The organism is Streptomyces sp. NPDC004788 (assembly GCF_053601115.1).
Map to the genome: position 1 here is coordinate 1 of NZ_JBSGBF010000009.1, position 113,117 is coordinate 113,117.

Genomic DNA, 113,117 nt, shown 5'->3' on the forward strand with positions numbered 1-113,117 from the left:
CCCCGCCGCGGCGGGGGCCTCAGCCCTGTCCGTACGGGCTACGGGCGGGCCTCGCCGAAGTCGCCGGCCGCGCTGCCCTCTCCGACCTCCCCGGCGATCGGCTCCGTCACCGTCGCCGTCCTCCGCGTCAGCGAGGACATCACCAGCGTCACGGCCGCGCCGAGGACCGCCCAGGCCGACAGGACCAGCATCGAGGCGGTCATGTCGTTGCCCTTGAAGTACGCGATCGAGCGGGCCGACCAGGTGCCGGCGCCCGGTGGCAGGCCCGGGCCGATCGTCTTCCAGAACGGCGGCAGCATCGGCAGCGGGAAGGCGCCGCCCGCGCTGGGGTTGCCCGCGACCACGATGAGCAGGATCGCGAGGCCGATGCCGACGATCCCGAAGACCGACTGCAGGGCGAGGGTGGCCGCGCCGACCGCGAAGACCACGAGCGTGCCGAGCCCCCACAGGGCGGCGACGCTGCCCGGCAGGGCGCCGAGGATCGGGCCGACGATGATCGCGCCGCCGAGGCCGCCGAGCACCGAGTAGAGCGCGAGCACCCCGAGCCGGATGATCGCCCGGTGCAGGTTGGCGGGCCGGGAGCCGGCGCTGATCGCCAGGATCGCGGCACAGATGTAGCCGCCGACGCACCAGCCGACGACCAGGTAGAAGGCGGAGAGCCCGTCGAAGTCCTGCGGCGAGGCCGGGGCCACGTCGACGGTCCGGACGGTGCGCCGGTTGGCCGCCTCCAGCCGGGTGAACATCTTCTCCAGCGTGGACGAGAGCACGGTGCCGCCGCCGGAGGCGACGAGCAGGGTGTCGGTGCGGCCCGCCGGGTCGACGATCAGGGCTCCGTCGATGTCCCGGTTCATGACCTGGTCCCGCGCCGCGTCGGCGCTCGCGACCGGGCGCGGGTCGAGCGGATCGCCGGGCAGCTTGCTCAGATCGCCCATCAGGGCGGTGGCCACCTGAGGGGGAGCGACCACGCCGAAGGGCACGTCCGTGGGCTTCGGATTGTGCAGGGCCCCGACGTACGAGGTGATGAACAGGAGCTGGAGGGCGAAGACGCCGACGACCAGCAGGGCTGCTCGGGGAGTGACGGCGCTCTTCAGTTCGTCGACGAGGCTCATGCCCCTCAGGCTCGGGGGAGGCCGGGGCCGGCGCAGGCGGGCGGGGGCCGTACGGATGACGTCACACGATTATCGTACGGACGTTCGAAAATGAGCTACGCTGGGTGTGAGGGGGTGGGAACGTACGTACGAATTCGAGCGGACGCGGGAGGTGCGCATGCCGGGGTTCACGCATCTGCACACCGCGTCGGGCTTCTCCGTCCGCTACGGCGCCTCCCATCCGGCCCGCCTCGCCGCCCGCGCCGCCGAGCGCGGCATGGACGCCCTCGCCCTGACCGACCGCGACACCCTCGCGGGCGCGGTCCGCTTCGCCAAGGCGTGCGAGAAGGAAGGGGGCCGTCCGCTCTTCGGGGTGGACCTCGGGTACGAGCCGTTCCCGGCCGCCGGCGCGCCCGGCCCCGACGGCCCGGGCTCCGCCCGGCGCGTCCCCGTCCCCGTGCGCGGCGGCGCCTTCGTCGACGAGTCCGCGCCCCGCGCCGTCTTCCTCGCCCGCTCCCGTACCGGCTGGGCCGAGCTCTGCGCGCTCGTCACCGCCGCCCACGCGCACGCGGGGGAGGGGCGGCCCGTGCTGCCCCGGTCCGCGAACCGCGGCGACGAGCTCTTCGTCCTGCTCGGGCCCGGGTCCGACATCGGGCGCGCCCTCGCCGCCGGCCGCCCCGACCGGGCCGCGCGGCTGCTCGCGCCCTGGCGGGAGCGGTACGGGGACGCGCTGTGCCTGGAGGTCGTGGACCACGGGCGGCCCGGCACCGGGGCCGGTTCGCTGCGGCTCGCCGCCCGCACCCTCGGCTTCGCCGCCGAGCAGGGCGTGCGGCCCGTGCTCGGCAACGAGGTCCGGTACGCCGATCCCGGCCAGGGACCCGTCGCCGACGTCCTCGACGCCGCCCGCCGGCTCGTCCCCGTCGACCCGCGCGGCGGACTCGACAGCGGGGAGGCGTGGCTCAAGGGCGCCGACGAGATGCTGGCCGTCGCCGAGCGGGTCGTGGCGGCCGCGGGCTTCCGGCGGGAGGCCGCGTACCGCCTCCTGGAGCGGACCGCGGAGGTCGCCGCGGCCTGTGTGGTCGACCCCGAGGACGACCTCGGCATGGGCTCCGCGCACTTCCCGGAGCCGTACCTGGTCGGCGCCGCCCACCGCACCGCCCAGCGCGTGCTCGCCTCCCGGGCCGCCGCCGGCATGCTCCTCAAGGGGTACGACCGCCGCCCCGACCGGCGCGTCTACTGGGACCGGATGCACCACGAGCTCGACATCATCGCCCACCACGGCTTCGCCAGCTACTTCCTGACGGTCGCCCAAGTGGTCGACGACGTACGGGACATGGGAATCCGGGTGGCCGCCCGCGGCTCCGGTGCCGGCTCCCTCGTCAACCACCTCCTCGGCATCGCCCACGCCGACCCCGTCGAGCACGGCCTGCTGATGGAACGCTTCCTGTCCAAGCGCCGCACCGAACTGCCCGACATCGACATCGACGTCGAGTCCGCCCGCCGCCTGGAGGTCTACCGCGCGATCCTCGACCGCTTCGGCACCGAACGGGTCGCCACCGTCGCCATGCCCGAGACCTACCGGGTCCGCCATGCCGTACGGGACGTGGGCGCCGCCCTGTCCATGGACCCGGCCCGGATCGACCGGATCGCCAAGGCGTTCCCGCACATCCGCGCCCGGGACGCCCGCGCCGCCCTCGACGAACTGCCCGAACTGCGCGAGCTCAAGGCCGAACTGGCGGGCGACACCCGCTTCTGGGAGCTGGTCGAGGCCCTCGACGCGCTGCCCCGCGGCACCGCCATGCACCCCTGCGGCGTGCTCCTCTCGGACGCCTCGCTGCTCACCCGTACCCCCGTCGTGCCCACCAGCGGCGAGGGGCTGCCCATGTCGCAGTTCGACAAGGAGGACGTGGAGGACCTCGGCCTGCTCAAGCTCGACGTCCTCGGGGTGCGGATGCAGTCCGCGATGGCGCACGCCGTCGCCGAGGTCGAGCGCGCCACCGGCACCCGGCCGGACGTCGACGCCGTCCCGCCCGGCGACCCCGACACGTACGCGCTCATCCGCTCCACCGAGACCCTCGGCTGCTTCCAGATCGAGTCGCCCGGCCAGCGCGACCTGGTGGGCCGGCTCCAGCCCGAGACCTTCCACGACCTCGTCGTCGACATCTCCCTCTTCCGGCCCGGCCCGGTCGCCGCCGACATGGTCCGCCCGTTCATCGCCGCCCGGCACGGCCGCGCGCCGGTCCGCTACCCGCACCCCGACCTGGCGGACGCCCTGAAGGAGACCTACGGCGTCGTCGTCTTCCACGAGCAGATCATCGAGATCGTCAGCGTCATGACCGGCTGCGGCCGCGACGAGGCCGACCAGGTGCGCCGCGGGCTCTCCCACCCCGAGGCGCAGGGCCGGATCAAGGCGTGGTTCGCGCAACGGGCCGCGGCGCGCGGCTACGACGCCGAGACCGCCGCCCGTACCTGGGAGATCGTCGAGGCGTTCGGCTCGTACGGCTTCTGCAAGGCGCACGCGGTGGCCTTCGCCGTGCCGACCTACCAGTCGGCCTGGCTCAAGGCGCACCACCCGGCCGCCTTCTACGCCGGGCTGCTCACCCACGACCCCGGCATGTACCCGAAGCGGCTGCTGCTCGCGGACGCCCGGCGGCGCGGGGTGCCCGTGCTGCCGCTCGACGTGAACCGGTCGGCGGTCGCCCACCGTATCGAACTGGTGTCCGATGGCGGCTCGGAGACCTGGGGCCTCCGGCTCGGTCTCGCCGACGTCCACGGCATCAGCGAGGCCGAGAGCGCCCGGATCGAGGCCGGACAGCCCTACGCCTCCCTGCTCGACTTCTGGGAGCGGGCCCGCCCGCGCAAACCCGTCGCCGAACGCCTCGCCCAGGTCGGCGCGCTCGACGCCTTCGGCGCCAACCGCCGCGACCTGCTCCTGCACCTGACCGAACTCCACCGCGTCCAGCGCGGCGCCGCCTCCTACGGCGGCCAGCTCCCGCTCGCCCAGGGCCGCAGGACCGCCCCCGTCGGCCTGCCCGACCTCGACGAGACCGAACGGCTCAGCGCCGAACTCGGCATCCTCGGCATGGACGCCTCCCGCCACCTCATGGGCGACCACCGGGCCTTCCTGCGCGAACTCGGCGTCGTCTCCGCCGAGCGGCTGCGCTCCGCCCGGCACGGCCAGACCGTCCTGGTCGCCGGCGCCAAGGCGGCCACCCAGACCCCGCCCATCCGCTCCGGCAAGCGGGTCATCTTCACCACCCTCGACGACGGCACCGGCCTCGTCGACCTCGCCTTCTTCGACGACTCCCACGAGCGCTGCGCCCACACCGTCTTCCACTCCTGGCTGCTGCTCGTCCGGGGCGTGGTGCAGCGGCGCGGCCCGCGCAGCCTCAGCGTGGTCGGCTCCGCCGCCTGGAACCTCGCCGAGCTGGCCGAACTGCGGGAGAGCGGCGGTCTGGCGGCGGTCGCGGAACGGCTCTCCGAAGAGCCCGTGCCGGACACCTCGCCGGACACCCCTGCCGGGGACGGTGACGGCGGGCGCCGGATCACGATGCCCACCGGCTACGTGATGAACCCCTGGGCCGACCTCCAGCCGGCCGGGGAGGGCGCCGCGACACCGGCGCGGAAGCTCTGGCACAGCAGTCCGGGGAGCGCGGGATGATCCTCTGCGTACGGTTCCGGCTCGAACCCGTGGGAGAGGTGCTGCTCCCGCGACTGCTCGACCTGCTCGGCGAGTTCACCCCGGTCGTCGAGGCCGCCCCGCCCGCCGAGGCGCTCGCCGACGTGCGCGGCGCGCTGCGCTACTTCGGCTGGAGCCCGGCCGAACTCGGCTCGGTGATCCGGGTCAGGGCGCTCGCCCTGTACGGCGTCGACTGCGTCATCGGCGCCGGGCCCAACCCGATGCTGGCCCGGATGGCCGCCCGCGAGGCCCGCCCCGGCACCACCCTGGTCGTCGACGACCCGGCGGACTTCCTGCGGGACCGGCCGGTCGTCGCGCTCGACGGCGTCGGCCGCGCCACCGCCCGCACCCTCTGCGGCTACGGCCTCGACTCCGTCGGCCGGGTCGCGGACGCGCCGCTCGCCGTGCTGCAGCGCCTTGTCGGCGCCAAGGCCGGCCGCGAGCTCTGGGAACGGGCCCGCGGCATCGACCGCACCCAGGTCGTCCCCGGCGAGGTCTCCCGCTCCCTGGCCGCCGAACGCTCCTTCCCGTACGACGAGTTGTCCACCGTCGCCCACCGCAGGGCGCTGCTCTCGCTCACCGCCGAACTGGGTGCCCGGATGCGGACCGAACACCAGGTGTGCCGCTCCCTCACGGTGACCGTCCGCTACGCGGACCGCACCACCTCCAGCCGCACCCGCGCCCTGCGCGAACCGACCGCCCACTCCCGCGAACTCACCGCCCTCGCCTACGCGATCCACGACTCCTTCGGTCTCCAGCGCGCCCGCGTCCGCGGCCTCGCCCTGCGCGCCGAGGGGCTCACCGCCGCCGAACACGCCGCCCACCAGCTGACCTTCGACCCGGTCGACGACAAGGCCCGCCGCCTTGAGGCGGTCGCGGACCGGGCCAGGGCGCGGTTCGGCCCGAAGGCGGTGCTGCCGGGCTCGCTGGCGGCGTGACACCGTACGCGACGGACACGACGACACGGCGACTTTTTACCGACGCGTAACTTCCCAGTCGACGCTACCCGTACGTAACTTGGCTGAAGCGCATCCCCACTTGTGGTCCGGACCGCAGGGCGTAGCACCCCCTCATTCCCTTGAGCCGCAAGGAGATCGCCCGATGCTGCCCTGGAAGCACATCGTCAGAGCGCTGTCCGTGCTCGCGCTGACCGCCGCCGCCACCCTCGCCCCCACCGCCGCCGCCCAGGCCGACACCGCCCCCAGCCGCGGCTGGAACGACTTCTCCTGCAAGCCGTCCGCCGCCCACCCCCGCCCGGTCGTGCTCGTCCACGGCACCCTGGGCAACTCGATCGACAACTGGCTGGGCCTCGCGCCCTACCTCGTCGAGCGCGGCTACTGCGTCTTCTCCCTCGACTACGGCCAGCTGCCGAACGTGCCGTTCTTCCACGGGCTCGGCCCGATCGACAAGTCCGCCGAACAGCTCTCCGCGTACGTCGACCAGGTCCTCGCCGCCACCGGCGCCCCCGAGGCCGACCTCGTCGGCCACTCGCAGGGCGGCATGATGCCCCGCTACTACCTGAAGTTCCTCGGCGGAGCGGCGAAGGTCAACGCGCTCGTCGGCATCGCGCCCGACAACCACGGCACCACGCTCAGCGGCCTGACCAAGCTGCTTCCGTACTTCCCCGGCGCCGAGGACCTGCTCACCTCCGCCACCCCCGGGCTCACCGACCAGATGGCCGGCTCCCCGTTCATGACCAAGCTCAACGAGGGCGGCGACACCGTGCCCGGCGTGCGGTACACGGTGATCGCCACGAAGTACGACGAGGTCGTCACGCCCTACCAGTCGGGCTGGCTGACCGGTCCGAACGTCACCAACGTGCTGCTCCAGGACCGGTGCGCGCTCGACCTGTCCGAGCACGTGGCGATCGGCACGGTGGACCGGATCGTCTTCCACGAGGTCGACAACGCCCTCGACCCGGCCCACGCGACGGCGACCACCTGCGCGTCGGTCTTCGAGTGACGCCGACTAACCCTGGCGGCGGCGCGCCGTGAGGAAGAGCACGGCCGCGCCGACCGCGAGGACGGCGGCGCCGCCCACCGCCAGATACGGCGCGGCGGCGTCGCCCCCGGTCTCGGCCAGCTCCTCGCCGGAGCCGTCGGGAGCCGGTGCGGGCGCGGGCAGCGCGGAAGCGCTGCTCGGAGCGGCGGGCGCTTGCGTGCCCGTGCCCGTGTGCGTGCCCGTGTCTGTGCCCGTGGGCGAGTGCGAGTGCGAGGGCGCGTTCGTAGGGGCGCTCGGCGCCGGGACCGAGCCGCTGTCCTGGCCGAACACCACGTCCGAGCAGGTGTAGAACGCCTCCGGGGAGTCCGACCGCTGCCAGATCGAGTAGATCAGGTGCCGCCCCGACTTCTTCGGCACCGTCCCCGTGAACACGTAGTCGCCGTTCTCCATCCGCGGATCGGTCACCGTCGCGAACGGCTCCGCCTCCAGATCCGACCACCTCAGCGGCTTCGACGGGTCGTACCCGTCCTTCGTCACGTACAGCTCGAACGACCCCTTGTGCGGCGCCGTCCCCTTGTACCGGAACGTGTGCGCCCCGGAAGCCAGCCGCGTCGCCGGCCAGTCCGCCCGCGCCAGGTCGAGGCCGCGGTACTTGTCGTTCCCGGCGCTGCACAGCTTCCCGTCCGGGATCAGCTCCCGGTGCCGCCCGGCCGCGTTCGCGATGTTCACCCCGTTCCAGTCGTACAGCGCCTGCGTTCCGCCCGCACTCACCGCCGCCCTGCACGCCGCCGACTTCGGACTCTCCGGCCCCTCCGCGTAACAGGCCGCGACCCGGCTCACCGGATCGGTCATCGAACCGTGCGCGAACGCCGGCGCGGCGGCGAGCCCGGCCAGCGTCAGGGCGGTGGTGAGGACGGCGGCGGTACGGCGTGGGGGCATGGGAGGACAACTCCTTCACGAGAGCGGGGTCGCCGAGGAAACTAGCCCTCGCCATACGTCGATTCGGCCCTCGAAGCCCCCAACCGTCGATCCTTAGGGTCGCGTTAAGGAGCCGCTAAGCGACACCACAGACTCGGCCCGTCGTACCGTGTCGACATGACGAACGCCCTGCCCCGCCCCGCCGTCGCCGCCGACGTGTCCGCCGTGAAAGCCGTCGTCGACGCTGCCTTCCACCACTACATCGAGCGGATCGGCCTCGTGCCGGCCCCCATGGAGGAGGACCACGCGGCAAACGTGGCGGCCGGGCGGATCTTCGTCGTGGGCGAGCCGGTGGTCGGTCTGGTCTTCGTGGTGCCCAAGCCCGGCCATCTGTACCTCGACACCATCGCCGTCCACCCCGACGCCCAGGGCACCGGGCTCGGCCGGATCCTGATGGACTGGGTCGAGCAGCGGGCGCGGGAGCTCGGCCTGGCGGAGGTGCGGTTGTTCACCAACGCGATGATGTGGGAGAACCAGAAGCTGTACGAGCGGTACGGCTATGAGGTCACCGAGCGCCGCCAGGACGGCCCGTACGACCGTATTCATTACCGTAAAGTGCTCAACTCGCCGTCGATGGGGTGAGTTTCGGACATCGGCTGGCCTGATCCGGTATCCCTTGCGGGCGCGAATCCCGCGCACTCCCCGCGCGATCCGCGCCCACCCGAAGGGAACCCGTCCAGTCATGCGTGTACGTCTCGCCGTCACCGCCGCAGCCGCCGGCGCCCTGCTCGCCCTCACCGCCACGACCGCCCACGCCGGGCCCGCCGACGGCCTCGCCGTCGACCCGCAGGGGACGATCGCGGCGGACGGCACGGTCACCCTCTCCGGCTCGTACCGGTGCGATGACGACGGCGCGGGCCCCGTCTTCGTCGCCTCCACGCTCGTCCAGGGCGACCGCTCCACCGGCATCGGCGGCACCCAGGCCGTCTGCGACGGCCAGGTGCACACCTGGACCAACAGCGCCGTGGTGAAGGAGCCCGGCTACCTCCCGGGCGAGGCGCGCGTCGAGGCCAGCCTGATGCAGCTGGACCCGACCGGCCCGCTCGGACTGCCGATGCCGGACTTCCGCGCCCAGCAGAGCCAGGACGTGGTGCTGGAGTCCTAGCCCAGCAGGGTCACGAGTCCGTCCCGGCCCAGGGCCGCCAGCTCGTCGAGGGCGCGTACGGCGTGGCCGGCCGACTCCGGGTCGGAGGCGGCCAGGCCGCTCGCCGCGAACTCGTCCTCGTCGAGCCGCAGCACCTCGCTGCCGTCCGCCGACACCCACAGGTCCAGGTCCAGGTCCTCGACGACCACCTCGGAGCCGTCGGCGGCCACGGCGGCGGGCCGGGTCACGTCGCAGTACCAGCCCTTGAGCGTGCCGTCGCCGGAGCGGACCTCCTTGACCGCGTACCACCGGTCGCGCCAGTAGTGCTCGGTGAAGACGTCGCCCGGCTCGAAGCGCACGAAGCCGAAGTCCCGTACCCCGTCGGCCGCCCAGGGCGCGCGGACGGTCAGCCGGGCGCCGTCGTCGGCGAGCAGCTCGGCCGGGTAGCGGATCTTCGTACGGCCCGCCTTGACGAGCCTGATGGTCATGGACGGCTCAGCCGAGTTCGCGGACATGCCGCACCTCTCTCGCGCAGATCTCGTAGCCGAACCACCGGTTGACGGCCAGCATCGGGTCGTTCCCGGTGTCGTTGCCGGTGAACGCCTCCGTGCAGCCGGCCGCCCGGGCCCGGTGCAGCGAATCGTTCTTCACCAGCTTGGCGAGCCCCCGGCCCCGGAAACCGGGCGCGGTGCCCGTCATGCCGGAGCCATAGCGGCCGAGGCCGTCCGTGCGGGCCGCGGTGAAGGCGACCGGCCGCCCGTCCACCACCGCGACCGTCGACAGCTCGCGGTCGAGCATCGGGTGCTCCCAGGTGGTGGCCAGCCAGTGCTCGTAGTCGCCGAGTTCGGTCGCCACGTCGCCCGGCTCGTCGGCCGTGGTGAGCGCGTCGAGCTCGAACAGCGGGCGCGGGTCGGCGGCGAAGTCGGCGGCCGTGCGCAGCTCGACGCCGGCCGGGGCCTCCTGGCGCGGCGGCAGCTCGGCCGTGGCCAGGTCGAGCCGCAGGAAGTAGGCTGAGCGGCTACCGGTGTAGCCGCGCCGCTCGGCGAAGGCGCGGTTCGCGGGCTCGTCGAGGACCCAGCTGTAGAGCGTGGTCGCCCCGGCCTCGGCCAGGTGCTCCTCGGCGGCGCGCAGCAGCAGCGTTCCGGCGCCCCGGCCGGTGTGGTCCGGGTGGACGAAGACGTTGACGGAGCCGACGCCCGGCTCGGGCGACTCGTGGGCGAGCGACACCTCGGCGGTGCCGACGATCTCCCCGCCGATCTCGGCGACCAGCGGTCGGCCGTGCGCGTCGGGGTGGGCGTGCGCCCAGTCATGGGCCGTCTGGCGGCCGGTGGCGAGCATGTAGGGGAGAGCGGCGCGTCGAACCCGGGCGTAGCCGTCGGCGTCCTCGGCGACCCCGGTCCGTACATCGCGGACGATCACAGTCATGGTGCCGCACGCTAAGGGGCGGTCGGGGCCGGGCGCCTCCCATTTTCCCGCGGGACGGGTGCAGAATCGGAGGGTGCCGCTTCGAATCAGCGTGGACAACCGTTCCACCACCGCTCCGTACGAACAACTGCGCGCCCAGATCTCGGACCGCGCCCGCTCAGGGGAGCTGCCCGTCGGCTTCAAGCTCCCGACGGTGCGGGGCCTCGCGGAGGACCTGGGGCTCGCTGCGAACACGGTCGCCAAGGCGTACAAGGCGCTTGAGGCCGACGGCGTGATCGAGACCCGCGGCCGCAACGGCACCTTCGTCGCCGCCGCCTCCGACGCGGCCTCCCGCCTCGCCGCGACCGCCGCCGCGGGCTATGCGACGGAGGCCCACCGGCTCGGCCTGAGCAGGGAGGAGGCCGAGTCGGCGGTCCGGGACGCGCTGCGGGCGCTGTACGAGGCCTGACGCCTGACGCCCCCGGCCGCCGGGGGCGTTACAGGTACAGCCCGGGGCGCGGCGCACGCTGGTCGGGCAGCTCCGCCGCCGGCGTCCCGCGCCGCAGCGCGAACAGCTCCGCCAGCGTCGCCCCGTCCCGCCCCACGCCCTCCTCGCGGCCGAGCCACGCCACCGCCTCCGGGCGGCTGAGCGGGCCCACCTCGACGCGGGCCAGGCAGCGGCCGGGGCGCACCACGGCCGGGTGGAGGCGCTCCAGGTCCTCGTTGGTGGTGACGGCGACGAGGACGTTGCGGCCCTGGCCGAGCAGACCGTCCGTCAGATTGAGCAGCCGGGACAGGGCCTGGCCGGCCGAGTGCTTGGCTTCGCCCCGGATCAGCTCGTCGCAGTCCTCCAGGAGGAGCAGCCGCCAACGGCCCTTCTCCGTGCCCTCGTCCTCGCCGATCGCGATGTCCATGAGATAGCCGACGTCGCCGAAGAGGCGCTCGGGGTCGAGGACGCAGTCGACCTGGCACCAGTCGCGCCAGGAGCGGGCGAGCGTGCGCAGGGCGGAGGTCTTGCCGGTGCCGGGCGGGCCGTGCAGGAGCAGCAGCCGGCCGGTGATGTCCTCCGGGGTGACGGCCATCAGCCGGTCCATCGCCTGCGCCACCGGTGCCGTGTAGTTGGGCCGGATCTCTTCCCAGGCGCCGGCGCCGATCCGGCGGGTGGTGCGGTGCGGGCCGCGCCGGGGCGACACGTACCAGAAGCCCATGGTCACGTTGTCCGGCTGGGGTTCCGGCTCGTCGCGGGCGCCGTCGACGGCCTCCTTGAGGACGCGTTCGGCGAGCTCGGGGTCGGTCGCGGTGACGGTGACGTCGGCGCCCCGGTTCCAGCGGGAGACGAGCACGGTCCATCCCTCGCCCTCGGCGAGCAGGGCGCTGCGGTCGTCCTCCCGCACCGCCCGCAACACCCTGGCGCCCGCGGGCAGCAGGGTCGCGTCCGGCTTCACCCGGTCCAGGGAGGTGCTGTGCGCGTGCGGCTGCTCGCCGGTGGCGAAGCGGCCGAGGAAGAGGGCGTCGACGGCGTCGGAGAGCGAGTCGTCGCCGCTGAGCCGGAGCCGGACGGGGAGGGCGCCTTCGGGCGGAGTGGCCATGGCGCCATGATCCGCCTTGGAAGCCGTTCGCGCACCGGGATTTGATCCCCGTTCAGGATCGGCCCAACTGGCTTGTTCTCGCCGGTTTCAGAACGACTGGCGATGTCTGGCCAATCGAGTTTTGACATGGACACTTCCGGCGCGCCGGATCCGCTGCTACCAACTGGTAACGCAGAGATCCTGCTACAGGGAGGTTCCATGAAACTGTCCCGCTTTACGGCCTTTTCGTCCTCGCTCCTCCTCGGCACCGTCCTCGCCCTCACCGGGGCCGGGGCCGCCCAGGCCGCCTCCTCCGCCGCCCTCGACTACGTGGCACTCGGCGACTCGTACTCCTCCGGCGTCGGAGCCGGCAGCTACGACAGCGCGAGCGGCGACTGCAAGCGCTCGACCAAGGCGTACCCGGTTCTCTGGAAGAACGCCAACGCGCCCTCCTCGTTCGCCTTCACCGCCTGCTCGGGCGCCAAGACCGGTGACGTCACGGCCAATCAGCTCGGTCCGCTCTCCACCGCCACCGACCTGGTCTCGATCACCATCGGCGGCAACGACGCCGGCTTCTCGGACGTCATGACGACCTGTGTGCTCCAGTCCGAGGCGACCTGTATCAACCGCATCAATCAGGCCAAGGCGTACGTCGACAGCACGCTCCCCGGCAAGCTCGACTCGGTCTACTCGGCGATCCGCTCCAAGGCCCCCAACGCCCACGTCGTCGTCCTCGGCTACCCGCGCTTCTACCAGCTCAACGGCACCTGCGTCGCAGGTCTGAGCGAGACCGAGCGCGCCGCCATCAACGACGCCTCCGACTACCTCAACGCGGCCACCGCCAAGCGCGCCGCCAACTTCGGCTACACCTTCGCCAGCGCGGTCCCCGCCTTCACCGGCCACGAGATCTGCTCCAGCTCGTCGTGGCTGCACAGCGTCAACTGGCTCAACATCGGCGAGTCGTACCACCCGACCGCCACCGGACAGGCCAGCGGTTACCTGCCCACCTTCAGCGGGGCTGCGTAACGGCGGCCGGGGCGCCACCGGCCGGGGACGCGGTCCCGGGCGCCCCGGAAGTCCCCGCGGCCGTCCCCGTCGTCGGCGGTGTCGTCGGCGGCGGGGACGACGGCGTGACCGTGCCGCTCTCGCTCGCGCAGGCCAGCGAGAACACCACCCAGTCCGACTGCCGCGCCACCGGCTCCCGCACCTCCACCCGGATCCGGTCGTGCACCGTCGCCCCCGGCCCGTACGCCGACTGCTCGCGCGTCACCTGCTGCTCGGTGTCACCGCCCGCCGGGAACTCCAGCGTCCGCCAGACCGTGTCCTGCGCCTGCCCGCTCTCCGTCGTCCAGCGGTACGAGACCGTCGCAGGCGTCCGGTCCACCGTGAACGTCGCCGTGAACTCCGGCCCCGTGCCCTCCGGAGGCGGACAGCTCCCGACGTACGTGTCGCGCACCGCCCGGACCGACACGAGCGCGTTCACCGGGGGAGTCGTCGTCGCGCTCGGCGAGGCGCTCGTGCTCGCCGTGGTCGGCGCGGGCGTCGTCGGCGCGGTCGTGGGCGCGCTCGTCGTCACCGGCGGCACCGGCGGCGTCTCGTCCTTCCCGGTGTCGCGCAGCACCGCGTAGGTCAGCCCACCCGCCACGAGCAGCAGCGCCACGACGGCGGCGACCCACGCCGCCCGGTGGCGGCGCTCCGGCTCCGGTCCGGGCAGCGGCGCCGTCGTACCCACCGGCGTCGGCCCACCCGTACCGCCGCCGCCCGCGCCCTCCCCGGCGAAGGCCGGATACGGCACCGGTGGCGGCGTCGGCAGCACCCGCGTCGCCTCCGTACGGGGCGTGCCGCCGGCCGCGACCAGCCGCAGCTGCTCCTCGGCCGCCTCCGCCGGGAGCCGTTGCTCCGGGTCCTTGCGCAACAGCCCCTCGATGACCGGCGCAAGCGGCCCCGCGTGCACGGGCGGGGCCGGCTCCTCGTCCACCACCATCCGCAGGGTGTCGAGCGCGGTCTCGCGGCGGAACGGCGACACGCCCTCCACGGCGGTGTAGAGGAGCACGCCGAGCGACCACAGATCGGCCGCGGGCCCCGGCGTGCGCCCCAGGGCGCGCTCCGGCGCGAGGTACTCGGGCGAGCCGATCAGCTCGCCGGTCATGGTGAGCGGCGAGGTGCCCGCCACGGCCGCGATGCCGAAGTCGGTGAGCACCACCCGGCCGTCGTTGGCCAGCAGCACGTTGGCCGGTTTGACGTCCCGGTGCAGCACCCCGGCCGCGTGCGCGGCGCGCAGCGCGGCGAGCACCCCGACGCCCACCTGCGCGGCCCGAGCGGGCGGCAGCGGGCCCTCGGCCTCCAGGGTCTCGGCCAGGGTGAGCCCGCGGACCAGCTCCATCACGATCCAGGGGCGGTCGTCGTCGATCGCCACGTCGTAGACGGTGACGACATTGCGGTCGGTGATCCGGGCGGCGGACCGGGCCTCGCGCTCCAGGCGCGCGTACAGTCGCTCGCGGTCCTCGGTGGGCAGGCCGGCCGGGGCACGGACCTCCTTGACCGCCACCTCCCGCCCCAGGACCTCGTCACGGGCGCGCCAGACGGTGCCCATGCCGCCTTCGCCGAGCACGTCGAGCAGCCGGTAACGACCCGCGATGAGCGTCATCACTCCACGGTAGCCGAGGCCCGCCGGTTTTGGTGGCGGAGATCACACCCGGCCGGGTGCGCGCAGGTGGGGGAGGTGCGTGCAGGATGGTTCGTGACGGTTCGACAGGTGTGCGATCCCTGTCCAACTCTCCCTGGAACCACATGGATTCGGACAGTGATCGTCAACCCCCTTCACTGGACGGTGAATCCTGCGGCCGGAATACACGGGTGTCGTAGTGGAGCGATAGGGTTAACCTGCCCGGGCCGGGTGCCCTTGTTTGGGTGGGGAGTGACATGGAACAGATAGCAATGCGCAGCAGGCCGCGTGTGCCTGCCATCACCTGCGGGAGCAGCGCGACGAGTTCGCGCCTCGACCGCCATCTCGCGGTGCTCGGCGGCCCCGCCATACCGCAGCGCGAGGCGGCCGAGGCGACGCTGCTGATGCGGGAGCTGACGTCGCGTCCGCGCGAGGTGTCGGTGCACGGTCACCGCAGCCGCAGCGCACGGGTCTCGCTCTTCGCGCCGCTGCGCCGACTGCGTCGCTCGCTCTTCGGCAGCCACGGCTGACGGGCCGTCCGGGCCGGGCACCGGCGCACCCCCGACGCGCACCGCTCCCGCCCACACCCGCTCGGCCCGCGGCCCGCTCCTGACCACACGCCGGACGTGTCCCCGCCCGTCCGGCGCTTCTTCCTGTCGGTTTCCCGGCCCGTGGTCCGTTTTCGGCCACGGCCTCAGGTGCGGGCGTAGCGCCTGACCGCCGCCGGCGCGCAGAGCGCGATCAGGGCGAGCGACCACAGCAGTGCCCCGGCCACCGGATGCGCCACCGGCCAGGCCGCGTCCGCCGGCACCTCCGCGTTCCCGAACAGCTCCCGTACGGCCGTCGTCACCGCCGAGATCGGGTTCCACTCCGCGACGGTGCGCAGCCAGGCCGGCATTCCGCCGGTCGGGATGTACGCGTTGGAGATCAGCGGCAGCATGAAGACGGCGCTGCCCAGCTGGCTCGCCGCCTCCTCGCTGCGCGAGGCGAGCCCGAGCAGGATCCCCACCCACGTCATCGCGCAGCGGAAGAGCAGCAGCAGCCCGAAGGCGCCGAGCGCCTGCGGGGCCGTGCCCTCGATCCGCCAGCCCATCGCGAGCCCGACCAGGACCAGCGGCACCATCCCGACCGCGCTGGTGACCAGGTCGGCGAGCGACTGCCCGAGCGGCACCGCGGCCCGGCTCACCGGCATCGCGCGCAGCCGGTCCGTCACGCCCCGGTGGGTGTCCTGGGCGGCCTGGAACATGCCGGTCATCATGCCGTTCGCGGCCGTCGCCACCAGCATTCCCGGCACCAGGTAGGCCCGGTAGTCGGCGCCCGGCATGGCGAGCGCCGAGCCGAAGACGTAACCGAAGAAGAGCAGGAAGACGATCGGCATCGTCTGCGTCATGAGCGGCAGCGCCGGGGCGTGCCGGATCCGCTGGAGGTGCCGGCCGAGGATCGCGGTGCCGTCGTGGACGAGGGCGCTCATGCGGCGACCTCCTTCTGCTCTTCGTGGGCGGAGGCGCGGCCGGTGAGGCGCAGGAACACCTCGTCGAGCGTGGGCGGCCGCAGCGAGGCGTCGATCAGGTGCACGCCGGCCGCGTCGGCCTCGCGCACGATCCGCGGCAGGGTGAGCGTGCTGTCGGTGGTGACCGCGCCGACCGTGCGGGCCTCGGCGTCGAGGGCCGGGGCGGAGCCGGTGAGCCGGTCGAGCACCGCGGCCGCGGCCTCCAGCTGGGCCGGGTCGGCGACGACGACCTCGGCGTAGTGGCCGATCAGCGCCTTGAGTTCGGCCGGGGTGCCCCGGTGCGCGGCCCGGCCCTCGTCGATCACGACGATGTCGTCGGCGAGCCGGTCGGCCTCCTCCAGGTACTGCGTGGTGAGCAGCACGGTCGTGCCCTGGCCCGCCAACCCCCGTACGGCGTCCCAGATCTCGTTCCGGCTGCGCGGGTCGAGACCGGTGGTGGGCTCGTCGAGGAAGAGCACCCGCGGCCGGACGATCAGGCTCGCGGCCAGGTCGAGCCGGCGGCGCATGCCGCCCGAGTAGGTGCGGGCCGGACGGTTCGCGGCCTCGGTGAGCCCGAAGCGTTCGAGCAACTCGTCGGCGCGCGAGCGCGGGGCGCGCAGGAGCCGGGCGAAGAGCCGCAGGTTCTCGGCGCCGGTCAGGTCGCCGTCGACGGAGGCGTACTGCCCGGTGACCGCGATCCGCTCGCGCACACCGGCCGGGTCGCGCACCACGTCGCACCCCGCCACCCGGGCGCTCCCGGAGTCGGGCGACACGAGCGTGGTGAGCACCCGCACGGCGGTGGTCTTGCCCGCCCCGTTGGGTCCGAGCACACCGCAGACCGTGCCCTCGGGCACGGCGAGGTCGAGCCCGCGCAGGGCGTGGACGTCCCCGTACCGCTTCCGCAGACCCTCACTAAGTACAGCGTACGTAGTAGTCATGGCGTGACCATAGCGCACTACGTACGGTGTACGTAACCAGTGCCGTCATTACGATGGGCGCCGAAGGGGCGACAGAGGTGATGAGCGATGGCGGGCCGAGCGGCCGAACCCGAAGTGATCTGGGCGCGGCCCGAGCGCACCGGCCGCGGACCGAAACCGGCCTACAGCCGGGCCGACATCGTGGCCGCGGCCGTCCGCATCGCCGACGCCGAGGGCATCGACGCCGTCTCCATGCGCCGCATCGCCGCCGACCTCGGCTGCGGCACCATGTCGCTCTACAACTACGTGCCGCGCAAGGAGGACCTGTACGAGCTGATGGTCGACGCGGTCAGCGGCGAGTACGAGCTCGGCGAGCCCAGCGGCGACTGGCGCGCCGACATGACCGGACTCGCCCGGCAGACCCGCGCGATCATGTACCGGCACCCCTGGCTCACCCGGGTCATGACCACCGCCTACGGCTTCAGCCCGAACGCCCTGCGCTATCTGGAGTGGTGCCTGAGCTGCCTGGTGCCGCTCGACGTGGCGCCCGGCCTGAAGATGCAGCTCATCGCCCTCGTCAACGGCACCGTCATGGCCACCGTCCGCAACGAGCAGGCCATCGCGGAGCGCGCCCGCGGACTGCCCTGGAGCGAGGAGGAGGAGCAGGCGGTGCGCGGCGCGTACCTCATGCAGCAGGTGATGACCGGCGCCTACCCGCACCTCGCCGGCCTGCTCGCCGCGTCCCCCGGCTCCATCGACGCCGACGAGATCTTCGAGCAGACCATCGCCCGGCTCCTCGACTCCTTCGAGCCGCGCGACTAGCGGACCACGGTGCTCAGAGCAGCATGAACTGCCCCTCCGGGCCCTCCTCCTGATGGTCGAGGACGGACGCGGGCCGACGGGCCCCGTCCGGTACGGGCAGCACCCCGGCCGCCCGCAGCGCGCCCCGGCCCACCCCGTCCGCCGCCGCCTGCGCCGTGAGCGCCGCGCGCTCCGGCTCGCGCTCCGCGAGCAGGGCGAGCACCGTGATGAGTTCGAGCAGCTCCGAGGTCCACTCCTGCGGCCAGGCCGCCGGCCCGATCGCCTCCAGGCTGCCCGGCTCGGCGGGCGCGGTCCGGTGCGCGAACCACTGCTCGACCATCCGCACCCCGCCGACCTCGAACTCCCACGCCCCGGCCGGCACCGGCGAGATCCGCCCCTCGGCCGACCCGTCGCCGATGACCAGCACCTCCTCCGCCGGGTCGTACGCGAGCGTCGTCGGCCGGGCCGGGACCGCCGCCCGTACGTACGGCCGGCGCCCGCCCGGCAGCCGTGGCCTGTCCCCGCCACGGGCCCCGCGCAACTGCACGTCGACGAGCGAGCGGCCGAGCGCCACGCCCGCCGCCCACACCTCCGGGTCCGCCGGCAACGGCACCCGGCACCCGCCGGGGGACGCGACGCCCGCCGCGACCGCCCAGGCCGCGAGCTCCGCGGCGACGACCCCGTGCCCGTACCGCTCGCCGAGCAGCGGCAGCAGGCCGGGCGCCACATTCGGCTCCAGGCCGCCGGGCCGGCGGAACAGCGGGCGGATCCGGCCGGGGCGGCCCGCGGGGGAGCGGCCGTCGGGCAGCGCGGCCGTCACCAGGAGCGCGGGACCCGCCGCGCCGGGCACGTACCCCTGCTCCACGGCGAAGAGCTGGTGCGCGTCGGCGACCCGCCACAGCTCGGGCCGCGCGGCGTCGATCAGGCGGTGGTCGGGCAGCAGCCACTGCTCGTCGAACGGCCCGTGCGCGAGGCGTACGGGCTCCGGGCAGGGGCCGGGCTCCCGGGCGAGCCGTGCCGTGCCGGTCCGCTGCCCGGGCAGCGCGGCCACCGAACTCGCCGGGGTGCGCGCCCGGCTGGGCCGGAACAGCGCCTCCCGCTCCGCGCCCCGCGCCGCGGCGAGACGGTCCCAGCGGGCCCGCAGGGTACGCGGATCCGGGGCGACGATCCAGGTGCGGCCGAGCCGCAGCGGGGCCACGGACCACGGCATGAGGTCGTCGAGCAGGGGCGCGTCGGTCAGCGGCTGGTCCTCCGTCACGCCCCGCATGCTAACGACGCCCCTCGGTGGGCCTCCACCCCGTCTTCGACCCCCAGCGCGCTCCGGCCCTCACTGCGCTTCGACCGTCACCGTGAACGAGAAGCGGTCGCCGCGGTAGCGGATCCGGGCCACGTCGACGACCCGGCCCTCGTCGTCGTAGGTCACGCCCGTGTAGTGCAGGATCGGCGAGAGCAGCGGGACCTGGAGCAGCTGGGCGGTCTCGGGGTCGGCGAGCCGGGCCTCGACGGTGTCGGTGATCCGGCTGATCTTCACCCCGACGGCGTCGCGGAGCACCTTCGTCATCGGCCAGCGCTCCAGATCGGCCGGATCGATGCCGGCGGCGATCTCCGGGAGCACCGCGTTCTCCGCCCAGTTGGTGGGCTCGCCGCTCTCGCCGTCGGCGCGCAGCCGCCGGAACACGGCGACCTCGCCGGACTGCGGGAAGTACTCGGCGAGCTCGCCGGGCACCGGCTCGGTGCCGTGGCCGAGGACCGTGGTCCGCTCGCCGGACTGCTGGGCCACGATCGCGTCGATCGAACCGAGCAGCCGGCGCGGGGTGGAGCGCCGGGCGCCCGGTTCGATGAAGGTGCCGCGCCGCCGGTGCCTGCTGATCAGGCCCTCCTCCTCCAGCTCCTTGAGGGCCTGGCGCATGGTCAGCACACTCACGCCGTAGTGCGCGGCGAGCTGCTCCTCGGTGGGCAGCCGCAGCGAGGCGTCGGGGGTGCGGCCCAGTATGGAGGCGCGCAGCGACTGCGAGACCTGGTACCAGAGCGGCAGCTTCCGGTTCAGGACCAGCGAGTCGGGGGCGAAGGCGGTCACGGCTCTCTCCGTACTCCGTACGACGACGTCGGTGTCCGGACCTTACGGCCGGAAGTGGCGCTCCAGACCCTGCCACACGTCGTCGTAGCCCTGCTGCAGGTGGTCGGCCCCGGCCGCCTGGGCGGTGGCGGTGACCGGCCAGCGGGTCTCGAACATGAAGGCAAGACCGTCGTCGATCTTCTGCGGCTTCAGCTCGGCGGCGCTCGCCCTGTCGAAGGTCTCCCGGTCCGGGCCGTGCGCCGACATCATGTTGTGCAGCGAGCCGCCGCCCGGCACGAAGCCCTCCGCCTTGGCGTCGTAGGCGCCCTCGATCAGGCCCATGTACTCGCTCATCACGTTGCGGTGGAAGTACGGCGGCCGGAAGGTGTCCTCGCCGACCAGCCAGCGCGGGGCGAAGACGACGAAGTCGACGCCCGCGAGGCCGGGCGTGTCGGACGGCGACGTCAGCACCGTGAAGATCGACGGGTCCGGGTGGTCGTAGGAGATCGTCCCGATGACGTTGAACCGGTGCAGGTCGTAGACGTACGGGGTGTGGTTGCCGTGCCAGGCGACGACGTCCAGCGGCGAGTGGCCGTAGGTCGCGGACCAGAGGTTGCCGCAGTACTTGTTGACCACCTCCACCGGGCCCTCGACGTCCTCGTACGCGGCGACCGGGGCCCGGAAGTCACGGGCATTGGCCAGACCGTTGGCCCCGATCGGGCCGAGGTCGGGGAGCTGGAACGGGGCGCCGTAGTTCTCGCAGACGTAGCCGCGGGCGGTGGCGTCGAGGAGCTCGACGCGGAAGCGGACCCCGCGCGGGACCAGCGCGACCTCGCCGGGCCGGACCGCGAGCAGGCCCAGCTCGGTGCGGAGCAGCAGCCCGCCGCGCTCGGGGACGATCAGCAGCTCGCCGTCGGCGTCGCTGAAGACCCGCTCCATCGGCGCGTTCGCGTGGTAGAGGTGCACGGCCATGCCGGCGCGCTGGGCCGCGTCGCCGTTGCCGCCGAGCGTCCACAGGCCCGCCAGCCAGTCCGTACCGGCGGCCGGCTCCGGCAGCGGGTTCCAGCGCAGCCGGTTCGGGTCCGGCACGGTCTCGGTGAAGGGCGCGCTGCGCACGGCGCCGTTGTCGATCCGGACGAACGGCGGATGGGCGGCCGAGGGACGGATCCGGTACAGCCACGAGCGCCGGTTGTGCGCCCGGGGCTCGGTGAAGGCACTGCCGCTCAGCTGCTCCGCGTAGAGACCGAGCGGCGCCCGCTGCGGCGAGTTGCGCCCGTCGGGGAGTGCGCCCGGGACGGCCTCGGTGCTGTGTTCGTTGCCGAATCCCGTGCTGTAGGTCAGTGCGTCGGCCGTCTTGGTGGCCTGTTCCGCGTTCAGCGCGTGCATCGTGTGCTCCTGTCCTGACGCTCACAACAATCCTATGCATGACCGTAGGATTCCGCTCCCGCTCACGTCAACGGTGCCCGGGGGCCCAGTGGCCTCCGGTCCGCGCCCGGGCGGTGCCCCGCGCCCGGCCGAGCAGCGTCCGCGACCGGCCGTCGCCCGCCCCGGCCTTCACCGGCATGATGTCCCCGTGCCCCGAACCGACCCGTCCTCCGTGCCCGGGCCCGCCCTGCGGCGCGCCCCCGTGCAGCAGCGCAGCGCAGCGCGGCTCGCCCGGATCCTCGACGCCTGCGCCGAACTCCTCGACGAGACCGGTTACGAGCAGCTCAGCACCCGGGCCGTCGCCGCCCGCGCGGGCGTGCCCATCGGTTCCGTCTACCGCTTCTTCGGCAACAAGCGGGCCATGACCGCCGCCCTCGCCCACCGCAACCTCGACAGCTATGCCGCCCGCATCAGCGCCGGCCTCGCCGCGCTGCCGGCCGTCGACGCGCTGAGCGCCATCGACACCGTCCTCGACGCGTACCTGGAGATGAAGCGGACCGTGCCGGGCTTCGGCCTCGTCGACTTCGGCCCGCCCGGCCCCGACGAGGCCGGCGAGGAGCACCCCAACCACCTCGTCGCCGACCGCATCTGCGCCCTGCTCGCCCCGCCCCTCGGCCGCCCGGCCGACGCGACGATGCGCCGCAAGATCCTCGTCGGCGTCGAGGCCACCGACGCGCTGCTGCAACGCGCGTTCCTCGTCGACCCCGCCGGCGACCCGGACCTCGTCGCGGAGACGCGCGAACTCCTGCACGCCTATCTGGCGCCCGCCCTGCGCTGAGCCCTGTTCCACCTCCCTACCGGTCGGTATGCTCGCGCTCGTCCGCGCGCCGCCGCCCCCAGGGAGACCGCCATGTCCACCGCCCTGCGCATCTGCCCCCTGTGCGAAGCGACCTGCGGGCTGACCCTCACCCTCGACGGCGACCGGGTCACGGCCGCCCGCGGCGACCGCGACGACGTCTTCAGCCGGGGCTTCGTCTGCCCCAAGGGCGCCGCCTTCCCCGAGATCGACGCCGACCCCGACCGGCTCACCCGCCCCCTGATCAGGGACGAGGGCGCGTTCCGCGAGGCGACCTGGGACGAGGCCTTCGACCTGATCGCCGCCCGCATCCGCCCGCTGATCGAGGAGCACGGCCCGAACGCCGTCGGCCTCGTCCTGGGCAACCCCAACGTCCACACCGTCGCCGGCGCCCTCTACCCGCCGCTCCTCATCGGCGCCCTGCGCACCCGCAACCTCTTCACCGCCTCCACGCTCGACCAGATGCCCAAGCACGTCTCCAGCGGACTGCTCTTCGGCGACGCCTTCGCCATCCCGGTGCCCGACCTCGACCACACCGACCACCTGCTGATACTCGGCGCCAACCCGCTGGACTCCAACGGCAGCCTGTGCACCGCCCCCGACTTCCCCGGCCGCCTCAAGGCCCTGCGCCGCCGCGGCGGCACCCTCACGGTCGTCGACCCGCGCCGTACCCGCACCGCGCGCCTCGCCGACCGCCACCTCGCCCTGCGCCCCGGCACCGACGCCCTCTTCCTCGCCGCGCTCGTCCACACCCTCTTCGCCGAGGACCTGGTGCGCCTCGGCGCCCTCGCCGACCACGTGCAGGGCGTGGAGGAAGTACGGGACGCGGTACGGGACTTCAGCCCCGAGGCCGTCTCCGACGCCTGTGACCTGGCCGCGGACACCATCCGCACCACCGCCCGCGAACTCGCCGCCGCGCCGACCGCCGCCGTCTACGGCCGGATGGGCTCCTCCACCGTCGCGTACGGCACCCTCGGCAACTGGCTCGTCGACGTCCTCAACGTCCTCACCGGCAACCTCGACCGCCCCGGCGGCGCCCTCTTCCCGCTCTCCGCCACCGCCCCCGCGCCCCGCCCCGCCGGCCCCGGCAAGGGCTTCGCGCTCGGCCGCTGGACCAGCCGCGTCTCCGGCCACCCCGAGGCCAAGGGCGAACTCCCGCTCGCCGCCCTCGCCGAGGAGATCGACACCCCCGAGCGGACCCCGGGCGAAGGGCGCGTCCGCGCGCTGATCACCGTCGCCGCCAACCCCGTCCTGTCCGCCCCCGACGGGCGGCGCCTCGACGCGGCGCTCGACTCCCTCGACTTCATGGTCGCCGTCGACCCGTACCTCAACGAGACCACCCGCCACGCCGACGTCGTCCTGCCCCCGCCGCCGCCCTCGCAGAGCGCGCACTTCGACTTCGCCTTCAACCAGTTCGCCGTCCGCAACCAGGTCCGCTACACCCCCGCGGCCGTCCCGCTCGCCGAGGGCCGCATGGACGAGTGCGAGATCCACGCGCGGCTGATCCTCGCCGTCTCCGGGAGCCACGGCGCCCCGCCCTCCGCCGTCGACGACCTCGCCATCGACACCACCCTCGCCAAGGCCGTCGCCCAGGAGCACTCGCCGGTGTACGGGGAGGACCCGAAGGCCGTCGCCGCGCGCCTCACCGGCGCCACCGGACCCGAGCGGCGCCTCGACCTGATGCTGCGCCTCGGCCCGTACGCCCGCTCCCACGGCCTCGGCCTCGACGCCCTGCGCGCGGCCCCGCACGGCATCGACCTCGGTCCGCTCCAGCCGCGGCTGCCCGGGCCGCTCAAGACCCGCAGCGGCCGTGTCGAGCTGCTGCCCGCGCCGATCGCCGCCGACCTGCCCCGGCTGCGCGCCGCCCTGCGCGAGGTCCCCGAGGCCGGCACCCTCCGGCTCGTCGGACGCCGCCATCTGCGTTCGAACAACAGCTGGCTGCACAACATCCCCGCCCTCACCGGCGGCTCCAACCGCTGCACCCTCCAGGTCCACCCCGAGGACGCCGGCCGCCTCGGGCTCACGGCCGGCGCGCCCGCCCGGATCAAGGGCGAGGGCGGCGAACTGACCGCCGAGGTCGAGATCACCGACGCCGTACGGCCGGGTGTGGTGAGCCTCCCGCACGGCTGGGGCCACGACCGCCCCGGCACCCGGACGGCGGTCGCCGCCGCCCGCCCGGGCGTCAACGTGAACCAGCTCCTCGACGGCTCCCGGCTCGATCCCCTGTCCGGCACCGCCGTGCTCAACGGCTTCCCCGTCTCCGTGTCGCCTGCGCTGTGACACCGCTGTGACCTGGGGTTTTGCTCGTATTGCTCACGCGTCAACGTCTTGTTAACGCCTTTACGCGGCACCTACCGTCATGCGCACCGCCGCTCTGGCGGCAGTTCAAGGGTGAACGTGACGTGAGGTGTCCTCCATGCTGACCATCCTCGGCTTCGCCATGATCGCGACCTTCCTGGTCCTGATCATGACGAAGAAGATGTCGCCGATCGCGGCGCTCGTGCTCATACCCGCGCTCTTCTGCGTCGCCGTCGGACAAGGGGCCCAGCTGGGCGACTACGTCATCGAGGGTGTCGGGAAGCTGGCGCCGACGGCCGCGATGCTGATGTTCGCGATCGTCTACTTCGGCGTCATGATCGACGTCGGCCTCTTCGATCCGATCGTCCGAGGCATCCTGCGCTTCTGCAAGGCCGACCCGATGCGGGTCGTGGTCGGTACGGCGGTGCTCGCCGCGATCGTCTCGCTCGACGGCGACGGCTCCACGACCTTCATGATCACTGTCTCGGCGATGTACCCGCTCTACAAGCGGCTGGGCATGAGCCTCGTCGTCATGACGGGTGTCGCCGCCACCGCCAACGGCGTCATGAACACGCTGCCCTGGGGCGGCCCGACCGCCCGCGCGGCCACCGCGCTCAAGCTGGACGCCGCCGACATCTTCGTCCCGATGATCCCGGCGCTCGGCGTCGGCCTGGTCTTCGTCTTCGTCCTCGCCTACGTCCTCGGCCGCCGCGAGCGCAAGCGCATCGGCTACCTGAGCCTCGACGCGGTGCTGACGCCGCGGACCGAGCCGGTCCTGGTCGGCGCGGGCGGCGGCAAGGACGGGGCCAAGGGCGGAGTCAAGGGCGGTGCCAAGAGCAGGGTCACCGCGGGTGGGGCGGGCTCTGGCGCGGGCCTGTCCGACGACGCCGGGACGCAGGGTGCTCTTGAGGCTCAGGATGTTCAGGGCGCGCACGGTGCTGATGGTGCTCAGGGTGAGGACGGCTTCCAGGGGCTCGACCCGAAGCGCGAGACGCTGCGGCCCAGGCTGTACTGGTTCAACGCCGGTCTCACCGCCGTACTGCTCACCGCGATGATCATGGAGTGGCTGCCCATCCCGGTGCTGTTCCTGCTCGGCGCCGCGCTCGCTCTGACGGTCAACTTCCCGAAGATGGCCGCGCAGAAGGCCCGGCTCGCGGCCCACGCCGACAACGTCCTCAACGTCGCCGGCATGGTCTTCGCCGCCGCCGTCTTCACCGGTGTGCTCACCGGCACCGGCATGGTCAAGCACATGGCCGACTGGCTCGTCGGCGCCATCCCGGACGGCATGGGCCCGCACATGGCCCTGGTCACCGGCCTCCTCAGCCTCCCGCTGACCTACTTCATGTCCAACGACGGCTTCTACTTCGGCGTCCTGCCGGTGCTCGCCGAGGCCGGCGCGGCCCACGGCGTGTCTCCGCTGGAGATCGCCCGCGCCTCCCTCGTCGGCCAGGCGCTGCACATGTCGAGCCCGCTGGTCCCGGCGGTGTACGTGCTCGTCGGCATGGCGAAGGTGGAGTTCGGCGACCACACCCGCTTCACGGTGAAGTGGGCGGCGCTGACCTCGCTGGTGGTGCTCGTCGCGGGCATCCTCTTCGGGATCATCTAGTCGCTGGTTCGTTCGGGTGGAAGTCGGAGGGTGGCACGGCCGTGTGCCACCCTCCGTAGTCATGTGTGACCAATAGTCAGATTATCGGCCCGCTTGTCCGAGATCTGTACGACTGGAGGAACTCCCGCATGACCGTCAAGGCTCTCCGCCCCCTGATCGCCACCACGGCGACCGCGCTCACCATCGGCTCCCTCGCCCTGGCGGGCGCTCCCGCCGCGTTCGCCGCCCCGATCCCGGGCGACAACGGCGACGTCAAGATCCACAACGTGGGCACGCCCGTCGACGACGAGAGGAACGAGCCCAAGGTCTGCCGGTTCTACCTCGACGCCTTCAACTTCGACGTCCTCCAGGAGGTCGACTGGACGATCGTCCCGCAGCCGCCCAAGGCCGGCTCGCCCAACCTCAGCGGCCACATCACCCTCAACAGCGGCAAGGGTCACACCGGTGAGCTCGCCCTCCCCAACGGCATGTACAAGCTCACCTGGACCTTCGAGGGCGAACACGGCTCCGGCAAGCACAAGGTCTTCAAGGTCGACTGCCCGCCCGGCGGCGGTCCCGGCGGCGGCACCGGTGGTCACGGCCACCACAAGCCGCCGCACGGACCGGTCGGCGCGGGCGGAGGCGGCGCGGCGGACATCACCGCCCCCGCGGACGACAGCGCCGCCTTCGGCGTCGGATCGGCCATCGCCGCGGCTCTCGCGGGCACCGCGGGCCTGATCCTCATCCGCCGCTCGCGCCGCCGCACCGATGGCGCCGCGTAGGTCCGTTCCCCCGCGCGGGACGGCCACCGCCGGCCGGGCCCCGGCCGGCGCACGCCGCCCCCGCCCGCGCGGCCGCACCACCCGCCGGCAGCGACGGCTCGTCCGGCTCGCCCGTACCGTCGTTGTGACCATGTCCCTGGTCACCGCCGGTGTCTGGTGGGCCCAGGACGACGGGTCACCGCCCGGCCCCGCGCTCGCCGCGGGGCCGGGCGTGCACGGCGCGGCGGCTCCGGTCCACCGGACCCCGCCCCGCCCGGCGCCTCGCCCGGTGTCGCGCCCCAGGCCCGAGCCGCAGCCGCCGCCCGCGCCGCTGGGCCGCTCCCGGCCCACCACCCTCGCCGTGCCCGCGATCACCATCGAGGCCCCCGTCGTCGGCCTCGGCGTCGATACCGCCGGCCGTCTCGGCACCCCGCCCGTGGACAACCCCCGGGTCGTCGGCTGGTACGCGAACGGCGTCACCCCCGGCGAACGCGGCACCGCCGTCGTCGTCGGCCACCGCGACACCCGCACCGGCCCGGCGATCTTCCTCAACCTCAACTCGCTCAACCCCGGCAACACCGTCCGCGTCGCCCGCGCCGACGGCCGCGTCGCCGTCTTCACGGTCGACCGCGTCCGTACGTACGCGAAGTCGTCCTTCCCCGACGCCGAGGTCTACGGCCCCACCACCCGCCCCGAACTCCGCCTCCTCACCTGCGGCGGCACCTTCAGCCGAAAGGACGGCTACGAGGCGAACATCGTGGTGTTCGCGCATCTGACCGGCGTGGACCGGAAGATCTGACGGGGAGGGGGGAGGAGGGGGGAGAGGTACGGGACGGTGCGGTCGGCCCGCCGGACCCGGGGCCGACCGCTACGGCCGGGCAAGGCGCCTCGGCGCGGCCGGCGAGGAAACACAGCACCCCGTGCGCGAGATGGTGCGCGCACGCCACCGCGGCGGGCGGGTCGGCGCCCGGCGGGGCCGCGTCGAGGAGCCGGAAACCCTCGTCCGTACCGCGCGTCTTCGGCATCGGCTCGGCGGACGCGCCGCCGCGAGCACCCGGCCCTCGGCGCCCACGGCCATGCCGCCCGGCCGTCCGCCTCGCTGCGCCGCTCCAACTCCGCGAGCACCTCGTCCAGCAGCCGCGCCGCCTCCTCGAAGCGGCCCATCCGGCGCAGCGCCGCGCTGCGGTCGATCCGGGCGCGGGCGGACTCGGCGCCCAGGGCGTCGAGCCAGCCGGTGCGTTCGGCGTGAGTAGCGGTCGGCGGTGGCGTCGGCGTAGAGGTCGGCGGCCCGTTCGGCGGCCTGCTTCGGCGAGCGCCGCGTCACGGGGTTCATCCCGTCCTTGAGGGTCCGGGCCGGTTCGAGGGCGAACAGCCGGTTGCCGAGGGGCAGTTCCCGCACCCGTTCGGGTACGGCGACGGGTACGGCCCGCGGTACGGCCCGGGCTCCGGCTCGGCCCGCGGTACGGCTCCCGGCTCCGGCTCGGTCAGCGGTACGGGTCCGGCGCGCCGTTCGCGAGGGCCGCGGTACGGGTCCGGCGCGCCGTCCGCGAGGGCCGCGCCGTTACCGGGGAACTACCGGCTCCGGCACGCCGGGCAAGGCGGAATCCGCCAGTTCGCGTCCGGCACGGCTGTCCGGCCGGGCCGTGGACAGGGCGCGCGGGCGGGGGTGAGGATCGGACTACCAGGGAGAGCAGGCAGGGGGACCTGGCGCCGAAAAACTAACAGCGCTAGTTTGGATGGCCGGTGTCAGCGGCAACGACCTGGCCGGCGCCGGCAGCACACCCCCGACACCAGAGGAGACACCGCTGATGAAGGCCCACGACGGCATGTACATCGGTGGCGCGTGGCGGCCCGCCGCCTCCGCCGAGACGATCGCCGTGATCGATCCCGCCACCGAAGAGGTCGTCGCCCACGTCCCGGCCGGCAACGCCGAGGACGTGGACGCCGCCGTGCGCGCCGCCCGGGCCGCGCTGCCCGGCTGGGCCGCGACGGCGCCCGCCGAGCGGGCCGCCCGCCTCGCCGCGCTGCGGGACGCGCTCGCCGCCCGCGCCGAGGAGATCGCCGCCACCGTCACCACCGAGCTCGGCGCGCCCCCGCAGCTCGCCGCCGCCGTGCACGCCGGGCTGCCGATCGCCGTCGCCGGTTCGTACGCCGAGCTCGCCGCGAGCCACCCCTTCGAGGAGAAGGTCGGCAACTCGACCGTCTACTCCGAGCCGGTCGGCGTGGTCGCCGCGATCACGCCCTGGAACTACCCGCTGCACCAGATCGTCGCCAAGGCCGCCCCGGCGCTCGCCGCCGGCTGCACCATCGTGCTCAAGCCCGCCGAGGACACCCCGCTGACCGCCCAGCTGTTCGCCGAGGCGGTGCACGAGGCCGGCCTCCCGGCCGGCGTCTTCAACCTGGTCACCGGCCTCGGCACGGTCGCGGGGCAGGCGCTCGCCGAGCACCCGGACGTGGACCTCGTCTCCTTCACCGGCTCCACGGCCGTCGGCAGGAAGATCGGCGCCCTCGCGGGCGGCGCGGTCAAGCGGGTCGCCCTGGAACTCGGCGGCAAGTCCGCCAACGTCATCCTGCCCAGCGCCGACCTCGGCAAGGCCGTCGCCGTCGGCGTCGCCAACGTCATGTCCAACTCGGGCCAGACCTGCAGCGCCTGGACCCGGATGCTGGTCCACACCGACCAGTACGAGGAAGCCGTCGCGCTCGCCGCGGCCGCCGTCGCCAAGTACGTGCCGGGCGAGCGCGTCGGTCCGCTCGTGAACGCCAGGCAGCGCGACCGGGTCCGCGGCTACATCGAGCAGGGCCTCGCCGAGGGCGCGCGGCTGGTCGCCGGCGGCCCCGAGGCCCCGCGCGAGACCGGCTACTACGTGGCCCCGACCGTCTTCGCCGACGTCACGCCCGGGATGACGATCGCCCAGGAGGAGATCTTCGGCCCGGTCGTCTCGATCATCCGGTACGAGGACGAGGCGGACGCCCTGGCCATCGCCAACGGCACCGTGTACGGGCTGGCCGGCGCCGTCTGGGGCGAGGAGGCGGAGGCCGTCGCCTTCGCCCGCCGCATGGAGACCGGCCAGGTCGACATCAACGGCGGCCGGTTCAACCCGCTGGCCCCGTTCGGCGGCTGGAAGCAGTCCGGCGTCGGCCGCGAGCTCGGCGCGCACGGTCTGGCCGAGTACCTCCAGACCAAGTCCCTGCAGTTCTGAGCGTCGTACCGTCCCGGCCGCACCCACCCGAAGGAGCCCCACGCGTGATCCGCGCCGCCGTCCTGCCCGCCGTCGGCTCTCCGCTGGAGATCACCGGCATCGCACTGCCCGAGCCCGGCCCCGGCCAGGTCCGGGTGCGCCTCGCCGCCGCCGGGGTCTGCCACTCCGACCTCTCGCTGTCCAACGGCACCATGCGGGTGCCGGTCCCCGCCGTCCTCGGCCACGAGGGCGCGGGCACGGTCGTCTCCGTCGGCGAGGGCGTCACGCACGTCGCCCCCGGCGACGGCGTCGTCCTCAACTGGGCGCCGTCCTGCGGCGCCTGCCACGCCTGCTCGCTCGGCGAGGTGTGGCTGTGCGCCAACGCCCTCACCGGCTCCGCGAACGTCCACGCCCGCACCGAGGACGGCACCGAGCTCCACCCGGGGCTCAACGTCGCCGCCTTCGCCGAGGAGACCGTGGTCGCCGCGAACTGCGTGCTGCCCGTGCCCGACGGAGTGCCGCTCACCGAGGCCGCGCTGCTCGGCTGCGCCGTGCTCACCGGCTGGGGCGCCGTCCACCACTCCGCCCGGGTCCGCGCGGGCGAGACCGTCGCCGTGTTCGGGGTCGGCGGTGTCGGCCTGGCGACCCTTCAGGCCGCCCGGATCGCCGGGGCGTCGACCATCGTCGCCGTCGACGTGTCGCCCGGGAAGGAGGCGCTGGCCCGGGCCGCCGGCGCCACCGAGTACGTCGTCGCCTCCGACACCACCGCCAAGGAGATCCGGAAGCTGACCGGCGGTCACGGCGTCGACGTGGCCGTCGAGTGCGTCGGCCGCGCCGCCACCATCCGTACCGCCTGGGACGCCACCCGGCGCGGCGGCCGCACCACGGTCGTCGGCATCGGCGGCAAGGACCAGCAGGTCACCTTCCACGCCCTGGAGATCTTCCACTGGGGCCGCACCCTGTCCGGCTGCGTCTACGGCAACTCCAACCCGGCCGAGGACCTGCCCGTGCTCGCCGAGCACATCCGCGCGGGCCGCCTCGACCTCGGCGCCATGGTCACCGAACGCATCACCCTGGACGGCATCCCGGGCGCCTTCGAGAACATGCTGGCGGGCAAGGGCGGCCGCGCGCTGGTCGTCTTCTAGCCCTGCTGCCGGCTCTGTACGGTCACTGCCGAGGGCACCACGGGGGCCTTCGGCCGGGACCGCGACACCGCCACGCCCGCCAGGCACAGCGCGCCGCCGCCCAGCGTGAGCAGCCCCGGCAGCTCGCCGAGGAACAGCCAGGCCATCAGCACCACCAGGGCCGGCACGGCGTACGTCGTCGCGCCCATCCGCCCGGCGGTCGTCCGGGCCAGGGCGTAGGCCCAGGTGGTGAAGGCGAGCGCGGTCGGGAAGACGCCGAGGTAGACCATGTTCAGGGTCGCCGACAGCGGGGCCCGGCCCACCTCCTCGACGAGCCGCCCGGCGAACGGCAGACAGGCCACCGCGCCGACCAGGCACCCGAAGGTCGTCACCTGCAGCGCGCTGCCGTGCGCGAGCGCCGGCTTCTGTGCGACGACCCCGCCCGCGTACGCGATCGCGGCGAGCAGACAGAGGACCACGCCGAGCACCGAGGCGTGCCCCTCGCCGGACATCGACAGTCCGACCGCGACGGCGCCCGCGAACGAGACCGCCATCCCCGCGAGCAGCCGGGGCGGCAGGGCCTCGCCCAGCACCTTCGCGCCGAGCAGCGCGATCAGGATGGGGCCGATGTTGACGACCATCGCGGCAGTTCCGGCGTCGACCTCCTGCTCACCCCAGTTCAGCACCACCATGTAGGCGCCGAACCAGAGCAGTCCGGACAGCGCGATCCCGCGCCAGGCGGCGCGCGGCGGCAGTCCCTCCCGCCGTATGACGAGGACGAGCCCGAGCACGAGCGCACCGGCGAGCAGCCGGCCGAGGGCGAGGGCGCCGGGGGAGTAGGCGGCGCCGGCACTGCGGATGGCGACGAAGGCGGAGGCCCACAGGACGACGGTGACACCGGCGGCGGCGAGCGCGAGACGGGAGGATCGGTTCGGCATGGGACGACCGTAGGGCGCGGACCGTTCGGCGAGCACCGCAATATCGCGCGGGGCGAGGCCCGGCTGTGTGCGGCTCGGCGCACCCCGGCCGGGATGCGGCTCGGCGCGGCACTGTGGCGCGGGCGTGGCCCGGGCTGTGTGCGGCTCGGGGCGGCACGCCGCCGGGGCGGTGCCCGGCCCTGGGCGGCTCGCCGCAGCACTGCCGCGCGGGCGTGGCCCGGGCTGTGGGCGGCTCAGCGCAGCGCCGCCGGCGCGATGCCGAGCGCCGCCTCCAGCGCCCGCTCCCCGGCCGCGGTCACCTTCACCGCCCGCTCGGACCCGATCCGTACGCACCAGCCGGCGTCCATCGCGTGCCGGCACAGCGCCGCGCCCGCCAGGCCCGCCAGGTGTGGCCTGCGCTCGGTCCAGTCCAGGCAGCCGCGCGCGACCGGCCGCCGGCTCCTGCCGCCGGCGGCGCCGGTGACGAGGGGGATGCCCAGGTCGGCGAACCAGGCCAGGCCGCCGTCGGTGAGCGCGAACCCGGTGTCCTGGCGGAGCAGTCCGCGCTCGGTCATGGCCTCGGTGATGGCGATGCCGAGCCGTCCGGCGAGATGGTCGTAGCAGGTCCGCCCGCGCGCCATCGCCTGCCCGGCGCTCGCCGCCCGCAGGTTCCGCGGCGGCTCGGGCACGGCCGGCTCGGAGCGGGCGGCCAGGTCCTCGACGAGGTGCGCGATGCCGGGGTCGGCGAGGCGTACGTACCGGTGCCGGCCCTGCCGTTCCTCCGCGAGGACCCCGCCCGCCACCAGCTTGCCCAGGTGCTCGCTGGCGGTCGACGCGGCCACTCCCGCCTGCCGCGCCAGCTCCCCGGCCGTCCAGGCCCGGCCGTCGAGCAGGGCGAGCAGGAAGCCGGCGCGGGTCTCGTCGGCGAAGAGGGCGGCGAGGGCGGCGAGGTCTTTGGGTGCCATGGCCTCAGGATGCCGCAGTCACTTTTCGGCGGCCGCCGAAGTGTCGGTCGAGGCGGCGGCCGTGGCCTGGGTGCGCTGCCAGTTCCAGTCCCGCAGCCGGGACCAGCGGTGGTCGTGCTCCGTCTCGGGCGTGCAGTCCCCGATCCGCTCGTACGCGTCGGCGGTGCGCGGGTCATCGCGCCGCAGCAGGCCGTAGGCGGCGGCGATTCGTACGAGTTGCATCTCCTCGCCGGTCAGCGCCGCGAGCGCGTCGGCGACCTCCGGCGCCCGGTCGTCGGAGTCCGCCAGACCCACAGCCGCTCCCCAGCGCACCTCCGCGTCGGGATCGCGGGCCAGGGCGAGCAGCGCCGCCCGGCCGGCGGCGGAACCGTCGTGCGCCCGGCCGAGGACGCCGCACGCGCCACGGCGCACTTCCGCGTCCTCGTCCCGTGCCAGGACGAGGAGCGCGGCCCGGCCGGCCGGTTCCAACGGACCCGCCTCCAGGCAGTCCGGCACGGCCGCGCGGACCGCCGGGTGCGGGTGGTCCGCGTACCGCTGCCCGGTCGCCGGGATGTCCGGGTGCTCGTGCTCGCCCGCCCACGCGCGCAGGACGTCCGCGAGGACCTGCCCGTCCGTCTCCTCCGTCGCCCAGGCCGCGAAGAGGGCGTTCGTCTCCTTGTCGTACGCGTGCATGCCACTGCCCCGGAGCAGCATCGTGCAGCGCAGGACGTCCGCGGCGAACCGCCGGTGCGCGGGGTCCGGGTGGTTCCGCAGGGCGGCCACCGCGGACCAGGTCTCCCTGCTGCGCCGCTGCGCGCCGAGCACGAACACGGCGCTCCACCAGTCCACGTGCTCGGGATCCGCGGGCGCCGCGCCCCGGGCCGCCAGCTCCGCCACCGGTGTCAGGATCCGCAGCGCCCATTCCAGATCGGTCAGGATCGCCCCGTGGCCGTCCCGTACCGTGCGCCCGTCCAGGGTGAGTTCGTTCACGTACCCCGACTCGCCGTCCGGCACCGGGGTCCGCTCCCCGGCCGCCGGCCGGCATCGCTCGTACCAGCTCCGCGCCGTGGCCAGCGCCCGGTCCGCGGCGGGCCCGCGCAGCCGCAGGCCCGGGTCGCGGCCCCTGACCGCCGAGAAGACCGCGTACGAGCCGCCCTCGATCGCCCTCAGCAGCGGCGTCGTGCCGTCCGGCAGCACCCGGTCCTGGTCGGCGCCCGCATCGACCAGCGCTTCGGCGACCGGCGCGTCGTACGTCTCGACCGCCAGGCACAGCACCGGCAGCCCGTCCTCGGCCAGCGCGTTCGGATCGGCGCCGTCTTCGAGCAGCCTCCCCACCCCGTCCGCGTCCCCCGCCCGTACCGCCGCTACGAGCTCCGCCCCGAGCTCGGCTGCGTGTCCGGCCCCCGGCTCCGCTACGAGCTCCGCCCCGAGCTCGGCTCCGTGTCCGGCCCCGAGCTCCGCTCCGAGCCCTGTCGTGTCCCCCACTCGTCCCGCACCCCCGTGTCGTACTGCGTCTGCAAGCCGTCGAGCAGTGCCCGCAGCCCCGTCGTGAACGCCCCCTCGTCGACCTTCTCGCGCCGTTCCGCGAGCAGGTGGGCCTGGCCCAGGTGAGGGTAGTCCGCCGGGTCGTACGCGGTCTCGTCGTCGACGAATCCGCGGGCGAAGGAGCCGAGCGCGGAGCCGGTGACGAAGTAGCGCATGAGCGCGCCGATGTACGTGGCCTGGGCCGGCGGCCAGCCCGCGCGGACCATCGCGCCGAAGACGGCGTCGGCGACCTTCAGACCGGCCGGACGGCGCCCGGGACCCTGGGCGAGCAGCGGGACGAGGTGCGGGTGGTCGGCGAGCGCGGCGCGGTAGGAGACCGCCCAGTCGCGCAGGGCCGTGCGCCAGTCCCGCGGGTCCTCCGGCGCGAACATCGACAGGTCGACCTTGGCGCTCACCGCGTCCGCGACGGCGTCCAGGATCTCGTCCTTGGTGCGGAAGTGGTTGTAGAGCGAGGGCCCGCTGACCCCAAGCTCGGCCGCGAGGCGCCGGGTGGAGAGGGCGGCGAGCCCCTCGGCGTCCACGAGCGCGCCGGCCGTGTCGACGATCAGGTCACGGCTGAGGAGGGGCTTGCGCGGTCGGGCCATGGCGCACATAGTAGGCGTGACCCATAAAACTAGCAGTGGTAATTAACTGGCGGACGGGCAGGCGGAGGACGGCGCGATGAATCTGGAGCTCAGTGCGGAGCAGGAGGCGGTCCGGAGGCTCGCCGAGGACTTCGTCGCCCGCGAGATCACCCCGCACGTCGTCGAGTGGGACCGCGCCGAGAACGTCGACCGGTCCCTCGTGAAGAAGCTCGGCGCCGTCGGCTTCCTCGGTCTCACCGTTCCGGAGGAGTACGGCGGCTCGGGCGGCGACCACCTCTCGTACTGCCTCGTCACCGAGGAACTCGGCCGTGGCGACTCCTCGGTCCGCGGCATCGTCTCCGTCTCCCTCGGCCTGGTCACCAAGACCATCGCCGCCTGGGGCAGCGAGGAGCAGAAGCGGGAGTGGCTGCCCCGGCTCACCGCCGGCGACGCCCTCGGCTGCTTCGGCCTCACCGAGCCGGGCACCGGCTCCGACGCCGGAAACCTCACCACCCGGGCGGTCCACGACCCGGCCACCGGCACGTACGTCGTCAACGGCGGCAAGATGTTCATCACCAACGGCACCTGGGCCGACGTGGTGCTGCTCTTCGCCCGCACCAACGACACCCCCGGCCACAAGGGCGTCTCCGCCTTCCTCGTGCCCACCGACACCCCGGGCCTCACCCGTCGCACCATCCACGGCAAGCTCGGCCTGCGCGGCCAGGCCACCGCCGAACTGGTCCTCCAGGACGTCCGCGTCCCCGAGAGCGCCATGCTCGGCCCCGAGGGCAAGGGCTTCGCCGTCGCCATGTCCGCGCTCGCCAAGGGCCGCATGTCGGTCGCCGCCGGCTGCGTCGGCATCGCCCAGGCGGCCCTCGACGCGGCGGTGCGGTACGCCGGGGAGCGCGAGCAGTTCGGCAAGCCCATCGCCTCGTACCAGCTGGTCCAGGAGCTGATCAGCGACATCGCGGTCGACGTGGACGCGGCCCGGCTGCTCACCTGGCGGGTCGCCGATCTGGTCGACCGCGGCGAGGAGTTCGCCACGGCCGCGTCGAAGGCGAAGCTGTACGCCTCCGAGGCCGCCGTCCGCGCCGCCAACAACGCCCTCCAGGTCTTCGGCGGCTACGGCTACATCGACGAGTACCCGGTCGGCAAGCTGCTGCGGGACGCCCGCGTGATGACCCTCTACGAGGGCACCAGCCAGATCCAGAAGCTCATCATCGGGCGGGCGCTGACGGGTGTGTCGGCGTTCTGAGTAGCCGGCGGTACGCGGCTGAGTATCCGGGCGGATGTGGCCCCGGCCACATCCGCCCGATGCTGTCCGTCATGAGCGAATATCCGGTCAAGCCGCAGATGAAGCAGCAGAACACCGCCGCCTACTACATGCAGGCCGTCATCTCCTTCGGGCTCGCCCTGCTGGCCGTGACCGTGGGGATCTACAAGCTGGAGGCCAGCGCCTGGGTCCGCGCCTTCCTCGCCGTCGCGGTGCTCTACCTCACCACGTCCGCGTTCACGCTCTCCAAGGTCGTCCGCGATCGCCAGGAGCAGCTCTGAGCCGCCGAACCCTAAGCGCTTGCTCACCCTCGTTGTATGGTGTTCGTCCTTGGACAGCCCGAGAAGGAGTGTGCGATGAGCGCGGCGGAGGAGACGCCCGGCGGCGAGCCGGACATGCCCTGGGGCGAGGTCACGCCCGAGGCCGCCCGGCGCCTGCTGGTCGCGGCCGTCGAGGCGTTCGCCGAGCGCGGCTACCACGCCACCACGACCCGCGACATCGCGGGCCGGGCCGGGATGAGCCCGGCCGCGCTCTACATCCACTACAAGACCAAGGAAGAGCTGCTCCACCGGATCAGCCGGATCGGCCACGACAAGGCCCTGGAGATCCTGCGGGACGCCGCCGACGCCCCGGGCACCGCCGCCGAGCGGCTCGCCGACGCCGTACGGTCCTTCGTCCGCTGGCACGCCGAGCGGCACACCACCGCCCGGGTCGTGCAGTACGAGCTCGACGCCCTCGGCCCCGAGCACCGCGCCGAGATCGTGGCGCTGCGCCGCGAGTCGGACGCCACCGTGCGGCGGATCATCGACGAGGGCGTGGCGGGCGGGGAGTTCGACGTCCCGGACGTGGCCGGCACCACCGTCGCCGTGCTCTCGCTCTGCATCGACGTCTCGCGCTGGTTCAACACCCAGGGCCGGCGCACCGCCGACGAGGTCGGCGCGCTCTACGCCGACCTCGTGCTGCGGATGGTGGGCGTTCAGAAGTAGTAGCGGGAGACCGACTCCGCGACGCACACCGGCTTGTCGCCGCCCTCGCGCTCCACGGTCACCGTCGCCGTCACCTGCACCCCGCCGCCGGCCTCCGTCACCTCGGTGAGCACGGCGGTGGCGCGCAGCCGCGAGCCGACCGGCACCGGGGCGGGGAAACGGACCTTGTTGGTGCCGTAGTTGAGACCCATCTTCATGCCCTCGACGCGCATGATCTGCGGCACCAGGGTGGGCAGGAGCGACAGGGTCAGATAGCCGTGGGCGATGGTCTTCCCGAACGGGCCGTTCGCGGCGCGCTCCGGGTCGACGTGGATCCACTGGTGGTCGCCGGTGGCGTCGGCGAACTGGTCGATCCGCTTCTGCTCGATCTCCAGCCAGTCGCTGTGGCCCAGTTGCTCGCCGACCCCGGCGCGCAGTTCCTCGGCGGAGGTGAAGATCCTCGGCTCGGCCATGTTCCGCTCCCTCTCACGATGTCTCTAAGCGACTGCTTAGCATGTTGTGGGTGCGGGTGCGCTCCTGTCAACGGACAGGACGCCCCGTAGGCTCGGACGAGTGCACCGGATACCCGAGAAGATCCACGAGCTGAGCGTCGGCCAGCTGTCCGCGCGCAGCGGAGCCGCCGTCTCGGCACTGCACTTCTACGAGGCCAAGGGGCTGATCAGCAGCCGCCGCACCAGCGGCAACCAGCGCCGCTACAGCCGCGACACGCTCCGCCGGGTCGCCTTCGTCCGCGCCGCCCAGCGCGTCGGCATCCCGCTCGCCACCGTCCGCGAGGCACTCGCCCGACTGCCCGAGGAACGCACCCCGACCCGCGAGGACTGGGCGCGGCTCTCCGAGGCGTGGCGGGCCGAACTGGACGAGCGGATCAGACAGCTCGGCCGGCTGCGCGACCACCTGACCGACTGCATCGGCTGCGGCTGCCTCTCCCTGGAGAACTGCGTGCTCTCCAACCCCGACGACGTGTTCGGCAAACGGATGAAGGGCTCCAGGCTGCTGCCCGAACGGAACGAGACGTAGGGAGCGGGGGCCCGCCACCCCCGTGGGCGGGCCCCCGCTCGGTCCGTGCGGCCGGTCGGCCGGCGTCACTCGTACTCGGTGCCGCCCTTACGGGTCAGATACGCCGGGCTGACCGCCTTCGCGATCGCCCGCCCGCCGACGACCGGGCTGTACCGCTCGGTCACCGGACGGATCACGACCCCCTCGCGCAGATGCAGCTCACGCCCGGAGACCGTCTCCCGGCCGCTCGCCAGCGCCAGGACGGTGTCCAGGTCGTACGGGCCGGTGTACAGACGCGGTACGAGTGGCAGTTCGCCCGGCTCCAGGACCCCGGCCGGGTCCAGCCAGCGCACCTGCCCGTCGATCTCGGCGGCCACGTCGAAGACCGCGTACCCGACCTGGCCCTCCGCCCGGGCGTTCGCCCCGTACGGCAGGTCCTGCACCCCGTCCCCGTACACCTCGCCGAAGAGGCCGACGCGCGTCGCGCCGAGCCGCTCGGCGAGCCGGGCGGCGACGGCGGGCAGACGGTGGTCGCGGACGGCACGCCAGTACAGGTTGCGCGGATCCTCCGTGAGGGCCAGGCCCTTGGCGCCGAAGCCCTTCGACGAGACGACCGTCCGCCGCTCGCCGGCGAGGTACGTCACGAGGCAGGCCGTGCCGTGCAGCTTCTCGGTCAGGACGACCGGCTCGCCGGGCGCGAAGACGTCCGGGAAACGGTGCAGGTTCTCGATCTCCACCCACGGCAGCAGGTCGGGCGCCGCCGCCACGTCCCCGCTCATCGTCGGCGGGACCGGCGGCGCCCACTTGCCGATGCCGAGCAGCTCCGCGAAGTCCGTCCCGTCCTGCGCCGCCTGCTTCAGGTCCACTCCGTCGAGCGCCCGCGGCCGGCACACGAGTCCCTGCGACAACTCCCCGCGCAGCCGCACCGCCTTGACCCGGTCGCCCGTCTTCCCGGCCAGCCGCCCGGTCAGCCCCAGCTCGTCGACGAGCGCGGCGGGCAGCACCGCCTGCTCCGGGATGTAGATCGCCACGTCACCGGTGCGGTACCGGCCCTTCGCGACGACCGCCCGGTAGAGGCCGACCTGCGCCAGTTCGAGCGCGTCGGCGTTGGGGTGGTCGTGGACGGTCAGGGTCTCGGCGGTGACGCGCAGCGTCGACATCTTCAGCGCTCCGGATGCTCGGTGGGTTTCGGTGAGGTGGTCATCGCCGCCCACTCTGCCGGGCGTACCCGCCGCCCCGCGAACGGATTTCCCGGCCGCCGCCCTCGGCGCGTCCTCCCCGAACCCCGGCCCGCCGCCCCCGTTGAGACGGGCCGTCGGCGTCACGCCACCGAAGCGAGCCTCGGCGCTCCCTCACCCCGCGTCCGGGCCAGCGCCCGGGGCGTCAGCACCGCCCGCGGTATCAGCACCCCGCACTCCGCGCACACCGGCCCGAACCACGGCTCGTCCCGCAGCTCGGACCGCCACTCGATCCGCTGCCCCGCACACACCGGACAGCCCTCGCCCGGCCCCCGCTTCAGCGCGGCCACCAGGCGCCCCACAACCTCCGGCAGCGGCGCCGACGGATGGTGCCGCGGATCGTCGCACCGGGCCACCCCGTTGCCACCCCAGATCCGCCGGTGCCACTCGTCAAGGGCACCCGGCCTGCGCAGCCCCCCGTGTTTCTCCCGCCGGCGCCGCTCCGCGAACTCCCGCTCGTACGCGAGCCACACCGCCCGCGCCTGCTCCAGCTCCTCCAGCGCGGCCACCAGCCGCCCCGGATCCACCTCCCGGTCCTCCGGCCCGAACCCGTGCCGCCGGCACAGGTGGTCCCAGGTCGCCCGATGACCGTAGGGCGCGAACCGCTCCAGGCACTTGCGCAGCGAATAGCGTCTGAGCGCCGTGTCGCTGCCTGGATCGCGCACCTGTCTCGCGAGACTCCGGAACCCGGCCATCGGACGCCACCTCCGTCGCTTGTCCTTCGGCGATATGAGATGGACGAACGAGCCGCGCTTCGTGTTCCATCGAAACGCACCCGGCGTGCGTCCGGCCGCATCGCCGCAGGTGGGCGCGGCGGGCGCGGACGGGCGCGAGAGGCGCGGACGGGCGCGAGGGGCGCGGACCGCCGGGGCCGCGCGCCCTCCCTCAGCCGAAGCGGCCCGCCCGCGCCACCACGGCCGCCAACTGCTCGTGACAGATGTCGCTGTGCTCCGACACCACCTCCGCCGCGTCCACGCTCACACAGCCCGAGCCGGGCAGTCCGTCGCGCAGGGCCGAGGCGAGGGTGCGGACGGAGCTGCCAGGGACGGCCTGGATGCCGTCGAATCCGACGGCCTGCCAGCGCGGGTCGTCCTCGCCGAGGAGCGACGCGTCGTCGCGGGAGACGCGGGAAGCGAGCGGGTAGAAGACGCGCAGGGCGGTGTCGTGGCGGGAGTGGCAGGCGACGACGGGGCCGTCGACGCGGGACTGGGCGCCCGGCAGGGACCCGGGACGGTCGGGGGAGTGCGGAAGACGGGCGGCGAAGGCGTAGTGCGAGAAGGCGCCCTGGAGGAGTGTCACCGACTTCACGGTCCGGGTGCCGGCGGGGAGGGCGGGCAGCGCGTGGGCGACGAGCCGGGCGCCGAAGCTGTGGCCGACCAGATGGACCCGCAACGCCGGGGCCAGGTGTCCGAGTTCGCCGAGCAGGGGGCCGAGGCCGCGCTCGCCGACGACGCCCGCGCGGTGCTTCATCGTGAAGTACGTGGCCTGCCGCAGCGCCTCCTTCGCGCCCCTCCACAGCCGCTTCAGCGGATCGCCGCCGAACAGCGGCTCCGCGCCGGCCGCGCCGGCCGCCTCGTCGAGGGCGTCCGCGAACATCCCGTACACCCGCCGTGGGTCCGAGGCCAGGAACCCCGGCATCTCGGCCGCGCCCGCTTCCCCGGCCACCCCCGCCAACTCCCGCAGCAGCTCCGCGAACTCGTCGAACGCCGCCTCGTCAGCCGGTTCGCTCTCCGCGAGCACCGCGAGCCGGGCCACCACCGGCGCCCGCTCCGGGACCGCCGCGGCCAGCGCCGGATAGTCGGGGACCGGCTCGTCGCTGAACATCATCGACGGCCACATCAGCCCCGCGTACCCGAGCCGCGCCGCCGGCCCCGCCACCCGCGGGAACGGCGCGAAGAAGCGGTCGAAGAGCCCGGTCGCGACGGACGGTGAGCTGTTCCAGCCGTGCGTGAAGACCACCAGGTCCGTGCACCCCTGCCGGGCGAGCGCCGCGAGCGCGGCCGCCTGGCCCGCCGGGCCGTCGCCGTCCTTGTCGAAGACGATCTCGCGGTACGGCTCGACACTCGTCACCGTCATGGCCCGTCCCTCCGCCTGCGCCGGGAGATGCGGGTGGATTCTTCCCGCGCGGAGGGACGGGCAGTCGTCGCCCCGCGGCCTCAGTGCCGCAGGTGCGCCGGTGATATCTCCGGGAAGTGCACGATCGCGTCGAACGTCGTGCCGAGCCGCACGTCCGCCACCTCGCCCGGCCAGGGGTACGTCGTGCCTATCGCCCGCGTCGGCCGCGCCACGTCCAGCCACTTACGCGCCGCCGGTACGGCCGTGCGCAGGTCGAGCAGGAACGGCCGGTCCGCGACCCGGTCCAGGACGTGGGCGTTGCTGTCCGGGCCGAGCGGTCCGACGGTGAAGACCCGCACCGGCTCCCCGGCCTCCCGCGAGTCGTGCGCGTTGAACGAGCCGCGGCCGAAGGAGGCGCCGATCGTCACGTACTCCTTGCCGAGCGCGTCGCGCAGGAAGGCGCCCTGGGTGCGCGGGTACTGCTCCGGTTCGGTCGTCTCGTATCCGACGTGCCCGTTGTGCGCGGACAGCACCATCCGGTCGCCGGTCTGCCGCTGCCACCACACGGTGTTCTCGGCCATGATCCGGTCGCGGTAGAGCATCGCCCCGGCCAGGCCCTGCCGGGTGCCGATGTCGTACGCGTACTCGGTGCCGACCTGGGCGACGGCCCGGGCGTCCTGCACCGCCCAGGCGTACGCCTCGCGCGCCTCGCGGTCCTGGCCGGCCGGCTTCTGCCGTTCGAGCAGGGCCAGGGCCTCGTTGACCTCGGCCGCCCGCGCCCTGCGCTCGGCGAGCGGCCTGCTCAGGTGCTCGCTGATCCAGGCGCCGACGTCGTCACCGCTCGGCCGCGAGGACGCGTACAGCTGCCGGAAGCGGGGCAGCAGCTCGGGGCGGGTACGGCCGACGTAGTCGGTGACCCGGTCGAAGAGGTTCGGGCCCGCGTAGCCGAGGTCGTTGCCCATGAAGCGGACCGGGTGACCGGGGTGGCGCAGGTTGTGCTGCCGCATCCAGGTGAACAGGTCCAGGTACTCGTCGGTGTTCCAGAAGGCGTACGACTCCTGGAACTCGTCCCGCATGATCTTGCGTATGTCGCCCTTGCCGTCGCGCACGTAGGCGTCGACGAGCAGGCCCGTGCTCCAGGGCGCCTCCAGGGCGAAGGTGGTGAACCCGCGCTTCTCCACCAGCTCCTCGAAGATGCGGTGCTTGGCGCGGAAGAACTCGCCGGAGCTGTGCGTGGCCTCGCCGACGCCGACCACCTTCGCCGAGCCGACGATCCGCTCCAGGGTGCGGAGGTCGGTCAGCGGGCGGGCGGTCGCGGCGAGGTCCCGGGCCGGGTCGGGGGCCGGGGCGGAGCCGTCGCCGGGCGCGGGCGTACGGGCCGCGGCGGTGGCCGGGGCCAGCAGGCCCACGCACAGCGCGGCCAGGAGCGCCGCCACGGGGCGGCGACGACGACGTAAGCGGATGTCCATGCCCCCAGCCTCGCCCCGCCGGCCGGGCCGGACCATCGGGGATCCACCCGAGATCACCCGGGGGTTGTCCCCCCTGCGCCCCTAGGGAAGACCCCGGCGACCGGCGGAGACTAGTGGTACAGCAGGTACTCCTTCCGCACCGCCCGGAACGCCGCCAGGTCCGCCTCCCATGCCCCCACGACCTCGTCCACGCCCGCTCCCGCGTCGATCATCGTGCGCACCCGCGCCGACCCCGTCAGCTTGTCGATCCAGTTGTCCGGCCGCCACGCGAAGCCGCTCCACGCCCGCCGCGCGGTGACGAGCAACGCGATGCCCGTCCGCACCGGGTCGAAGACCTCGCGGTCGTGCACCATCAGCTGCACCCCGCCCACCGTCTTCCCCTGGAACTTCGAGAAGGTCGGCGCGAAGTACGCCTCGCGCAGCCGCACCCCGGGCAGGGCGAGCGCGTTCGCCGCCTCCGCCCAGCGGCCGTCGATCCCCTCCGCGCCGAGCAGTTCGAACGGGCGGGTGGTGCCGCGCCCCTCGGAGAGGTTGGTGCCCTCGAAGAGACAGGTGCCCGAGTAGACGAGCGCGGTGTCGGGCGTCGGCATGTTGGGGCTCGGCGGCACCCACGGCAGCCCGGTCGCGTCGAAGAAGTCGGCGCGCCGCCAGCCGGTCACCGCCACCGTCTCCAGCTCCACCGGCTGCGCGAGGAACTCCCCGTTGAAGAGCCGGGCCAGCTCCGCGACGGTCATCCCGTGCGCCTGCGCGATCGGCTCGCGGCCCACGAAGGTCGCGTACGCCCGGTCGAGCACCGGCCCGAGCGCGGCCCGCCCGGTCACCGGGTTCGGCCGGTCGAGGACCACGAAGCGCTTCCCGGCGAGCGCGGCCGCGGCCATGCAGTCGTACAGGGTCCAGATGTACGTGTAGAAGCGGGCGCCCACGTCCTGGATGTCGAAGACGACCGTGTCGACGCCGGAGGCGGTGAAGACGTCCGCGAGCGGCTGACCGCTCTTCAGATACGTGTCGTAGACGGGCAGTCCGGTCGCCGGGTCGTCGTAGCGCCCCTCCGAGCCGCCCGCCTGCGCGGTGCCCCGGAAGCCGTGCTCGGGGCCGAAGACGGCGACCAGGTCCACCCGCTCGTCGGCGTGCATCACGTCCACGAGGTGCCGGGCCTCGGGCGTGATGCCGGTCGGGTTGGTGACGACGCCGACGCGTTCGCCGGCGAGCACCGCGTATCCGTCGGCGGCGAGGCGGTCGAAACCGGTACGGACCCGGCGGCCGCGGTCGCCGTCGTACGCCCGCCCCGGCGGCGCGTCGGCGACCGCGGGAGCGGCCGAAGCGGCCACCAGCGCGCCGCTCGCGGCCAGCAGCCCGCGTCTGGACAGGCCGGGCAGGTTCGACACACTCACGAGGAGACCTCCTTGATCGCCTTCCCTGGCATGCCCACGCACGCTAGCGCCGACGCGGGCCGCGCGGAACGAGGCGTACCGGCCGACGTCTTCCCCGCTTCCATACCGACCGGTTAGTCTGCCCGGACTCGGATCGTCGCCGAGAGAGCCAACGGAGAGTGGGTCCCATGAGTACGGTGCAGGGCGCGGGAGTCGTCGTCACGGGCGCGGGAGGCGGCATCGGCGCCGCCCTGGCCCGCCGCTTCGCGGCCGAGGGCGCCCGGGTCGTCGTCAACGACCTCGACCCCGGCCGCACCAAGGCCGTCGCCGAGGAGATCGGCGCCGTCGCCGTCCCCGGCGACGCCTCCGCCGTCGTCGACGAGGCCCGGGAGGCGCTCGGCGGCAGCGTGGACGTCTGGTGCGCCAACGCCGGACTCGCCTCGCCCGGCGACGCCTTCGCCGACGAGGCGGTGTGGGCCGCCGCCTGGGACGTCAACGTCATGGCCCACGTCCGGGCGGCCCGGGCGCTGCTGCCCGACTGGCTGGAGCGCGGCAGCGGCCGCTTCGTCTCCACCGTCTCGGCCGCCGGACTGCTCACCATGGTGGGCGCGGCCCCGTACAGCGTCTCCAAGCACGGCGCGTACGCCTTCGCCGAGTGGCTCGCGCTCACCTACCGCCACCGCGGCCTCAAGGTCCACGCCATCTGCCCGCAGGGCGTCCGCACGGACATGCTCACGGCCGCCGGATCGGCCGGCGAACTCGTCCTCGCGCCCACCGCCATCGAGCCCGAGGACGTCGCCGACGCCCTCTTCGACGCCATGGCGGCCGACCGCTTCCTGGTCCTGCCGCACCCCGAGGTCGCCGGCTACTACCGGGCCCGGGCCACCGACCCCGAGCGGTGGCTCGGCAACATGAACCACATCCAGCAGAAGTGGGAAGAAGGGACGCGCGCATGACCCGAGAGGGATCCGTCGGTACGGAGGACGGCACGGGGAGCGGCACGGACGTCACGGGTTCGATCTACGCGGCCCAGCCGTGGCTCGGGCGGCTCACCGCCGCCCAGCGGGCGCCCATCGACCCGCCGCCGACCGTCCTGCACGCCTTCCGGGCCGCCGCCGCCCGCACCCCCGACCACCCGGCGCTCGCCTACTTCGACGCCCGGATCTCCTACCGCGAGGCCGACGCCCTGTCCGACTCGGTCGCCGGACACCTCGCCGCCCGCGGCGTCGAGCGCGGCGACCGGGTCGCGGTCATGCTGCAGAACAGCCCGCACTTCGTGCTCGCCCTGCTCGGCGCCTGGAAGGCGGGCGCGATCGTCGTCCCGCTCAACCCCATGTACAAGTCGGCCGAGGTCGGCCACGCGCTGCGCGACTCCGGCGCCCGGGCCGTCATCTGCTCCGACCGCGCCTGGGCCGGGCACGTCCGCGCCGCCGCCACCGAGGCCGGCGTCCCGGTCGCGCTCACCGCCGACGAACGCGGGCTCCAGACCCGCGACGACCCGCGCGTCCTCGGCTTCGAGCCCGTCGCGACCGACGTCGACGACCTCCTCGCCGTCGCCCGCGCCGGACACCCGGCCCCCGCCGGCCGCGAGCCCGCCACCGACGACATCGCGCTGATCAGCTACACCTCCGGCACCAGCGGCACCCCGAAGGGCGCCCTCAACCTGCACCGCGGCATCGTCCACAACGCCGAACGCCAGCGCACCGGCCACCCCGTGCCGCCCGGCGCCGGTTACTTCGTCCTCGCCCCGCTCTTCCACATCACCGGACTCGTCTGCGAACTGGGCGCCTGCTTCGCCAACGGCGGCACCCTCGTCCTCGCCTACCGCTTCGAGCCCGGAGTCGTCCTCGACGCCTTCCTGGAGCACCGGCCCGCCTACACCGTCGGCCCCTCCACCGCCTACATGGCGCTCGCGGCCCAGCCCGCCGCCACGCCCGACCACTTCGCCTCCTTCCTGGTGATGTCGTCCGGCGGCGCGCCCGTGCCGCCCGCGCTCGTCGAGAGGTTCCGCGCCGGCTTCGGCCCGTACCTGCGCAACGGCTACGGCCTCACCGAGTGCACCGCGCCCTGCGCCTCCGTACCGCCCGAGCACGAGGCACCCGTCGACCCGGTCTCCGGCACCCTCTCCGTCGGCGTGCCGGGGCCCGACACCGTCGTCCGGATCCTCGACGAAACCGGCGCCGAGGCCCCGTTCGGCACGCACGGCGAGATCGCCGTCCGCGGGCCGCAGGTCGTCCCCGGCTACTGGGGGCTGCCCGAGGCCACGGCCGCGGCCTTCCCCGACGGCGAGCTGCGCACCGGCGACATCGGCTTCATGGACGAGGACGGCTGGCTGTACGTCGTCGACCGCAAGAAGGACATGATCAACGCGTCCGGCTTCAAGGTCTGGCCGCGCGAGGTCGAGGACGTCCTCTACACCCATCCCGCCGTCCGCGAGGCCGCCGTCGTCGGCGTCCCCGACGCCTACCGCGGCGAGACCGTCCGGGCCTACGTGAGCCTGCGTCCGGGCGCCGAGGCGGACCCCGCCGAGCTGTCCGCTTACTGCGAGCGGCGGCTCGCCGCGTACAAGTACCCGCGCGAGGTCGAGATCCTGCCGGAGCTCCCGAAGACGACAAGTGGGAAGATCCTCAGGCGGGAACTGCGTTCCCGGGAATGACCGAAAAGCATCACCGGCACGAAGGAAAGGCGGAACGGCATGGCCAGGACGACGGACGGGAGCGCGCTGCCCGTCCCCCAGAGGCTCCTTGCCGCCGCCACCCGGCTCTTCGCCGAGCGGGGCTACGACCGGACCTCCGTGCAGGAGATCGTGGAGGCGGCGGGCGTCACCAAGGGCGCCCTCTACCACTACTTCGGCTCCAAGGAGGACCTGCTCCAGGAGGTCTACGCGCGCGTGCTGCGGCTCCAGCAGGAGCGGCTCGACGCCTTCGCGCAGGCCGACGCGCCGGTCGAGGAGCGGCTGCGGGACGCGGCCGCCGACGTGGTCGTCACCACCATCGAGAACCTCGACGACGCGTCGATCTTCTTCCGCTCCATGCACCACCTCAGCCCGGAGAAGAACAAGCAGGTACGGGCCGAGCGGCGGCGCTACCACGAGCGCTTCCGCGCGCTGATCGAGGAGGGGCAGCGGGCCGGCGTCTTCTCCGACGCCACCCCCGCCGACCTGGTGGTCGACTACCACTTCGGCTCGGTCCACCACCTGTCCACCTGGTACCGCCCCGGGGGCCCGCTCACCCCGCAGCAGGTCGCCGACCACCTGGCCGACCTGCTGCTGCGCGCCCTGCGGCCGTAGCGCCCGCACTCCCGGGGGAGGGGGCTCGCCCGTACGGGGGAGGCGGACGGGACCGTGGGGGGACGCCCGGGCCGGGGCGTGGCGGCGAGGATCGGCGTGTCGATCAGCCCCCGCCCCGAACGGAGCTCCGCCGTGTCCAAGAACCTCCTGCGCGCCGCCGCCGTCCTCGCCCTCGTCGCCGCGGTCGCGACCCCCGCCGCCGCGGCCCCCGCGCCGGAGCCGGCCCCCGCGGTCGTGACGGCGCCCGCGGTCGTGACGGCGCCCGCCACCGACTCCTGACGCCGTGCATGGCCCCGGCAGCGGACATGCCGGTCACCGAGGGCGGCTACACCCTCGGCGACCGGCACGCGTGACCCCGTACGGGGTGCCTAGGGGTACTTCTTCAGCTCAGGTACTTCTTCAGCTCGCGGCGGGCCAGCGAGCGCTGGTGCACCTCGTCCGGCCCGTCCGCGAGCCGCAGCGTCCGTGCCGCCGCCCACAGTTCGGCGAGCGGCGTGTCCTGCGAGACGCCGCCGGCGCCGTGCAGCTGCACCGCCCGGTCGATGATGTCGACGACCGCGCGCGGGGTGGCGATCTTGATGGCCTGGATCTCGGTGTGGGCGCCCCGGTTGCCGACCGTGTCCATCAGCCAGGCCGTCTTCAGGACGAGCAGCCGCAGCTGCTCGATCGTCACCCGGGCGTCCGCGATCCAGTTCTGCACGACGCCCTGCTGGGCGAGCGCCTTGCCGAAGGCGGTACGGGACACCGCGCGCCGGCACATCAGCTCCACGGCCCGCTCGGCCATGCCGATCAGGCGCATGCAGTGGTGGATGCGGCCGGGACCGAGGCGGGCCTGGGCGATGGTGAAGCCGCCGCCCTCCTCGCCGATCAGGTTGGCCGCCGGGACCCGGACGTTGTCGAAGAGCACCTCGGCGTGGCCGCCGTGGTAGTGGTCCTCGTAGCCGTACACCTTCATCGCGCGCCGCACCTCGACGCCCGGGGTGTCGCGCGGGACCAGGATCATCGACTGCTGGCGGCGCGGGTCGGCACCGTCCGGGTCGGTCTTGCCCATGACGACGAAGATCCGGCAGTCGGGGTGCAGGGCCCCGGAGATGTACCACTTGCGCCCGTCGACGACGTACTCGTCGCCGTCCCGCCGGATCCGGGTCTCGATGTTCGTCGCGTCGGACGAGGCCACCTCGGGCTCGGTCATCGCGAACGCGGACCGGATCTCGCCGGCGAGCAGCGGCTCCAGCCACTGCTTCTTCTGCGCCTCGTCGGCGAACTGGGCGAGCAGTTCCATGTTCCCGGTGTCCGGGGCGGAGCAGTTGAGCGCGGTGGGGGCGAGCTGCGGGCTGCGGCCGGTGATCTCGGCGAGCGGCGCGTACTGGAGGTTGGTCAGCCCCGCCCCGTACTCCTCGTCCGGCAGGAAGAGGTTCCACAGGCCCTGGCGGCGCGCCTCGGCCTTCAGCTCCTCGACCACCGGCGGCACGTCCCACGGCGAGGCGAGCGAGGCGCGCTGCTCCTCGGCGACGGCCTCGGCGGGGTAGACGTGCTCGTCCATGAAGGCGAGGAGTTTCGCCCGCAGCTCCTCGGTGCGGGTGTCGAACGCGAAGTCCATGACGGATTCAGCCCTTCTGCAGCGTGGTCAGGCCGTGCTCGATGAAGACGGGGACGAGCTCGCCGATGCGGTCGAAGCCGGCGCCGACGGTCTGGCCGAGGGTGTAGCGGTAGTGGATGCCCTCCAGGATCACGGCGAGCTTGAACCAGGCGAAGGCCGTGTACCAGGAGAGGGCGCCCGTGTCGCGGCCGGAGCGGGCGGCGTAGCGCTCGACCAGCTCGGCGACGGTCGGGTGGCCGGCCGCGCTCGCCGTCGTGGAGATCGGGGAGTCGGGCAGGTCGAGCGGCGTGCTGTACATGACGAGCAGGCCGAGGTCGGTGAGCGGGTCGCCGAGCGTCGACATCTCCCAGTCGAGCACCGCCCTGATCCGGTCGTCGGCGCCGATGAGGACGTTGTCGAGCCGGTAGTCGCCGTGGACGACGGTGGGCGCGGGGGACGCGGGCAGGCCGCGGCCGAGGGCGGCGTGCAGCTCGTCGATGCCGGTCAGTTCGCGGCCCCGGGAGGCGGCGAGCTGCTTGCCCCAGCGGCGCAGCTGCCGGTCGAGGAAGCCCTCGGGCCGCCCGAAGTCGTCGAGCCCGACGGCGGCCGGATCCACGGCGTGCAGGTCGACCAGGGTGTCGACGAGGCCGAGGACGGCGGCGCGGGTGCGCTCCGGGCCGAGCGGGGCGAGTTCGGCGGCGGAACGGTACGGGGTGCCCTCGACGAAGTCCATGACGTAGAACGGCGCCCCGAGCACCGACTCGTCCTCGCACAGCACGACCGTCTCCGGCACCGGCACGGCGGTGGCGTGCAGGGCGCTGATCACGCGGTGCTCGCGCTTCATGTCGTGCGCGGTGGCCAGCACGTGGCCGAGCGGCGGGCGCCGCACGACCCAGCGGCCGGTGCCGTCGGTCACGGCGTACGTGAGGTTCGAGCGGCCGCCCTGGATCAGCCGGGCCGTGAGCGGGCCGGCGACCAGGCCCGGCCGCTCGCGGTCGAGGAAGCGGCGCAGCTGCTCCGGGTCGAGACCGGGAACGGGGCCTGGGGGCGGTGCGGAGCTCATACGGGCGTACCTCCGGGGTCGGCGTCGCGCCCATCATGACCGACCAGTCGGTATGTCGTCCAGAGCGAGCCACGGGAAGCCCCGGGCGACGGCCTTCACCCGGGGTCCCTCGGCGGGTTCAGGCGTGGCAGGCGACCGGCTTCCCGCCGTTCATCGCGGCCATGTCCATGAAGACGGTCATCGCGTCGAGCGGGTGCCCCTCCGGCAGGCCGTCCAGCTCCGCGTACGCCCGGTGCAGGTTGGCGACGAGCCGCTCGCTCTCCGGCCAGGCCGCGAACTCGCCCAGATCGGCCCGGCGGGCCGTCTCCAGCGGCGAGTCCCCCCGGGTCCGGCCGTCGGCGGCGAGCTCCCGCACGTACAGCAGATAGCGCTCGGTCGCGTCGTACGCGGACGGGTCGGTGATCCGGCCGTGCCCCGGCACCACCGTGCTCGCGTCCAGCGACCGCAGCAGGTCGAGCGCCCGCAGCGAACCGGCCAGCGAGCCCATCGGCACGAACGGCGTGCCGCCGTTGAAGATCAGGTCGCCGGTGAACACGATGCCCTGCTCGGGGAGGTGGACGATCGAGTCGCCCACGGTGTGCGCCGTACCCGGGTGGATCACCCGCACCTCGGTCTCCCCGACGTACAGCGTCAGCCGGTCCGAGTACGTGAGGTGCGGCGGCTCGATGTCGACGTGGCCCCAGTCCGTCTGCGGCCACAGCAGGTGCAGCTGCCGCCCGGCGGCCAGCTGCTCGGAGCGGCACAGCTCGTGCCCGATGATCCGGGCCTCCGGCAGGAACACCCCGTTGCCGTAGGTGTGGTCGCCGTGGTGGTGCGTGGTGACGATGGTGCGGGGCAGCGCGAAGCCCGCGTCGAGGACGGCCGCGCGCAGCAGCCGGGCCCGGCGCTCGGTGGCGGCGGTGTCGACGAGCAGCGTCTCGCCGTCGGGCCGCCCGTCGCCGATGAAACCGGCGTTGTTCAGGCACCAGCCGCCGTCGGGCTGGACGAAGGCGTGGACGTTCGGCGTGAGCGCGACGACGTAGGGATCGGTGGCAGACAAAGGGTTCCCCCGGACGATGAGAGTCCAACCGGACAGCGGAAGAGTGCCAGTCGCCCCAGGTCAGAGGGAAGCCGGAACCGGCCGGTCCGCCGATTTCCCGGGCGGCTCGGAGGGCCGGCGTTCAAAGGACCCAGAGGCAGAGGACCACGGTCGGAGGACCAGGGCCCGGAGCACCGCGGCTCAGAGCGCCACGGCTCGGAGCACCGCGGCTCAGAGGATCACGGCCCAGAGGATCACGGCTCAGAGCACCGCGGCCCAGAGCACCACGGCTCAGAGCACCACGACCGCGAAGCCCGCGAAGGCGATCGCGCACGCCGCCGCGAGCAGTGCGCTCCGGTGCGACAACTGCCGCGGCCGGGCCGCGTCGAGCGAGCGGATCCGGCGGTGCGCCACCGCCAGGAAGGCGATCCAGACCAGGGCCGACAGGCTCGCCGCGACCGCTCCGGACGCCGTGACGCCGCCGTGGACGGCCTGCTTGCCGGCGAGCACCGCGACCACCGTGGCCGACAGCGTCGTACGCCGCCACGCGAGCCGCGTCCGCTCCGGCTGGAGCCCCGGGTCCCGGGCGTCCGCCCCGTCGGCCGAAGGCGTCGTCACCGCCCGGCCCAGCCGAAGACCACGACCACCACCATCGCCATCGCGACCACCGCGACGGCGAGGCTCAGCACGGTCGGGAAACGCGAGACCGGCAGGTCCTCGCCGCGCCGCATGGCCCGCTCGCAGCGCACCCAGTGGTTCACGGCGCGCAGCGCGCACAGCACCCCGGCGCCGAGCAGCGCGAGCGCGAGCCCGACCCGTACCCCCCAGCGCAGGTCCGGCAGGAACTGGTCCACGGCGAAACCGCCACCGATCAGGGCGAGCGCGGTCCGGATCCACGCGAGGAAGGTGCGCTCGTTCGCCAGGGAGAAGCGGTAGTCGGGGGTCTCGCCCTCCTCCCGGAGGCGCCGCGGCGCGAACCACAGCCGCAGGCTCTGTACGAAGTCGCTCACCCGGGGCACCCTACGTGACGCGGTGCGCGCGCAGCCGCTCGTACGCGGCCAGGCCGTCGGGCACCCACCGCCATTCGGGGAGCCGCCGCGCCAGCTCGGCCTCGGGCAGGAAGGCGTGCCACGCCACCTCCTCGGCCTGCGGGTGGACAGGCAGGTCGCAGCGCACCTCGTAGACGGCCGACCACCACTTGCCGGCCACGCCGCCGGAGTCGTACAGGAAACGGAACAGCGGCACCGGGCGCGGGAGTCCGGACACGCCGAGCTCCTCCTCGGCCTCGCGCAGCGCGGCGTCGTCGTAGGACTCGCCGGCGCCGACGACCCCGCCCACGAACATGTCGTAGAGGGACGGGTAGACCAGCTTGGTCGGGGTGCGGCGGTGCACGAAGACCCGCCCCTGGCCGTCCCGGACGTGGATGAACGTGCAGCGGTGGATCAGGCCGCGCGCGTACACCTCGCCGCGCGGGGCCTGTCCGATCACCTGGTCGTTCTCGTCGACGACGTCGAGTACCTCATCGGCAGCGCTCATGCGCCCATGAAATCACCGAACGGGCGCGGCCCTACTGCCCCATGACGTACTTGACCGTCGGACCGGTCGTCCAGCCGCCGTCCACCGCCAGCTCCGCGCCCGTCACGTACGAGGCCGCGTCCGACAGCAGGAACACGACCGCGCCGCCGATCTCGTGCGCCTCGCCGACCCGGCCCATCGGGGTGTTGGGGTACCTGCCCTCGCCCTTCTCGATGCCGACGGAGGCGGTCATCGGGGTGTAGGTCATGCCCGGGTGGACCGAGTTGACGCGGATCCGCGCCGTGCCGAGCTCGACCGCGCCGATCTTCGTCAGACCGCGCACGCCCCACTTGGAGGCGCCGTAGCCGGCGGTGAGCGCCAGGCCCATCAGGCCGGCGGCGGAGGAGATGTTGACGATGGAGCCGCCGCCGGCCTCCTTCATCGCCGGTATCGCGGTCTTCATGCCGATGAAGACACCGGTCAGGTTGATGTCGAGGACCCTGCGGAAGTGCTCGACGGACTCGCTCTCCAGGAAGGCGCCGGTGGAGATGCCGGCGTTGTTCACCAGCCCGTGCAGACCGCCGAACTCGGCGACGGCGTACGCGACGGCCGCCGCCCACTCCTCCTCCGAGGTCACGTCGTGGTGGAGGAAGCGGGCGCGTTCGCCGAGCTCGGCCGCGGTCGCCTTGCCGTCCTCGTCCAGTACGTCGGTGATCACGACGTCGGCGCCGGCGGCCACGGCCTGCCGGGCGGCCTCGGCGCCCAGGCCGCGGGCGCCGCCGGTGATGAGGACGGTCTTGCCGGTGAGGTCGTTCATGGAGGTCCTTGTCCCTTGGGGCTTTCAGAGGCTCCGGGGCTGTGCGGCCCGGAGAAGCGCGGTGGTCGTCTCGACCAGGTCGGCGAGGAAGAGCGGCTCGTCGATGAGCGGCTCGGCGCCGTCGAGGTACTGCCGGGCCCGGTCCGCCATCGCCGCGCCCACGACGGTCAGGGCCAGGTCGAGGCGCTCCAGGAGCAGCGGCTCCGGCAGCCCGTCGGCGGCCAGCCGGTCGGCGGTCCGCTCGATCAGGCGCCAGTAGCAGGTGCCCGCGAGCGTGGGGTGCGGGGTGCGGGTGCGGATCCCGCTCTCGTGGCTGAGCTGTGCGGAGATCCGCAGACAGCGCCGGCCGCGGTCGGTGGCGAGCTCGCTCGCCTCGGCCGTGACGAGGGCCGCGATCAGCTCGTGGAGGTCATCGCCCGCGTCTTCCAGGAGCGGGGCGAGCACCTGTTCCGTACGGGCCTGGCGGCCGGCCATCACCGCGTCGAGGAGTCCGGCGCGGGAGCCGAAGTGGTACTGCACGGCCGAGGGGTTGCCCTGGCCGGCGAGGGCCACGATGTCGCGGAGCTGGGCGCCGTCGACGCCCTTCGTCGCGAAGACCTCCTCGGCCGCGCGGATCAGTTTGTCCCGGGTCTCGGGCCCTGACGTCCTTGCCATGCCAGCCATATTAATGCTCGACATTAAAAAGCGGGAGAGGGTGGCGGACGCGGCCGGAACGGGCCTTGAACGGGCCGGACCGTTGACTCGATACATTTGTGTATCCAAGATGCGGTCCATGCCTCATGAGCCGTACGACGCCGATGTGATCGTCATCGGGGCCGGCCTCGCCGGTCTCGTCGCCACCGCCGAGCTGGCCGCCGCCGGCCGCTCCGTCCTCCTGCTCGACCAGGAACCCGAGCAGTCGATCGGCGGCCAGGCCCACTGGTCCTTCGGCGGCCTCTTCCTCGTCGACTCGCCCGAACAGCGCCGGATGCGGATCCGCGACAGCCACGCCCTGGCCCTCCAGGACTGGCTCGGCACCGCCGGCTTCGACCGCCCCGAGGACGACGCCTGGGCCAGGAAGTGGGCCGAGGGGTACGTCGACTTCGCGGCCGGCGAGAAGCGGGCCTGGCTGCACGGGCTCGGCGTGCGCTTCTTCCCGGTCGTCGGCTGGGCCGAGCGCGGCGGCTACGACGCCACCGGCCACGGCAACTCCGTACCCCGCTTCCACATCACCTGGGGCACCGGACCCGGCCTCGTCGCCCCCTTCGAGCGCCAGGTGCGCGAGGGCGTCGCCCGCGGCCTGGTCCGCTTCGGCTTCCGCCACCGCGTCACCGGCCTCGGCACCACCGCCGGCGCCGTCGACACCGTCACCGGCGAGGTCCTGGCCCCTTCGAGCGTCCCCCGTGGCACCGCCAGCAGCCGCGAGGTCGCCGGCGCGTTCTCGTACCGCGCCCAGGCCGTGATCGTCACCTCGGGCGGCATCGGCGGCAACCACGAACTGGTCCGCGAGCAGTGGCCCGCCCGCCTCGGCACCCCGCCCGCCCGCATGCTCTCCGGCGTGCCCGCCCACGTCGACGGCCTGATGCTCGGCATCGCCGAGAACGCCGGCGCCCACCACGTCAACCGCGACCGCATGTGGCACTACACCGAGGGCATCGAGAACTGGAACCCCATCTGGGCCCGCCACGGCATCCGCATCCTGCCCGGCCCGTCCTCCCTCTGGCTCGACGCCACCGGCCGACGGCTGCCCGTCCCGCTCTTCCCCGGCTTCGACACCCTCGGCACCCTCGAACACATCATGCGGACCGGCCACGACCACACCTGGTTCGTGCTCGACCAGAAGATCATCGGCAGGGAGTTCGCCCTCTCCGGCTCCGAACAGAACCCCGACCTCACCGGCAAGTCCGTCCGCGACGTCCTCGGCCGCGCCCGCGCCGACGTCCCCGGCCCCGTGCGCGCCTTCATGGACAAGGGCGCCGACTTCGTCGTCGAGCGCGACCTCGCCGCCCTCGTCCGCGGCATGAACCGGATCACCGGCGAGGACCTGATCGACGAGGCCGCGCTGCGCCGCGAACTCACCGCCCGCGACCGCGAGATCGCCAACCCCTTCACCAAGGACCTCCAGGTCACGGCGATCCGCGGCGCCCGCCGCTACCTCGGCGACAAACTGATCCGCACGGCCGCGCCGCACCGCATCCTCGACCCCAAGGCGGGCCCGCTGATCGCCGTCCGCCTCAGCGTCCTGACCCGCAAGTCCCTGGGCGGTCTGCAGACCGACCTCTCGTCCCGCGTCCTGACGGCCGGCGGCGAGCCGCTGCCCGGGGTGTACGCGGCGGGCGAGGCGGCCGGCTTCGGCGGCGGGGGCGTGCACGGCTACCGCTCGCTGGAGGGCACGTTCCTGGGCGGCTGCCTGTTCTCGGGCCGCGCGGCGGGGCGGGCGGCGGCGGAGGCGGTGGGGTAGCGAACCCGGCTGGGGCAAGATGGTGCGGTGACAAAACGCATGTGGTTCCTGGCAGTTGGCACCGTACTGGCCCTGGGTGGACTGGCGGTCTTCCTCGTCCTGCGGGGCCTGGACGAGGCCGACAAGTGGAGCAGCGTGCTCAGCCTGTTCTTCACGGTGGCGGGCTTCGCGCTGGCGGTGGCGGGCTTCTTCGCGGGAGGGGCCGCCGGGCAGTCGGCGGACGGGGCGGTGGCCGGCGGGTCGCTGCGCCAGATCCGCGGGGTGAAGGGGGACGTGGTCCTCACGGCCGGGGGCGGTGGCGGTGGTACGGCTCCGGCCGCGCCGCCCTCGCCCGCCGGGCCCGGTGCGGGCGGCGGGAGCCAGTCGGCCCGGGGCGCGCGAACCGGCGGGGACCTGACCCAGATCGACGGGGTGGACGGATCGGTGCGTTCGTGAGGGGGCTGTTCAGGCGCTGGGGCCGGGGCCAGAGCGTCGAGGGAACGACGGCCACCGGCAACATCACCCTGATCAGCCAGGTACAGGGCTCCGTCACGATAACGGACGGGCCACCGCCGCCGGTGCACGACCCGGCCGAGGCCCTGGCGCGCTACGCCGCCCGGGTCCGCCAGCGCTACGGGCGTCTCGACCTGGAGGTCCTCACCCCGCTGCACGAGCAGGAGGAGCACCCGGCCGTCCGGCTCCACGACGTCTTCGTGCCCCAGTCCGTACGGGCCGACCCGCCCCCGGCCGAACTGCCCCAGGAACTCCTGCGCCGCCTCATGGACCCCCAGGAGGCCCAGCTCCACGAACTCCCGCCCGGTGTCGACGGCGAGACCGTCCAGCGCATCCGCCGCGCCTACCAGGACCGGCCTCCGGTCCCCGTCCTCGACGTCCTCGGCAGCCCCGACCACGACCGCCTCGTCGTCCTCGGCCACCCGGGCGCGGGCAAGTCCACCCTGGCCCGCTACCTGGCCCTCGCGCTGACCGCCCCGGAGCCGCAGCCGGGTCTGGAGCCGCTGCACGGCCGGCTGCCACTGATCGTCGAACTGCGGGAGTACGCCCAGGCCGAGTGGCGGGAGCGCAGCTTCGAGGACTACCTGGAGCACCAGTACGCGACGGAGACCCTCGGCCTGCCCCGGGAACTCCTCCTTCCGCGCCTCGAAGGCGACCACGGAGGCGTCCTGGTCGTCTTCGACGGCCTCGACGAGCTCTTCGAGACCGGCGTCCGCGACACCGTCACCCGCCGCATCGCCGGCTTCGCCGCCCGCTACCCCCGGGCTCGCCTCGTCGTCACCTCTCGCAGCCTCGGCTACCAGCGTGCTGTGCTCGACGGCGCGGGCTTCGCCGACTTCATGCTGCAGGACCTCGACCGCGACCAGATACGCGTCTTCACCGAGCGCTGGTTCGCCCTGGCCTGTCCGGAAGACGCCGCGCAGGCGCGGAAACTGACCGACCGTGTCCTCACCGCCGTCGACGGCTCCGCCTCCGTCCGCGAACTCGCCGGCAACCCCCTCATCCTCACCATCCTCGCCATCATCGGCCGCCGCCGCGAACTCCCGCGCGACCGCCGCGCGGTGTACGAGCACGCGGTCGCCGTCCTCGTCGAACACTGGGACCCCAGCCGGTACCTGAAGGACCGCCGTGTCGAGGAACACCTCCCGTACCTCGGCCCCGAGGACAAGCTCGAACTGCTTCGGCTGATCGCGCGCCGGATGCAGGAGGGGCAGGGCGGCATCGCGGGCAACCACATCGCGGGCCCGGACCTCATCCGGAGCTTCGAGACGTATCTGAAGGAGCGGTACGAACTCCCCACGGACCGGGCGACGGCCGCGGCCCGCATCATGCTGGACCAGTTCCGCGGCCGGAACTTCGTCCTCAGCCGGTTCGGCGGCGAGATCTACGGCTTCGTGCACCGGACGTTCCTGGAGTACCTGACGGCGGTGGACATCGCGCACCGCTTCAACCACGAGCGGGCGATCTCGGAGGAGGAGCTGCGGGAGCTGTTCGCGACGAAGGTGGAGGATCCGGCGTGGCACGAGACCTTGTTGCTGCTGGTGGGGTTGCTGGACGAGCGGTTCGTGGCGGGGGTGATCGAGCGGCTGCTGGCACCGCGGGTGCCGGCCCGGCCGTTGATCTGGGAGGACGATCGGGAGGCGCCCGGACTTCCGTTCGCGTCACGCTGCCTGACGGAGGTGCGCCGGCCCGGGCTGCTCGCTGAGCAATCGGCCCTGATCGTGCGGCGGCTGATCCGGGTGCTGGAACTCTGCGACGAGTTGGGCGAAGTCTTCGACATGCCGAGTCCCGGATTGGAGGAGATCGGGCGGGCGCTCGTCGGACTCGGCGAGTACGCGAACGCTCGGCGGGCGTATCTCGAGTGGCACGACGAGTGGTGCCGCGGCACGGCGGACCGGGACAGGGAGGACGTCTCCGACGGGGTGGGCTGGGAAGCAGCTGAGATCCGCCTCCAGCTGCTGTACGGCGGGTCCGAGCCCTGGCAGGCGATCGTACGGGAGGCGGCCCTGCACGGTCCCGATCCCAGGACGCGTCTGGCGGCTGGCCGCAAGGCGGTCGAGCTCGGACTGCCTGGGACCGGGGAGCTGCTGCGTGACCGGGCCGTCGCGGACCCGGACCCCTGGGTGCGGCAGCGCCTGACGGACGAGCTCGGCTACTGGTACGAGGCGGACCCGGCCACCGTGCCGTTCCTGATCGGCCGCCTCAGGACCGAGGACCATCCCGATGTCCGGCGCTCGGTGTTCGAGGCGCTGGTGAGACTGGCGGCGGAGTTTCCGGAAGCCCGTACCTGGCTGCTCGGGGCACTGCGGGAGGGCGATGCTGAGACACGCCTGCGCGCCGTCGGCGGGCTCACCCTCGACCACGTGGTGAGCGCCGAGATCCAGGACTTGTTGGTCGAGAACGCGGGCAGTGGCGAGTCCGACGTGTGCGTGAGTGCCCTTGGGGCGCTGTACTTCTCCACAGGCACCGGCATCGACCAGGAACTGTTCGCGCTTGCCGTGCGCCGGGCGGAGGGCACGGACGACACAGGGGTGCGCATGGCAGCCCTGGCGCTGCTCGCGCGCAGCGGCTGGCAGCTGGGTGCGGAGAGCGGACTCGTCCTGGACCGGGTGCGCCACGACCCCTCGCCGGAGGTCCGGCGGGGGCTCGTGGAGCTCCTCGCCCGGGAGCGGATGTACGCGGACGAGGCACGGGCCCTCTTCCTCGACCTGGCTCGGCACGACGTAAGCCCCGAGGTCCGGGCGGAGGCTCTGGAAGGCTTCGGCTATGGCAGGCCGGAGGACGCCTCGAGCCTCGGCTTCATCACCTCGCAGGTGAGGGACGGGGAGACGCCAGGCGTCAGGATGGGCGCCATCAAGGCGCTGCTCGCCCGCCCCGCGCTCCCCGAGGCATTCGACCTCGTCTTCGAGCTCGCCGTGGCGGACGAGAGCCCGCAGGTACGCGAGGAGATGATCGGCATCGCCCTCGCCCGGGCAGAGCACGACCGCGGCACCCGTCTCGCCCACCACCAGGTCCTCCACGACCCGAGCCCGGCCGTCCGCGCCGCCGCGCTGGACCTGCTCCGGAAGCAACGCCGCGACGTTCCCACCCTCGACCTCGCCCACGACCGGGCCGTGAACGACGAGGACCCGGACGTGCGCGTCACCGCACTCCGGGTCCTCGCCGACGCGGGCCGCGACGATCCGCGGACCCTCGACCTGCTCCGTACCGCCACGGACCGGGACGTCTCGGCCGACGTCCGGGCCCTGGCCGGGCGGCTCCTCGCGATCCTCGAACGGGGGAGCCGCGCGGGCAGGTAGCTGTCGAGGCCGGTGCTACACCACCAGCGACAGCAGCAGCACGAAGCCGAGGCCGACGACCGAGATGATCGTCTCCATCACCGACCAGGTCTTGATCGTCTGCCCGACGTTCAGGCCGAAGTACTCCTTCACCAGCCAGAAACCGGCGTCGTTCACGTGGCTGAAGAAGAGCGAGCCGGCGCCGATCGCCAGCACGAGCAGCGACACCTCACCCGTCGACATGCCCGCCGCGAGCGGGGCCACCAGGCCCGCCGCCGAGATCGTCGCCACCGTCGCCGAGCCCGTCGCCAGCCGGATCGCGACCGCGATCAGCCAGGCGAGGAGCAGCGCCGGGATGGACCAGCTCTTCGAGACGTCCAGGACCATCTGGCCGACGCCGATGTCGATCAGCGTCTGCTTGAAGCCGCCGCCCGCGCCGACGATCAGCAGGATGCCGGCGATCGGGGCGAGGGACTTCTCGACGGTGGAGGACAGCCGCTCCTTGCTGAAGCCGGCCGCGCGGCCCAGCGTGAACATCGCGACTATGACGGCCGCGAGCAGCGCGATCAGCGGGGAGCCGATGACGTCGGTGACCTTCTGCACGCCGTTGTCCGGATCGTCGACGACGATGTCGACGAGGGCCTTGACCAGCATGAGGACGACGGGCAGCAGCACGGTCGCGACGGTGACGCCGAATCCGGGGCGCTTCTCCAGCTCCTCGGAGGGGCGCGTGGGGATCATCTTCTCGGGGGCCGGGACGTCCACCCAGCGGGCGGCGACGCGCGAGAAGAGCGGACCGGCGATGATCACGGTCGGGATCGCGACGACCAGGCCGAGCGCGAGCGTGATGCCCAGGTTGGCGCCGACGGCGTCGATCGCGACGAGCGGTCCGGGGTGCGGCGGGATGAGGCCGTGCATCACGGACAGGCCGGCGAGGGCCGGGATGCCGATGCGCATCAGGGAGTAGTTGCCGCGCTTGGCGACGAGCAGCACCACCGGGATCAGCAGCACGATGCCGACCTCGAAGAAGAGCGGCAGGCCGATCACGGAGGCGATGAGGACCATCGCCCACGGCATGGCCCGGCCGGACGCCTTGGCGAGGATCGTGTCGACGATCTGGTCGGCGCCGCCCGAGTCGGCGAGCAGCTTGCCGAGGATCGCGCCCAGGGCGATGAGCACGCCGACGCCGGCCACGGTGTTGCCGAGCCCGGTGGTGAACGACTTGATGGTGTCCGCGAGCGGGGCACCCGCGAACGCGCCGAGCGCCAGCGACCCGATGGTCAGGGCGAGGAAGGCGTGCAGCTTGAACTTGGTGATGAGCAGGACGATGACGGCGATGCCGGCGAGCACGGCGATGCCGAGCTGGGCATGGCCGGCCGAGGTGATCGGTTCGGCGGCGTCCGCTGCCAGCATCTCGACGCTGAGACTGGTCACGGTGGGTCCCTAGGGGGTGAGGGGGACGGGGGGCGGGGGTGCGGGATCAGACGGTGGTGAGCCGGCGCAGCGCGGCGACGGCGCGGGCGGCGATCTCCTCGGGGGTGCCGGCGACGTCGACGGCGACGCCGGCCTCGTCCGCCTGCAGCGGCTGCAGGGTGGCGAACTGGGAGTCGAGGAGCGCGGTCGGCATGAAGTGGCCCTTGCGGGCCGCCATCCGCTGCTCGATGAGCTCCCGGTCGCCGGTCAGATGGAGGAAGACCACGCCGGGCGCGGCCGCACGCAGCCGGTCCCGGTAGCTCCGCTTCAGCGCGGAGCTGGACACCACCCCGCCGAGCCCGGCCCGGCTGTGCGCCCACTCCCCGATGGCGTCGAGCCAGGGCTCCCGGTCCGTGTCGTCGAGCGGGATGCCGGCGGACATCTTGGCCACGTTGGCCGGCGGGTGGAAGTCGTCGCCCTCCGCGTAGGGGAGGCCGAGCGCCTCCGCCACCAGCGGGCCGATCGTGGTCTTGCCGGTGCCGGCGACGCCCATCACGACGAGGACGGGGTGGGGGGTGGTGCTCATGGGGGGGTGCCTCGCTGTCTTCTTCGACATCGATTCGTCGATCCGTCGCGCTCATGAAACCCATTGAGTACGACGTATTCAAGAGCCTGTGACAAAAAAGTCGTACTTAATGTTCCCCGCGTGATCATCCAAGTCCGGACGCATAGGCTTGCCGACATGACGACACCGGCCGCTCAGGGGCTCCATCCGCACGTTCTGACCTCCCTGGGCCTGGCCATCACCGCGGGGGAGTACCCGCCCGGCACCGTGCTCCGCTCCGACGAGCTCGCCGAGCGCTTCGACGTGTCCCGGACGGTCGTCCGCGAGGTCGTGCGGGTCCTGGAGTCCATGCACCTGGTCGAGTCCCGGCGCCGGGTCGGCGTGATCGTGCTGCCGACCGAGCGGTGGAACGTGTACGACCCCCAGGTCATCCGCTGGCGGCTGGCCGGCGCCGACCGCCCGCGCCAGCTGCGCTCGCTCACCGTCCTGCGCTCCGCGATCGAGCCCGTCGCCGCCGGCCTCGCCGCGCTGAACGCCGACCCCGAGCAGTGCCGTGAGCTCACGGAGCAGGCCCTCGGGATGGTCGCCACCTCGCGCGGCCGGCGCCTGGAGGCGTACCTCGTGCACGACATCGCCTTCCACCGGGTCATCCTCAACGCCTCGGGCAATGAGATGTTCGCCCGGCTCGGCGACGTGGTCGCCGAGGTGCTCACCGGCCGCACCGAGCACCAGGTGATGTTCGAGGATCCGGACCCGGCCGCCGTCACGCTGCACGTCCAGGTCGCCGAGGCCGTGCGGGAGAAGGACGCGGCCCGGGCCGAGGAGCTGACGCGCCAGATCGCCGTCGGCGCGCTCAAGGAGCTGGACGTCCTCGCCCCGTGACATACGGCGTACACGCGCGATATACCGCTGCGTAACCTCTGAAGTAGCTCAAATACGGGCGTTCAGTGATATCCGTCACAGTCAGCAACCGCCTGTTGCCGTGAGGATGTGCGCTGGCCGTGCCGGACCCCCACAAGGGACGCGCGAGGGCACGGCCGGGTACCGCACAGACCCTCCCCCCTCACGAAGGCGAACAACTCCATGAGTGACCGCATCACTGCGGCCGACCCGCTGTCCGCCACCCCGGCGGCCGGCGCGGCGGCTTCCTCGACGCCCTCCCACGTCGACGCCGGCGACGCCGGATACCGCAAGGACCTCAAGTCCCGGCACATCAACATGATCGCCATCGGCGGCGCCATCGGTACCGGTCTCTTCCTGGGCGCCGGCGGCCGCATGCACAACGCCGGACCGTCGCTCTTCATCGCGTACGCGGTCTGCGGTCTGTTCGCCTTCTTCGTCGTCCGGGCCCTGGGCGAGCTCGTGCTCTACCGCCCCTCCTCCGGCGCCTTCGTCTCGTACGCCCGTGAGTTCATGGGCGAGAAGGGCGCCTACACGGCCGGCTGGCTGTACTTCCTCAACTGGTCGACCACCGCCGTCGCCGACATCACGGCGGCCGCCACCTACGCCCACTTCTGGGCGATGTTCAGCAGCATCCCGCAGTGGGTGCTCGCGCTGATCGCCCTTGCCATCGTGCTCACCGCCAACCTCATCTCGGTGAAGTACTTCGGCGAGATGGAGTTCTGGTTCGCGATCATCAAGGTCGCCGCGCTCGTCGCCTTCATGATCGTCGGCATCGTCCTGGTCGTGACCTCGCACGACGTCGGCGGCCACACCCCGGGCCTGCACAACATCACCGAGAACGGCGGCATCTTCCCGAACGGCGTCATGCCGATGCTGCTCCTGATCCAGGGCGTCGTCTTCGCCTACGCCTCCGTCGAGCTGTGCGGCGTCGCCGCCGGCGAGACCGAGAACCCCGAGAAGATCATGCCGAAGGCGATCAACTCGATCATGTGGCGCGTCGGCCTGTTCTACGTCGGCTCGGTCGTGCTGCTCGCGCTGATCCTCCCGTACACCGCGTACACGGGCGACCAGAGCCCCTTCGTCACCGTCTTCGACAAGCTCGGCATCCCCGGCGCCGCCGGCGTGATGAACCTCGTCGTCCTCACCGCCGCGCTCTCCAGCCTGAACTCGGGCCTCTACTCCACCGGCCGCATCCTGCGCTCGATGTCGCTCAGCGGCTCCGCGCCCAAGTTCACCGGCGTGATGAACAAGGGCGGCGTGCCGTACGGCGGCATCCTGCTCACCGCGGGCTTCGGCGTCGCCGGCGTCGTCCTCAACTACGTGATGCCCGGCGAGGCCTTCGAGCTCGTCCTCAACTTCGCCTCCATCGGCATCATCGGCACCTGGGCGATGATCATGATCTGCTCCCTGCTCTTCGTGCGCAGCGCCAAGGAGGGCAAGCTCGTCCGCCCCTCCTACCAGCTGCCCTGGGCCCCGTACACGCAGATCGTGACGCTGGTCTTCCTCGGCGCCGTCCTCGTTCTGATGTGGATGGACGGCGGCGTCAGCCGCACCACGGTCAACTGCCTGCCGCTCATCGCGGCGGCCCTGGTCGGCGGCTGGTACCTGGTCCGCGGCCGGGTCCGCACCACCGCGGCCGCCTCCCAGGACTGACCCGGTCCGGCCCCCGGAGCTTCCCCCCACGGGAAGAACGAGGCCCCCGCGAGCATCGCGCTCGCGGGGGCCTCATCCGTTCCCGTACGGAGGCGGGGTCAGCGGCCGCCGTGCCCGTGACCGCCACCGTGGCCCGGGCCCTGACCGCCACCGTGGCCGTCGTCGTGACCGCCCGCGTGCCCGTGGCCCAGCGGCAGCACCTCCGGCGGCATCACGACGAACGGCCGCATCATGCCCATGTCCTCGTGCTCGAGGAGGTGGCAGTGGTACATGAAACGGCCGTACGCCCCGTCGAACCGGCCCATCACCCGCACCAGCTGCCCGCCCGGCACCCGGAACACGTCCTTCCAGCCCTGCTCGTTCGGCGGCACCGGAATCGGCTGCTCCGTGTCGCAGCGCACCGGCGCCAGCGTCCCGCCGACCGTCGCGTCGAAGCCGTCCGCCACGTACGCCTCCCGCGCCATCACCTGGAAGTCCGCCAGGTGGATGTGCATCGGGTGCAGCACCGGAGCCGGCCCCAGGTTGAGGAACGACCACTGCTCGTACGAGCCCTCGCCGATGGTGAAGCCGAGCCCGTCGTTGAACGTCCGGGCGGTCCGCCGGTACATGCGCACCTTGCCGTCCGCCGCCTGGACCCGGATCACCCCGTTCGTCGGCACCCGCACCGCGGGCTGCTCGTGCTCCGGGACCTCCTCCATCTCCCAGATCTCCGGGTGCCCGCCGCCCCCGACCGTGGTCGGCGGCGTCAGCACGACGAGCCGGTGCCCGTGCTCGATCCTCGCGTGGTCGTAGCGCCGGAAGGACCCGGAGAGCAGCGCCGGCAGCTCGAAGCCGTCGGGCTCCGCGCTCTCGCCCACCCGGAACTCCATGACGTGCGGATACGGCACGTTCAGCGCCGCGTCCGCCACGCCCGGCTCCCGTCCCGGCGCCTTGTTCACCAGGCGCAGGTTGCGCCCCGCCAGCCCCCGGAAGTCGATCAGCAGGTCGAAGCGCTCGGCCGGTGAGATCGTCAGCGTCGCGACGTCGCCCGCCCCCTGCGGCCCCTCCTCGAAGTCGAACGAGGCCGGGCGCGGCAGCAGACCGCCGTCGCTGCCGATCTGGTGCACCACGCCGGACACCGGCCGGTCGTCCTCGTCGACGAGCACCAGGTCGTACGTGCGGGCGTTGGACGCGTTCACCAGCCGGAAGCGGTACCAGCCGTCCTCGACGTCCAGATACGGCCAGATCGTGCCGTTGACCGTCGTGTACGGGCCGAAGAACGGCAGCGCCACCGGCCTGCCCGTCTCCGGGTGGGCCGCCACCAGCCGGGTCGTCTTGTGCAGCAGCCGCCCGTTGAGCTGCCCGTCCTCGTCCGTGTCCAGGTTCCGGTCCGCCAGGATCAGCGGCAGCTCCCGCTCCCCGGACGGCAGACCGAGCGCGTCCTCCTCCTCGTCACGGACGAGATACGTGCCGACCAGACCCGCGTAGACGTTCCAGCGGGTGATGTTCATGGCGTGGTCGTGGTACCACCACTGCACCGCCTGGTGCTCGTTCGGGTACTCCGACAGCTGCGCGTCGCCGAAGCCGACCCCGTTGTCGGTCCAGCCGTCGTTCCCGGCGCCGGTCTGCGCCCCGTGCAGATGCGTCACCGTCCAGGCCGGCAGCGCCGCCACCTCGCGGATCGGCTCCGCGCCCTCCCGGCCCGGCCGGTTGTGCGGATCGGGCTGGCCGTCGGTGCGCGGCACCTCGACCGCGGTGACCGGGTACTCGCTGCCCTTCGGGATCCGGTTGGTCCACGCCACCCGGATCCGCTGCCCCCGCCGCACCTCGATCGTCGGGCCGGGCACGCTGCCCTCGTACCCCCACATCAGCGTCGGCGGCAGCTGCCGGTGCATCCGCACCCAGGTCGGCCGCAGCGCGATCCCGACCTCCTCGCCGTCCCCCGGACGGAGCACCGGCGGGACGCGTATCGCGTCCGCGTACGGCTCGAGTTCACTGGTCATGTGTTCCCCCTGAGGCTGTGTCATGCCTGTACATGCCTGTACCGGGAGAGACATCGAACGCAGCGGCACGGGTTCCGGTCTCCGCGTAACCTGGCCGTAATCGTCACATCCGTAACGCGGGTTGCCGTTTCGTCGGAAGGAAGCCACGATGGCGCAGCAGGTCCAGGGGGTCGTCGCCCCCGGCAGGAACGAGCCGGTCCGGGTCGAGACGATCGTGATCCCCGATCCGGGACCTGGCGAGGCCGTGGTGCGGATCCAGGCGTGCGGGGTCTGCCACACCGACCTGCACTACAAGCAGGGCGGGATCAACGACGAGTTCCCCTTCCTGCTCGGCCATGAGGCCGCCGGCATCGTCGAGTCGGTCGGCGCGGGCGTCACCGACGTCGTCCCCGGCGACTTCGTCGTCCTCAACTGGCGCGCGGTGTGCGGCCAGTGCCGGGCCTGTCTGCGCGGCCGGCCCCAGTACTGCTTCGACACCCACAACGCGGAGCAGAAGATGACGCTGCTCGACGGCACCGAGCTGTCGCCCGCGCTCGGCATCGGCGCCTTCGCCGAGAAGACCCTCGTCCACGCCGGACAGTGCACCAAGGTCGACCCGGCCGTCGCCCCCGAGGTCGCGGGGCTGCTCGGCTGCGGCGTGATGGCCGGCATCGGCGCCGCCATCAACACCGGCAACGTCGGCCGCGGCGACAGCGTCGCCGTCATCGGCTGCGGCGGCGTCGGCGACGCGGCCGTCGTCGGCTCCCGCCTCGCCGGAGCCGCCCGGATCATCGCCGTCGACATCGACGACCGCAAGCTGGCCAAGGCGAAGGAGATGGGCGCCACCCACACCGTCAACTCCCGCACCACCGACCCGGTCGAGGCCGTCCGGGAACTCACCGGCGGCTTCGGCGCCGACGTCGTCATCGAGGCCGTCGGCCGCCCCGAGACCTACCAGCAGGCGTTCTACGCCCGCGACCTCGCCGGCACCGTCGTCCTCGTCGGCGTCCCCACCCCCGAGATGAAGCTCGAACTCCCGCTCCTCGACGTCTTCGGCCGCGGCGGCGCGCTCAAGTCCTCCTGGTACGGCGACTGCCTGCCGTCCCGCGACTTCCCGATGCTCGTCGACCTGCACCAGCAGGGCCGCATCGACCTCGGCGCCTTCGTCACCGAGACCATCGGCCTCGGCGACGTCGAGAAGGCCTTCGCCCGCATGCACGAGGGCGACGTGCTCCGCTCGGTGGTGATCCTCTGATGGGCGCCCGCATCGACCACCTGGTCACCTCCGGCACCTTCAGCCTCGACGGCGGCACCTGGGACGTCGACAACAACGTCTGGATCGTCGGCGACGACACCGAGGCCGTCGTCATCGACGCCGCCCACGACGCCGACGCCGTCCTGGCCGCGCTCGACGGCCGCGCCCTGCGCGCCATCGTCTGCACCCACGCCCACGACGACCACATCGACGCGGCCCCGGCCCTCGCCGCCGCCACCGGCGCCCGGATCCTGCTCCACCCCGCCGACCAGCCGCTGTGGAAGCTCACCCACCCCGACCACACCCCCGACGGCGACCTCGCCGACGGCCAGGTCCTCACCATCGCCGGCACCGACCTGCACGTCCTGCACACGCCGGGTCACGCCCCGGGCGCGGTCTGCCTGTACGCCCCCGACCTGGGCACCGTCTTCACCGGCGACACCCTCTTCCAGGGCGGCCCCGGCGCGACGGGCCGGTCCTTCTCGGACTTCCCGACGATCGTCGACTCGATCCGCACGAAGCTGCTCACGCTGCCGTACGAGACGGTGGTCCGCACCGGCCACGGCGACAGCACCACCATCGGAGCCGAGGCCCCGCACCTGGAGGAATGGCTCAAGCGAGGCCACTGAGAGCGAGTCGGCTCTCGAAGCGCCTCGGGGTGCCGTCGAACGGGTCGGTGAACGCGAGCGTCCGCGCGAGGAGCTGCAGCGGGCGCTCGAAGTCCTCCGGCCCGTCCTCCCGCACCACCGGATACAACGGGTCGTGCAGGATCGGCAGGCCCAGCGCGTTCATGTGCACCCGGAGCTGATGCGTCCGCCCGGTCTCCGGCACCAGCCGGTACCGGGCCAGGCCCCCGGCGTGCGCGAGGAGCTCGATCCGGCTCTCGGCGTTCGGCTCGCCCGGCACCTCCGCGGCGGCCAGCACACCCCGCTCCTTCTCGATGCGGCTGCGCACCGTCACCGGCAGTTCCACCGCCGGATCGTACGGAGCCACCGCCTCGTACGCCTTGTGCACGAGCCGGTCCCGGAACAGCGTCTGATACGTCCCCCGGTCCTCCGGCCGTACGACGAAGAGCACGAGGCCCGCCGTCAGCCGGTCCAGCCGGTGCGCGGGCTGCAGCGCCGGCAGCCCGAGGTCCCGCCGAAGCCGCGCCATGGCGGTCTCCGTCACATGCCGCCCGCGTGGCATCGTCGCCAGGAAGTGCGGCTTGTCCACCACCACGATCCGTTCGTCCCGATACACGACGTCGATCCGGAACGGCACCGGCGTCTCGGCCGGAAAGTCCCGGTGGAACCACAGATACCGCCCCGCGGCGTACGGCTCGTCACCGGTGACGGCGCCGTCCGTGCCCACGAAACGCCCGTCCCGCAGCATCTCCTCGACCCGCCCGGACCCGATCGCCCCCGCGTACCGGTCGAGGAGATGGTCGCGGACGGTCCCCCAGGTCCCTTCCGGATCATCCGGGAACCGCAGCCGCACCGGATCGATCCCGTCCCGCTGGGGGAGGGGCGAGGAAGGGGCCTTGGATCTGCGTCGCACCGGTCCTACCGCCGTACCTAACAAGAAGGACCCCACATCATGTGGGGTCCTTCGCTGGTGTCCGAGGGGGGACTTGAACCCCCACGCCCGATAAAGGGCACTAGCACCTCAAGCTAGCGCGTCTGCCATTCCGCCACCCGGACAGGTGATCTTGTCTTCTTGGCCGCTGGGCCCTTCCGACGAGGAAAACCATAGCAAACATCTGGGGTGGCCGATCACCACCCCTTCGGCCCCGGCCGTGTGACGGGCACATGTCGGCCGACGACCGCTCTTGGGTCCCGAGGGGGCACGCGGGAGGATGGGGAGATCACCAGCCAGCACATGGGGCACGTAGTGGGAGGAAGCAGCGTGAGCGAGTCGAACACCGGCCGGGGCGTCACGGGCGAGGACGAGGTCGTCGACCTGTGCCGGGACCTGATCCGTATCGACACCAGCAACTACGGCGACCACTCCGGGCCGGGTGAGCGGGCGGCGGCCGAGTACGTCGCCGAGAAGCTCGCCGAGGTCGGCCTCGACCCGAAGATCATCGAGTCGCACAAGGGGCGGGCCTCCACCGTCGCCCGGATCGAGGGGGAGGACCCGTCGCGGCCGGCCCTGCTCATCCACGGCCACACCGACGTCGTCCCGGCGAACGCCGAGGACTGGACCCACCACCCGTTCTCCGGCGAGGTCGCCGACGGGTGCGTGTGGGGCCGCGGCGCCGTCGACATGAAGGACATGGACGCGATGACCCTCGCGGTCGTCCGCGACCGGCTGCGCAGCGGCCGCAAGCCGCCGCGCGACATCGTGCTCGCCTTCCTCGCCGACGAGGAGGCCGGCGGCACCTACGGCGCCCGCCACCTGGTCGACAAGCACCGCGACCTCTTCGAGGGCGTGACGGAGGCGATCGGCGAGGTCGGCGGCTTCTCCTTCACCGTCAACGAGAACCTGCGGCTCTACCTGGTCGAGACCGCCCAGAAGGGCATGCACTGGATGCGGCTCACCGTCGAGGGCACGGCGGGCCACGGCTCGATGACCAACAACGACAACGCCATCACCGAGCTGTGCGAGGCCGTGGGCCGCCTCGGCCGGCACCAGTGGCCGGTGCGGGTGACCAAGACCGTGCGCAGCTTCCTCGACGAGCTGTCGGACGCGCTCGGCACGCCGCTCGACCCCGAGGACATGGAGGCCACGCTCGCCAAGCTCGGCGGCATCGCCAAGATGATCGGCGCCACCCTGCGCAACTCCGCCGCCCCTACCATGCTCGGCGCCGGCTACAAGGTGAACGTCATCCCCGGCCAGGCCACCGCGCACGTCGACGGGCGCTTCCTGCCCGGTTACGAGGACGAGTTCCTGGCCGACCTCGACCGCATCCTCGGCCCGCGTGTCAAGCGCGAGGACGTGCACGGCGACAAGGCCCTGGAGACCAGCTTCGACGGCGACCTGGTCGACGCGATGCAGCTCGCCCTGCGCGCCGAGGACCCGATCGCCCGCGCCGTGCCGTACATGCTGTCCGGCGGCACCGACGCCAAGTCCTTCGACGACCTCGGCATCCGCTGCTTCGGCTTCGCGCCGCTCCAGCTGCCGCCGGAGCTCGACTTCGCCGGCATGTTCCACGGCGTCGACGAGCGGGTGCCGGTCGACGGCCTGAAGTTCGGCGTCCGGGTCCTCGACCGGTTCATCGACGCGAGCTGACCGGGCCGACCCGGACCGACCGAGCTGCCGGGCCGACCGGGCTGACCATCGGAAAATCGACCACCCGTGCAGGGCTGACCGGAAAGAGTGAATGCCCAAGGGCCCTCGTAGCCCCATGAGTTCCCCCTCGTTACAGGTGATGCGGTCCGCGGCTGGGGCCGCATTTGCCAACAAGGAGGAATAATGATCAAGAAGGTCGTCGCTGCTGCGGCTGCCACCGGCGGTCTCGTTCTCGCGGGTGCGGGCATGGCCGTTGCCGACGCGGGTGCCCAGGGTGCGGCCATCGGTTCCCCCGGTGTCCTCTCGGGCAACGTGGTCCAGGTGCCGGTGCACGTTCCGGTCAACGTGTGCGGCAACACGGTCTCCATCATCGGGCTGCTGAACCCCACCTTCGGCAACACCTGCATCAACGCTGACTGACGTTGTGCCTCGTCCCCTGAGGGGCTGAGCCAAGGCCGGCCCCGGAGTGCGTGCCATGCACTCCGGGGCCGGTGGTCATTTCTCGCGGGCCGATCAGGCCCGGAGCAGGCAGGGAAGCAGGTCTACAGCAATGCGACAGGTCACACGCATCACCCGCAAGAGCATCATCACCGTCGCCGCGGCGGGCGGGATGATCGCCCTCGGCGGCGGCTACGCGCACGCGAGCGCGGGCGCGAGCGGCACGGCGTCCGACTCGCCGGGCGTCGCCTCCGGCAACACCGTCCAGGTCCCGGTCCACGCGCCGGTCAACGTCTGCGGCAACACCGTCAACGGTGTCGCGCTGCTCAACCCGGCGTACGGCAACGCGTGCGCCAACAAGAGCGGTTCGGGCGGTGGTTACGGCTCCGGCTCCGGCTCCTCCGCCGACGGCCACGCCTCCCACTCGCCGGGCGTCGCGTCCGGCAACACCGTGCAGGTGCCGATCGACGCACCCGTGAACGTCTGCGGGAACAGCGTCAACGGCGTCGGGCTCGGCAACGCCGCCTACGGAAACGACTGCGGCAACGGCAGCGGCCCCGGGGGCTACGGCGACGACAGCCCCGGCGGCTACGGCGACCAGCCGACGCCGCCCGGCACGCCGACGCCGCCCGGGACTCCGCCCGGCACGCCGGGCACGCCGCCGAGCACGCCCGGCACCCCGGGGACTCCTCCCGGCACCCCGGGTCACCCCGGCACCCCGGACACGCCCGGCGACCAGGGCGGCCACCACCCGGGCCACCCCGGCACCCCCGGCGCTCCCGGTCAGCCCCACGGGCCGAACACGCCCGGTACGCACACGGTCACGCAGGGGCGACCCGGTGAGCTCGCGCACACCGGTGCCGGGACGCCGCTCGGGCTGGCCGTCCCCGTCGGCGCGGGCATGCTGCTCGCCGGCTCCGTGATCTACCGCCGGGCCCGCCGCAGCGCGTAGCACGTACCGAGCGGTCCGTAGCCGTACGGAGAACCGAAGGGGCCCCGCGTCGCGGGGCCCCTTCCTCATGTCACCAGGTGGCGCGGATCTGACGGATGATGCGCCGCCTCAGCCGCACCTTGCGGCTCCCGTCGCGGCGCAGGCTCAGGCGGTCCAACTCCCAGTGCCCGTACTCGGCATGGTCGGTCAGGAGCCGCGTGGCCTCCTTGCGGGAGACGCCGCGCGGCACGTACACGTCGACAAATTCGTATTCCGGCATCGCATCTATTGTGCGGCCAAGGGCCCGGTACGGATAGCGTCTCTCCTATGTCTGATGCTGCGCAGCCCACCGCTGCCGAGGTACGCGCCGCCGCCGAGGCGGTCAAAACCGCACTGGACCGTCACCTCGCTGCGGTCGAACGCCGCACCGGGGAGGACGACCCGGCCGTCTACGAGGCGTTCAACGAGCTCGCCGCGGCGGCGGACGCGTACGACGAACTCCTCTACGCCCGGCACGACGAGGTCACCCCCTTCGAGATCCCCGACGTCAACGACTCCCTGCCGCCCTACGCGGGACCCGAGGAGCCGCACGCGCTCAGCGTGCTGATCCGGCGGGACTACGCCGTGGTGGAGCCGCAGCGGCTCATCGCCCAGGCCCGGCGGGTCACCGACCTCGACCGGGAGGACGAGCCGGCCACCACCCACGCGGCGCTCGGGGTCCTCTTCGGCGAGTACGAACCGGACGAGATCGCCTCCCGGCACAAGGACTTCGGCCTGGAGGAGGGCGACTCCACGCTCTGGGTCGAGGCGGCGGAGGAGCCGCAGGAACCGGGGGAGTGGCTGAACGACCCCTTCGAACACATCGATCCGGAACGGATCGTCTGCCGCTTCGACATCAGCGCCGTCTTCGACGAGGAGGACGAAGAGGACGACGACGGGGAGGAAGACGAAGAGGAAGGCGAAGAGGACGAAGAAGAAGGCGACGAGCTGGTCGAAGAGCCGGCGGGCGCCTGAACGATCGCCCGAGGCGCTGCGCCGCGCCTGGATGATCGCTTGAACGACGGAGGGGCCCTGCCCGCGCGGGCAGGGCCCCTCCCTCACTCCTCGTCCTCCGAAAGCAGCGCTTCGAGGAGCGGACGCAGCCGGGTCGTGCGCTCCGGCGCCGTCACCTCGGCCACCGCGCGCGGCAGCGCCTGCTCGACGCCGTGGACGACCGACAGGTGCCGCTCCGCCCGCCCGAAGGCCGTGTAGACCCAGGGCCGGCTCAGGCCCCCGGCCGCGTCGCCGGGCAGCACCACGACCGCCGCAGGCCAGCGCGCCCCGGCCGCCTGGTGCGCGGTCAGCGCCCAGCCGTGCCGCAGCGTGGCCTCCACCCGCTCCTTCGGTACGACGACCCGCGCGTCCCCGCAGTCCAGGTGCAGGCCCTCGGCGTCGGCCGAGACGACCGTGCCGGTGACCGTACGGCCCGGGGCGGGGGAGTGGGCGACGCGGTCGCCCGGGTCGTAGCCGCCGAAGCGGCCGGGGCCCGGGTTGAGCCGCTGCTTCAGCGCCGCGTTCAGGGCGCGGGTGCCGGCGGAGCCGCCGTGCCCGACCGTGATCACCTGGGTCTGCTCGGCGGGCACGCCGATCGCCCGCGGGATCGAGTCCGCGACGAGCTGCACCGCGCGGTGCACCGCCTCGGCCGCGTCCCTGACCGGAACGATCACGACCTCCTTGCCGGGGGCGGCGACCTGATTGAGCTCGCCGACGGCGATGCCGGAGACCAGCTCGCCGATCGGACCCGGGTCGGGCGTGCGGGAGGCGACCTGCGGGGCGATCCGGGCCGCCAGCAGATCGGCGAAGACCCGCCCGGGGCCCGCCGCGCCCAGCACGTACGGGTCGCCGCTGAGGACCAGCCGGCAGCCGTCCGGCAGTGCCTCGACGAGCGCGGCGGCCGTCTCGACGTCGAGCTGCGGCGCGTCGAGCACGACCAGCAGGTCCAGGGCGAGGGCGCCCTCCGCGTCCCGGCCGGGGCCCGCCGCGCCGGAGAGGAGCGTGGCCAGGGGCAGGGCGCCGTCGCGGGCGGTGTGGGCCGCGAGCGCGACGCGCAGTCCCCGCTCACGGGCGGCGGCGGCCAGCCCGGCCGGTTCGGCGCGGGCGGCCTCGCCGCCGGTGTGCAGCACGAGACCGTTCGCCCCGGCGGCGCGGGCCAGGTCGGGGCCGTCCCACTCGGCGGGCTCGACGGTACGGATCAGCCGGGCGAGCCCGTCGGCGAGGCTCTCCTCGGCGAGCGCGTACCGCTCCAGGCCGAGCAGCACGGGCGCGGGCGTCTCACCCGCGATCCCCTGCTCCTCGCCCTCCTGCCCCTCTTCCGCTGCCTCTTCCTCTTCCTCCTCCTGGAAGACGAGGACCGCCGCCTCGGAGACCGCCAGGTCGACGGCCTTGTCGGGCTCGGGCACCGAGAGCCGGGCGAGCCCGTCGCGCACGGCCCCGATCTCCAGGGCCGTGTGGCCCTTCAGGGCCGCCTGCTCCAGGAGCCAGGCCGTGAGCGCCACCACCCGGCGCGGGTCGCCGGGGCCGCACTCCGGGCCGAGCAGCGCCCGCGCGAAGCCGTCGGCCTGCTCGGCGCGCACCCCGGGCACCGTCAGGAGCTGCCACGGGTCGTCCTCCAGGGCACGCGCCGCGCCCTCGCCCAGCACGCTCGCCACCTGCCCGGCGAGCGCCTCTGGAGCCCCGCCACGCGCCAGCACCTGCCGGACGGCGCCCGCCGTCTCCTCGGTCACCACCGGCGCCGTGGGCACCGGCGGCCGCACGGTCCGCTCCTCCGGCGCGGGCCGGGCCGCGGGAGCGGGCTCCGCGACGCGCGGCACGGCGACCGGCCTGGCGCCGCTCTCCACGGCGCGCACCGCCGCCAACAGATCCGCCGCCGTCCCGCTGAGCTTCCCCCCGGCCTCCACGGGCCCGCCCCGCTCGGCCTTCCGCTGCTCGATCCGCGCCCGGAACTCCCGCTGCGCGGCCAGCTCCGCCTGCGCCTCGCTGAGCCCGGACGCCTCGCCTTCGCTGTCCGTCGCCTCCGTCGAGGACTCGCCCTCGGCGGCGCCGGACGGGTCCTCAGCACCCTGCTCGGCGCTCGACGCGCCGTCGTCCGACGGGGCCGGCCCCTCGCCCGCCGCCCCGCCGGACGGGTCCGCAGCGTCCTCGTCGCCCGCCGGGTCGCCCTCCGCCACGGCCGCCCCCGGCTCCGCTCCGCCGTCCGCCGCTGCCCCGGCCGGCCCCTCGGGCTGGCCCGTGCGGCTTCCCTCCGCCTCCGCAGCGTCGGCCACCCCCGCCTGCTCGGGCTCGGTCGGCGGGGTGGGGGTGGACGGGGAAGGCTCGGTCACAAGGTGCTCCAGTCGTGATCCGGGTAGCGGTGTACGGGCGCCGAGACGTCGTCGAGGGCTCGGCAGATCTCGTCAGGAAGACTAAGGGTCTCCACTGACAACGCCGCCGCGAGCTGCTGCGCGTTGCGCGCGCCGATGATCGGGGCGGTGACGCCCGGGCGGTCGCGGACCCAGGCGAGGGCGACCTGGAGGGGCGTGGTCGCGAGTCCGTCGGCGGCCGTGGTGACGGCGTCGACGATGCGGCTCGCGGTGTCGTCGAGGTAGGGCTCGACGAAGGGGGCGAGGGCCTCGGAGCCGCCGCGGGAGCCGGTCGGGGTGCCGGCGCGGTACTTGCCGGTGAGGACGCCGCGCCCGAGCGGCGACGAGGGCAGCAGGCCTATGCCCAGGTCCAGCGCGGCCGGCAGCACCTCGCGCTCGATGCCGCGCTGGAGCAGCGAGTACTCCATCTGCGTCCCGGCCAGCCGGGTCCGCTCCCCGCCCAGCTGCCAGGTGCCGGCCTTGGCGAGCTGCCAGCCGCAGAAGTTGGAGACGCCGACGTAGCGGGCCCGGCCGGTGCTGACGGCGATGTCCAGGGCCTGGAGGGACTCCTCCAGGGGCGTGTACGGGTCGAAGGCGTGCAGCAGCCACAGGTCCACGTACTCCGTGCCGAGCCGGGCCAGCGAGGCGTCGAGCGCCGCCAGCAGATGCCCGCGCGAGCCGTCGGTGCGCCGGTCCGGGTCGGGCACGTTGCCCGCCTTCGTCGTGATCACCAGGTCGCGGCGCGGCACCAGGCCGTCGAGGAGCCGCCCGAGCAGGTACTCCGCCTCGCCGCCCCCGTACACGTCAGCGGTGTCCACGAGCGTGCCGCCCGCGTCCCAGAACGTCTTCAACTGCTCGGCGGCGTCGTGCTCGTCGGTGTCGCGGCCCCAGGTGAGGGTGCCGAGCCCGAGCCGGGACACGCGCAGGCCGGTACGTCCGAGATGCCTCTGCTCCATGGCCGCGAGATTACTGGCCACGGCACCACGCGGAGAGACCCTGTGGACAACCCGGCTCCCGACGGCTCCTGTCGCACGACCCGGCCGCGCGCTAGAGTCCCGCACACAGAGACGTTACCGATGGGTAAGGGGTACGTGGCATGCGGCTCGGCATCAACCTCGGCTACTGGGGCGCGGGCATGGACGGCGACAACCTCGCCGTCGCCCAGGAGGCGGACCGCCTCGGCTACGACGTCTGCTGGGCGGCGGAGGCGTACGGCTCCGACGCGCCCACCGTGCTCTCCTTCGTCGCCGCGAAGACCGAGCGCATCGACATCGGCTCGGCCATCATGCAGATCCCGGCCCGCCAGCCCGCGATGACCGCCATGACCGCCGCCACCCTCGACTCGCTCTCCGGCGGCCGCTTCCGGCTCGGCCTCGGCGTCTCGGGCCCCCAGGTCTCCGAGGGCTGGTACGGCGTCAAGTTCGACAAGCCGCTCGCCCGCACCCGCGAGTACGTCGAGATCGTCCGCAAGGCCATGACCCGCGAGCGCCTCAGCTACGAGGGCGAGCACTGGACGCTGCCGCTGCCGGACGGCCCGGGCAAGCCGATCAAGCTCACGGTCCACCCGACCCGCCCGCACATCCCGCTCTACATCGCGGCCATCGGCCCCAAGAACCTGGAGCAGACCGGCGAGATCGCCGACGGCGCGCTGCTGATCTTCCCGGCCGCCGAGCACCTGGAGGAGACCGCGCTGCGCCACCTGCGCGCGGGCCGTGAGAAGGCCGGACTCACGATGGACGGCTTCGACGTCCACCCGACCCTGCCGCTCGCCCTCGGCGACGACATCGACGCGCTGGCCGACGTCTTCCGCCCGTACACCGCCCTCTACGTCGGCGGCATGGGAAGCCGCAAGCAGAACTTCTACAACCAGCTCGCCCAGCGGATGGGCTACGAGAAGGCCGCCGCCGAGATCCAGGACAAGTACCTGTCCGGCGACAAGCAGGGCGCCGCCGCGGCCGTCCCGCGCCAGCTCATCGACCAGACCACGCTGCTGGGCTCGGTCGACCGGATCGCCGACCGGATGAAGGCGTACGCCGCGGCCGGAGTGACCACCCTGACCCTGGCACCGGCCGGCTTCACCCTGGACGAGCGCCTCGCGGCGCTGCGGGCGGGCGTCGAGGCCCTGGAGCGGGCCGGACTCGCGTAACGACCCTCGGGCAGGCCCGGACGGCTCGGGAAGGCCGGGAGGGGCTCAGGCAGGCCCGGACGGGCTGGGGGAGGCACGGACGGGCTCGGGCAAGCCTGCGGCCGTGGTGGGGGCTCGGGGGTCTTCCCCGCCACGGCCGTCACGCAGCACAACGCCCGACCCGCGCCCCGGGTTACGCCCCCCGCCCGTCCGTCTTTCGGCCCAGTTTCCGCCTCCTCGTGTTGCCCGCCCCGGCGCGGCGCACTTGACTCGTACCGCACGGGAGGTGGCAGCCATGCTCACGGCCAAGAGCCTGTTCCAGGAAATCATCGACAACGACGAGTCCTTCCAGCTGTTCTGCTCCATCGCCGCCAGCGGCGAGGCCCAGGGCGGTTGGGAGAACGGCCGGATCGCGGCCCTCGTCGCGCCCGGGATGCGCGAGCTCGCGCCCAAGATCGCACGGCACGGCGCCGACGAGGACAAACACGGGCGGATCTTCAACGCGCTGCTCAAGAAGCGCGGTCTCGAACCCGTCCCGGTGCCGCCCGACACCGACTACACGATGCTCCTGGAGCGGCGCGGCATCGGCCTCGCCCACGACAAGCTCCGCCGCGACGAGCCGCTGAGCGAGCGGGACGTCATCGTCTACCTCAGCCACAGCCGGGTCACCGAGCAGCGGGCCGCCGAGCAGATGAACATGCTGGTCAAATACTTCGGCGACGACCCCGAGCTCGGCAAGGCCGTGCGCATGATCGACAACGACGAGGTCAACCACCTCGCCTACTGTCACGAGGAACTGCTCCGGCTCAACTACGCGGGCCACGGCCGGCTCATCCAGCGCACCCTGCGCCAGTCCGCGCTCGCCGAGATCCAGGTCTACCGGGACGTCAGCCTCGCCGTGATGAGCCACATGGGCCGCATCCTGAACTGGCCCAGGACCAGGGCGGCCGCGCTCGCCGCCGGCATCCACGCCATGTACGCGTACGAGCGGGCCGTCGGCTGGCACAAGATGGTCGACCTCAGGATGCCCGAGCGCCGCGACGCCCTCGGAGGACCGGCGACCCCGGCCCACGCCTTCTGAGCCCGCCGGGACCACGAACCACGCAGCCGGCGCGGGCTCACATCCAGCCGCGCCGCTTGAACAGCCGGTACAGGGCCGCCACGATCCCCGCCATCAGCAGGATCACCGCCGGATAGGACCCGACCCAGCGCAGCTCCGGCATGTGGTCGAAGTTCATGCCGTAGATCCCCGCGACCATCGTGGGGACGGCGGCCATCGCGGCCCAGGCCGAGATCTTGCGCATGTCGTCGTTCTGCCGCACGCCCATCTGCGCCAGATGCGCCGACAGGACGTCCGAGAGCAGCCGGTCGAGCCCCTCCACCTGCTCGTTCGCACGCAGCAGATGGTCCTGGACGTCCCGGAAGAACGGCACCGCGTGCTCGTGCACGAAGGGCACCGAGCCGGTCACGAGCCGCTCGACCGGACCGGCCAGCGGGCCGCTCGCCCGCCGGAACTCCAGGACCTGCCGCTTCGCCGTGTAGATCCGCTCCGCCGTCCGCGCCGGATTGCCGCCGGACGGCGCGAAGACGTCCGCCTCCAGCTCCTCCAGGTCGATCTGGAGCTCCGCGGCCACGTCGATGTAGTGGTCCACCACCGCGTCGCTGATCGCGTAGAGCACCGAGGTCGGCCCGTGCCTCAGCACGTCGGGATCGGCCTCCAGACGCTGCCGCACCGCCTTCAGCGGCGCGCCCACGCCGTGCCGCACGGTCACCACGAACGAGTCGCCGATGAAGACCATCAGCTCTCCCGAGGAGACCTTGTCGCTCTCCGGCTCGTACACCACCGGCTTGAGGACCACGAAGAGCGAGTCGTCGTAGACCTCCAGTTTGGGCCGCTGATGGGCCTTCAGGGCGTCCTCGACGGCCAGCGGATGCAGCGCGAACTCGTCGGAGACATGCTCGAACTCGGCCTCCGTCGGCTCGTGCAGCCCCACCCACAGAAAGGCGTCACCCGTCGCCCGCGCCTCCTCCAGGGCGTCCGAGAGGTCGGCGGGGCCCTCCGTCCTGCGCCCGCTCCGATAGATGGCCGAATCCACGATCACGCGCCGCATTCTCCCCTGCCGGACGCGCCGGCGCACCCGGCCGCCCCTCCGGCCCTCGCCACAGCCCGTCCGACCCTGATCCGCCGGACACCCCCTAGGCTGGCCGACATGGCCACCCTGATCCTCGTCCGGCACGGACGCTCCACCGCCAACACCTCCGGGGTGCTCGCCGGGCGTACGCCCGGGGTGGCGCTCGACGAGCGGGGCGCCGCGCAGGCCGCGGCGCTGCCCGGACGGCTCGCCGGCGTGCCGCTCGCCGCCGTCGTCACCAGCCCGCTGCAGCGCTGCCGGGAGACCGTACGGCCGCTGCTCGACGCCCGCCCCGGGCTGCCGCTGCACGTCGAGGACCGGATCAGCGAGTGCGACTACGGCGACTGGTCGGGCCGCAAGCTCGCCGAGCTGACGGACGAGCCGCTGATGCAGGTCGTCCAGGCGCACGCCTCCGCCGCCGCCTTCCCCGGCGGCGAGTCCATGCGCGCCATGCAGGCCAGGGCCGTGGACGCGGTGCGCGACTGGAACGCGCGGATCGAGGCCGAGCACGGCGAGGACGCCGTCTACGCGATGTGCTCGCACGGCGACATCATCAAGGCGCTCGTCGCCGACGCCCTCGGCCTCCACCTCGACCTCTTCCAGCGCATCCAGGTCGACCCCTGCTCCGTCACCGCCATCCGCTACACCCGGCTCCGGCCCTTCCTGCTGCGCCTCGGCGACACCGGCGACCTCGGCTCGCTCGCGCCGCGGGAGACCCCCGCCGACGACGGGGCGGCTGAGGTCGGGGGCGGTGCGGGCGCACCGTGATCCCCACGCGCAGTAGGGTGGACGCGCCGCTGTAGCCGCACGGCCACGCCGGTCCCGCCGGCCGGTCCGGCGGCCACACCACCGAGACCCAAGGGAGTCGGGAACGTGTCCCGTCAGGTGTTCCTCTACGACCCACCGGAGCGTTTCGTGGCCGGCACGGTCGGGCTGCCTGGCCGCCGTACGTTCTTCCTGCAGGCGTCCGGGGCCGGCCGGGTCACCAGCGTCGCCCTGGAGAAGACCCAGGTCGCGGCCCTCGCCGAGCGGATCGACGAGCTCCTCGACGAGGTCCTGCGCCGCACCGGCGGCAACGCGCCCGTGCCCGCCGTCGCACCGCCGGACACCACCGACACCGCGCCCCTCGACGCCCCCGTCGAGGAGGAGTTCCGGGTCGGCACCATGGCCCTCGCCTGGGACGGCGAGGAGCAGCGCATGATCGTCGAGGCGCAGGCGCTCGTCGAGCTCGACGCGGACTCCGAGGAGGACCTCGCCGAGGCCGAGGAGCGGCTGCTCCAGGACGAGGAGAACGGCCCGCCGATGCTGCGCGTCCGGCTCACCGGCACCCAGGCCCGGGCCTTCGCCAAGCGCGCCCTCGACGTGGTCAACGCCGGCCGGCCGCCGTGCCCGCTGTGCAGCCTGCCGCTCGACCCCGAGGGCCATGTCTGCCCGCGCCAGAACGGATACCGTCGCGGCGCATGACCGGCAGTCGAACGACGGGCAAGGGGACCCCCGGCACGACAGAGCTGCTCGCCGAGGGCGAGCTGACCGTGCGCGGCCAGGTCCGCGAGGCGTCCAACGCGGTGCTCTACTGCTCCGTCGCGTACGAGGGCGTGGAGGCGGCCTGCGTCTACAAGCCGGTCGCCGGGGAGCGCCCGCTGTGGGACTTCCCCGACGGCACCCTCGCCCAGCGCGAGGTCGCCGCCTACGAGCTGTCCGAGGCCACCGGCTGGGGCCTGGTCCCGCCGACGGTGCTGCGCGAGGGCCCGTACGGCCAGGGCATGGTCCAGCTGTGGGTCGAGGCCGACCCGGCGGCCGAGCTGCTCGCCCTGGTGGAGGACGAGGAGGCCGGTGAGGGCTGGAAGGCCGTGGGGCACGCCCAGGTCGCCGAGGACCGCACCGCGCTGCTCGTCCACGCCGACACCCCGCAGCTGCGCCGGATGGCCGTCCTGGACGCCGTCATCAACAACGGCGACCGCAAGGGCGGGCATCTGCTTCCGGCGCCGGACGGGCGCCTGTACGGGATCGACCACGGCGTCTCGTTCCACGTGGACGACAAGCTGCGCACCCTGCTGTGGGGCTGGGCGGGGGAGGAGCTGACCGAGGAGGCCATCGCCGTCCTCGCCGTGCTGGACGAGCGCCTCGCGCCCGGCACTCCACTGGCCCAACGTCTCGCGGGCCTGCTGACCGCCGCCGAGGTGGCCGCCCTGCGGGACCGCGTCGCCGTTCTGCGCAGGACCGGGCGGCACCCCGTACCGTCCGGGCAGTGGCCCGCCATTCCCTGGCCGCCCGTGTGAGCACGCGCCGCCGGGCGAATGTTTTCGGCCAATCCCTCCCGGCCGGTCAGACCCCCTGGGGGTATGCACGATCCGGCCGTGGCTGCAAGACCGCGTAATCGGTCAAGATCCCGTATGCGGTTCGTATCCGGAACACCTGTCCGGTTACGCTCAGGACATGCATGCCTGGCCCGCTTCTGAGGTCCCCGCCCTGCCCGGCAAGGGCCGCGACCTCCGGATTCACGACACGTCGACCGGCGGACGAGTGACCCTCGCCCCCGGCCCCGTCGCCCGTCTCTACGTCTGCGGCATCACGCCGTACGACGCGACCCACATGGGTCACGCGGCGACCTACAACGCGTTCGACCTCGTGCAGCGCGTGTGGCTCGACACCAAGCGGCAGGTTCAGTACGTCCAGAACGTCACCGACGTGGACGACCCGCTCCTGGAGCGCGCGCAGCGCGACGGCATCGACTGGGTCGGCCTCGCCGAGCGCGAGACCGCCCTCTTCCGCGAGGACATGACCGCCCTGCGCATGCTGCCGCCGCAGCACTACATCGGCGCGGTCGAGGCGATACCGGGCATCGTGCCGCTGGTCGAGAAGCTGCGGGACTCCGGCGCCGCCTACGAGCTCGACGGCGACATCTACTTCTCCGTCGAGTCCGACCCGCACTTCGGCGAGGTCTCGAACTACGACACGGAGCTGATGCGCCACCTGTCCGCCGAGCGCGGCGGCGACCCGGACCGTCCGGGCAAGAAGAACCCGCTCGACCCGATGCTGTGGATGGCCGCCCGCGAGGGCGAGCCCAGCTGGGACGGCGGCAGCCTCGGCGCAGGCCGCCCCGGCTGGCACATCGAGTGCGTCGCCATCGCCCTCGACCACCTCGGCATGGGCTTCGACGTGCAGGGCGGCGGCTCCGACCTGATCTTCCCGCACCACGAGATGGGTGCCTCGCACGCGCAGGCCCTGACCGGCGAGTTCCCCATGGCCAAGGCGTACGTGCACGCCGGCATGGTCGCCCTGCACGGCGAGAAGATGTCCAAGTCCAAGGGCAACCTGGTCTTCGTCTCCGCGCTGCGCCGGGAAGGCGTCGACCCGGCCGCCATCCGGCTCGCCCTGCTCTCGCACCACTACCGGGCCGACTGGGAGTGGACCGACCAGGTCCTCCAGGACGCCGTCGAGCGCCTGGGCGCCTGGCGCGCGGCCGTCTCGCGACCCGACGGCCCGTCCGCCGACGCGCTCGTCGAGGAGCTCCGCGAGGCGCTCGCCGACGACCTGGACGCGCCGGCCGCGCTCGCCGCGGTCGACCGCTGGGCCGCGCTCCAGGCCGCCGAGGGCGGCACCGACGAGTCCGCCCCCGGCCTCGTCTCGCGCGCGGTCGACGCCCTCCTCGGCGTCGCCCTGTAGCGCACCCTCCGGGCCCCTGCGGGGCCTACAACTCCCATACGTGCAGCCGCCCTTGGACTTCCGCCGAAGTCCGAGGGCGGTTCCGTTTTGCCTCTGGCTCGATGCTCGAATCTGCGCTAAGAACGCTCCATGCAATCATCAATGCGCATGAGAGCTGTCCTCGGCGGAGCCGTGCTCGGACTCCTCGCGGTCTTCGCGGGACCCGGAAGCACCGCCTCCGCCGCACCCGCCGACACCACCGTGGGCGAGGTCACCGGCTTCGCCGCCGACGGAGCCGCCCGCGGCGTCTACCGGCTGACCGCCGGTCACTCCGAGGCCCGGGTCAGCTTCGTCTCCGACGAGACCTTCCGCATCGAACTCGCCCCCGACGGCAGGTTCACCGACCCCACCGGCCAGGACATCGTCCTGCCGCAGGGCCCGCCGCCCGCCACCCACTGGGCCGACCTCGGCGACCGCTACGAGCTGAGCACCGACCGGGTCACCCTGCGCGCCTACAAGTCGCCGCTGCGCTTCGCCGCGCTCCGCGCCGACGGCACGCCCCTGTGGACCGAGACCCAGGGCCTCACCTGGAACCAGGACCGCACCACCCAGACCCTGGCCCGCGGCGCCGACGAACAGTTCTACGGCGCCGGCATGCAGAACGGCCGCGGCAACACCTCCCACCGCGGCAAGACCGTCGAGGTCGGCGTCGACTACAACTGGAACGACGGCGGCCACCCCAACTCCGTCCCGTTCTACCTCTCCTCCGCCGGCTACGGCGTCTACCGCAACACCTACGCCCCCAACACCTACGTCTTCGGCGAGCCCGTCACCACCACCGCCCGCGAACAGCGCTTCGACGCCTACTACTTCGCCGGCAGCGGCCAGGACGCCGTCAAGGACGTCATCGGCCAGTACACCAAGCTCACCGGCAAGCCGTTCATGCCGCCCGTCTACGGCCTGGAGATCGGCGACTCCGACTGCTACCTGCACAACGCCAACCGCGGCGAACGCCACACCCTCGACGCCCTCAAGGTCTCCGACGGTTACGTCCGGAACGACATGCCCAACGGCTGGATGCTCGTCAACGACGGCTACGGCTGCGGCTACGAGAACCTCGCCCAGACCGCCCAGGGCCTGCAGGCCAACGGCGCCCAGCTCGGGCTGTGGACCGAGGACGGCATCGACAAGCTCGCCGACCAGGTGAAGGCCGGCCAGCGGGTCGCCAAGCTCGACGTCGCCTGGGTCGGCTCCGGCTACAAGTTCGCCCTCGACGGCTGCAAGGACGCCTACGCGGGCATCGAGGCCAACTCCGACGCCCGCGGCTTCACCTGGGCCCCCGAGAGCTGGTCCGGCGCGCAAGCCTGCGGCGTCCAGTGGTCCGGCGACCAGTCCGGCAGCTGGGAGTACATCCGCTGGCAGATCCCCACCTACGCCGGTGCCGCCATGTCCGGCCTCGCCTACACCACCGGCGACGTCGACGGCATCTTCGGCGGCAGCCCCAAGACGTACACCCGTGACCTGCAGTGGAAGATGTTCCTGCCGGTCACCATGACCATGGACGGCTGGGCCGCCATGGACAAGCAGCCCTTCCGCTACGGCGAGCCCTACACCTCGATCAACCGCGCCTCGCTCAAGCTGCACGAGGCCCTGCTCCCGTACATCTACTCCCACGCCCACCAGGCCACCGAGACCGGCGTCGGCCTCGCCAGGCCGCTCGCCCTCGAATACCCGGACGACCCGGTCGCCGCCTCGGACGCCGCCAAGTACGAGTTCCTCAGCGGCGAGGACTTCCTGGTCGCGCCCGTCTACAAGGACGCGGTCGAGCGCGACGGCATCTACCTGCCCAAGGGCACCTGGATCGACTACGCGAACGGCCGCACGTACGAAGGCCCCGTCACCCTCGACCACTACAGCGCCCCGCTCGACACCCTGCCCCTGTTCGTACGGGCCGGGGCCGCCGTCCCGATGTGGCCGGGCGGCATCCGCTCGTACACCGAGCGCAAGGCCGGCGACCCGATCGCCTGGGACGTCTACCCGCAGGGCCGGTCCTCCTTCGAGCTGTACGAGGACGACGGCGTCACCCGCGCCCACCGCACCGGCGGCTACGCCACCCAGCTCGCCGAGGTGAGCGCGCCGCAGCGCGGCGCCGGTGACGTCAGCGTGCGGATCGGCCCGAGCACCGGCACCTACACCGGCAAGTCGGCCGCCCGCCCGTACCGCTTCACCGTGCACACCGGCGACAGCCCGAGCACGGTGTGGCTGGGCGACCGGACGCTGCCCCGGCTCGACTCGAAGGCCGCCTTCGACGCCGCCGAGCAGGGCTGGTGGTACGACCGCGACGACCGCGGCGGAGTCGTCCAGGTGAAGACGGGCACGCAGCGCACCGACCGCGGTTTCACCCTCGAACTCGACGACACCAGCGCCGTCGGCGGCGCCGTCCCCGGGGCCGCCGCCACCGTCACCGCGCCGACCGGCCAGGAGCTGGGCGCGGGCGTGCCCGGCACCGTCGCCGTCGACGTCACCGCCGGCACCCGGGACGCCACCGACGTCCAGGTCGCGCTGGCCGCCCCGGCCGGCTGGCAGGTCGCCCCCGCCGCCCCGATCGACCGCGTCCCGGCCGGGGCCACCCGCCGCGTCGAGCTCTCCGTGACGCCGGCCAAGGACGCCGTCCCCGGCGAGACCGTGCTCACCGCGAGCGTCCGGCACCGGGCCGCCGGAGTCGACCGCACCGCCCTCCAGCGGTTCGCCGTCGGCGTGATGCCGCAGCCGCCGACCGCCCCGGCCTGGGCGAGCGACCTGGTCTGGCTGAAGTCCACGAACGGCTGGGGGCCGCCCGAACGCGACCGCTCCAACGGCGAGTCGGGCGCCACCGACGGCCACACCCTCACCCTCGCCGGGCAGACCTACGCCAAGGGCATCGGCGCCCACGCCGACTCCGACATCGAGGTCTACCTCGGCGGCCGCTGCACCGCCCTCACCGCCGACGTCGGCATCGACGACGAGATCAACGGCTACGGCGAGGTGGCCTTCTCCGTCGAGGCGGACGGCAAGGTGCTGTGGACCTCGCCCCGGGTCACCGGCGCCTCCGCCACCGTCCCGGTGAACGTCGACGTGACCGGCGCGCGCCATGTCCATCTGAAGGTCAACGACACCAACGGCTCGAAGAGCGGGGACCACGGGGACTGGGCGGCCGCCCGGTTCACCTGCGCCTGATGCCAACGGCCGTATTCGGCTAATTGGCTTGCGAGCGGCGTGTGTTGTGATGAGCTGTGAGTGCCAATCGACCAGTTGTACGAAAGGGCGCTCGTGTCACGTTCGTTCGCACGCAGAGGTTTTCTGGGAGCCGCCGCCGCCCTCGGCGCGGCGGCTCTCACCGGCCCGCTCGCCGCGGGCCCGGCGCACGCCGCCGACTCCGGTCGGCCGTGGCCCGCCGGCTTCCCGCTGCCGAAGGGCTTCGCGCCCGAGGGCATCGCCATCGGGCACAGCCCGTACGCCTACTTCGGCTCGCTCGCCAACGGCGCCGTCTACCGGGCCTCGCTGGCCACCGGGGAGGGCCGGATCATCCACGAGGGGCTGGGCGACGGGCACATGACCGTCGGCCTCAAGATCGACACCGCCGAACGGCGACTCTTCCTCTCCGGCGGCTACAGCCGGGAGATCCGGGTCGTCGACGTCCGCACCGGCGCGCTGCTGCGCCACTTCACCGGGCTCGGCGCGGAGACCACCATGGTCAACGACGTCGTCCTGACCCCCGGTGCCGCCTGGTTCACGGACTCCTACCAGCCGCAGCTCTACCGCCTCGCCCTCGACCGCGCCGGCGAGCCGGTCGGCGCCCCCGAGACCGTACCGCTCGGCGGCGACTGGACCCAGGGCCCCGACTTCACCGCCAACGGCATCGCCCGCACCCCCGACGGCCGTGCCCTGCTCGTCGTCAACACCGTCGCCGACGGCGGCACGTTGATGCGGGTCGACCCGGCCACGGGCGCCGCGACCGCCGTCGACCTCGGCGGACTGAAGATCCCCAACGGTGACGGGCTGCTGCTCCTCGGCCGCACCCTGTACATCGTCCAGCAGGTGAACAACCAGGTCGACGTGGTCCGGCTGAACGCCGCCGGCACCCGCGGCACGGCCGTCGCCCGGATCACCGACCCGCGCTTCCGCATCCCCACCACTGCGGCGGCCTGGGGCGACCGGATCTATCTGCCGAACGCCCGCTTCGACGTGGAGCCCACGCCGACGACCGAGTTCGACGTGGTCGCGATCGACCAGGTGTGACGGCAAAGCTGTGAAAGCCGTACGGGAGGGGCGGCCGCGCCACCCCTCCCGTACCGGTCACTCCTCGGAGCCGTCCGTGGAGCCGCCCTCGTCGCCGTCCCCCGAGCCGTCCTCGGCGTCGGGCCGCTCCGCCCCCGGCCGCTCCTCCTCCGGAGGCTCCGGCTCCGCGCCCGGCACCGCCTCCGGCCCCGGCTGCTGCGGCTTCGGCGGGCGGGTCCGCTCGCCCGCGCTGTCCCGGAGGTACGAGGCGTCACCGCTCTCCGTCGCGTGCCCCGGGCCGCTCTGGCCCGGCTCGCGGCGCCGCAGATAGCGCTCGAACTCGCGGGCGATGGCCTCGCCGGACGCCTCCGGGAGCTCCGCCGTGTCCCGCGCCTCCTCCAGCGTCTGCACGTACTCGGCGACCTCGCTGTCCTCGGCGGCCAGCTGGTCGACGCCCACCTGCCAGGCCCGCGCGTCCTCGGGCAGCTCGCCCAGCGGGATGCGCAGGTCGATCAGGTCCTCCAGGCGGTTGAGGAGGGCCAGCGTCGCCTTCGGGTTGGGCGGCTGCGACACGTAGTGCGGCACCGCCGCCCACAGGCTCACCGCGGGCACCCCGGCGTGCGTGCAGGCCTCCTGGAGGATGCCGACGATGCCCGTCGGGCCCTCGTAGCGGGTCTCCTCCAGGTCCATCGTGCGGGCCAGGTCGGGGTCGGAGGTGACGCCGCTGACCGGCACCGGACGGGTGTGCGGGGTGTCACCGAGCAGCGCGCCCAGGATCACCACCATCTCCACGCCCAGCTCGTGCGCGAAGCCCAGGAGCTCGTTGCAGAACGAACGCCAGCGCATCGACGGCTCGATCCCGCGCACCAGGACCAGGTCCCGGGGCTTGTCGCCGCCGATCCGCACCACGGAGAGCCGGGTCGTGGGCCAGGTGATCTTCCGGACGCCGCCGTCCATCCACACCGTGGGCCGGTTGACCTGGAAGTCGTAGTAGTCCTCGGCGTCGAGCGCCGCGAACACCTCGCCCTTCCACTCCCGGTCCAGGTGGGCGACCGCGGCGGAGGCGGCGTCGCCGGCGTCGTTCCAGCCCTCGAACGCGGCCACCATGACCGGGTCGATCAGCTCGGGAACCCCCTCGAGCTCGATCACCCAGCGCCTCCTTCGTCGAAGTTCCTGTCGTACGGACCAACCTTATGCCTTTCGGGCGGCCCGTCCGCAGCCCTCGGACGCGCCCGAAGGCCGGTTCGGTTGTGATCGACTACCCAGGAACTCCCGTCGGCACGCGTACGCGCGTCCCTCCTCGTTCACTCCTCCCAGAGCGTGCTGGGCGCCTCCTTCCGTACGACCGGGGCGATCTCCTCGGCGAACCGCTCCAGGGTCTCGATCTGCTCGGCGGTGGACTGCCCGAAGGCGTCGACGGTGATGGACTGCAGGTCGTGTCCGTACACCTCGTGGTAGCCGAGGATCTTGTCGATGATCTGCTGCGGGGAGCCGATGAGCTGCGGTCCGCCCGCGATGGCGTCCTCGATGGTGCGGAACGGGGTGTTGTAGCCGGCCTTCCCCTCCAGGTGGGGGCGGAAGGTCTGGCGCACCTTCGCCTCGTAGAGGTCCTTGTAGCGGCTGACGGCCTGCTCGGCGGTGTCGGCGATGAGCAGCCCGCCGGAGCCCGCCGCCACACGCGCCTCGCGCGGATCGTGCCCGTACTCCTCGAACTTCTCGCGGTAGTGGGCGATCAGCCTCGCGTACGCCTCGCGGGGCTGGATGGCGTTGGCGGTGAACAGCGGGTCGCCGTGCCGGGCGGCGAGTTCGGGGGAGTTGAGGCTGGTCGCCGAGCCGTGCCAGACGCGCGGCGGGCGGCCTTCGTACGGGCGGGGGACCGTGGTCACGTTCTTCAGGGCGGGCCGGAACTCGCCCTCCCAGTCGACGCCTTCCTCCGTCCACAGCCGGCGCAGGAGCTCGTACTTCTCCTTCTGCAGGTCCCACTGGCGCGCCTCGTCCAGGCCGAACAGGTCGAAGTGGCCGGCCTCCGCGCCCTTGCCGACGACGAGTTCGAGCCGGCCGCGGGAGAGCAGGCCGAGCGTGGCGTAGTCCTCGGCGACCCGCACGGGGTCGAGGATCGCGACGACGGTGACGCCGGTGAGGAGCCGGATGCGGGAGGTGCGGGCGGCCAGCGCGCCGAGCACCACCGAGGGGCTGGACGAGAGGAAGGGGCCGGCGTGCCGCTCGCCGACGGAGTACGCGTCGTAGCCGAGCCGCTCGGCGGCCTCGCCGACCGCCAGGACCTCCTCGAGGCGGTCGGCGGCGGCGGGCAGTTCGCCGGTGAGCGGGTGCGGGGCATGGCCGATGAGGGAGAGCACCTGAAACTTCATGCTTCAACTCTGCGCGCGGAGTGTTGCGTTGATGTGGCGGGCGCATGGCGCGCGCCCCGGCACGCGTAAGGGGCGGTCTCCATGGGAGACCGCCCCTTACCACCTGTGGGGGGTGACTAGTTGCCGCGCAGCATGTCCTCGACCTTGCCGCGGATCTCGTCCGTGGCCAGGCCGCGGATGGTCAGCGTGGTGCGGCGGCGCAGCACGTCGTCCGCGGTCTCGGCCCACTCGTGGTCGCGGGCGTAGGCTACCTGGGCCCAGATCTCCGGCGCGTCCGGGTGGATGCGCTCGGCGAGCTCGGGGTTCTCGTTCGCCATCCGGGCGATGTCGAAGGAGAGCGAGCCGTAGTGGGTCGCCAGGTGCTTGGCGGTGTCGGCGGCCATGCGCGGGCCGGGCGCCGGGCCGTCGACGAGGAGCCGGTGGACGACCGCGTTGGGGTTGGCGATGCCCGGCAGCGGCAGCCGCTTCGGCAGCGTGGCGACCGGCTCGTGGTCGTCGCCGAGCGGGTGGCCCGGCAGCGACTCCAGCTTCTTCATGATGGTGCGGCCGATGTGGCGGAAGGTGGTCCACTTGCCGCCGGCCACCGACAGCATGCCGCCGCGGCCCTCGGTGACGACCGTCTCGCGCTTGGCCTTCGAGGTGTCGCCCGGACCGCCCGGCAGCACCCGCAGGCCGGCGAAGGCGTAGGTGATCAGGGAGCGGTCGAGCTGCTGGTCGCGGATGGAGAACGCGGCCTCGTCCAGGATCTGGGCGATGTCCTTGTCGTTGACCGCGACCTCGCCCGGGTCGCCCTCGTACTCCTCGTCGGTGGTGCCGAGCAGGAGCATGTCCTCCCAGGGGAGGGCGAAGGTGATCCGGTACTTGTCGATCGGGGTGGCGAGCGCCGCCTTCCACGGGGAGGTGCGCTTGAGGACCAGGTGCGCGCCCTTGGAGAGGCGGATGGAGGGGGCCGCGTTGGGGTCCTCCATCTTGCGCAGGTGGTCCACCCACGGGCCGGTGGCGTTGAGCACCAGGCGGGCGTCGACGCCGAACTCCTCGCCGGACATCCGGTCGCGCAGCTCGGCGCCGGTGACCCGGCCCCGGGTGAAGCGCAGGCCGGTGACCTCGGCGTGGTTGAGGACGACCGCGCCGGCGTCGACCGCGGCGCGGACCGTCATCAGGGCCATGCGGGAGTCGTTCATCTGGTCGTCGCCGTAGACGGCGACGGCCTTCAGGTTGTCCGTGCGCAGCTCCGGCACGTCCTGGGCGGCCTTGGCGGGGCTCAGCAGGTGGCCGACGCCGTCGCCGAAGGCGGACAGGGCGCTGTAGGCGAAGACGCCGGCGCCGAGCTTGGCCGCGCCGTGCGGGCCGCCCTTGTAGACGGGCAGGTAGAAGGTGAGCGGGTTGGACAGGTGGGGGGCCACCTGGCGGGAGACCGCGCGCCGCTCGAAGTGGTTCTCGGCGACGAGCTTGACCGCGCCGGTCTGCAGGTAGCGCAGACCGCCGTGGAGCAGCTTGGAGGAGGCGGAGGAGGTGGCGCCGGCGAAGTCGCCGGCGTCCACCAGGGCCACCCGCAGCCCGGACTGCGCGGCGTGCCAGGCGGTGGAGATGCCCAGGATGCCGCCGCCGATCACCAGGAGGTCGTACGTCGCCTTGGAAAGCTGCTCTCTGGTCTCGGCGCGGGTCGGAAGGGAACCGGCGGCCGGGTGCATCCCCAGGGAGGGGAGGCTCTGCAGGGTGGTCATCGCGCGTTACTCCTCGTCAGTTCTCTTCTTCGTCGAGCCAGCCCATGGAGCGCTCCACGGCCTTGAGCCAGTTCTTGTACTCGCTGTCGCGCTTGTCGGCGTCCATGCGAGGGGTCCACTCGGCGGCCCGGCGCCAGTTGGCGCGCAGCGCGTCGGTGTCGGGCCAGAAGCCGACGGCGAGGCCGGCGGCGTAGGCCGCGCCGAGGCAGGTGGTCTCGGCGACCATCGGGCGCACGACGGGGGCGTCCAGGAAGTCGGAGAGGGTCTGCATCAGCAGGTTGTTGGAGGTCATGCCGCCGTCGACCTTGAGCGCGGTCAGCTCGACGCCGGAGTCCTTGGTCATGGCGTCGGTGATCTCGCGGGTCTGCCAGGCGGTGGCCTCCAGGACGGCACGGGCGATGTGCGCCTTGGTGACGTACCGGGTGAGGCCGGCGATCACACCGCGGGCGTCGGAGCGCCAGTACGGGGCGAAGAGGCCGGAGAAGGCCGGCACGAAGTAGGTGCCGCCGTTGTCCTCGACGGAGGAGGCCAGGGTCTCGATCTCGGCGGCGGACTTGATGAGGCCCATCTGGTCGCGCATCCACTGGACGAGCGAGCCGGTGACGGCGATCGAGCCCTCCAGGGCGTAGACCGGCTTCTGGTCGCCGATCCGGTAGCCGACGGTGGTCAGCAGGCCGCTGTAGGAGTTGATGATCTTGTCGCCGGTGTTCATCAGCATGAACGTTCCGGTGCCGTACGTGGACTTGGCCTCGCCCTCGGCGAAGCAGGTCTGGCCGAACAGGGCGGCCTGCTGGTCGCCGAGCGCGGAGGCGACCGGGACGCCGTCCAGGAGGCCGCCCTTGACCGTGCCGTACACCTCGGCGGAGGAGCGGATCTCCGGCAGCACGGCGGCCGGGATGTCCATGGACTGCAGGATCTTCTCGTCCCAGGCCATGGTGTGGAGGTTCATCAGCATGGTGCGGGAGGCGTTGGTGACGTCGGTGACGTGGTGGCCGCCGTCGACGCCGCCCGTGAGGTTCCAGATGACCCAGGAGTCCATGGTGCCGAAGAGGATGTCGCCGCGCTCGGCGCGCTCGCGCAGGCCCTCGACGTTGTCGAGCAGCCAGCGGACCTTCGGGCCGGAGAAGTACGAGGCGAGCGGCAGACCGGTCTCGCGGCGGAAGCGGTCCTGCCCGACGTTGCGGCCGAGCTCCTTGCACAGGGCGTCGGTGCGGGTGTCCTGCCAGACGAGCGCGTTGTGGACCGGCTCGCCGGTGTTCTTGTCCCACAGCAGCGTGGTCTCGCGCTGGTTGGTGATGCCGATGGCCTTCACGTCGGCCGCGGTGATCCCGCCCTTGGTGAGGGCGCCGGCGACGACCTCCTGGACGTTGGTCCAGATCTCGATCGGGTCGTGCTCGACCCAGCCCGGCTTCGGGAAGATCTGCTCGTGCTCCTTCTGGTCGACGGAGACGATCCGGCCGTCCTTGTCGAAGACGATGCAGCGGGAGGAGGTGGTGCCCTGGTCGATGGCGGCGATGAACGGGCCGGTGGTGTGGGCGTCGGTCACGGTGTGCTCCAAGGGAGGTCTGGAAGAAGGACGGCTCAGGCGAACGCGATGTTGTAGATACCCGCGGCGATGGCGCCGCCGACCAGCGGGCCGACGACCGGGACCCAGGCGTAGCTCCAGTCGGAGCCGCCCTTGTTCGGCAGCGGGAGCAGGGCGTGCACGATGCGCGGACCGAGGTCACGGGCCGGGTTGATGGCGTAGCCGGTCGGGCCGCCGAGCGAGAGGCCGATGGAGACCACGACGAACGCGGTGATCAGGGCGCCGAGGACGCCGAGGCCCTTGCCGCTGTCGTTGAGGCCCTGGGTGAGCACGGCGAGGACGAGCACGACGGTGCCGATGATCTCGGTGGCCAGGTTCTGCCAGGTGTTACGGATCTCCGGGCCGGTCGAGAAGACGCCGAGCACGGGACCGGCGTTCGGGGCGGCCTGCTGGTCGACCATGCCCTCCTCGTGCGGCGTCGAGATGATCGACTCGTCCGTGAGGTGGGCCCGGAACTGGCCGTAGTACGTGACCCAGACCAGCACCGCGCCGATCATGGCGCCGAGCAGCTGGCCGGCGAGGTAGACCGGAACGTTGCTCCAGTCGCCGTCCTTGATCGCTATCGCGATGGTGACGGCGGGGTTCAGATGGGCGCCGGAAAGGGAAGCGGTCATGTAGACCGCCGTCATGACGGCGAAGCCCCACCCGAAAGCGATCGCGAGCCAGCCCGCGCCGCGGGCCTTCGAGCTCTTGAGCGTCACGGCGGCGCAGACACCGCCGCCGAGCAGGATGAGTACGGCGGTACCGATGGTCTCGCCGATGAAGATGTCGGAGCTGGACACCCGCGACTCCTTTGTCCTTCGTCCAGGGGAAGGCGAACCACGGGTTCCCTCCGGTGGTCCGCGCCCTCGTGTGAGGGCGTTGGCGGCCCTTGGCACTGTCACACCTTAGCGCGTATTGCCGGTAGCTGTTCGACAATGCCGACCGATGAACGGAAGTTTTGCGCCACGGTTAACAGCGCGTCAAGGGTGCTGAGCGCGAAAAACCCGCCGATAACGCGATCGTTACCGGCGGGTTCGGATGTGTTCGGTCGGGCGGCGACCCGGGGTCTCGGACGTCAAGGACGGGCGACGCCTCAGAAGCGGCCGGCCCCCAGGTCCCGGGAGACGGCGCGGGCGCAGTCCCGTACCGCGGCCACCAGCTCCGAGCGCAGCTCGCCCCCGGCGCAGACCCGCTCCACCGCGCCCGTGATGGCCACCGCGCCCACCGGCATCCGGCGCCGGTCGTGGATGGGTGCGGCCACCGAGGCCACGCCCTCCCAGGTCTCCTCCACGTCGGCGGCCCACCCCCGCGCACGGGTCGTGTCCAGCAGCGCCTCGAAGTCCGTGAGGTCGGTGACCGTACGGGGCGTGAAGGAGTCCCGCTCGGCCTCCACCGCCTCGCTGTGCGCCACCGGGTCGTACGCCGAGAGCACCTTGCCGAGCGCCGTGGAGTGCAGCGGCTGCATGGCCCCCACCTCCAGGACCTGACGGCTGTCGTCGGGCCGGAAGACGTGGTGGACGATCAGTACGCCCTGCTGGTGCAGCACGCCCAGGTGGACGCTCTCGCCGCTGGAGCGGGCCAGGTCGTCCGTCCACACCAGGGCCCGGGCCCGCAGCTCGTGCACGTCCAGATAGCTGTTGCCGAGCCGCAGCAGCTCCGCGCCCAGCTGGTAGCGGCCGGAGGCCGGGTCCTGCTCCACGAAGCCCTCGGCCTGCAGGGTGCGCAGGATGCCGTGCGCGGTGCCCTTGGCGAGGCCGAGCGAGGAGGCGACGTCGGACAGGCCGAGCCGGCGCTCGCCGCCCGCGAGCAGTCGCAGCATCGCCGCCGCCCGTTCAAGCGACTGGATGTTCTTCGCCATCGCCCGGCCCTTTCTCACCACATGCTGTTCGACAATGCTGAACACTATCGGTCGATGCCGACCTTGCGTCACACCTGACAGTGTCGTCCAAGAACGGGCCGTACCGGGAGTCCCCGCACACAGGATGCCGTCCACCAGCTGGAACCCCATGTCCACCCCGGCGTCCGCGCGGTTACTCTGGGCCCGTGCACCCTCCGCCGAGAGTGCAAAGCCGACAGCCGTCGCATCCCAGGGAGCTCATTCCATGGCCTCGTCGCCGACCCCTTCCGCCGTCCCCGCGACCGCCGCCCAGCGGGCCGACGCCCTGCGCGAGGCCTTCGCCTCCCGGGTCGTCGTCTCCGACGGAGCGATGGGCACCATGCTCCAGGCCCAGGACCCCTCTCTGGAGGACTTCCAGCAGCTCGAGGGCTGTAACGAGATCCTCAACGTCTCCCGCCCGGACATCGTCCGCTCGGTCCACGACGCCTACCTCTCGGTCGGCACCGACTGCGTCGGCACCAACACCTTCAACTGCAACTTCTCCGCGCTCGGCGAGTACGACATCGCGCACCGCATCCAGGAGCTGTCCGAGGCCGGCGCCCGGATCGCCCGCGAGGCGGCCGACGAGTACACCGAGAAGACCGGACAGCAGCGCTGGGTCCTCGGCTCCATGGGTCCCGGCACCAAGCTGCCGACCCTCGGCCACGTCGAGTACGGCACGATCCGCGACGCCTACCAGCAGAACGCCGAGGGCCTCCTGGCCGGCGGCGCCGACGCCCTCCTCGTCGAGACCACCCAGGACCTCCTCCAGACGAAGGCCGCCGTCATCGCGGCCCACCGCGCCATGGAGGTCGCCGGCTACCGGGTCCCGCTGATCACCTCGGTCACCGTCGAGACCACCGGCACCATGCTCCTCGGCTCCGAGATCGGTGCGGCGCTGACGGCCCTGGAGCCGCTCGGCATCGACATGATCGGCATGAACTGCGCCACCGGCCCCGCCGAGATGAGCGAGCACCTGCGCTACCTCGCCCGGCACGCCGGCATCGCGCTGTCCTGCATGCCCAACGCCGGCCTGCCGATCCTGACCAAGGACGGCGCGCACTACCCGCTCTCCGCGGCCGAGCTGGCCGACGCCCACGAGACGTTCGTGGCCGAGTACGGCCTCAACCTGGTCGGCGGCTGCTGCGGTACGACCCCCGAGCACCTGCGCCAGGTCGTCGAGCGCGTCCGCGGCCTCGTCCCGCCGGTGCGCGAGCCGCAGCCCGAGCCGGGCGCCGCCTCGCTGTACCAGACCGTCCCCTTCCGCCAGGACACTTCGTACCTGGCGATCGGCGAGCGGACGAACGCCAACGGCTCCAAGAAGTTCCGCGAGGCCATGCTGGAGGGCCGCTGGGACGACTGCGTCGAGATGGCCCGCGACCAGATCCGCGAGGGCGCGCACATGCTCGACCTCTGCGTCGACTACGTCGGCCGCGACGGCGTCGCCGACATGAAGGAGCTCGCCGGCCGCTTCGCCACCGCCTCCACCCTTCCGATCGTCCTCGACTCGACCGAGGTCGACGTCATCGAGGCCGGCCTGGAGAAGCTGGGCGGCCGCGCGGTCATCAACTCGGTCAACTACGAGGACGGCGACGGCCCGGAGTCCCGCTTCGCGAAGGTCACCCGTCTGGCGCAGCAGCACGGCGCCGCCCTGATCGCCCTGACGATCGACGAGAAGGGCCAGGCCCGCACGGTCGAGGACAAGGTCGCCATCGCCGAGCGGCTGATCGCGGACCTGACGGGGAACTGGGGCATCAACGAGTCGGACATCCTCATCGACGCCCTCACGTTCACCATCTGCACGGGCCAGGAGGAGTCCCGCAAGGACGGCATCGCCACCATCGAGGCGATCCGCGAGCTGAAGCGCCGTCACCCCGACGTGCAGACCACGCTCGGTCTGTCCAACATCTCCTTCGGCCTCAACCCGGCCGCCCGCATCCTGCTCAACTCCGTCTTCCTCGACGAGTGCGTCAAGGCGGGCCTGGACTCGGCGATCGTGCACGCGTCGAAGATCCTGCCGATCGCCCGCTTCGACGAGGAGCAGGTGCAGACGGCCCTGGACCTCATCTACGACCGGCGGCGCCCCGCGCAGGGGGACGAGCCGGCCTACGACCCGCTCCAGAAGCTGATGGCCCTCTTCGAGGGCGCCACCGCCAAGTCCCTCAAGGCCGGCAAGGCCGAGGAGCTGGCCGCGCTCCCGCTGGAGGAGCGCCTGAAGCGGCGGATCATCGACGGCGAGAAGAACGGCCTGGAGGCGGACCTCGACGAGGCCCTGACCACCACGCCCGCCCTCGACATCGTCAACAACACGCTGCTCGACGGCATGAAGGTGGTCGGCGAGCTGTTCGGCTCCGGCCAGATGCAGCTGCCGTTCGTGCTCCAGTCCGCCGAGGTCATGAAGACCGCGGTGGCCTACCTGGAGCCGCACATGGAGAAGTCGGACGCCGAGGGCAAGGGCACGATCGTCCTGGCGACCGTCCGCGGCGACGTCCACGACATCGGCAAGAACCTCGTCGACATCATCCTCTCCAACAACGGCTACAACGTCGTCAACCTGGGCATCAAGCAGCCCGTCTCCGCGATCCTGGAGGCCGCCGAGGAGCACCGGGCCGATGTCATCGGCATGTCCGGTCTGCTGGTGAAGTCCACCGTGATCATGAAGGAGAACCTGGAGGAGCTGAACCAGCGCGAGCTGGCCGCCAAGTACCCGGTGATCCTCGGCGGCGCGGCCCTCACCAGGGCGTACGTCGAGCAGGACCTGCACGAGATCTACCGGGGCGAGGTCCGCTACGCCCGCGACGCCTTCGAGGGCCTGCGCCTGATGGACGCCCTCATCGCCGTCAAGCGCGGCGTGCCCGGCGCGACCCTGCCCGAGCTGAAGCAGCGCCGCGTCGCCAAGGGCGCCGCCACCCTCCAGGTCGACGAGCCGGAGCCGGGCGGCCGCTCGGACGTCGCCACCGACAACCCGGTGCCCACCCCGCCGTTCTGGGGCACCCGGGTCGTCAAGGGCATCCAGCTCAAGGAGTACGCGAGCTGGCTCGACGAGGGCGCGCTCTTCAAGGGCCAGTGGGGCCTCAAGCAGAACCGGGCCGGCGACGGACCGTCGTACGAGGAGCTCGTCGAGACCGAGGGCCGCCCGCGGCTGCGCGGCTGGCTGGAGCGCCTGCACACGGAGAACCTGCTCGAAGCGGCCGTCGTGCACGGCTACTTCCCCTGCGTCTCCAAGGGCGACGACCTGATCATCCTCGACGACTCCGGCAACGAGCGCACCCGCTTCACCTTCCCGCGCCAGCGCCGCGGCCGCCGCCTGTGCCTCGCCGACTTCTTCCGCCCGGAGGAGTCCGGCGAGACCGACGTCGTCGGCCTCCAGGTCGTCACCGTCGGCTCCCGGATCGGCGAGGCCACGGCCAAGCTGTTCGAGTCCGACTCCTACCGCGACTACCTGGAGCTGCACGGCCTGTCCGTGCAGCTGGCCGAGGCCCTCGCCGAGTACTGGCACGCCCGGGTCCGCGCCGAGCTCGGCTTCGGCGGCGAGGACCCCGCCGACGTCGAGGACATGTTCGCGCTCAAGTACCGCGGCGCGCGCTTCTCCCTCGGCTACGGCGCCTGCCCCGACCTGGAGGACCGGGCGAAGATCGCCGAGCTGCTCCAGCCCGAGCGCATCGGCGTCCACCTCTCCGAGGAGTTCCAGCTCCACCCCGAGCAGTCCACCGACGCCATCGTGATCCACCACCCCGAGGCGAAGTACTTCAACGCGCGGTAATCGTCCGCTCACGATGCAGAGGTAAATCCCTGCGTTGTAAGTCGACGCGACGTACACTGGTTGGTCCAGTGCAGGCCGGTCGCCCACCCCCCTTGCGGGTTGGGAGGCCGGCCTCTTCGTCCCTCCATGGAGGTGTGCCGGATGACCAGTACGGTCCCCGCGTCCCTGTTCCGTGCCCACGGCAGCTCCGCCCTGCAGGCGGTCTTCCTCGACATGGACGGCACCCTCGTCGACACCGAGGGCTTCTGGTGGGACGCGGAAGTGGAGGTCTTCGCCGACCTCGGGCACCGCCTCGACGAGGCATGGCGGGACGTCGTGGTCGGCGGCCCGATGACGCGCAGCGCCGGCTATCTCATCGAGTCCACCGGCGCCGACATCACCCTCGAAGAGCTCACCGTGCTGCTCAACGAGAAGTTCGAGCAGCGCATCGACCGGGGCGTGCCGCTGATGCCGGGCGCCGAGCGTCTCCTGGCCGAGCTGGCCCGGCACAACATCCCGACCGCCCTGGTCTCCGCCTCGCACCGCAGGATCATCGACCGGGTGCTCGCCTCGCTCGGCCGCGACCGCTTCACCCTGACCGTCGCGGGCGACGAGGTGTCCCGTACGAAGCCGCACCCCGAGCCGTACCTCACCGCCGCCCGCGGGGTGAGCGCCGACCCGGCGCTGTGCGCGGTCGTCGAGGACACCGCGACCGGCGTCGCCGCGGCCGAGGCGGCGGGCTGCCGGGTGGTCGCGGTGCCCTCCGTCGCCCCCATCGCAGCCTCCGCCGGCCGGGTCGTCGTGCGCTCCCTCGAAGAGGTCGACGTGCCCTTCCTGCGCACGCTCATCGCCGGCCCGCACACGATCTGAGCCGGCCGCCCTCAGGCCGTCCACCGGAAAAGCCCCCGCGTGACGTTGGTCACGCAGAGTGCCGACCGGCGGGTGGCCTGTCTGCGTGCAGTGTCCCGAAACCGGCGGTTACACCCCGCCCAAGTGTCCCGATTCGATCATCCACGTACGAATCGTTCCCATGTATGGGTATCGAACGGACCGTATTCATGGGCGTCCCGTGATCATCACGCGGACTCGCCCCGTCCGGCGGCGGCGGCGCCGCCCACTAGGCTTTCGCGAGTACTCCGCCGCACCCTCCGAGTGCCCCGGCGAACACCCAAGTCGCCGCGTCCACAGGACCGATCGCACCCCTTCACGGCCCGATCGCCCCGCCCCGACCGGGCGGCCGGCGGAGTGACCGAAGTCGCTGTACCACTGCCGGCCGTCACCCCGTGCCGGTGAAGGAGATCGTCCCGATGAACCGCAAGACCCTGGTGCTGCCCCTCACGGCAGCCCTGCTCACGCCCCTCCTCGCCGGCTGCGGCGGCGACGGCAAGAGCAAGGCCATCGTCGTCGGCACCACGGACCAGTTCGTCGCCACCACGGACGCACCCGCCCCGCTCGACCCCGCCTACGCGTACGACACCGGCGCCTGGAACATCCTGCGCCAGACCGTCCAGACGCTCATGCACGTGCCGCGCGGCGGCGGCCGGCCCGTCCCCGAGGCCGCCCAGAGCTGCGCCTTCACCGACAAGGAGAGCGAGAGCTACCGCTGCGAGCTCCGCTCCGGGCTCACCTTCGCCGACGGCACCCCCGTCACCGCCGACGACGTCAAGTTCTCCGTCGAGCGCGTCCTCGCCATCAAGTCCGACAACGGCACCGCAGCCCTCCTCGCCGGCATCGACACCGTCGAGACCAACGGCGACCGCGAGGTGATCTTCCACCTCAAGACGCCCGACGCGACCTTCCCGTACAAGATCTCCACCCCCGTCGCCGGCATCCTCAGCAAGGACAAGTACGACGGCAAGGCCCTGCGCAAGGGCTTCGAGGTCGACGGCTCCGGCCCGTACACCCTCAAGGCCGAGGTCGCCGGCGACAAGGTGACGAAGTTCGTCTTCACCAAGAACGCCCGCTACAAGGGCGACATCACCATGCGCAACGACAAGGTCGAGCTGCGCCCCTTCGACGACGCCGCGAGCATGGACAAGGCGCTGCGCGACGACACCATCGACGTGGCCGGCCGCGCCATGTCGCAGGTGCAGATCAAGGAGCACACCGAGAAGCCCGAGGACGGCATCAACCTCACCGAGGTCCCCGGCCTCGAGATCCGCTACCTCGGCTTCAACACCAAGGCCCCCGCCGTCAAGGACAAGGCCGTCCGGCAGGCCATGGCCTCCGTCATCGACCGCGGCGCCCTGGTCAGCAAGGTGTACGGCCCCACCGCCGAGCCGCTCTACTCGCTGATCCCGTCCAGCGTCACCGGCCACGCCACCTCGTTCATCGACACCTACGGCGAGCCCGACACCGCGAAGGCCGCCAAGATCCTGCGCGACGCCGGCGTGCCGACCCCGGTCAAGGTCACCCTGCACTACACCACCGACCACTACGGCTCCGAGACCGCCCAGGAGTTCGAGGCCCTGCGCGGCCAGCTCAACAGCAGCAAGCTCTTCGACGTCCAGGTCCAGGGCACCGAATGGGCCAAGTTCCGCCCGGCCCAGAAGCGCGGCGACTACGCCGTCTACGGCCTGGGCTGGTTCCCCGACTACCCGGACCCGGACAACTACGTCGCCCCGTTCCTCGACAGCGACAACTTCCTCAACACCCCCTACGTCAACCAGTCCGTCCGTGACCGGCTGATCCCGCAGTCGCGCCGCGAGGCCGACCGCACCGCCGCGACCCCCGTCTTCGAGCAGATCCAGAAGATCGTCGCCAAGGACGTGCCCGTCCTCCCGCTGTGGCAGGGCAAGCAGTACGTGGCAGCCCGCGACGACATCACCGGCGTCGAATGGTCGCTGAACACCTCCTCCGACCTGCTCCTGTGGGAGCTCGGCCGCGGCACCGCCTGACCCCTTCGTTCGTACCGGCCGCGCGACACCCCCGCGGCCGGCCTGGCAAGAGATCAAGAGGCAAGTTCTGTGAAGGCACACAACAAGTGGCTGACCGCCCCGCTCGCGGCCGGCCTGGCAGCCACCCTGCTCAGCGGCTGCGGCACCGAACAGGGCGGTGACGCCGGCGCGGCCGGCCCCACCATCCGCGTCGGCATGTCGGACGAGATCCTGGCGACCGACCCCGCCGCCGGATACGACCCCGGCTCGTGGCTGCTGTTCAACAACGTCTTCCAGTCCCTGCTCGCCTTCCCCAAGGGCGGCTCCCTTCCCGAGCCCGAGGCCGCCGACAAGTGCGGCTTCGACGCCGGCAGCAGGGTCTACACCTGCACCCTGCGCGAGGGCCTCAAGTTCTCCAACGGCAACCCGCTCACCTCGGAGGACGTCAAGTTCTCCTTCGAGCGCGCGCTGAAGATCAACGACCCGTCCGGCCCGGCCCCGCTGCTGTCCACCATCGCGAGCATCGAGACCCCCGACGAGAAGACGGTCGTCTTCAAGCTCAAGGTCCCCGACGCCACCTTCCCCAGCAAGATCGCCTCCGGCGCCGGCTCCATCGTCGACCACCGCGAGTACTCCGCCACCGAGCTGCGCACCGACGGCAAGGCCGTCGGCTCCGGCCCGTACAAGCTCGACTCGTTCAGCGACACCGAGGCCGACTTCTCCGCCAACGCCAACTACCAGGGCACCGCCAAGCTGCGGAACGGCGGCGTCAGCCTCAAGCTCTACCGCGGCGACCGCGAACGCCTCGCCAAGGCCCTGTCCGCGGGCGAGATCGACGTCGCCTACCGTGGCCTGTCCGCCGACGACATCGCCGCGACCGAAGGCTCCACCAGCACCGACGACAAGGGCCTGGAAGTCGTCCAGGGCAGCAGCGCCGAGGTCCAGCACCTGGTCTTCAACATGAAGGACCCGGTCGCCGGCAAGCTCGGCGTACGCAAGGCCATCGCCCACCTCGTCGACCGCGACGCGCTCGTCCAGGGCGTCTACAAGTCGACCGCCACCCCGCTCTACTCGATCGTCCCCGCCGGCATCGCGGGCCACAACACCGCCTTCTTCGACACCTACGGCAGCCCCGACAAGGAAGCCGCCAAGAAGGCCCTGCGCTCGGCCGGCATCACCACCCCGGTCAAGCTCACCCTCTGGTCCACCCCCAGCCGCTACGGCCCCGGCACCGACCAGGAAGTCAAGGCGATAGCCCAGCAGCTCAACGACAGCGGCCTGTTCCAGGCCGACGCCAAGTCGGTGGAGTACGGCCAGTACGAGAAGGACATCGAGGCCGGCAAGTACGGCGTCTACGTCAAGGGCTGGGTCCCCGACTACCCCGACGCCGACAACTTCACCGCTCCCTTCTTCGGCGACGGCAACGTCCTCGGCAACCACTACGAGAACGCCAAGATCACCGGCGAGCTCATCCCGAAGACCGCCGCCTCCGCCGACCGCGGCGCCACCGCCGCCGACTTCGGCAAGGTCCAGGACATCGTCGCCGAACAGCTGCCCTTCCTGCCGCTGTGGCAGGGCAAGCAGTACGCCGTCGCCCGCGACACCGTCACCGGCCTCGAATGGACCCTCGACACCTCCACCGTCTTCCGCTTCTGGGAGATCAAGAAGGGCTGACCCGGCCCGCCGCACGAAGAGGGCCCGGCGCGCACACCGCGCACCGGGCCCTCTCGCACACCGTCAGACGATCACTGCGCGCCGGGACGCACCAGACCGCTCTCGTACGCGTACACCGCCGCCTGCACCCGGTCACGCAGACCCAGCTTCGTCAGCACATGCCCCACGTGCGTCTTCACCGTCGTCTCGCTGACGAACAGATCCGCCGCGATCTCCGCGTTCGACAGACCCCGCGCCACCAGCTTCAGCACCTCGACCTCACGGTCCGTCAGCGTGTTCAGCGTGTCCGGAACCTGCTCCTCGCCCGACGGCAGATGCGCCGAGTACTTGTCGAGCAGCCGGCGCGTGATCGACGGCGCCAGCATCGCCTCGCCCGCCGCCACCACCCGGATCGCCTGCACCAGCTCGGTCGCCGGAGCGTCCTTCAACAGGAAGCCGCTCGCCCCCGCCCGCAGCGCCTCCACCACGTACTCGTCCAGATCGAACGTCGTCAGCACCAGCACCTTCGCCGGACCGTCCCGGCCCGGACCGGTGATCTGCCGGGTCGCCTCCACCCCGTCCATCCGCGGCATCCGGATGTCCATCAGCACCACATCGGGCTGCAGCGCCCGCACCTGGTCCAGGGCCTGCAGACCGTCACCGGCCTCACCCACCACCGCGATGTCCTGCTCCGCCTCCAGGATCATCCGGAAACCGGTACGCAGCAGCGGCTGGTCGTCGACCAGTAGGACGCGGATAGCCACGGACAACTCCTCAGGAGCTCAGACGGAGGGCGGAACGGCACCCATTCTGCCCTGCCGGGGCGCGGCTCCCGGATCACACCGGGCGCGCGGGCACCACCGGCAGCGGATACACCGGGGGAGTGCCCCCGAACTCCGGACACACCGCCCGGTGATCGCACCAGCCGCACAGCTTCGTCGGCCGCGGCCGCCAGTCACCCGTCTCCGTCGCCAGCCGGATCGCCTCCCACAGCGCCAGCAGCTTGCGCTCCACCCGCAGCAGATCCGCCTCCACCGGGTCGTACGTCAGCACGTCCCCGCTGCCCAGATACACCAGCTGCAGCCGGCGCGGCACCACGCTCTTCAGCCGCCACACCACCAGCGCGTAGAACTTCATCTGGAACAGCGCGCCCTCGCTGTACTCCGGACGCGGCGCCTTGCCCGTCTTGTAGTCGACGATCCGCACCTCACCCGTCGGCGCCACGTCGACCCGGTCGATCACCCCGCGCAGCCGCAGCCCCGAAGCCAGCTCCGTCTCCACGAACATCTCGCGCTCCGCCGGCTCCAGCCGCGTCGGATCCTCCAGCGTGAACCACCGCTCGACCAGCGACTCCGCCTCCGACAGCCACTGCGCGAGACGCTCGCCCGCCGGGTCCTGCGCGAACAGCTCGCCCAGCTCCGGCCGCGACTCGAGCAGCCGGTCCCACTGCCCCGGAATCAGCGCCTTCGCCCGCGCCGCCGTCCGCTCCACCGCCGGCGCGTCGAACAGCCGCTCCAGCACCGCGTGCACCAGCGTGCCCCGCGTCGCCGCCGCACTCGGCTTCTCCGGCAGCCGGTCGATCACCCGGAACCGGTACAGCAGGGGACACTGCATGAAGTCACTCGCCCGCGACGGCGACAACGACGTGGGCGTCCGGGCCGCCGAGGAATCCACCGGCGGCTGCTCGCTCGTACTCATGACAAAGACAGTACGGCCCGCCACTGACAGCGCGTACCCGTCCGACCCTGATCCGTTCACCGGGCGCGCGCGGAATACCATCGACTCAGGACCCGTCGCACTGCATCATCGACATGATCGAACCGTGACCGCGTGACGCGGGCCGAGCAGCTCGGCGACGAAAGGAACCCGTGAACCAGGACGAGTCCAAGCCGCAGCGGACCGAGGAGCCCGGCGGCGGCATCCTCATGGGCCGGCCCTTCGGCGTGCCCGTCTACGTCGCGCCCAGCTGGTTCCTGGTCGCCGCCCTCATCACCTGGGTCTTCGGCGACCAGATCGACCGCGTCCTGCCCGAACTCGGCGCCCTGCGCTACCTCGTCTCGCTCTTCTTCGCGATCGCCTTCTACGCCTCCGTACTCGTCCACGAACTGGCCCACACCCTCGCCGCGCTCCGCTTCAAACTCCCCGTGCGCCGCATCCAGCTCCAGTTCTTCGGCGGCGTCTCCGAGATCGAGAAGGAGACCGAGACCCCCGGCCGCGAATTCCTCCTCGCCTTCGTCGGCCCGCTGCTCTCCCTCGTCCTCGCCGGCATCTTCTACGCCGGCCTCTACGCCGTCGAACCCGGCACCGTCCCCGCCGTACTGCTCGGCGGCCTGATGATCTCCAACCTGATCGTCGCCGTCTTCAACCTGCTCCCCGGGCTCCCCCTCGACGGCGGCCGGATGCTCCGCGCCGTCGTCTGGAAGATCACCGGCAACGCCATGAGCGGCACCGTCGCCGCCGCCTGGGTCGGCCGCGCCCTCGCCGTCACCGTCCTCATCGGCCTGCCCCTGCTCACCCGCACCGGCCTGCTCGGCAACAACACCGAGAACGTCTCCGGCTTCACCACCGTCACCGACGCCCTGCTCGCCGCCATCCTCGCCGCCATCATCTGGACCGGCGCCGGAAACAGCCTCCGCATGGCCCGCCTCCGCGAACACCTCCCCGAACTGCGCGCCCGCACCCTCACCCGCCGCGCCATCCCCGTCGAGTCCGCCACCCCCCTCTCCGAGGCCCTCCGCCGCGCCAACGAGGCCGGCGCCCGCGCCCTCGTCGTCGTCGACGGCCACGGCGCCCCCACCGGCATCGTCCGCGAGACCGCCATCGCCGGCATCCCCCAGCACCGCCGCCCCTGGGTCGCCGTCAGCGCCCTCTCCCAGGACCTCACCGACGGCATGAAGGTCCCCGCCGACCTCACCGGCCAGCCCCTCCTCGACCACCTCCGCGCCAGTCCCGCCACCGAATACCTGGTGGTGGAGGACGGCGGCGAGATCTACGGCGTGCTGTCCACCACCGACGTGGAGAGGGCCTTCGTGAAGGCCATGGCACGACCCTCCTCGTAACACCGGTACACCGCTCGAGCGCTCCGGAGGGGAGGAAGCGCTTGATAAGGTGGCTCACATGTCCGAACCGACCGGTGCCGCCCGCCGTCGCGGGCCCTTCAAGGTCGGGGACCAGGTCCAGCTCACCGATCCCAAGGGACGCCACTACACCTTCACGCTCGAAGCCGGGAAGAACTTCCACACCCACAAGGGTTCCTTCCCGCACGACGAGCTGATCGGTGCTCCCGAGGGCAGTGTTGTCCGTACCACGGGAAACGTCGCCTACCTCGCGCTGCGCCCCCTGCTCCCCGACTACGTCCTGTCCATGCCCCGCGGTGCCGCCGTGGTCTACCCCAAGGACGCGGGGCAGATCCTGGCCTTCGCCGACATCTTCCCCGGCGCCCGCGTCGTCGAGGCCGGAGTCGGCTCCGGCTCGCTCAGCTCCTTCCTGCTGCGCGCCATCGGCGACAGCGGCATGCTGCACTCCTACGAGCGCCGCGAGGACTTCGCCGAGATCGCCAAGGGCAACGTCGAGCGCTACTTCGGCGGCCCGCACCCCGCGTGGCAGCTGACCGTCGGCGACCTCCAGGACAACCTGTCCGACACCGACGTCGACCGCGTCATCCTCGACATGCTCGCCCCCTGGGAATGCCTGGAGGCCGTCTCCAAGGCGCTCGTCCCCGGCGGCATCCTCTGCTGCTACGTGGCCACCACCACGCAGCTCGCCCGCACTGTGGAGTCCATCCGCGAATTCGGCTGCTACGCCGAACCGCAGCCCTGGGAATCCATGATCCGCAACTGGCACGTCGAGGGCCTGGCCGTCCGCCCGGACCACCGGATGATCGGCCACACCGGCTTCCTCGTCACCGCCCGCCGCCTCGCGGACGGCGTCGAGCCCCCGATGCGCCGCCGCCGCCCCGCCAAGGGCGCCTACGGCGAGGACTACGAAGGCCCCAACAAGGGCTGACGCCACCGGGGCTGACGCCCCGACAACGGACGCGTGCCGCCGCGGAGTTCCCGCCCACGGGCCGGGAAACCGACGGCGGCACACGCGCGTCCGGACCAGGACCGGCAGCCCCGCGCCGGCCGGCCCACCGGAAACCACCCCGACTGTTCCGCCCGCCTGTGACGTGTGGCACGATGCCCGCAACTCCTCCTTCCGCACCACTCACAGGAGACTCCTCGCGTGCAGACCTCCGCCGTCACGGACCTGGCGCACACCCACGCCCGGCCGGTGCACTGGCTGGCCACCGCCACCGCGATGGCCGGAGTCGTCGCCCTCGCGGGCCTCATCCAGCCCGGACCCGCCGGAGCCACCGCCGCGCCGCCGGCACCCCGGCCCGCCCCCGACGCCACCACGGCCCACTACCCGCTGCAGTGCGGGGGAGCCCCCAGCAAGATCGCCCAGAAGGCCACCGGAGACCTCGACGGCGACGGAAACCCCGAGACCGTCGCAGTCGTACACTGCGAAGCCGGCTCCGGCACACCGCCCAGCGGCATCTACGTCCTCACCCACGGCAACGGCACCGGCACGCCCGCGGCCCGCGTCGTCGCCACCCTCGTCGAACCGGCACAGCAGAAGAACGTGACCGGCTTCGCCGTCCGCGACGGAGCCGTCCGGGCCACCCTGCTCGGCTACTCGTCCCCCGACGTGCCCACCTGCTGCCCCGACCAGAGCGAACAGGTCACCTGGCGCTGGCGTGCGGGAACCTTCGTCCGCACCGCACAAGACCAGGCCCGCGCGGTCTGAGCCGCCGGGCCCGTCACAGCGCCGTCACCGAGCCGTCACCCGGCGTCGGGACCGTACACCTCGACGCCGTCCCGCACCCGCCGCACATGGATGCAGTCGCCCGGGCACTCCTTCGCCGAGTCCACCACGTCCTGCAGCAGCGGCAGCGGCACCGGCGTCGTCGCCCCCGCCTCCTGCAGCAGCTCGTCGTCCGCGCTCTTCACATACGCGAGCCCGTCGATGTCGAGCTCGAAGACCTCCGGAGCGTACTGCGCACAGATCCCGTCCCCCGTGCACAGGTCCTGGTCGATCCAGACCTCCAGCGCCTCGTCGGCGCCCACGGCCGGGGCCTCGTGCTGCACGCTCATATCTGCTGCCGTTTCTGCTTCACGCGGACAAGTCGGGCCAAGCCTGACGGGTGTTGACCACCCATGACGATACCTCCGGCCGCTTTTGCGGGCTTCGCCGGTGGGTATTCCCCTGGCGTGAGGGGAAGCGCAAGGGTGAAGATCGGACACACCCCGGAGTCTTTTTGATCTAGGGGTTTCAATCACCACCCGCCCAGGTAGGGTCAGGAAGCGTCCAGCTCCCCTTGGAGGAGGTGAGGACCGTGGCAGCCCACGACGACGACATCAACCGCGGCATCCGGCCGGGGCGGGGGTCTGAGGACCCCGCCGGTCAGGTTGCCTATCTCGAGCAGGAAATCGCCGTCCTGCGCCGCAAGCTCGCCGACTCTCCGCGTCACACGAGGATTCTCGAGGAGCGGATCGTCGAGCTGCAGACGAACCTGGCCGGCGTGTCCGCGCAGAACGAGCGGCTCGCCAATACGCTCCGTGAGGCCCGCGACCAGATCGTGGCCCTCAAGGAGGAGGTCGACCGGCTCGCACAGCCACCGGCCGGCTTCGGTGTCTTCCTGCAGGCCAACGAGGACGACACATGCGACATCTTCACCGGGGGCCGCAAGCTCCGAGTGAACGTCAGCCCCAGCGTCGAGCTCGACGAGCTCAGGCGGGGCCAGGAAGTCATGCTCAACGAAGCGCTCAACGTGGTCCAGGCCATGGAATTCGAGCGCGCCGGGGACATCGTCACCCTCAAGGAGATCCTCGAGGACGGCGAGCGCGCCCTGGTCATCGGGCACACCGACGAGGAACGAGTCGTGCGACTCGCCGAACCGCTCCTCGACATCACCATCCGCCCCGGCGACGCCCTGCTCCTGGAACCCAGGTCGGGCTACGTCTACGAGGTGGTCCCCAAGAGCGAGGTCGAAGAACTCGTCCTGGAAGAGGTCCCGGACGTCGACTACGACAAGATCGGCGGTCTGGGCAACCAGATCGAACTGATCCGCGACGCCGTCGAGCTCCCGTACCTCTACCCGGACCTCTTCAAGGAGCACGAACTGCGGCCCCCGAAGGGCATCCTGCTCTACGGCCCGCCCGGCTGCGGCAAGACGCTCATCGCGAAGGCCGTCGCCAACTCCCTTGCCAAGAAGGTCGCCGAGGTGACCGGCCAGCCCGCCGGGAAGTCCTACTTCCTGAACATCAAGGGCCCCGAGCTCCTCAACAAGTACGTCGGCGAGACCGAGCGGCACATCCGCCTCGTCTTCCAGCGTGCCCGGGAGAAGGCGAGCGAGGGCACCCCCGTCATCGTCTTCTTCGACGAGATGGAATCCCTCTTCCGCACCCGCGGATCCGGAGTCAGCTCGGACGTGGAGAACACCATCGTCCCCCAGCTGCTCGCCGAGATCGACGGCGTGGAGGGCCTGGAGAACGTCATCGTCATCGGCGCCTCCAACCGCGAGGACATGATCGACCCCGCGATCCTCCGCCCCGGCCGGCTCGACGTCAAGATCAAGATCGAGCGTCCGGACGCCGAAGCCGCCAAGGACATCTTCGCCAAGTACCTCACCTCCTCCCTCCCGCTGCACGCCGACGACCTCGCCGAGCACAGCGGATCGAAGGAAGCCGCCGCCCACGCGATGATCCAGTCCGTGGTCGAGCAGATGTACGCGGAATCCGAGGAGAACCGCTTCCTCGAGGTCACGTACGCCAACGGCGACAAGGAAGTCCTCTACTTCAAGGACTTCAACTCCGGCGCGATGATCCAGAACATCGTCGACCGGGCCAAGAAGATGGCCATCAAGGCATTCCTCGACCACGACCAGAAGGGCATTCGCGTCTCCCACCTCCTCCAGGCATGCGTGGACGAGTTCAAGGAGAACGAGGACCTTCCCAACACCACCAACCCCGACGACTGGGCCCGGATCTCGGGAAAGAAGGGCGAGCGGATCGTCTTCATCCGCACCCTCGTCACCGGAAAGCAGGGCGCGGACACCGGTCGATCCATCGACACGGTGGCCAACACCGGTCAGTACCTGTAGTGACGCGCACCGGCTGCGGAGGTCCGGAAACCGGGCATCCGCAGCCGTCGCTTTCCACTCAATGATTCGCTTCTGATCTCCCCGTACGCGCGCGGCCGCTCTAGGCTCGTGGGTACCGCCGAATCACGCAGACTGCGGGGAGCGGCGCCGGGCAAGGAGGGCCGCATGACCGTACGGCGAGTAATGGGCATCGAGACGGAGTACGGGATCTCCGTCCCCGGGCATCCCAACGCCAATGCCATGCTCACCTCGTCCCAGATCGTCAACGCCTACGCGGCGGCGATGCACCGGGCGCGCCGCGCCCGCTGGGACTTCGAGGAGGAGAACCCGCTGCGGGACGCCCGCGGCTTCGACCTGGCCCGCGAGGTCGCCGACTCCAGCCAGCTCACCGACGAGGACATCGGCCTCGCCAACGTCATCCTGACCAACGGGGCACGGCTCTACGTCGACCACGCCCACCCCGAATACAGCGCGCCCGAGGTCACCAATCCCCGCGACGCCGTCCTCTGGGACAAGGCCGGCGAGCGGATCATGGCCGAGGCCGCCGAACGGGCCGCCCAGCTCCCGGGCGCCCAGCCGATCCACCTCTACAAGAACAACACCGACAACAAGGGCGCCTCCTACGGCACGCACGAGAACTACCTGATGAAGCGGGAGACCCCCTTCTCGGACATCGTGCGCCACCTGACGCCCTTCTTCGTCTCCCGCCAGGTCGTCACCGGCGCCGGCCGCGTCGGCATCGGCCAGGACGGCCGCGAGCACGGCTTCCAGATCAGCCAGCGCGCCGACTACTTCGAGGTCGAGGTCGGCCTGGAGACCACGCTCAAGCGCCCCATCATCAACACCCGCGACGAACCCCACGCCGATGCCGAGAAGTACCGGCGACTGCACGTGATCATCGGCGACGCCAACCTCTCCGAGATCTCCACGTACCTCAAGCTCGGCACCACGTCGCTGGTCCTGTCCATGATCGAGGACGCCTTCATCACCGTCGACCTCGCCGTCGACCAGCCGGTACGCACCCTCCACCAGGTCTCCCACGACCCGACCCTCCAGTACCTGATCACGCTGCGCAGCGGCCGCACACTCACCGCCGTGCAGCTCCAGATGGAGTACTTCGAGCTGGCCAGGAAGTACGTCGACGAGCGCTACGGGGCGGACGCCGACGAGCAGACCAAGGACGTCCTCGTCCGCTGGGAGGACACGCTCAACCGGCTGGAGAACGACCCCATGAGCCTCGCCGGCGAACTGGACTGGATCGCCAAGCGCGAGCTCATGGAGGGCTACCGCCGCCGCGACGGCATCGACTGGGACGCCGCCCGGCTGCACCTGGTCGACCTCCAGTACGCGGACGTACGCGCCGACAAGGGCCTGTACAACCGTCTGGTGGCCCGCGGGCGCATGAAGCGCCTCCTGGACGAGCCGGCGGTCGAACGGGCCGAGACGAACCCTCCAGAGGACACCAGGGCCTACTTCCGCGGCCGCTGCCTGGAGCAGTACGCGGACGACGTGGCCGCGGCCTCCTGGGACTCGGTCATCTTCGACCTCCCCGGCCGGGACTCCCTCCAGCGAGTCCCCACCCTGGAACCCCTCCGGGGTACCAGGAACCACGTCAAGGAACTTCTCGACCGCTGCAGGACCGCGGAGGAACTGGTCCGCGTCCTTTCCGGCGGCTGAGTACTTCTGAGTAGCCCGAACGCGGCTGAAATGCCCGGGCACTGGGAATCATGAGACCAGTGCCCGGACGTTGCAGAAACTGCGGGGCCGATGTCAGTCCCGGCTTGTAGGGTCTGATCTTGTACAGATCCAATCGAGCGGGCCGATTCGAGCGGGGTGAGGTTAATGGCGACCAAGGACACCGGCGGCGGACAGCAGAAGGCGACGCGTTCCACCGAGGAGGTCGAGGAGACCACGGCGGAGGCGAGCTCCGACCTCAAGGAACGCCAGGAGAAGCTGAGCGACGACGTGGACTCCGTCCTCGACGAAATCGATGATGTGCTCGAGGAGAACGCCGAGGACTTCGTGCGAAGCTTCGTTCAAAAGGGTGGCCAGTAGAGCCCATTTGCCTTCGAATCGAAGGTGAGGGGCGGGTGACTGGTGCTGGGGCCGTGAAGCGATGCGTCCGGCGCGGCGAGGAGAAGTCGCGCCGGGCGTTCGCGGCCCAGCGGGGCGAGCCGGATGGCTCGCCACACCACTGCGGTGTCCATGGAGCCGGGCCGCGGCGCAAGCGTGCGGAGACCGCGGGCCGGCAGGCCGGACCGGCGACCCACGGGGGCACAAGCACTGCCCAGGGGCTGGGCGAGACCACGCGACCGCGTCGCCGCACGGTCTCCGCGGCAGCTGTCGAAAAGCCCCGGCCGCGCATGTGGATCATTGCCACGAGACGGGTAGGGTCCGTGGCGTAGTGTGCTTCAACTGCAATTCGGCCATCGGAAAGTTGGGAGACGATCCCGACGTCCTTCGTCGGGCCATCGCATACCTGGAGGGAAACGCGTGGAAGCAAACAAGATGAGCACCGGGCGTCTCCCAGCAGCCTTCCTGACGCCGGGCTCCTCGTCCTTCATCGACTTCCTGGCGAGCCACTCGCCGGAGCTGCTCCCGGGCAACCGGAAG

The 113,117-nt window shown here is 72.5% G+C and carries 100 protein-coding genes, 1 tRNA gene and 1 pseudogene (1 of these 102 running past the window's edge); 55 read left to right on the forward strand and 47 right to left on the reverse strand.

What is annotated here, in order from left to right:
* Positions 1–38: 38 nt before the first annotated feature.
* Positions 39–1,109: a DUF3533 domain-containing protein gene (locus tag ACWEJX_RS06680; protein WP_451606434.1), complete on the reverse strand. Its 1,071-nt coding sequence runs from the start codon at positions 1,107–1,109 to the stop codon at positions 39–41.
* Positions 1,110–1,266: 157 nt separating this feature from the next.
* Between ACWEJX_RS06680 and ACWEJX_RS06685 the strand changes: the two genes are divergently transcribed.
* The 3 genes from ACWEJX_RS06685 to ACWEJX_RS06695 all read left to right on the forward strand — a co-directional run bounded on the left by ACWEJX_RS06685 (position 1,267) and on the right by ACWEJX_RS06695 (position 6,729).
* On the forward strand, positions 1,267–4,749 hold the full coding sequence (locus ACWEJX_RS06685) for a DNA polymerase III subunit alpha (protein ID WP_451606435.1): 3,483 nt from the start codon (positions 1,267–1,269) through the stop codon (positions 4,747–4,749).
* The gene (locus ACWEJX_RS06690) at positions 4,746–5,705 is read left to right on the forward strand and encodes a DNA polymerase Y family protein (RefSeq protein WP_451606436.1); all 960 of its coding nucleotides are present in this window, start codon (positions 4,746–4,748) and stop codon (positions 5,703–5,705) included. Before ACWEJX_RS06685 ends, ACWEJX_RS06690 begins: the two co-directional genes overlap by 4 nt.
* A 163-nt stretch (positions 5,706–5,868) precedes the next feature.
* Positions 5,869–6,729, forward strand: a complete 861-nt coding sequence (locus ACWEJX_RS06695) for an esterase/lipase family protein (RefSeq protein ID WP_451606437.1) — start codon at positions 5,869–5,871, stop codon at positions 6,727–6,729.
* A gap of 6 nt (positions 6,730–6,735) precedes the next feature.
* Here the strand turns inward: ACWEJX_RS06695 and ACWEJX_RS06700 are convergent, their stop codons facing one another.
* Complete coding sequence (locus ACWEJX_RS06700) at positions 6,736–7,647, reverse strand: lytic polysaccharide monooxygenase auxiliary activity family 9 protein (RefSeq protein WP_451606438.1); 912 nt, start codon at positions 7,645–7,647, stop codon at positions 6,736–6,738.
* A gap of 156 nt (positions 7,648–7,803) precedes the next feature.
* Here ACWEJX_RS06700 and ACWEJX_RS06705 point away from each other — a divergent pair, with 156 nt between their 5' ends.
* Together ACWEJX_RS06705 and ACWEJX_RS06710 are read left to right on the forward strand one after the other, a co-directional pair.
* A complete protein-coding gene (locus tag ACWEJX_RS06705; protein WP_451606439.1) occupies positions 7,804–8,268 on the forward strand; it encodes a GNAT family N-acetyltransferase in 465 nt (154 codons plus the stop codon).
* A gap of 100 nt (positions 8,269–8,368) precedes the next feature.
* Positions 8,369–8,791, forward strand: a complete 423-nt coding sequence (locus ACWEJX_RS06710) for a DUF6299 family protein (RefSeq protein WP_451606440.1) — start codon at positions 8,369–8,371, stop codon at positions 8,789–8,791.
* On the opposite strand, the gene ACWEJX_RS06715 is transcribed toward ACWEJX_RS06710, so the two are convergent.
* Together ACWEJX_RS06715 and ACWEJX_RS06720 are read right to left on the reverse strand one after the other, a co-directional pair.
* The gene (locus ACWEJX_RS06715) at positions 8,788–9,285 is read right to left on the reverse strand and encodes a DUF402 domain-containing protein (protein WP_451606441.1); all 498 of its coding nucleotides are present in this window, start codon (positions 9,283–9,285) and stop codon (positions 8,788–8,790) included. The two genes, ACWEJX_RS06710 and ACWEJX_RS06715, sit on opposite strands and share 4 nt — an antisense overlap.
* The gene (locus ACWEJX_RS06720) at positions 9,266–10,195 is read right to left on the reverse strand and encodes an N-acetyltransferase family protein (RefSeq protein ID WP_451606442.1); all 930 of its coding nucleotides are present in this window, start codon (positions 10,193–10,195) and stop codon (positions 9,266–9,268) included. Before ACWEJX_RS06720 ends, ACWEJX_RS06715 begins: the two co-directional genes overlap by 20 nt.
* Before the next feature lie 73 nt (positions 10,196–10,268).
* On the opposite strand from ACWEJX_RS06720, the gene ACWEJX_RS06725 reads away from it, so the two are divergent.
* Positions 10,269–10,643, forward strand: coding sequence for a GntR family transcriptional regulator (locus ACWEJX_RS06725; protein WP_403797319.1), 375 nt, complete (start codon positions 10,269–10,271; stop codon positions 10,641–10,643).
* Between the two features lie 28 nt (positions 10,644–10,671).
* Here ACWEJX_RS06725 and ACWEJX_RS06730 read toward each other — a convergent pair whose 3' ends face one another.
* Positions 10,672–11,763: a DUF5925 domain-containing protein gene (locus ACWEJX_RS06730; RefSeq protein WP_451606443.1), complete on the reverse strand. Its 1,092-nt coding sequence runs from the start codon at positions 11,761–11,763 to the stop codon at positions 10,672–10,674.
* 198 nt (positions 11,764–11,961) lie between these two features.
* Here ACWEJX_RS06730 and ACWEJX_RS06735 point away from each other — a divergent pair, with 198 nt between their 5' ends.
* Complete coding sequence (locus ACWEJX_RS06735) at positions 11,962–12,768, forward strand: SGNH/GDSL hydrolase family protein (protein ID WP_451606444.1); 807 nt, start codon at positions 11,962–11,964, stop codon at positions 12,766–12,768.
* Here ACWEJX_RS06735 and ACWEJX_RS06740 read toward each other — a convergent pair.
* A complete protein-coding gene (locus ACWEJX_RS06740; RefSeq protein ID WP_451606445.1) occupies positions 12,752–14,389 on the reverse strand; it encodes a serine/threonine-protein kinase in 1,638 nt (545 codons plus the stop codon). The genes ACWEJX_RS06735 and ACWEJX_RS06740 overlap by 17 nt on opposite strands.
* 275 nt (positions 14,390–14,664) lie before the next feature.
* Here ACWEJX_RS06740 and ACWEJX_RS06745 point away from each other — a divergent pair, with 275 nt between their 5' ends.
* Positions 14,665–14,937, forward strand: coding sequence for a hypothetical protein (locus ACWEJX_RS06745; RefSeq protein ID WP_451606446.1), 273 nt, complete (start codon positions 14,665–14,667; stop codon positions 14,935–14,937).
* Between the two features lie 164 nt (positions 14,938–15,101).
* Here the strand turns inward: ACWEJX_RS06745 and ACWEJX_RS06750 are convergent, their stop codons facing one another.
* Complete coding sequence (locus tag ACWEJX_RS06750) at positions 15,102–15,878, reverse strand: ABC transporter permease (RefSeq protein ID WP_451606447.1); 777 nt, start codon at positions 15,876–15,878, stop codon at positions 15,102–15,104.
* Complete coding sequence (locus tag ACWEJX_RS06755; RefSeq protein WP_451606448.1) at positions 15,875–16,834, reverse strand: ATP-binding cassette domain-containing protein; 960 nt, start codon at positions 16,832–16,834, stop codon at positions 15,875–15,877. The genes ACWEJX_RS06750 and ACWEJX_RS06755 overlap by 4 nt, the downstream gene beginning before the upstream one ends.
* Before the next feature lie 87 nt (positions 16,835–16,921).
* Here ACWEJX_RS06755 and ACWEJX_RS06760 point away from each other — a divergent pair, with 87 nt between their 5' ends.
* The gene (locus ACWEJX_RS06760) at positions 16,922–17,635 is read left to right on the forward strand and encodes a TetR/AcrR family transcriptional regulator (RefSeq protein ID WP_451606449.1); all 714 of its coding nucleotides are present in this window, start codon (positions 16,922–16,924) and stop codon (positions 17,633–17,635) included.
* A gap of 13 nt (positions 17,636–17,648) precedes the next feature.
* Here the strand turns inward: ACWEJX_RS06760 and ACWEJX_RS06765 are convergent, their stop codons facing one another.
* From ACWEJX_RS06765 to hmgA, 3 genes are read right to left on the reverse strand one after another with little or no spacing between them, the layout of a single operon-like run.
* On the reverse strand, positions 17,649–18,881 hold the full coding sequence (locus ACWEJX_RS06765) for a type ISP restriction/modification enzyme (protein ID WP_451606450.1): 1,233 nt from the start codon (positions 18,879–18,881) through the stop codon (positions 17,649–17,651).
* Between the two features lie 60 nt (positions 18,882–18,941).
* Positions 18,942–19,691 carry a GntR family transcriptional regulator gene (locus ACWEJX_RS06770; protein WP_451606451.1) on the reverse strand — a complete coding sequence of 250 codons (750 nt, stop codon included), beginning with the start codon at positions 19,689–19,691 and terminating at the stop codon, positions 18,942–18,944.
* A 42-nt stretch (positions 19,692–19,733) separates the two neighbouring features.
* Complete coding sequence (hmgA, locus tag ACWEJX_RS06775; RefSeq protein WP_451606452.1) at positions 19,734–21,056, reverse strand: homogentisate 1,2-dioxygenase; 1,323 nt, start codon at positions 21,054–21,056, stop codon at positions 19,734–19,736.
* Between the two features lie 187 nt (positions 21,057–21,243).
* On the opposite strand from hmgA, the gene ACWEJX_RS06780 reads away from it, so the two are divergent.
* From ACWEJX_RS06780 to ACWEJX_RS06810, 7 genes are all read left to right on the forward strand, one after another.
* A complete protein-coding gene (locus ACWEJX_RS06780) occupies positions 21,244–21,873 on the forward strand; it encodes a TetR/AcrR family transcriptional regulator (protein WP_451606453.1) in 630 nt (209 codons plus the stop codon).
* Positions 21,874–21,945: 72 nt separating this feature from the next.
* On the forward strand, positions 21,946–24,171 hold the full coding sequence (locus tag ACWEJX_RS06785; protein WP_451606454.1) for a molybdopterin oxidoreductase family protein: 2,226 nt from the start codon (positions 21,946–21,948) through the stop codon (positions 24,169–24,171).
* Positions 24,172–24,307: 136 nt separating this feature from the next.
* The gene (locus ACWEJX_RS06790; RefSeq protein WP_451606455.1) at positions 24,308–25,795 is read left to right on the forward strand and encodes a CitMHS family transporter; all 1,488 of its coding nucleotides are present in this window, start codon (positions 24,308–24,310) and stop codon (positions 25,793–25,795) included.
* 128 nt (positions 25,796–25,923) lie between these two features.
* Entirely contained in the window at positions 25,924–26,556 is a 633-nt protein-coding gene (locus tag ACWEJX_RS06795) for a hypothetical protein (protein ID WP_451606456.1), read from the forward strand.
* A gap of 130 nt (positions 26,557–26,686) precedes the next feature.
* A complete protein-coding gene (locus tag ACWEJX_RS06800; protein ID WP_451606457.1) occupies positions 26,687–27,334 on the forward strand; it encodes a class F sortase in 648 nt (215 codons plus the stop codon).
* A 1,009-nt stretch (positions 27,335–28,343) separates the two neighbouring features.
* The gene (locus ACWEJX_RS06805; RefSeq protein ID WP_451606525.1) at positions 28,344–29,735 is read left to right on the forward strand and encodes an aldehyde dehydrogenase family protein; all 1,392 of its coding nucleotides are present in this window, start codon (positions 28,344–28,346) and stop codon (positions 29,733–29,735) included.
* 44 nt (positions 29,736–29,779) lie between these two features.
* Positions 29,780–30,859, forward strand: coding sequence for a Zn-dependent alcohol dehydrogenase (locus tag ACWEJX_RS06810; protein ID WP_451606458.1), 1,080 nt, complete (start codon positions 29,780–29,782; stop codon positions 30,857–30,859).
* On the opposite strand, the gene ACWEJX_RS06815 is transcribed toward ACWEJX_RS06810, so the two are convergent.
* The 4 genes from ACWEJX_RS06815 to ACWEJX_RS06830 form a co-directional block, all read right to left on the reverse strand.
* Complete coding sequence (locus ACWEJX_RS06815; protein WP_451606459.1) at positions 30,856–31,776, reverse strand: DMT family transporter; 921 nt, start codon at positions 31,774–31,776, stop codon at positions 30,856–30,858. The genes ACWEJX_RS06810 and ACWEJX_RS06815 overlap by 4 nt on opposite strands.
* A 233-nt stretch (positions 31,777–32,009) precedes the next feature.
* Positions 32,010–32,720, reverse strand: a complete 711-nt coding sequence (locus tag ACWEJX_RS06820) for an ArsR/SmtB family transcription factor (RefSeq protein WP_451606460.1) — start codon at positions 32,718–32,720, stop codon at positions 32,010–32,012.
* A gap of 18 nt (positions 32,721–32,738) precedes the next feature.
* The gene (locus tag ACWEJX_RS06825) at positions 32,739–34,184 is read right to left on the reverse strand and encodes a HEAT repeat domain-containing protein (protein ID WP_451606461.1); all 1,446 of its coding nucleotides are present in this window, start codon (positions 34,182–34,184) and stop codon (positions 32,739–32,741) included.
* On the reverse strand, positions 34,112–34,828 hold the full coding sequence (locus ACWEJX_RS06830) for a TetR/AcrR family transcriptional regulator (protein WP_451606462.1): 717 nt from the start codon (positions 34,826–34,828) through the stop codon (positions 34,112–34,114). The genes ACWEJX_RS06825 and ACWEJX_RS06830 overlap by 73 nt, the downstream gene beginning before the upstream one ends.
* A 76-nt stretch (positions 34,829–34,904) precedes the next feature.
* On the opposite strand from ACWEJX_RS06830, the gene ACWEJX_RS06835 reads away from it, so the two are divergent.
* From ACWEJX_RS06835 to ACWEJX_RS06845, 3 genes and pseudogenes are all read left to right on the forward strand, one after another.
* Entirely contained in the window at positions 34,905–36,062 is a 1,158-nt protein-coding gene (locus ACWEJX_RS06835; RefSeq protein WP_451606463.1) for an acyl-CoA dehydrogenase family protein, read from the forward strand.
* Between the two features lie 71 nt (positions 36,063–36,133).
* Positions 36,134–36,352: pseudogene (locus ACWEJX_RS06840) on the forward strand (YiaA/YiaB family inner membrane protein); the annotation flags it as partial.
* 84 nt (positions 36,353–36,436) lie between these two features.
* A complete protein-coding gene (locus ACWEJX_RS06845) occupies positions 36,437–37,066 on the forward strand; it encodes a TetR/AcrR family transcriptional regulator (protein ID WP_451606464.1) in 630 nt (209 codons plus the stop codon).
* Here the strand turns inward: ACWEJX_RS06845 and ACWEJX_RS06850 are convergent.
* On the reverse strand, positions 37,057–37,518 hold the full coding sequence (locus ACWEJX_RS06850) for a MaoC family dehydratase (protein ID WP_451606465.1): 462 nt from the start codon (positions 37,516–37,518) through the stop codon (positions 37,057–37,059). The genes ACWEJX_RS06845 and ACWEJX_RS06850 overlap by 10 nt on opposite strands.
* A 100-nt stretch (positions 37,519–37,618) precedes the next feature.
* Here ACWEJX_RS06850 and soxR point away from each other — a divergent pair, with 100 nt between their 5' ends.
* A complete protein-coding gene (gene soxR, locus ACWEJX_RS06855; RefSeq protein ID WP_451606466.1) occupies positions 37,619–38,083 on the forward strand; it encodes a redox-sensitive transcriptional activator SoxR in 465 nt (154 codons plus the stop codon).
* Positions 38,084–38,148: 65 nt separating this feature from the next.
* Here the strand turns inward: soxR and ACWEJX_RS06860 are convergent, their stop codons facing one another.
* The 5 genes from ACWEJX_RS06860 to ACWEJX_RS06880 form a co-directional block, all read right to left on the reverse strand.
* Positions 38,149–39,222, reverse strand: a complete 1,074-nt coding sequence (locus ACWEJX_RS06860; protein ID WP_451606467.1) for an RNA ligase (ATP) — start codon at positions 39,220–39,222, stop codon at positions 38,149–38,151.
* 161 nt (positions 39,223–39,383) lie between these two features.
* Positions 39,384–39,995 carry a hypothetical protein gene (locus ACWEJX_RS06865; RefSeq protein WP_451606468.1) on the reverse strand — a complete coding sequence of 204 codons (612 nt, stop codon included), beginning with the start codon at positions 39,993–39,995 and terminating at the stop codon, positions 39,384–39,386.
* A 190-nt stretch (positions 39,996–40,185) separates the two neighbouring features.
* Positions 40,186–41,376 (reverse strand): serine-threonine protein kinase, encoded by a 1,191-nt coding sequence (locus ACWEJX_RS06870; RefSeq protein ID WP_451606469.1) that lies wholly within the window; start codon positions 41,374–41,376, stop codon positions 40,186–40,188.
* 80 nt (positions 41,377–41,456) lie between these two features.
* Complete coding sequence (locus ACWEJX_RS06875) at positions 41,457–42,824, reverse strand: erythromycin esterase family protein (RefSeq protein WP_451606470.1); 1,368 nt, start codon at positions 42,822–42,824, stop codon at positions 41,457–41,459.
* 110 nt (positions 42,825–42,934) lie between these two features.
* Positions 42,935–44,215, reverse strand: a complete 1,281-nt coding sequence (locus ACWEJX_RS06880; protein WP_451606471.1) for an exo-beta-N-acetylmuramidase NamZ family protein — start codon at positions 44,213–44,215, stop codon at positions 42,935–42,937.
* A gap of 167 nt (positions 44,216–44,382) precedes the next feature.
* Here ACWEJX_RS06880 and ACWEJX_RS06885 point away from each other — a divergent pair, with 167 nt between their 5' ends.
* The 4 genes from ACWEJX_RS06885 to ACWEJX_RS06900 all read left to right on the forward strand — a co-directional run bounded on the left by ACWEJX_RS06885 (position 44,383) and on the right by ACWEJX_RS06900 (position 47,762).
* On the forward strand, positions 44,383–45,150 hold the full coding sequence (locus tag ACWEJX_RS06885; protein ID WP_451606472.1) for an SDR family oxidoreductase: 768 nt from the start codon (positions 44,383–44,385) through the stop codon (positions 45,148–45,150).
* Entirely contained in the window at positions 45,147–46,850 is a 1,704-nt protein-coding gene (locus ACWEJX_RS06890) for an AMP-binding protein (RefSeq protein WP_451606473.1), read from the forward strand. Before ACWEJX_RS06885 ends, ACWEJX_RS06890 begins: the two co-directional genes overlap by 4 nt.
* A 39-nt stretch (positions 46,851–46,889) precedes the next feature.
* Complete coding sequence (locus tag ACWEJX_RS06895) at positions 46,890–47,483, forward strand: TetR/AcrR family transcriptional regulator (protein WP_451606474.1); 594 nt, start codon at positions 46,890–46,892, stop codon at positions 47,481–47,483.
* Positions 47,484–47,615: 132 nt separating this feature from the next.
* Positions 47,616–47,762: a hypothetical protein gene (locus tag ACWEJX_RS06900; RefSeq protein WP_451606475.1), complete on the forward strand. Its 147-nt coding sequence runs from the start codon at positions 47,616–47,618 to the stop codon at positions 47,760–47,762.
* Between the two features lie 103 nt (positions 47,763–47,865).
* Here ACWEJX_RS06900 and ACWEJX_RS06905 read toward each other — a convergent pair whose 3' ends face one another.
* From ACWEJX_RS06905 to ACWEJX_RS06940, 8 genes are all read right to left on the reverse strand, one after another.
* Positions 47,866–49,083 (reverse strand): acyl-CoA dehydrogenase family protein, encoded by a 1,218-nt coding sequence (locus ACWEJX_RS06905; protein ID WP_451606476.1) that lies wholly within the window; start codon positions 49,081–49,083, stop codon positions 47,866–47,868.
* A gap of 7 nt (positions 49,084–49,090) precedes the next feature.
* The gene (locus ACWEJX_RS06910; protein ID WP_451606477.1) at positions 49,091–50,125 is read right to left on the reverse strand and encodes a phosphotransferase family protein; all 1,035 of its coding nucleotides are present in this window, start codon (positions 50,123–50,125) and stop codon (positions 49,091–49,093) included.
* Positions 50,126–50,243: 118 nt separating this feature from the next.
* Entirely contained in the window at positions 50,244–51,164 is a 921-nt protein-coding gene (locus ACWEJX_RS06915) for an MBL fold metallo-hydrolase (RefSeq protein ID WP_451606478.1), read from the reverse strand.
* Positions 51,165–51,434: 270 nt separating this feature from the next.
* Positions 51,435–51,761, reverse strand: coding sequence for a DUF202 domain-containing protein (locus ACWEJX_RS06920; protein WP_451606479.1), 327 nt, complete (start codon positions 51,759–51,761; stop codon positions 51,435–51,437).
* Positions 51,758–52,153, reverse strand: coding sequence for a YidH family protein (locus tag ACWEJX_RS06925; protein WP_403797209.1), 396 nt, complete (start codon positions 52,151–52,153; stop codon positions 51,758–51,760). Before ACWEJX_RS06925 ends, ACWEJX_RS06920 begins: the two co-directional genes overlap by 4 nt.
* Before the next feature lie 10 nt (positions 52,154–52,163).
* On the reverse strand, positions 52,164–52,679 hold the full coding sequence (locus tag ACWEJX_RS06930; RefSeq protein ID WP_451606480.1) for an NUDIX hydrolase: 516 nt from the start codon (positions 52,677–52,679) through the stop codon (positions 52,164–52,166).
* A 31-nt stretch (positions 52,680–52,710) separates the two neighbouring features.
* Entirely contained in the window at positions 52,711–53,475 is a 765-nt protein-coding gene (locus ACWEJX_RS06935) for a glucose 1-dehydrogenase (protein WP_451606481.1), read from the reverse strand.
* Between the two features lie 24 nt (positions 53,476–53,499).
* Positions 53,500–54,129, reverse strand: coding sequence for a TetR/AcrR family transcriptional regulator (locus ACWEJX_RS06940; protein ID WP_451606482.1), 630 nt, complete (start codon positions 54,127–54,129; stop codon positions 53,500–53,502).
* Positions 54,130–54,247: 118 nt separating this feature from the next.
* Between ACWEJX_RS06940 and ACWEJX_RS06945 the strand changes: the two genes are divergently transcribed.
* The 3 genes from ACWEJX_RS06945 to ACWEJX_RS06955 are packed head-to-tail and all read left to right on the forward strand — an operon-like array spanning position 54,248 to position 59,706.
* Positions 54,248–55,915, forward strand: a complete 1,668-nt coding sequence (locus ACWEJX_RS06945; RefSeq protein WP_451606483.1) for an FAD-binding dehydrogenase — start codon at positions 54,248–54,250, stop codon at positions 55,913–55,915.
* A 27-nt stretch (positions 55,916–55,942) separates the two neighbouring features.
* Entirely contained in the window at positions 55,943–56,350 is a 408-nt protein-coding gene (locus ACWEJX_RS06950; RefSeq protein WP_451606484.1) for a hypothetical protein, read from the forward strand.
* Positions 56,347–59,706, forward strand: coding sequence for a HEAT repeat domain-containing protein (locus ACWEJX_RS06955; protein WP_451606485.1), 3,360 nt, complete (start codon positions 56,347–56,349; stop codon positions 59,704–59,706). Before ACWEJX_RS06950 ends, ACWEJX_RS06955 begins: the two co-directional genes overlap by 4 nt.
* A gap of 15 nt (positions 59,707–59,721) precedes the next feature.
* On the opposite strand, the gene ACWEJX_RS06960 is transcribed toward ACWEJX_RS06955, so the two are convergent.
* Both ACWEJX_RS06960 and ACWEJX_RS06965 read right to left on the reverse strand, forming a co-directional pair.
* Entirely contained in the window at positions 59,722–61,119 is a 1,398-nt protein-coding gene (locus tag ACWEJX_RS06960; protein ID WP_451606486.1) for a GntT/GntP/DsdX family permease, read from the reverse strand.
* Positions 61,120–61,165: 46 nt separating this feature from the next.
* On the reverse strand, positions 61,166–61,684 hold the full coding sequence (locus ACWEJX_RS06965) for a gluconokinase (protein WP_451606487.1): 519 nt from the start codon (positions 61,682–61,684) through the stop codon (positions 61,166–61,168).
* A gap of 156 nt (positions 61,685–61,840) precedes the next feature.
* Here ACWEJX_RS06965 and ACWEJX_RS06970 point away from each other — a divergent pair, with 156 nt between their 5' ends.
* Both ACWEJX_RS06970 and ACWEJX_RS06975 read left to right on the forward strand, forming a co-directional pair.
* Positions 61,841–62,545, forward strand: coding sequence for a FadR/GntR family transcriptional regulator (locus ACWEJX_RS06970; protein WP_451606488.1), 705 nt, complete (start codon positions 61,841–61,843; stop codon positions 62,543–62,545).
* Between the two features lie 201 nt (positions 62,546–62,746).
* Entirely contained in the window at positions 62,747–64,219 is a 1,473-nt protein-coding gene (locus tag ACWEJX_RS06975) for an amino acid permease (RefSeq protein ID WP_451606489.1), read from the forward strand.
* 98 nt (positions 64,220–64,317) lie between these two features.
* On the opposite strand, the gene phsA is transcribed toward ACWEJX_RS06975, so the two are convergent.
* On the reverse strand, positions 64,318–66,201 hold the full coding sequence (gene phsA / locus ACWEJX_RS06980) for an O-aminophenol oxidase PhsA (RefSeq protein WP_451606490.1): 1,884 nt from the start codon (positions 66,199–66,201) through the stop codon (positions 64,318–64,320).
* 148 nt (positions 66,202–66,349) lie between these two features.
* Here phsA and ACWEJX_RS06985 point away from each other — a divergent pair, with 148 nt between their 5' ends.
* Positions 66,350–67,435, forward strand: coding sequence for an S-(hydroxymethyl)mycothiol dehydrogenase (locus ACWEJX_RS06985; RefSeq protein ID WP_451606491.1), 1,086 nt, complete (start codon positions 66,350–66,352; stop codon positions 67,433–67,435).
* The gene (locus ACWEJX_RS06990) at positions 67,435–68,064 is read left to right on the forward strand and encodes an MBL fold metallo-hydrolase (RefSeq protein WP_451606492.1); all 630 of its coding nucleotides are present in this window, start codon (positions 67,435–67,437) and stop codon (positions 68,062–68,064) included. The genes ACWEJX_RS06985 and ACWEJX_RS06990 overlap by 1 nt, the downstream gene beginning before the upstream one ends.
* Here the strand turns inward: ACWEJX_RS06990 and ACWEJX_RS06995 are convergent.
* Positions 68,048–68,974: a pseudouridine synthase gene (locus ACWEJX_RS06995; RefSeq protein WP_451606493.1), complete on the reverse strand. Its 927-nt coding sequence runs from the start codon at positions 68,972–68,974 to the stop codon at positions 68,048–68,050. The two genes, ACWEJX_RS06990 and ACWEJX_RS06995, sit on opposite strands and share 17 nt — an antisense overlap.
* Positions 68,975–69,029: 55 nt before the next feature.
* Positions 69,030–69,117, reverse strand: a tRNA-Leu gene (locus ACWEJX_RS07000).
* A 205-nt stretch (positions 69,118–69,322) separates the two neighbouring features.
* Here ACWEJX_RS07000 and ACWEJX_RS07005 point away from each other — a divergent pair.
* The 3 genes from ACWEJX_RS07005 (at position 69,323) to ACWEJX_RS07015 (ending at position 72,038) form a co-directional block, all read left to right on the forward strand.
* A complete protein-coding gene (locus ACWEJX_RS07005; protein WP_451606494.1) occupies positions 69,323–70,648 on the forward strand; it encodes a M20/M25/M40 family metallo-hydrolase in 1,326 nt (441 codons plus the stop codon).
* A 183-nt stretch (positions 70,649–70,831) separates the two neighbouring features.
* Entirely contained in the window at positions 70,832–71,068 is a 237-nt protein-coding gene (gene chpH, locus ACWEJX_RS07010; RefSeq protein WP_451606495.1) for a chaplin ChpH, read from the forward strand.
* A gap of 130 nt (positions 71,069–71,198) precedes the next feature.
* On the forward strand, positions 71,199–72,038 hold the full coding sequence (locus ACWEJX_RS07015) for a chaplin (RefSeq protein ID WP_451606496.1): 840 nt from the start codon (positions 71,199–71,201) through the stop codon (positions 72,036–72,038).
* A 70-nt stretch (positions 72,039–72,108) separates the two neighbouring features.
* Here ACWEJX_RS07015 and ACWEJX_RS07020 read toward each other — a convergent pair whose 3' ends face one another.
* Positions 72,109–72,297: a DUF5703 family protein gene (locus ACWEJX_RS07020; RefSeq protein WP_451606497.1), complete on the reverse strand. Its 189-nt coding sequence runs from the start codon at positions 72,295–72,297 to the stop codon at positions 72,109–72,111.
* Between the two features lie 47 nt (positions 72,298–72,344).
* On the opposite strand from ACWEJX_RS07020, the gene ACWEJX_RS07025 reads away from it, so the two are divergent.
* Positions 72,345–73,031 (forward strand): hypothetical protein, encoded by a 687-nt coding sequence (locus ACWEJX_RS07025; protein WP_451606498.1) that lies wholly within the window; start codon positions 72,345–72,347, stop codon positions 73,029–73,031.
* An 83-nt stretch (positions 73,032–73,114) separates the two neighbouring features.
* Here ACWEJX_RS07025 and ACWEJX_RS07030 read toward each other — a convergent pair whose 3' ends face one another.
* A complete protein-coding gene (locus ACWEJX_RS07030; protein ID WP_451606526.1) occupies positions 73,115–75,319 on the reverse strand; it encodes a helix-hairpin-helix domain-containing protein in 2,205 nt (734 codons plus the stop codon).
* A 53-nt stretch (positions 75,320–75,372) separates the two neighbouring features.
* Positions 75,373–76,350, reverse strand: coding sequence for an aldo/keto reductase (locus ACWEJX_RS07035; protein WP_451606499.1), 978 nt, complete (start codon positions 76,348–76,350; stop codon positions 75,373–75,375).
* A gap of 140 nt (positions 76,351–76,490) precedes the next feature.
* On the opposite strand from ACWEJX_RS07035, the gene ACWEJX_RS07040 reads away from it, so the two are divergent.
* Both ACWEJX_RS07040 and ACWEJX_RS07045 read left to right on the forward strand, forming a co-directional pair.
* The gene (locus ACWEJX_RS07040) at positions 76,491–77,540 is read left to right on the forward strand and encodes an LLM class F420-dependent oxidoreductase (protein WP_451606500.1); all 1,050 of its coding nucleotides are present in this window, start codon (positions 76,491–76,493) and stop codon (positions 77,538–77,540) included.
* A gap of 274 nt (positions 77,541–77,814) precedes the next feature.
* The gene (locus ACWEJX_RS07045) at positions 77,815–78,600 is read left to right on the forward strand and encodes a ferritin-like domain-containing protein (RefSeq protein WP_451606501.1); all 786 of its coding nucleotides are present in this window, start codon (positions 77,815–77,817) and stop codon (positions 78,598–78,600) included.
* A gap of 37 nt (positions 78,601–78,637) precedes the next feature.
* On the opposite strand, the gene ACWEJX_RS07050 is transcribed toward ACWEJX_RS07045, so the two are convergent.
* Positions 78,638–79,630: a magnesium and cobalt transport protein CorA gene (locus ACWEJX_RS07050; protein ID WP_451606502.1), complete on the reverse strand. Its 993-nt coding sequence runs from the start codon at positions 79,628–79,630 to the stop codon at positions 78,638–78,640.
* Positions 79,631–79,729: 99 nt separating this feature from the next.
* Between ACWEJX_RS07050 and ACWEJX_RS07055 the strand changes: the two genes are divergently transcribed.
* From ACWEJX_RS07055 to ACWEJX_RS07080, 6 genes are all read left to right on the forward strand, one after another.
* On the forward strand, positions 79,730–80,419 hold the full coding sequence (locus ACWEJX_RS07055; protein ID WP_451606503.1) for a histidine phosphatase family protein: 690 nt from the start codon (positions 79,730–79,732) through the stop codon (positions 80,417–80,419).
* A gap of 105 nt (positions 80,420–80,524) precedes the next feature.
* Complete coding sequence (locus tag ACWEJX_RS07060; protein WP_451606504.1) at positions 80,525–81,115, forward strand: DUF3090 domain-containing protein; 591 nt, start codon at positions 80,525–80,527, stop codon at positions 81,113–81,115.
* Positions 81,079–81,930, forward strand: coding sequence for an SCO1664 family protein (locus ACWEJX_RS07065; protein WP_451606527.1), 852 nt, complete (start codon positions 81,079–81,081; stop codon positions 81,928–81,930). The genes ACWEJX_RS07060 and ACWEJX_RS07065 overlap by 37 nt, the downstream gene beginning before the upstream one ends.
* Before the next feature lie 157 nt (positions 81,931–82,087).
* On the forward strand, positions 82,088–83,317 hold the full coding sequence (mshC, locus tag ACWEJX_RS07070) for a cysteine--1-D-myo-inosityl 2-amino-2-deoxy-alpha-D-glucopyranoside ligase (protein WP_451606505.1): 1,230 nt from the start codon (positions 82,088–82,090) through the stop codon (positions 83,315–83,317).
* A gap of 129 nt (positions 83,318–83,446) precedes the next feature.
* A complete protein-coding gene (locus ACWEJX_RS07075) occupies positions 83,447–86,512 on the forward strand; it encodes an NPCBM/NEW2 domain-containing protein (RefSeq protein ID WP_451606506.1) in 3,066 nt (1,021 codons plus the stop codon).
* Positions 86,513–86,605: 93 nt separating this feature from the next.
* Complete coding sequence (locus tag ACWEJX_RS07080) at positions 86,606–87,574, forward strand: SMP-30/gluconolactonase/LRE family protein (protein WP_451606507.1); 969 nt, start codon at positions 86,606–86,608, stop codon at positions 87,572–87,574.
* Positions 87,575–87,631: 57 nt separating this feature from the next.
* Here the strand turns inward: ACWEJX_RS07080 and ACWEJX_RS07085 are convergent, their stop codons facing one another.
* From ACWEJX_RS07085 to ACWEJX_RS07110, 6 genes are all read right to left on the reverse strand, one after another.
* Complete coding sequence (locus tag ACWEJX_RS07085) at positions 87,632–88,702, reverse strand: PAC2 family protein (RefSeq protein WP_451606508.1); 1,071 nt, start codon at positions 88,700–88,702, stop codon at positions 87,632–87,634.
* 155 nt (positions 88,703–88,857) lie between these two features.
* Positions 88,858–89,922: an LLM class flavin-dependent oxidoreductase gene (locus tag ACWEJX_RS07090; protein WP_451606509.1), complete on the reverse strand. Its 1,065-nt coding sequence runs from the start codon at positions 89,920–89,922 to the stop codon at positions 88,858–88,860.
* A gap of 116 nt (positions 89,923–90,038) precedes the next feature.
* On the reverse strand, positions 90,039–91,646 hold the full coding sequence (locus ACWEJX_RS07095) for an FAD-dependent oxidoreductase (RefSeq protein WP_451606510.1): 1,608 nt from the start codon (positions 91,644–91,646) through the stop codon (positions 90,039–90,041).
* Between the two features lie 16 nt (positions 91,647–91,662).
* Positions 91,663–93,192 (reverse strand): glycerol kinase GlpK, encoded by a 1,530-nt coding sequence (gene glpK, locus ACWEJX_RS07100; RefSeq protein WP_451606511.1) that lies wholly within the window; start codon positions 93,190–93,192, stop codon positions 91,663–91,665.
* A 35-nt stretch (positions 93,193–93,227) separates the two neighbouring features.
* A complete protein-coding gene (locus ACWEJX_RS07105) occupies positions 93,228–94,013 on the reverse strand; it encodes an MIP/aquaporin family protein (RefSeq protein WP_451606512.1) in 786 nt (261 codons plus the stop codon).
* 293 nt (positions 94,014–94,306) lie between these two features.
* Positions 94,307–95,071: an IclR family transcriptional regulator gene (locus ACWEJX_RS07110; RefSeq protein WP_451606513.1), complete on the reverse strand. Its 765-nt coding sequence runs from the start codon at positions 95,069–95,071 to the stop codon at positions 94,307–94,309.
* A 244-nt stretch (positions 95,072–95,315) separates the two neighbouring features.
* On the opposite strand from ACWEJX_RS07110, the gene metH reads away from it, so the two are divergent.
* The 4 genes from metH to ACWEJX_RS07130 all read left to right on the forward strand — a co-directional run bounded on the left by metH (position 95,316) and on the right by ACWEJX_RS07130 (position 103,381).
* Positions 95,316–98,852 carry a methionine synthase gene (gene metH, locus ACWEJX_RS07115; protein WP_451606514.1) on the forward strand — a complete coding sequence of 1,179 codons (3,537 nt, stop codon included), beginning with the start codon at positions 95,316–95,318 and terminating at the stop codon, positions 98,850–98,852.
* 141 nt (positions 98,853–98,993) lie between these two features.
* Complete coding sequence (locus ACWEJX_RS07120) at positions 98,994–99,701, forward strand: HAD family hydrolase (RefSeq protein ID WP_451606515.1); 708 nt, start codon at positions 98,994–98,996, stop codon at positions 99,699–99,701.
* 437 nt (positions 99,702–100,138) lie between these two features.
* Positions 100,139–101,728 carry an ABC transporter substrate-binding protein gene (locus ACWEJX_RS07125; protein WP_451606516.1) on the forward strand — a complete coding sequence of 530 codons (1,590 nt, stop codon included), beginning with the start codon at positions 100,139–100,141 and terminating at the stop codon, positions 101,726–101,728.
* Between the two features lie 69 nt (positions 101,729–101,797).
* Positions 101,798–103,381 carry an ABC transporter substrate-binding protein gene (locus tag ACWEJX_RS07130; RefSeq protein WP_451606517.1) on the forward strand — a complete coding sequence of 528 codons (1,584 nt, stop codon included), beginning with the start codon at positions 101,798–101,800 and terminating at the stop codon, positions 103,379–103,381.
* A 71-nt stretch (positions 103,382–103,452) separates the two neighbouring features.
* Here the strand turns inward: ACWEJX_RS07130 and ACWEJX_RS07135 are convergent, their stop codons facing one another.
* Both ACWEJX_RS07135 and ACWEJX_RS07140 read right to left on the reverse strand, forming a co-directional pair.
* Positions 103,453–104,124, reverse strand: coding sequence for a response regulator (locus ACWEJX_RS07135; protein WP_132914643.1), 672 nt, complete (start codon positions 104,122–104,124; stop codon positions 103,453–103,455).
* Between the two features lie 73 nt (positions 104,125–104,197).
* The gene (locus ACWEJX_RS07140) at positions 104,198–105,058 is read right to left on the reverse strand and encodes a RecB family exonuclease (RefSeq protein WP_451606518.1); all 861 of its coding nucleotides are present in this window, start codon (positions 105,056–105,058) and stop codon (positions 104,198–104,200) included.
* A gap of 227 nt (positions 105,059–105,285) precedes the next feature.
* Here ACWEJX_RS07140 and ACWEJX_RS07145 point away from each other — a divergent pair, with 227 nt between their 5' ends.
* The 3 genes from ACWEJX_RS07145 (at position 105,286) to ACWEJX_RS07155 (ending at position 108,148) form a co-directional block, all read left to right on the forward strand.
* Positions 105,286–106,419, forward strand: a complete 1,134-nt coding sequence (locus tag ACWEJX_RS07145) for a site-2 protease family protein (protein ID WP_451606528.1) — start codon at positions 105,286–105,288, stop codon at positions 106,417–106,419.
* A 58-nt stretch (positions 106,420–106,477) separates the two neighbouring features.
* On the forward strand, positions 106,478–107,365 hold the full coding sequence (locus ACWEJX_RS07150) for a tRNA (adenine-N1)-methyltransferase (protein ID WP_019884997.1): 888 nt from the start codon (positions 106,478–106,480) through the stop codon (positions 107,363–107,365).
* Positions 107,366–107,584: 219 nt separating this feature from the next.
* Entirely contained in the window at positions 107,585–108,148 is a 564-nt protein-coding gene (locus ACWEJX_RS07155) for a hypothetical protein (protein WP_451606519.1), read from the forward strand.
* Between the two features lie 35 nt (positions 108,149–108,183).
* Here ACWEJX_RS07155 and ACWEJX_RS07160 read toward each other — a convergent pair whose 3' ends face one another.
* Positions 108,184–108,495 carry a ferredoxin gene (locus ACWEJX_RS07160; RefSeq protein WP_451606520.1) on the reverse strand — a complete coding sequence of 104 codons (312 nt, stop codon included), beginning with the start codon at positions 108,493–108,495 and terminating at the stop codon, positions 108,184–108,186.
* Positions 108,496–108,737: 242 nt separating this feature from the next.
* On the opposite strand from ACWEJX_RS07160, the gene arc reads away from it, so the two are divergent.
* The 5 genes from arc to prcB all read left to right on the forward strand — a co-directional run.
* Positions 108,738–110,504 (forward strand): proteasome ATPase, encoded by a 1,767-nt coding sequence (gene arc, locus ACWEJX_RS07165; protein ID WP_403797101.1) that lies wholly within the window; start codon positions 108,738–108,740, stop codon positions 110,502–110,504.
* A gap of 165 nt (positions 110,505–110,669) precedes the next feature.
* Positions 110,670–112,181 (forward strand): depupylase/deamidase Dop, encoded by a 1,512-nt coding sequence (gene dop / locus ACWEJX_RS07170; protein ID WP_451606521.1) that lies wholly within the window; start codon positions 110,670–110,672, stop codon positions 112,179–112,181.
* A 165-nt stretch (positions 112,182–112,346) separates the two neighbouring features.
* Entirely contained in the window at positions 112,347–112,559 is a 213-nt protein-coding gene (locus ACWEJX_RS07175; protein WP_175439096.1) for a ubiquitin-like protein Pup, read from the forward strand.
* Between the two features lie 61 nt (positions 112,560–112,620).
* Positions 112,621–113,016 carry an endonuclease domain-containing protein gene (locus ACWEJX_RS07180; protein ID WP_451606522.1) on the forward strand — a complete coding sequence of 132 codons (396 nt, stop codon included), beginning with the start codon at positions 112,621–112,623 and terminating at the stop codon, positions 113,014–113,016.
* Positions 112,998–113,117: the start of a proteasome subunit beta gene (gene prcB / locus ACWEJX_RS07185; RefSeq protein WP_451606523.1), read on the forward strand. Its footprint extends 720 nt past the window's final position; only the first 120 of its 840 coding nucleotides appear in the window; it begins with the start codon at positions 112,998–113,000; its stop codon lies off the right edge, out of view. The genes ACWEJX_RS07180 and prcB overlap by 19 nt, the downstream gene beginning before the upstream one ends.

What these genes read in the sequence shown, in the direction of transcription:
- ACWEJX_RS06680 (WP_451606434.1), bottom strand. Translation starts at nt 1,109, where the DNA reads ATGAGCCTCGTCGACGAACTGAAGAGCGCCGTCACTCCCCGAGCAGCC.
- ACWEJX_RS06685 (WP_451606435.1), top strand. Translation starts at nt 1,267, where the DNA reads ATGCCGGGGTTCACGCATCTGCACACCGCGTCGGGCTTCTCCGTCCGC.
- ACWEJX_RS06690 (WP_451606436.1), top strand. Translation starts at nt 4,746, where the DNA reads ATGATCCTCTGCGTACGGTTCCGGCTCGAACCCGTGGGAGAGGTGCTG.
- ACWEJX_RS06695 (WP_451606437.1), top strand. Translation starts at nt 5,869, where the DNA reads ATGCTGCCCTGGAAGCACATCGTCAGAGCGCTGTCCGTGCTCGCGCTG.
- ACWEJX_RS06700 (WP_451606438.1), bottom strand. Translation starts at nt 7,647, where the DNA reads ATGCCCCCACGCCGTACCGCCGCCGTCCTCACCACCGCCCTGACGCTG.
- ACWEJX_RS06705 (WP_451606439.1), top strand. Translation starts at nt 7,804, where the DNA reads ATGACGAACGCCCTGCCCCGCCCCGCCGTCGCCGCCGACGTGTCCGCC.
- ACWEJX_RS06710 (WP_451606440.1), top strand. Translation starts at nt 8,369, where the DNA reads ATGCGTGTACGTCTCGCCGTCACCGCCGCAGCCGCCGGCGCCCTGCTC.
- ACWEJX_RS06715 (WP_451606441.1), bottom strand. Translation starts at nt 9,285, where the DNA reads ATGTCCGCGAACTCGGCTGAGCCGTCCATGACCATCAGGCTCGTCAAG.
- ACWEJX_RS06720 (WP_451606442.1), bottom strand. Translation starts at nt 10,195, where the DNA reads ATGACTGTGATCGTCCGCGATGTACGGACCGGGGTCGCCGAGGACGCC.
- ACWEJX_RS06730 (WP_451606443.1), bottom strand. Translation starts at nt 11,763, where the DNA reads ATGGCCACTCCGCCCGAAGGCGCCCTCCCCGTCCGGCTCCGGCTCAGC.
- ACWEJX_RS06735 (WP_451606444.1), top strand. Translation starts at nt 11,962, where the DNA reads ATGAAACTGTCCCGCTTTACGGCCTTTTCGTCCTCGCTCCTCCTCGGC.
- ACWEJX_RS06740 (WP_451606445.1), bottom strand. Translation starts at nt 14,389, where the DNA reads ATGACGCTCATCGCGGGTCGTTACCGGCTGCTCGACGTGCTCGGCGAA.
- ACWEJX_RS06745 (WP_451606446.1), top strand. Translation starts at nt 14,665, where the DNA reads ATGGAACAGATAGCAATGCGCAGCAGGCCGCGTGTGCCTGCCATCACC.
- ACWEJX_RS06750 (WP_451606447.1), bottom strand. Translation starts at nt 15,878, where the DNA reads ATGAGCGCCCTCGTCCACGACGGCACCGCGATCCTCGGCCGGCACCTC.
- ACWEJX_RS06755 (WP_451606448.1), bottom strand. Translation starts at nt 16,834, where the DNA reads ATGACTACTACGTACGCTGTACTTAGTGAGGGTCTGCGGAAGCGGTAC.
- ACWEJX_RS06760 (WP_451606449.1), top strand. Translation starts at nt 16,922, where the DNA reads ATGGCGGGCCGAGCGGCCGAACCCGAAGTGATCTGGGCGCGGCCCGAG.
- ACWEJX_RS06765 (WP_451606450.1), bottom strand. Translation starts at nt 18,881, where the DNA reads ATGCGGGGCGTGACGGAGGACCAGCCGCTGACCGACGCGCCCCTGCTC.
- hmgA (WP_451606452.1), bottom strand. Translation starts at nt 21,056, where the DNA reads ATGCACGCGCTGAACGCGGAACAGGCCACCAAGACGGCCGACGCACTG.
- ACWEJX_RS06785 (WP_451606454.1), top strand. Translation starts at nt 21,946, where the DNA reads ATGTCCACCGCCCTGCGCATCTGCCCCCTGTGCGAAGCGACCTGCGGG.
- ACWEJX_RS06790 (WP_451606455.1), top strand. Translation starts at nt 24,308, where the DNA reads ATGCTGACCATCCTCGGCTTCGCCATGATCGCGACCTTCCTGGTCCTG.
- ACWEJX_RS06795 (WP_451606456.1), top strand. Translation starts at nt 25,924, where the DNA reads ATGACCGTCAAGGCTCTCCGCCCCCTGATCGCCACCACGGCGACCGCG.
- ACWEJX_RS06800 (WP_451606457.1), top strand. Translation starts at nt 26,687, where the DNA reads ATGTCCCTGGTCACCGCCGGTGTCTGGTGGGCCCAGGACGACGGGTCA.
- ACWEJX_RS06805 (WP_451606525.1), top strand. Translation starts at nt 28,344, where the DNA reads ATGAAGGCCCACGACGGCATGTACATCGGTGGCGCGTGGCGGCCCGCC.
- ACWEJX_RS06815 (WP_451606459.1), bottom strand. Translation starts at nt 31,776, where the DNA reads ATGCCGAACCGATCCTCCCGTCTCGCGCTCGCCGCCGCCGGTGTCACC.
- ACWEJX_RS06820 (WP_451606460.1), bottom strand. Translation starts at nt 32,720, where the DNA reads ATGGCACCCAAAGACCTCGCCGCCCTCGCCGCCCTCTTCGCCGACGAG.
- ACWEJX_RS06830 (WP_451606462.1), bottom strand. Translation starts at nt 34,828, where the DNA reads ATGGCCCGACCGCGCAAGCCCCTCCTCAGCCGTGACCTGATCGTCGAC.
- ACWEJX_RS06835 (WP_451606463.1), top strand. Translation starts at nt 34,905, where the DNA reads ATGAATCTGGAGCTCAGTGCGGAGCAGGAGGCGGTCCGGAGGCTCGCC.
- ACWEJX_RS06845 (WP_451606464.1), top strand. Translation starts at nt 36,437, where the DNA reads ATGAGCGCGGCGGAGGAGACGCCCGGCGGCGAGCCGGACATGCCCTGG.
- ACWEJX_RS06850 (WP_451606465.1), bottom strand. Translation starts at nt 37,518, where the DNA reads ATGGCCGAGCCGAGGATCTTCACCTCCGCCGAGGAACTGCGCGCCGGG.
- ACWEJX_RS06860 (WP_451606467.1), bottom strand. Translation starts at nt 39,222, where the DNA reads ATGTCGACGCTGCGCGTCACCGCCGAGACCCTGACCGTCCACGACCAC.
- ACWEJX_RS06865 (WP_451606468.1), bottom strand. Translation starts at nt 39,995, where the DNA reads ATGGCCGGGTTCCGGAGTCTCGCGAGACAGGTGCGCGATCCAGGCAGC.
- ACWEJX_RS06870 (WP_451606469.1), bottom strand. Translation starts at nt 41,376, where the DNA reads ATGACGGTGACGAGTGTCGAGCCGTACCGCGAGATCGTCTTCGACAAG.
- ACWEJX_RS06875 (WP_451606470.1), bottom strand. Translation starts at nt 42,824, where the DNA reads ATGGACATCCGCTTACGTCGTCGTCGCCGCCCCGTGGCGGCGCTCCTG.
- ACWEJX_RS06885 (WP_451606472.1), top strand. Translation starts at nt 44,383, where the DNA reads ATGAGTACGGTGCAGGGCGCGGGAGTCGTCGTCACGGGCGCGGGAGGC.
- ACWEJX_RS06890 (WP_451606473.1), top strand. Translation starts at nt 45,147, where the DNA reads ATGACCCGAGAGGGATCCGTCGGTACGGAGGACGGCACGGGGAGCGGC.
- ACWEJX_RS06895 (WP_451606474.1), top strand. Translation starts at nt 46,890, where the DNA reads ATGGCCAGGACGACGGACGGGAGCGCGCTGCCCGTCCCCCAGAGGCTC.
- ACWEJX_RS06905 (WP_451606476.1), bottom strand. Translation starts at nt 49,083, where the DNA reads ATGGACTTCGCGTTCGACACCCGCACCGAGGAGCTGCGGGCGAAACTC.
- ACWEJX_RS06910 (WP_451606477.1), bottom strand. Translation starts at nt 50,125, where the DNA reads ATGAGCTCCGCACCGCCCCCAGGCCCCGTTCCCGGTCTCGACCCGGAG.
- ACWEJX_RS06930 (WP_451606480.1), bottom strand. Translation starts at nt 52,679, where the DNA reads ATGAGCGCTGCCGATGAGGTACTCGACGTCGTCGACGAGAACGACCAG.
- ACWEJX_RS06935 (WP_451606481.1), bottom strand. Translation starts at nt 53,475, where the DNA reads ATGAACGACCTCACCGGCAAGACCGTCCTCATCACCGGCGGCGCCCGC.
- ACWEJX_RS06940 (WP_451606482.1), bottom strand. Translation starts at nt 54,129, where the DNA reads ATGGCAAGGACGTCAGGGCCCGAGACCCGGGACAAACTGATCCGCGCG.
- ACWEJX_RS06945 (WP_451606483.1), top strand. Translation starts at nt 54,248, where the DNA reads ATGCCTCATGAGCCGTACGACGCCGATGTGATCGTCATCGGGGCCGGC.
- ACWEJX_RS06965 (WP_451606487.1), bottom strand. Translation starts at nt 61,684, where the DNA reads ATGAGCACCACCCCCCACCCCGTCCTCGTCGTGATGGGCGTCGCCGGC.
- ACWEJX_RS06970 (WP_451606488.1), top strand. Translation starts at nt 61,841, where the DNA reads ATGACGACACCGGCCGCTCAGGGGCTCCATCCGCACGTTCTGACCTCC.
- ACWEJX_RS06975 (WP_451606489.1), top strand. Translation starts at nt 62,747, where the DNA reads ATGAGTGACCGCATCACTGCGGCCGACCCGCTGTCCGCCACCCCGGCG.
- phsA (WP_451606490.1), bottom strand. Translation starts at nt 66,201, where the DNA reads ATGACCAGTGAACTCGAGCCGTACGCGGACGCGATACGCGTCCCGCCG.
- ACWEJX_RS06985 (WP_451606491.1), top strand. Translation starts at nt 66,350, where the DNA reads ATGGCGCAGCAGGTCCAGGGGGTCGTCGCCCCCGGCAGGAACGAGCCG.
- ACWEJX_RS06990 (WP_451606492.1), top strand. Translation starts at nt 67,435, where the DNA reads ATGGGCGCCCGCATCGACCACCTGGTCACCTCCGGCACCTTCAGCCTC.
- chpH (WP_451606495.1), top strand. Translation starts at nt 70,832, where the DNA reads ATGATCAAGAAGGTCGTCGCTGCTGCGGCTGCCACCGGCGGTCTCGTT.
- ACWEJX_RS07015 (WP_451606496.1), top strand. Translation starts at nt 71,199, where the DNA reads ATGCGACAGGTCACACGCATCACCCGCAAGAGCATCATCACCGTCGCC.
- ACWEJX_RS07020 (WP_451606497.1), bottom strand. Translation starts at nt 72,297, where the DNA reads ATGCCGGAATACGAATTTGTCGACGTGTACGTGCCGCGCGGCGTCTCC.
- ACWEJX_RS07025 (WP_451606498.1), top strand. Translation starts at nt 72,345, where the DNA reads ATGTCTGATGCTGCGCAGCCCACCGCTGCCGAGGTACGCGCCGCCGCC.
- ACWEJX_RS07035 (WP_451606499.1), bottom strand. Translation starts at nt 76,350, where the DNA reads ATGGAGCAGAGGCATCTCGGACGTACCGGCCTGCGCGTGTCCCGGCTC.
- ACWEJX_RS07040 (WP_451606500.1), top strand. Translation starts at nt 76,491, where the DNA reads ATGCGGCTCGGCATCAACCTCGGCTACTGGGGCGCGGGCATGGACGGC.
- ACWEJX_RS07045 (WP_451606501.1), top strand. Translation starts at nt 77,815, where the DNA reads ATGCTCACGGCCAAGAGCCTGTTCCAGGAAATCATCGACAACGACGAG.
- ACWEJX_RS07050 (WP_451606502.1), bottom strand. Translation starts at nt 79,630, where the DNA reads ATGCGGCGCGTGATCGTGGATTCGGCCATCTATCGGAGCGGGCGCAGG.
- ACWEJX_RS07055 (WP_451606503.1), top strand. Translation starts at nt 79,730, where the DNA reads ATGGCCACCCTGATCCTCGTCCGGCACGGACGCTCCACCGCCAACACC.
- mshC (WP_451606505.1), top strand. Translation starts at nt 82,088, where the DNA reads ATGCATGCCTGGCCCGCTTCTGAGGTCCCCGCCCTGCCCGGCAAGGGC.
- ACWEJX_RS07075 (WP_451606506.1), top strand. Translation starts at nt 83,447, where the DNA reads ATGCAATCATCAATGCGCATGAGAGCTGTCCTCGGCGGAGCCGTGCTC.
- ACWEJX_RS07090 (WP_451606509.1), bottom strand. Translation starts at nt 89,922, where the DNA reads ATGAAGTTTCAGGTGCTCTCCCTCATCGGCCATGCCCCGCACCCGCTC.
- ACWEJX_RS07095 (WP_451606510.1), bottom strand. Translation starts at nt 91,646, where the DNA reads ATGACCACCCTGCAGAGCCTCCCCTCCCTGGGGATGCACCCGGCCGCC.
- ACWEJX_RS07110 (WP_451606513.1), bottom strand. Translation starts at nt 95,071, where the DNA reads ATGGCGAAGAACATCCAGTCGCTTGAACGGGCGGCGGCGATGCTGCGA.
- metH (WP_451606514.1), top strand. Translation starts at nt 95,316, where the DNA reads ATGGCCTCGTCGCCGACCCCTTCCGCCGTCCCCGCGACCGCCGCCCAG.
- ACWEJX_RS07120 (WP_451606515.1), top strand. Translation starts at nt 98,994, where the DNA reads ATGACCAGTACGGTCCCCGCGTCCCTGTTCCGTGCCCACGGCAGCTCC.
- ACWEJX_RS07125 (WP_451606516.1), top strand. Translation starts at nt 100,139, where the DNA reads ATGAACCGCAAGACCCTGGTGCTGCCCCTCACGGCAGCCCTGCTCACG.
- ACWEJX_RS07140 (WP_451606518.1), bottom strand. Translation starts at nt 105,058, where the DNA reads ATGAGTACGAGCGAGCAGCCGCCGGTGGATTCCTCGGCGGCCCGGACG.
- ACWEJX_RS07145 (WP_451606528.1), top strand. Translation starts at nt 105,286, where the DNA reads ATGGGCCGGCCCTTCGGCGTGCCCGTCTACGTCGCGCCCAGCTGGTTC.
- ACWEJX_RS07150 (WP_019884997.1), top strand. Translation starts at nt 106,478, where the DNA reads ATGTCCGAACCGACCGGTGCCGCCCGCCGTCGCGGGCCCTTCAAGGTC.
- ACWEJX_RS07160 (WP_451606520.1), bottom strand. Translation starts at nt 108,495, where the DNA reads ATGAGCGTGCAGCACGAGGCCCCGGCCGTGGGCGCCGACGAGGCGCTG.
- dop (WP_451606521.1), top strand. Translation starts at nt 110,670, where the DNA reads ATGACCGTACGGCGAGTAATGGGCATCGAGACGGAGTACGGGATCTCC.
- ACWEJX_RS07175 (WP_175439096.1), top strand. Translation starts at nt 112,347, where the DNA reads ATGGCGACCAAGGACACCGGCGGCGGACAGCAGAAGGCGACGCGTTCC.
- ACWEJX_RS07180 (WP_451606522.1), top strand. Translation starts at nt 112,621, where the DNA reads ATGCGTCCGGCGCGGCGAGGAGAAGTCGCGCCGGGCGTTCGCGGCCCA.